Origin of the sequence: Klenkia terrae, from assembly GCF_037083865.1 — a bacterium.
Classification (GTDB): domain Bacteria; phylum Actinomycetota; class Actinomycetes; order Mycobacteriales; family Geodermatophilaceae; genus Klenkia; species Klenkia terrae.
This window is the reverse complement of sequence record NZ_JBAPLV010000018.1, coordinates 1-108,451: the sequence shown is the minus strand read 5'-3', so window position 1 is coordinate 108,451 and position 108,451 is coordinate 1. Positions and strand designations below refer to the sequence as shown.

Genomic DNA, 108,451 nt, shown 5'->3' with positions numbered 1-108,451 from the left:
CCCCCCCCCCCCCCACGACCGGATCGGGTACGCGGGACCGGCGGCGGGCTTCGCCGGCGACCTCCCGCCGGCCGCCCCCGACCGGCTGCTGCTGCCCGGCCTGGTCGACCTGCACTGCCACGGCGGCGGCGGGCACGGCTTCCCGGACGGCGACACCGCCGGGGTCCGGGCCGCCGCCGCGCACCACCGCCGCGGCGGGACGACGACGCTGGTCGCCAGCCTGGTCTCCGCACCGACGGAGATCCTGCTGGCCCGGCTGGACGTGCTCGCGCCGCTGGTCCGCGCCGGCGAGCTGGCCGGGGTGCACCTGGAGGGCCCGTTCCTGTCGGCCGCCCGGTGCGGCGCGCAGGACCCGGCCGCCCTGCTGCCCGGCGACCCCGCGCTGCTGCGCCGGTTGCTGGCCGCGGGCGTCGTGGTCTCGGTGACGCTGGCCCCGGAGACCGCGCACGCCGACGAGCTGGTCGCCGTCCTCCGGGAGCACGGCGCGCTGCCCAGCTTCGGGCACACCGACGCCTCCGCGGCGACGACCACCGCTGCCGTCCGGTCGGCTGCCCGGACCGGGCGGGTGTCGGCCACCCACCTGTTCAACGGCATGCCGCCGATGCTGTCCCGCGCCCCGGGACCGGTCGCCGCCTGCCTGGCAGCGGCCGGTCGCGGCGAGCTGGTGGTCGAGCTGGTCGCCGACGGTGTGCACCTGGCGCCGGAGACCGTGGCCGCCGTGTTCGACCTGGTCGGTCCCGCGCAGGTCGCGCTGGTCAGCGATGCGATGGCCGCGGCCGGCATGCCCGACGGCGGGTACCGGCTCGGCGGGCTGCCGGTCACCGTCTCCGGCGGGGTCGCCCGGCTGACCACCGGGGGAGCCATCGCGGGCGGCACCTCCCGGCTGCTGGACGTCGTCCGCTGCACGGTGGCCGCCGGTGTCCCGCTCGCCGACGTGGTGCTGGCCGCGACGCAGACCCCGGCGGACCTGCTGGGCCGCACCGACGTCGGTCGGCTGGTCGCCGGTGCCCGTGCCGACGTGCTGGTGACCGATCCCGACCTCGCGCCCGTGGCGGTCCTCGCCGCGGGCACCCACCTGCTGGAGGACTGACCGTTGGAGCTCGTGCTGCTGCCCACCCCCGAGGACTGCGGGCGGGTCGTCGCCGACGCGGTGATCGCGTCGGTCACCGCCGCGCAGGCCGCCGGCGGGCCGGTCGCGCTGGGGCTGGCCACCGGGTCCTCCCCGCTGCGGGCCTACCGGGAGATGCAGGCCCGGCACCGCGCCGGCAGCTGGACGACGGCCGGCGTCCGGGCGTTCCTGCTCGACGAGTACGTGGGCCTGCCGGCCGGGCACCCGGAGTCCTACCGGGAGGTGATCCGCCGGGAGTGCACCGACGAGCTCGGCCTCGAGGTGCACGGTCCCGACGGGTCCGCCGACGACCCGATGCAGGCCGCCCTGGACTACGAGGCACAGCTGGAGGCGGCCGGGCCGGTCGCCGTCCAGGTGCTCGGCATCGGGGCCAACGGGCACGTCGGGTTCAACGAGCCGGGCTCCTCGCTGGCCAGCCGGACCCGGGTCAAGACGCTCACCGAGCGCACCCGGTCGGACAACGCCCGGTTCTTCGGGGACGACGTCGAGGCCGTGCCGCGGCACGTCATCACCCAGGGCCTGGCCACCATCGGCCGGGCCCGGCACCTGGTGCTGGTGGCCACCGGGGAGTCCAAGGCGGCCGCGGTCGCCGACGCCGTCGAGGGACCGGTCAGCGCCTCCTGCCCCGGGTCGGTGCTGCAGCTGCACCCGCACGTGACGGTGGTCGTCGACGAGGCCGCCGGTTCGCAGCTGGCCCGGGCCGAGTACTACCGCTACGTCCTGGCGCACAAGCTGGCGGCGCAGGGCTGGTGACACGATGAGCGCCGTGCCCGGGCCGCTGATCCAGGACGGGCCGGTGCCCAAGCACGAGCAGCTGCGCGGGCGGTTGACCGAGTTGGCCGCCCGCCTCCCGGCCGGCACGCCGCTCCCCGGCGAGCGGCAGCTGTGCGTCGAGCACGGGGTCAGCCGGATCACCGTCCGGGAGGCGATCGGCCAGCTGGTCAGCGAGGGCGTCCTGGTCCGGGTCCGCGGCAAGGGCACGTTCGTCGCCGAGCGGCCGGCCCGGTCCCGCCTGCACCTGGCCTCCTTCCACGAGGACATGCGGCGGTTGGGGCTGGCGGCGTCCACCGTCGTGCTGGACGTGGTCCGAGCCGTGCCGCCGCCGGTGACCCGGCGGGTGCTGGAGCTGCCGGCCGGTGCGCCGGCCTGGCACGTCCGCCGGCTGCGGCTGGCCGACGGCCAGCCGATGTCGGTCGACGACGGCTGGTACGTCGCCGACCTGCTGCCCGATCTCGGGGAGCGCGACCTCACCGGGTCGCTCTACACGCTGCTCGCCGACGAGTACGACTGCCCGGTCGACCGGGCAGAGCAGACCGTCCGCGCCGCGGAGGTCGACCGGGACACCGGGGTGCACCTGGGGGTGGCCCCGGGTCGGTCGGTGCTGGTGTTCGACCGGGTCTCCTCCAGCCGCGGACGGCCGGTGGAGCACGCGATCTCCACCTACCGCGGTGACCGCTACGAGGTGCAGATGGCGGTCGGGCTCAGCTGATCCACGTGGAACATCCGGGCACGCCGGCGGCCCGGTCGTCGCGGACGACGACCGGGCCGGGGCGCGTGCTGCCTAGCGGGTGCGGCGGGCGGTGAGGCTGAGGATCAGCCCCATGGCCAGGGCGAGCAGACCGGCGAGCAGCGGGGTGCCGAGGTCACTGCCGGTGTAGGCCAGCGAGGTCTCGTCGGACTGGGCGTCGGCCTGCGCGCCGGTGATGACCGGGGTGCCGTGCAGGGCGACCGGGGTGATGCCGAGCGGGGTGTCGGTGCGGGGGCCCTGCGGGTCCTCGGTGGCCGTCGGCGGGGTCACCGGGGGGACCGGGGTGGTCGGCGGGGTGGTGGTCGGGCCGCAGGCGGCGGAGGCGTTGCCGAGCAGGCTGATGGCGTTGCCGCAGGCGGTGACCGGGACGTCGACGTCGATGCCGCCGCCGGGGCCGCCGGTGCCGGTGGTGGCCGGGGAGCAGGTGGCCGAGGCGTTGCCGAGCAGGCCGATCGCGGTGCCGCAGACGGTCACGGGGACGTCGACGTCGAGGCCACCACCGGTGCCGGTGGTCGGGGTGCCCGTGCTGCCGGTGCCGGTGCCGGTGCCGGTGCCGGTGGTGGGCGTGGTGCAGGTGCCGGTGGCGGTGCCCAGGACGCCGATGCCGTTGCCGCAGGCGGTGACGGGGGCGTCGGCGTCGATCAGGGTGTCGGTCGCGCTGTTGCCCGTCGTGCCGGTGCCGGTGGTGCCGGTGGTCGGGGTGACCGAGCCGGTGCCGTTGCCGATGACGCCGATGCCGTTGCCGCCGACGAGGACGGGGGCATCGACGTCGGCCAGGTCAGCGCCGTCGGCCGGGGCGGCCGGGGTGGCCGGGGTGGGCGTGGCGCAGGTGCCTGTCCCGTCGCCCAGGACGCCGACCCCGTTGCCGCACGCGGTGACGGGGGCGTCGACGTCGACCACGGTGTCGGTCGAGCCGCTGGCCGACCCCGTCGCGGGGGTGCCGGTGGTCGGGGTGACCGAGCCGGTGCCGGTGCCCAGGACGCCGACGCCGTTCCCGCCGACGAGCACGGGCACGTCGACGTCGGCGATGTCGGCGCCGTCGGCCGGGGTGGCCGGCGCCGGGGTGGCGCCCGTGGCGGCGGCGTCGCCGAGCACGCCGACGGCGTTGCCGGTCACGGTGACCGGCAGGTCGACGTCCAGCAGAGCGCCGTCGGCGGCCGGGGCGGCCGGCGCGGGAGCCGGGGCCGGGGCCGGGGCGGTGGTGGCGGCGGTGGTGGTGGTGTCGCCGAGGATGCCGACGGCGTTGCCGCTGACGGTCACCGGCACAGAGACGCTGATCGCGCCCAGGTCCAGGGACAGGTCGGCGGCCGGTGCGGCCGGTGCGGCGGGTGCGGCGGTCGCGGTGCCGAGCACCGCGATCGCGTTGTCGGTGACCGTCACCGGGACGGTCAGGTCGATGCTGTCGTCGGCGGAGGCGATGCCGCTGCCGACGGCCAGGAGGCCGCCGGTGAGCAGCGCCGTCTGCAGGCCGCGCTTGATCCACAGGTTCATGGCAGGTGTCCTTCTCAGGGAGTGGTGCGGTGACTGAGGTGGACCGGTCCCGCACAGCGGGCGGGCCGGGTCGTGCCGTGCTCAGCGCGCAGAGGCTGAGTGGCGGACCGTCAGTCGGGGGAGAAGGAGGGGTCGAACGCGGTGTTGCCCGCGGCGTCGCGGGCGGTGTGCGCAGCCGCGGCGAGCCCGGAGGCGTCGGCGGCCACGACGGCGGCGGAGAGGTCCGCCGCGGTCTGGTCGGTGCTGCCGTGCCCACCGAGGGAGCCAGTCGACCCCGGCGCACCGGGGGCGGTCGGCGCCGGGGCGGCGGGGGCGACGGGGGAGTCCGCGGGCGCGGCCGGGGTGGCCGGGACGGCGGTGGTGGTGGGGGTGGTGGTCGTGGTCGAGGTGCCGGCGGCCCAGGGTGCGGTGGCCGAGCCGGCGGTGGTCATCGCGACCACCAGGCCGGCGTCGGCGCCGGCGAGCAGGGCGGTGGGGTCCACGACCGGGGCGAGCGCCGCGGTGGCCGGCGCGAGCGTGTCGACCACCGGAGCCAGGGCGTCGACGACGGGGGACAGGGCCTCGGTGACCGGGCTCAGGGCGCCGGTGACGGGGGTGAGTGCCCTGGTCAGCGGGGTGACGGCATCAAGGACGGGCTGCACGGCGGCCACCACCGGCGCCGCTGCGCGAACCACGGGCGCGACGGCCTGCGCCACCGGCGTGACAGCCTGGGCCACCGGCGCCACGACAGGTGCGACGACCTGCGTGACGACCGGTGCGACGGGGGCTACGACGGCCTGGGCCACCGGGGCGACGGTCTGCGCCACCGGGGCGACGACCTGCGCGACCGGGGTGGTCACCGGGGCCACGACCTGCGAGACCGGGGCGGCGACCTGGCCGACCAGGTCGGCGACCGGGGTGGTGATGCCCGACAGCAGAGTGCCGGCGGCGGGCTCCTCGGCCGAGGCGGAGGCGGCGGCCTGACCGGCCAGCCACAGGCCGACGCCGAGGCCGGCGACGGTGAGGACCCGGCCGGCGGTGCGGGACAGGTGGGCAGGGCGACGGAATCCGGACATCCTGCTCACCTCCACGCACGGTCATCGGGCGACTACGAATAGTCAACCGGACGGCAGCGTTCCGTGGAGGCCGAGCAGGGTCCCTCGATCGGTGGAGATGATGACCGGACGGTCACGTTCCGTCAGGACGGGATGGTGGACGGATCCCCGGCGACGGCGGTGGACAGCGCCGGCACGAGCTCGTCGAGCAGGTAGGGGAGCGACAGCGGGCTGGTGAAGTAGATCGCCCCGGCCAGCGTGCCGTCGGTGAAGACCAGGTTGCCGCCCTGGACCGCCCGCAGCGACCGGTACACCCCCAGCGACTCCAGCGCCGTCCGGTCCGCCGGCGACTCGGTGCCCCAGATCAGCACGTCGGCCTCGTCCAGCACCGAGGCCTGCTCCAGCGGGACGTAGGCCTGGCCCTCGGTGGCGAACTGGTAGAGCACCGCCGGGACCGTGAAGCCGAGGTCGGTGAGGAACGCCGTCGACAGGCCCTCCTGGTAGGCGATCAGGTCGCCCTCGTAGACCGCGTTCTGCAGGAAGACCGCCGGGGTGCCGGCGAACTCGGGGTGCGCGGCCGCCTCGTCGGCGAACCGGTCCTTGATCCCGTCGACCAGCTCCTGGGCCTCCTCGGCCTTGCCCAGCGCGGTGCCGATGGCGATCGTCTGCACGTCCCACGGCTCGAAGTACGCCTCCTCGGAGTGCGCGACGACCGGGGCGATGGCCGACAGGGTGTCGTAGTCGTCCTGCTCAAGCCCAGCGTTGGTCGCCACGATGAGGTCGGGGTCCAGCGCGGCGATGGCCTCGAACTGCAGGCCGTCGTCGGTGGTGAGCACGGTGGGCTCGGCGTCCCCGAGCGCGTCCTGCGCCCAGGGCCAGGTGGCGTACGGCTGCTCGCCGTACCACTCGGTCACCCCGACCGGGACGACGCCGAGGGCGAGCAGGGTGTCCTGCTCGGTGTAGCCGACGCTCACCACGCGGGTCGGCTCGGACTCCACGGTGGTGCTGCCGAACGCGTGCTCCACGGTGACCGGGAAGCCGTCGCCGCCCGCGGGGGCGTCCGCGCCGCCGTCCTCGGTCGACGATCCGCAGCCGGCGAGCAGCAGCCCGGCGAGGGCGACGGCGGCGAGGCGGGTGGTGGGCAGGCGCACGGGGAGCTCCAGGGGACGATGACGGAACGGCCCGCTGAGGTTAGGCTGCCCTATCATCGTAGGACAGTCCGCCAGCGCCCGGACGACGACGCCCAGCGCTCAGGAGGCCCGGTGACCGCCCTCGACGACGTCGTGACCGACGACCACCCCGGGTCGGCCGAGCGGGACGCCTGGACGTGCGCGTTCGACACCGAGGAGGGCGGCGCCTGGGGGCTGCACCGGCACGACCAGCACCAGCTGGTGTGGACGGCGGCCGGGTCGGCGCGGGCCGTGGCCGGGGGCCGCTCGTGGGTGCTGCCGCCGTCCCGCGCCCTGTTCGTGCCCGGCGGGGTGCCGCACGACGTCGTCCTCCGGCCGCCGGCCGCGCTGCACTGCCTCTACGTCTGGCCGCACGCCTGCCCGCTGCCCTGGACCCGACCGACCGTGGTCGCGGTGTCCGGGCTGCTCCGCGAGCTGCTGCTCGCGCTGGGCCAGACCGGCGGCGAGGGCCCGGTCGCCGCGCCGACCCTGGCGCTCGTGCTGCACGAGGTCGCCGGCGCCGCGGTCGCCGACGACGGGGTGGTGCTGCCCGAGGACCCCCGCGCGGCCGCCGTCGCCACCCGGCTGCTGGCCGACCCCGCCGACGATACCCCGCTCGCCGACTGGGCGGCCCGGCTGCGGGTGGGGGAGAGCACGCTGCGCCGGGCGTTCGTGACCGGCACCGGGCTGACCTGGACCGAGTGGCGCAGCCGTGCCCGGCTGCAGGCGGCGCTGGCGCTGCTCGAGCGGGGCCTGCCGGTCACGTCGGTCGCCGCGCGGGTCGGGTACGCCTCGGTGCACGGCTTCGGCACCGCGTTCCGCCGGCGCTACGGCACCAGCCCCGGCGCCTGGCGCAGCTAGCCGCGGACCGGTGTGGGGTGCCGGCGGGTCAGCAGCGCCGCGGCCGCCGACAGCACGACCACCAGGACGGCGAGCGCGATCGCCGCGGTCGTCAGCGAGGTCGCGGTGGCGATCTCGCCGACCCCGACCACCGGCACGGTGATGCCGAGGTAGGCGACGACGAAGAAGCTCGACGTCACCGCGGCCCGCTCGTCTGCCGAGGCCAGGCCGCCCACCCGCGAGACGGCGGACTGGAAGGAGAAGCCCACCCCAGCGCCGCCGACCACCGCGGAGAGCAGGAACAGCGGCAACGACCCGACGGCGAGCGCCACCACGACGAGGGCGGTGCCGGTCGGCAGCAGCGCGGCGCCGACGAGCGCGGCCCGGTCGGGGTCCCAGCGCTGCACCAGCAGCTGGCAGGCCACCGCCGCGGCGAACATGACCGCCACCGAGAACCCGACCAGCTGCGGGCCCGGGTCGCCGAGCTCCTGACCCAGGAACGAGGACGTGAGCGAGGTGAACAGCCCCAGGACGGCGAAGGCCGCGAACCCGCCCACCGCCGCCGCGGCGAACCGGGCCCGGGTCGCGCGCGGGACCGACAGCCGCTGCGGCCGCATCGCGCCGGCCAGGCTCTCGGTGCGCGGGCGGGTCTCGGGCACCAGCCCGATCGCCAGCACCGGCAGCAACAGGACCAGGAACGCGAGGTAGGGGCCGACCGTCGGGCCGGGCAGGTGCTGGGCGACCAGGCCGGAGACGACCGGGCCCAGGCCGAGGCCGCCCATGTTGGCCACGGTCGCCAGGGTGGTCGCCGTCCGGCGGTCGGGGTGCAGCTCGGCGATGGCCGCGGTCGCCGTCCCGGTGGTCAGGCCGACCGACAGCCCGGACAGCACGCGCGCGAACAGCAGGCCCGGCAGCGTCGGGGCGAGCAGGAAGACCAGCGTGGACAGCACCGCGATGCCGACCGCCAGCACCAGCACCGGGCGCCGGCCCAGCCGGTCGGACACCCCGCCGCCCAGCAGCAGCGCGGTCAGCGTGCCCACCGCGTAGGCGGCGAAGACGATCGTCACCTGCAGCTCGGACAGGTCCAGCGAGCGCACGTAGAACGGGTACAGCGGCGCCGGCACCGTCCCGCCCAGCATCACGACGGTGAAGATCCACACGACCAGCCCGACCGCACCCCGTGTCCGCACGCCGCAGACGGTAGGCCGGTGGCCTGCGCCTCCCGCACCCGTCTAGCTCGGCACGGATCATGGGCACTCCCGACGCGGAATGCGCAGGGACCACGCCGAGCCTCAGCGTCGGCGGGCGTGGAAGGCGCTGGCCATCTCTGCGCGGCAGGTGTCGGGCTGTGCGTGGGCGCGGCGGTGGCTGATGCGGAGCACCGCCCAGCCCTCGGCCAGGGCCGCGGCGTCCCGGCGCAGGTCGCGCTCGCGCTGGTCGGGTGCCCGGTGGTACGCGGCCCCGTCCAGCTCGAAGCCCAGCTTCACCTCCTCCAGGGCCCCGTCGAGGTGGATCGTCCCGATCGACGTCGCCACCGGGTGCTGGCGGGAGACGGTCGGCAGACCGGGGAGGTCGAACAGGTGGGTCAGGCCCCAGATCTCGAACTCGCTGTGCGATCCGCTGCCCACCAGCTCGAGCAGGTCCGCGAGCGCTCGTCGTCCCGGCAGCACCGGGTGGCGGGCGAGCTCACGGCGCACGCCGGCCACCGACACCTCGCGACGGCGGACCCCGCCGATGACCGCCTCCCGGGCCACCCGGACCGCCTCCGGTGAGCCCGACCGTCCGTGCGCCTCGCCCCAGGCGTCGACCAGTGCCCGGCGGGCGGTCACGAGCGGGAGCCCGTCGACCACCGACCACTCCGGCACGGTCGTCCGGTGGACGCGCAGCCACGGCGGCACCGGCGGGACGTGCCGGCGTCGGCCCACCGCCACGTGGGTGCGTGCGCCGGGGTGGCCCAGGAGGTCCCACAGCGTGAGCGCGGTCCGCCCGGTCAGCTGCCCGCCGCTCCACAGCACGGCGGCCGCAGCCCGGCCGCGCCACGTGTCGGCTGCACCGGGCAGTGCGAGCACGCCGGGAAGGGGGCGGACCAGCCGACCGGCACCGACCCAGCGGCTGATGCTGCCCGGGTCGGCGGCGCACAGCACCTGGGCGGTGGGCCGGACCCCGGTGGGACCGAGGAGGACGTGCAGGTCGGTGGTCACGGGTCCGACCGTGCAGCGAACACCCCCTCCGCAGGGCGCTCGCGGACGATCTGTGGACAGCCCACATCCCTGTGCACATCAGCTCGGCACGGATCCTGCGCACTCCGGCCGCGGGATGCGCAGGATCCGTGCCGAGCTACCAGGCGGTCAGCGGGGGAAGGGGTCCCTCGCCAGGCCCAGCTGGCTGACGCCGAGGTAGCCGCTGCGGAAGCCGGCCTCGCAGTAGGCGAGGTAGAACTCCCACATCCGGCGGAAGGTGCCGTCGAAGGCGCCCTCCAGCGAGGGCCACTCCGCGATGAAGCGCTCGCGCCACATCTGCAGGGTGACCGCGTAGTGCGGGCCCAGGTCCCGGCGCTCGACGACCGAGAGCGTCGTGTGCGCGGCCAGGTTGTCCTCGATCGACCGGATCGACGGGATGATCCCGCCGGGGAAGACGTACTTGTGGATCCAGGTGTAGCTGCGCCGGGTGGCCATCATCCGGTCGTGCGGCATGGTGATCGACTGCAGGCCGACCCGGCCGCCGGGGGCCAGCAAGGTGTCCAGCGCGGAGAAGTAGGTGGCCCAGAACTCCTCGCCGACCGCCTCGATCATCTCCACCGAGACGACGGCGTCGTACTGGCCGCGGGCGTCGCGGTAGTCGCACAGCTGGACGTCGACCAGGTGCGCCACCCCGGCGTCCTCGGCGCGCACCCGGGCCAGGGCCTGCTGCTCCGACGACAGCGTCAGCGTGGTCACCCGGGCGCCGCGCTGGGCGGCGCGGATCGCCAGCGCGCCCCAGCCGGAGCCGATCTCCAGCACGCTCATGCCCTCGCCCACCCGGGCCAGGTCGAGCACGCCGTCGATCTTGCGCAGCTGGGCGTCGACCAGGGAGTCGCCGGGCTCGAACCAGGCCGAGGAGTAGCTCATCGTCTCGTCGAGGAAGGTCTCGAAGAGCTGGTTGGACAGGTCGTAGTGCCGGCTGATGTTGTGCCGGCTGTTCTCCTTGGTGTTCACCTCGCCCATCGGCTGGGTGCGCTCGACCAGGTGCCGCATGCGCTGCAGCGCCGGGTGGATCAGCGAGGACATCCGGGCGGCGAACGGGCTGAGCAGGTCGGCGAGGTCGGTGCCAGGCCCCGTCGTCCAGTCGCCGGTCATGTAGGCCTCGCCGAAGCCGATCTTGGCGTCGGCGCCCAGGCGGTGGAAGACGTTGGCCGGGCGGACCAGCCGCATCACCGGGGCGTGCCGGTCACCGGAGCCCAGCACGGTGCCGTCGGGGAAGACCACCCGCACCGGCAGCGTCGACACCGCGTGCCGGAACAGCCGCTCGGCCACGGCCGCGCGCACCGGGGACCGCGGCGGGGTCGCCAGGCCGGGCCAGTGCGCCTCGTCCGGGCGGGGCACGGGGAACCGTGCGTCCTCGGTCCGGCTCTCGTTGTGGTGCACCGTGGTCATGACCTGTCCTCGATCGCTTCAAGGGAATGCTTCCGCGGGGTGTTCGTACCCACCCCCGGTACCGGATCGTGCGTCGGCCTGGGGACCACCGGCAACTTGCGCGCCCAGAGCCGGATCCCCTGCCACCTGATCAGGGCGGCCACCCACAGGCTCATGAACGGCCAGCGCAGGATCGTACGGACGACGGCCCCCGTGGTCGCCCGCCGCGCCGTGCCGCGCAGGGTGGCCACGAACGGCGTCCGCCCGCCCACCTGCAGCGCCATCGTCACGTGCAGCTGGTCGCCCGGACCGGAGAAGCGCATGAGGTACCGGCCGTCCACGGTGTTGAACGGCGAGACGTAGAAGTCCTTCTCCGCCTCCGACCGCCCGGCTTCGTCGGGGTGCAGCAGGTAGGCGTGCCGCTCCCCGTAGGTGTTGTGCACCTCGGCCACGATGCAGGCCAGCGATCCGTCGGCCCGGTAGCACCAGTGCGTCGACAGCGGGTTGAACACGTGCGGCCCGCTGCGCGCGTTGGCCATCATCACCACCCGGACGACGCCGTCCACGCCGTGCAGGCCGGCGAACCGGACCACGTTGGCCTTGATGGAGTCGGCAGGCTCGCCGAGGTGGTCGGCGGCGTCGAACCGGGCCGCCCAGCGCAGCCCGCGCGGCAGCACCGGCAGGTCGTCCAGGTCGACGGCCCACAGGTAGCCGCCGTACTCGAAGGAGTTCTCCAGCGGGTGCGAGCGGCGGTGCCCGACCCGGACGTCGTAGAGCGCCGGCAGCGTGGTCGGGCTCCAGTCGACGGTCGCGGGTCGGACGGCGGTCACCAGCCGCTGCCGAGGGACTCCGCGGCCCGCACGCCCGAGGCGCAGCCGTCCTCGTGGAAGCCCCACCCGTGGTAGGCCCCGGCGAACGCCGTCCGTCCGCTGTTGAGCTCGGGCAGCCGGCGCTGGGCGGCGACCGAGGTCGGGGTGTACTCCGGGTGGTCGTAGACCATCCGGCGCAGCACGGTGCCCGGGTCCACCCGGTCGACGGCGTTGAGCGACACCAGGTAGTCCACCGGCTCGTCGATCGCGTGCAGCTTGTTCATCCAGTACGTCACCTGGACGGCGGAGGTGTCGGTCGCGCAGCCGGGCATCCGGTAGTTCCACGACGCCTTGGCCGCCGCGGCCGCCGGCATGATCGAGGTGTCGGTGTGCAGCAGGGTCTCGTTGCGCGAGTAGGAGAAGGCCCCGAGGACGGCGCGCTCGTCGTCGGTCGGGTCGCCGAGCAGGGCCAGCGCCTGGTCGGGGTGGGTGGCCACCACGACGACGTCGGCCTCGTGCCGCTCGCCGTCGACGTCGACCAGCTCGACGCCGTCCACGTGCCGGGTCAGCGTCCGGATCCCGGTCGCGGTCTGCACCGCCGTCAGGCCCTTGGCCGCCTTCTCCACGTAGGCCCGCGAGCCGCCGGTCACCGTCCGCCACTGCGGGGAGCCGGAGACCGAGAGCATCCCGTGGTTGGCCAGGAACCGGAACAGGTACAGGGCGGGGTACTGCAGCGAGGTGCCGGTCCCCGAGGACCACACGCAGGACACGACCGGGACCATGAAGTGCCGGACGAAGTAGTCGGAGTAGCCACCCAGGGCCAGGAAGGCGCCGAGGGTCAGCCCGTCGAACTCACCGGTGCCGCCGGACCCGCGCTCGTGGTCGGCGCCGGCGAGCTCCAGCAGCCGGTGCGCCGACCGGTGGAACTTCTTCACCTCGACGAGCATCCGCAGGTAGGCCGGGTTGGCCAGCTGCTTGCGCTGGGCGAAGACGCCGGGCAGGCCGCGGGCCCCGGCGTACTCGAGCCCGCAGCCCTCGCAGACGATCGACATGCTCATCTCGGTCGGCTGGGTGGCCACCCCGAGCTCGGCGAAGAGCTTCAGCAGGTTCGGGTAGGTGCGCTCGTTGTGCACGATGAACCCGGTGTCGATCGGGATGACCCGGTCGTCGGGGGTCTCGACGTCGTGGGTGTGCGCGTGCCCGCCCAACCGCCCGTCGGTCTCGAACAGCGTCACGTCGTGCGTGCGCTGCAGGAGGTGCGCGGCGGTGAGCCCGGAGACCCCGGATCCCACGACGGCGGCGGTCGGTCGGTTGCGCACGGCGGACATCTTCTTCTCCTCGGCAGTCGGGGTGCCGTGCGGTACCCCACCGACGAGTCAGAGCGGGACCGCGAGACCCTCCGGGCTCGGCAGCTGCAGAGCGTTCGCCACGTCGGCCCGCATCGGTTCGAGACCGGTGCCGGCCAGGACGACGTCGCGGGCGAACCCGTGCCAGCGGTGGGCGCCGCGCAGCATGCTGTGCCCGCCGGGGGTGGTGAACCGGGCGACCCGCGCACCGGCCCGGCGGGCCCGGACGGCGAAGTCCGCGGACAGCTTGGCGGGCACCCAGCGGTCGCCCGAGCCGTGCAGGATCACCACGGTCTGGTCGCGCAGCTGCATCACCGGCTCGCCGGGCGGAGTCCACGGGGCCAGCGCGCAGACGGCGGTCACCTGCGGGTCGCCGCCGGCCTTCAGCGCGGCCCGGCCGCCCATCGAGTGCCCGACCAGCACGATCGGGACGTCCTTGCCGAGGTCGGCGCGCAACGCCTCGATCGACCAGTGCACGTCCTGGTAGGCGTCGGCGGCCTCGCCGTTCCAGCCCGCCACCCGGTAGCGGACAAGCGCGGTCTCGACCCCGCGGCCGCCCAGGTCGTCGCGCACGAAGCGCTCGAAGGCCCGCATCCGGACCAGGGACAGCGCCCGGTCCTTGGGCGGGGCCTGGCTGGCGGCCGTCCCGCCGTGGCAGAACAGGGCCACCCCCCGGGTCTCGCCGTCGACGGGGTGGCGTTCCAGCTGCGGGTCGGTCACGGGCACCGTTCGATGGTCGGCCGGAACCGGTTCGCCCGCACCCCCGAAGGGTGATCACCGGCCTCCTGGGCTGTGTGATCCGCACCGCTGTGCCGAGAAGGGGGCATGACCTCGTGGCTCGGTGGCTGGCGTGCGGGCACGTCCCTGGCCGCGGCCGAGTGGGAGCTGCGGCACCGCTGGATCGTCCGCGCCGCCCTCACCCAGGCGGTGGCCCTGGCCCTGCTGACCGGTGCGCTGGGGCACGGCCGCGGACCGGCGTCCTCGGTGCTGCTGCTCGCCGGGCTGCCGGCGGTGCTCGCCACCCGGGCCGGCTGGCCCGCCCGGCTGCGCACCGTGCTGGCCACGCTGAGCCTGACCGTGGGCGCCGCGACCCTCGTGCCGATCACCGGCCAGGGCGAGGCGTTCAGCTGGATGCTGCTGGCCATCGCGGTCAGCGCGCTGTACCAGGACTGGGTCATCGTCCCCACCGCGGTGGTGGTCGCCGTCGCCGAGTTCGGCGTGGTCGTCTACCACCCGGGCCGCACCGACCCCTACGACCTGCTGCCGGTGGTCGCCACCCTCCTGGTCTGCCTGGTGCACCACCGCACCTGGCAGCTCGCCGAGGACCGGGCCCGCACCGACCCGCTCACCGTGCTGGGCAACCGCCGCCGGCTGGAGGAGGCCACCGCCCGCCTGCTCCGCCACGACGGCCCGCTCAGCGTGCTGTTCCTGGACCTCGACGGCTTCAAGGCGGTCAACGACGGGCGCGGCCACCTGTTCGGCGACCAGCTCCTCGTCGAGGTCGCCGACCGGTTGCGGACCGGCGTGCGCGCCGACGACCTGGTGGTCCGGCTCGGCGGCGACGAGTTCGCCGTCCTGGTTCCGGGGGTGGCCACGCACGCCTCGGACGTCGCCCGCCGGCTGCAGGCGGCCATGCGGGTGCCGGTGCAGCTCACCGGTCGTCCGGTCACCGTCACCGCCAGCATCGGCGTGGCCACCACGGGCACGGCCGGACGGCGGGACGCCGAGGAGCTGCTGCGCAACGCCGACCTGGCGATGTACCAGGCCAAGGCGACCGGGCGGAACCGCGTGGTCAGCTTCGTGCCGGGCATGGCCGAGGCGGTCACCGACCGCGCCGCCCTCGCCGAGGACCTGACGGCCGCGATGGCCGCCGGCGACCAGCTCGCCGTGCACTACCAGCCCGTGGTCACCCTGCCCGGCGGGCAGGCGAGCGGGTACGAGGCGCTGCTCCGCTGGCGGCACCCCACCCGGGGACCCATCCCGCCGCTGCAGTTCATCCCGATCGCCGAGCAGACCGGTGCCATCACGGCGCTGGGCACCTGGGTGCTCCGGCAGGCCACCCGCGACGCGGTGACCGGGCTGGGCGGGGAGTGCGGTCCGAGCAAGGTCGCGGTCAACGTCTCGGCCGTGCAGCTGGCCGACCAGGACTTCGTCGGCACGGTCCGGGCCGCGCTGGCCGACAGCGGTCTGCCGGCCGAGCGGCTGGTGCTCGAGGTGACCGAGAGCGTGCTGGCCGACGACCTGGTGGCCGTCTGCGCCCGGCTGCAGCAGCTGCGCGACCTCGGGGTGCGCATCGCCATCGACGACTTCGGGACCGGCTACTCGAGCCTGTCCTACCTGCGCCAGCTGCCCGCCGACATCGTCAAGGTCGACCGCAGCTTCATCACCGACCTGGCCCGCGGCGGCGCGGCGACCACGCTGGTGGCCTCCATCGTCGAGCTGGCCCGGAGCCTGTCGCTGGACGTGGTGGCCGAGGGCGTGGAGACCGAGCTGCAGCGCGACACCCTCGCCGCGCTGGGCTGCACCTACGCGCAGGGCTACCTGTTCGGCCGGCCGGAGCCGGTCGCACCGGCCCCGGCGCAGCTGCCGCTCACAACCTGACGAGCATCTTCCCGGTGTTCCCGCCGCGCAGGAGGTCCAGGAACGCCGGGACGGCGGCGTCCAGCCCCTCGCGGACGGTCTCCCGGGCGGTCAGCTCGCCCGAGCGCAGCCAGCCGGTCACCGCCTCGGTGAACTGCGGGCGCAGGTCGGCGTGGTCGCCGACGATGAACCCGCGCAGGCTCAGCCGCTTGCCCACCACCAGGAACATGTTGCGCGGTCCGGCCGGCGGCTCGACGGCGTTGTAGCCGGAGATCGCGCCGCACAGCGCAGCCCGCCCGTGCTCCCGGAAGGCGCCGATCGCGGCCTCGAGGTGGTCACCGCCGACGTTGTCGAAGAAGACGTCGATGCCCCCGGGGGCCGCGGCGGCGAGCAGGTCGGCGACCGGTCCGTCGTGGTAGTCGAAGGCGGCGGTGAACCCGAGGTCCTCGGTCAGCCAGCGGACCTTCTCCGGCGTCCCGGCGCTGCCCACGACGCTGCCGGCCCCCGACAGCCGGGCGAACTGGCCGACCAGGCTGCCCACGGCGCCCGCGGCACCGGAGACGAAGACGTCGTCGCCGGGCTCGAAGGCGGCCAGCCGGTGCAGCCCGGCCCAGGCGGTGAGCCCGGGCATGCCCAGCACGCCCAGGTGCCAGGTCACCGGGACGTCGTCGGCGTCGGGGCGGACCGAGACCTCGGTGTCGGCGAGCACGGCGACGTCCCGCCAGGCCGCGTTGCTCACCACGAGCGCACCCTCGGGCACCCGGGACGAGCGGGAGGCCACGACCCGGCCGACCGCGCCGCCCTGCATCGTCTCGCCGAGCTCCCAGGCGGGGGCGTAGGACGGGCCGGCGTTCATCCGGCCGCGCATGTACGGGTCCACCGACATGGCCAGGTTCTGCACCACGACCTGGCCCTCGGTCGGGTCCGGGCGCTGCAGCTCGACGGTGGCGAAGTCGGTGGGCACGGGCTCGCCGTGGGGGCGGGCGACCAGCTGGACCTCGCGCGTGGTGATCGGCATACCCCTTCCAGTGCGGGCGCGGGGTGGTCTGTTCCCGGTCGGCGGGGTTGCGGGCCGGTCCTACATTCGGGCCATGTCGTTCTTCTCCCGTGCCAAGACGCGCTCGGTCACCGCGGAGGACGCCCTGCCGGGCCGGTCCCGGGTGCTGCCGCACATCCCCGAGCTGCACGCGGTCAACGGCAACCGCATCCAGCCGCCGTTCCCGGAGGGGATGCAGACCGCGGTCTTCGGCGCTGGCTGCTTCTGGGGCGTGGAGAAGGTGTTCTGGCAGCACGCGGGCGTGTACTCGACCGCCGCGGGCTACGCCGGGGGCTTCACCCCGAACCCGACGTACGAGGAGGTCTGCTCGGCGCGCACCGGGCACACCGAGGTCGTGCTGGTGGTCTTCGACCCCGCCGTCGTCTCCTACGACGTGCTGCTCAAGGAGTTCTGGGAGGAGCACGACCCCACCCAGGGCATGCGCCAGGGCAACGACGTCGGCACCCAGTACCGCTCGGCGATCTACGTCACCTCGCCCGAGCAGCAGGCCGCCGCCGAGGCCTCGCGCGACCAGTACCAGGCCCGGTTGAAGGCCGCGGGCTACGGCGCGATCACCACCGAGATCCTGCCGCTGGGCGACTTCTACTACGCCGAGGACCACCACCAGCAGTACCTCTACAAGGTCCCCCACGGCTACTGCCCGGTCAACGGCACCGGCGTCAGCTGCCCGGTTGGCCTCACCGGCGTCTGAGACACCTCCACCCCCCAGCGTCGATCAGGGGGGTGCCCCGAAGTCCGTCCTCCTGCGCCAGATCTGGTGCAGGAGGACGGACTTCCGTGCAGGGGGACGACGACCGGTGGGGCAGAGTGGGCCGAGTGCCTGACGCCTTCCTCGACCAGCTGACCCGGTACCCCGACGTCGAGGCGCCCGACCTGGTCGCGGTGGACGCCACCGACCGGCTGCTGCTCGACGAGGCCGCGGCCGGCATCGCCGCGCACCCCGAAGGCGTGCTGACCGTCGACGACACGCACGGTGCGCTGACCCTCGGCGCGATCGCGCTGCACGGCGCCACCGGCGTCCGGGTGCACACCGACCAGCGGGTCGCCGAGCTGGCCCTGGCCGCCAACGCCGAGCGCACCGGGGTGACCGGCTTCCAGGTGCTGCCGGTGCTGGACGCCGCTGGCGCCCGGGTCGTGCTGGTGCAGGCGCCCAAGTCCCTGGACGCGCTGCGCGAGATCGCCGAGACCGTCGCCGCCGGCGCGGACCCCTCCGTCACGCTGTACGTCGGCGGCCGGGTCAAGCACATGACGCACGCGATGAACGGCGTGCTGGCCGACTCCTTCGACGCCGTTCACGCCACCCTCGCCCGGCAGAAGTCGCGGGTGCTGGTGGCCACCGGACCGCGACCGGGCGCCTCGTCCTTCCCACGGGTCGCCGAGCACGCCGACCTGGGACTCACCGTCGCCGCGCACGGCGCCGCGTTCGCCGGGACCAAGGTCGACATCGGCACCCGGGCGCTGCTGCGCGCGCTGCCCGAGCAGGGCTCGGGCACCGCGGTCGACCTGGGCTGCGGCACCGGGGTGCTGGCCGTCGCGCTGGCCCGGGCCGGGTTCGACGTGCTGGCGTCGGACGCCTCCGCGGCCGCGGTGGCCTCCGCGCGGGCCACCGCCGCCGCCAACGGGGTGGCCGACCGGGTGACCGTGGTGCGCGACGACGCGCTGGCCGGGGTGGCGCCGGGCAGCGTCGACCTGGTCGCCTGCAACCCGCCCTTCCACCAGGGGACGACGGTGCACGCCGGGATCGCCGAGCGGTTGTTCGAGGCGGCGGCGCGGGTGCTCCGACCCGGTGGCCAGCTGCTGTGCGTCTACAACTCCCACCTGCCGCACCGGGACGCGCTGCGGCGCATCGTCGGCCCCACCCGCCAGGTCTCGCGAGACCCGAAGTTCACCGTCACCGCTTCCACCAAGCCCGGCGGGGGCGGCATCCGGCGGGTGTCGTGAGCGCCGCCGCGGACCGCCGGCGGGCCGCCGACCTGCTCGAGGAGCTCGCCGCCCGGACGACGCCGGGCCGGTGGACCACCCGCGGCCTGCTCGCCACCCGCCCGGAGGTCGTCGCGCAGCTCCCGGACGGCGGCACCCAGCACGTCGCCGAGGCCCGGGCCGGCACCGCCGGCTGGATCAGCACGCTCTCCCCGGCGCTGGCCGGGCCGATCGCCGCCTGGCTGCGCCGGGCCGGGGACGACGACGCCGAGGCCGCCGCGGTGGCCCGGCTGCTGCTCGGGGAGCCGTAGACGCCGGGGGCCGACCAGGTCCAGGCTGTGCCGGCATGAGCAGACGGACGGTGCTGGCGCTGCTGGGTGGGCTGGTCGTCGTGGGGGTGGTGGCCGCGCTGCTGGTCTTCGAGCCGTGGCGGTTGTGGACCAGCAGCACCGTGGACGAGGCGCTGCCCGTGGTGGTCGAGCCGGTGCTCCAGCCCGACCTCGCGCCGACGCCCGGCCCGGCGTCGTCGGCACCGCCGCCGCCCGCCGAGCCGGTGGAGCTGGCCGCGGGTGCCTTCGAGGACGGCGAGCACGCCACGACCGGCACCGCCCGGATCATCGAGCTGGCCGACGGCAGCCGGTTCCTGCGGCTGGAGGACTTCGCCACCTCCGACGGTCCCGACGTCGTCGTGTGGCTCACCGACCGGCCCAGCGGCGGGGAGTGGGGGAGCTACGACGACGGCCGGTTCGTCGAGCTCGGCGACCTGACGGCCACCAACGGCAACCAGAACTACCCGATCCCCGCCGACGTCGACCTGGCCGGGCTCACCTCGGTGGTGGTCTGGTGCGACCGCTTCGACGTCGCCTTCGGCACCGCCCCGGTCTCAGTGGGCTAGGCCGCCCCGCCGGTTGACCACGGGGGGCTGCACCGACCAGGGGAAGTCGATCCAGGCGTCGGTGCGCCTCCAGACGTAGTCGCACTTCACCACCGAGCGGGGCTTCTCGTAGACCACCGCGGACCGGACCTCGGCGACGTAGCCGGTGCAGAAGTCGCGCACCAGCTCCAGCGTCTTGCCGGTGTCGGCGACGTCGTCGGCGATGAGCACGTTCGCGCCGGTCAGGTCCACCCGGTCCAGGTTCGGCGGCAGCATCACCGGCAGCTCGAGCCGCTCGTCGACGCCGGTGTAGAACTCCACGTTCATCACGAAGAGGTTCTTCACGTCCAGCGCGTAGCCCAGCGCCCCGCCCAGGAACAGTCCGCCGCGCGCGATGGCCAGGATCAGGTCGGGCTCGAAGCCGTCGTCGGCGACCTGCTGGGCCAGGTCGCGGCCCGCCGTCCCGAACATCTCGTAGGTGAGCGTCTCCCGCTCCGGTGCCGTCACACCGGACATGCTGTCACCGCAGGGCGGACAGCGCGGTGGCGACCTCCGCGGCGACGGCGGCGTTGTTCTCGGCCAGGGCCAGGTTCGCCGGAATGGACTCGCCGTCGGTCTCGGCCTCGATCCGGGCCAGGATGAACGGGGTGACCTTGGGGCCGGTCACGCCGGCCTCGGCGGCCGCGGCCAGCGCGCGCAGCATCTTGGCCTCGATCTCCTCGGCCGGGATCTCCGCGGCCTCGGGGATCGGCACGCCGAGCAGCACGCCGGTGTCCTCGCGCAGCCGGGCGCGCAGCACGCCGGCCACGGTGGCGGCGTCCTCGACGCGGTGCGGCACGGGCAGGCCGACCGAGCGGGAGTAGAAGGCCGGGAACCAGTCGTGCCGCCAGCCCAGCACGGGGACGCCGATGGCCTCGAGGTGCTCCAGCGTGCGGGGGAGGTCCAGGAACGCCTTGGCGCCGGCGCACACGGTGACCACCGGGTGGCTGGCCAGGGCGTCCAGGTCGGCGGAGATGTCGCCGGTGGTGTCGACCCCACGGTGCACCCCGCCGATGCCGCCGGTGGCGAAGACCTCGATGCCGGCGGCGTGCGCCAGCGCGACCGAGGCCGACACCGTGGTCATGCCCTCGGCCCAGCGCTGGGCGATGGCCACCGGGACGTCGCGCTCGGCGACCTTGGAGCTGCCGGTGAGCACCCGGTCGACGTCGTCGGCGGTCAGCCCGACCCGCGGACGACCGTCGAGGAGGGCGGTCACGGCCGGCACGGCACCGCCGGCGCGGACGGCGGCCTCGCACCGGTCGAAGGCCTCCCGGTTGCCGGGGGCGGGCAGCCCGAGGTTGGAGAAGATCGTGGACTCCATGGCGACGACCGGGCGGCCCTCGGCCAGGGCGGTGGCGACCTCGTCGGCGACGACGAGCCCGATGCGTGCGGCGGTGGAGGTCATGCGGGTGCTCCCGAGGGTTCGACGGTGGGGTCCGGGGTGAGGTTCGCGCCCGGCTGCTGCAGGACGCGGGCGGCCAGCGCGTGGCCGGCCCGGCAGGCCGCGACCGGGTCGCGGTCGAGGGCGAAGGCGGTGAGGAAGCCGGCCGCGAAGGCGTCGCCGGCCCCGGTGGTGTCGCGGACGCCGGCCACCGGGTCGACCGGCACCCGGACGACGGCGCCGTCCGGGCCGGTGACCGTGGTGGGCGCCGCGCCGGCCTTGACCACCGTCGTCGCGACGCCGGGCACCGGGCCGAGCGCGGCCGACTCCTCGGTGTTGGCGATCAGCACGTCGGGGACCAACCGGATGATCGCGGCGCGCAGCGCATCGGCGCCGAACCGGGTCACCAGGTCGACGGACGAGACGTCGATGCTGGTCAGCGCACCGGTGTCCCGGGCGGCGAGGAACAGCGTGCGCACCGCGGTGGCCGGGCCCGGGGTGGCCAGGGCGTAGGCGGGGGCGTGCACGACGGACGCACCGGCCACCCAGGACGGCGGCGGGTCGGCCAGCTCGGCGGCCGCGCCGCGGTCGGGGACCATCGTGCGCTCGCCGGAGGGGTCGACCAGGACGACGATGCTGCCGGTGCGGCCCGCCCGCTGGACCCGGACCTCGACCCCGGCCCGTTCCAGGTCGGTGGTGAGCGCGGCGCCCAGCGCGTCGGTGCCGACCCGGCCGACGAACCGGCTGGCCGCCCCGGTGGCCGCGGCGAAGACGGCGACGTTGGCCGCGCTGCCGCCGCGGGTGCGCACGACCCGGCCGGGGTTGTCGGTGCCGGTGCGGAGGGGTCCGTCGGTCCAGACGACGACGTCCTCGACGACGTCGCCGATGCAGACCAGCACGGTTCCTCCTGGGACGGTTAAGCGCTTAACGTCACCGTATCAGGTCGGTCGCCGGTCCGGTGCTGCCGCGGACCACCAGGTGCGCCGGCAGCACGACCGGCTCCCCGGGGGGAGCTGCCGGGTCCTCGATGACCTGGGCGAGCAGCACGGCGCCGCGGTGGCCGAGCTCGCGGGCGGGCAGCGCGACCGTGGTCAGCGGGGGCGCTGACACCTCCGCGAAGGGGATGTCGTCGAACCCGGCCACCGACAGCTGCCCCGGCACCGCGACCCCGGCCCCGTGCAGCCCGGCCAGCACGCCGAGGGCTTGCACGTCGGTGGCGGCCACGACCGCGGTGGCGCCGGACCGCCGCCAGCCCTCCGCCCGCTGCGCCGCGTGGTCCCGGGCGGCGGCCAGGTCGATGTCGCACCGGTCGTCGGTGACCACCGCGCCGGGGACCAGCCGGGCGAACTCGTCGGCGAAGGCGGCCCGGCGCTCGGCGAAGGTGGACCAGGGCCGGTTGCTGTCCAGGTGCACCACGTGCCGGTGGCCCAGGTCGGCGAGGTGCCGGGCCAGCTCGCGGGCGCCGACCGCGACGTCGAGGGACACCTGGTGGCCGCCGGCGGCGGGGTCGTCCAGGTGCACCACCGGCAGGTCGGGCCGCCCGGCCGGGAGGGTGCCCGGGTAGTTGATGAGCACGCCGTCCACCGTGGCCGCGCCGACCGGCTCGACGTCGGGTTCGTCGAGGCCCGCGGCCAGCAGCAGGAGCAGGTGCCCGGTGCCGTCGGTGGCCTCGGCGATGCCGGTGGCCGCACCCGCGGCGACCTGGGCGGTGAACGGGTTGGTCATGTCGTGGGCGAGCAGGGCGACCTGCCGGCGGCGGCCGGTGGCCAGGGCGCGCGCGGAGGCGTCGGTGACGTAGCCCAGGGCGGCGATCGCGTCGAGGACCCGCAGGCGGGTGGCGGGGGAGACCCGGCCCTCGGCCTTGCCGTTGACCACGAAGGACACGGTGGCCACGGAGACGCCGGCCCGGGCGGCCACGTCCACGGCGCGGGGACGCCGGACGGGTCCGGGTCGGCCGATCCCCCCTGCGTCCCGCACGGGTGAACCGTAACCGTGCGCACCGCCCCCCGAGCACCGCGTGCGCCCCAGCGTCCCCGGGCGTGGATCAGCTGGGTTCACCGGTGGCCGTCCTGGCTCACCGGCGCCGGTGAGCCACGACGCTCAGGGGGCTGCCCCCAACACCGTCCACCTGCGCCACACCTGGCGCAGGAGGACGGACGATGCGGCACCCCCCTGATCAACGCTGCGGGGGAGGGCGGTCAGACGAAGCCGGGGGTGCCTTCCCAGGCGACCTCGGCGGCGGGGACGTCGTCGCGCAGGACGGTGCCCTCGATCAGGCCGTACGGGCGGTCGTCGGCGTGGTAGACGACGTCCGGGTTGTCCAGGCCGAACGCGGACAGGTCCTGCAGGAAGTGGTGCTTGTTGGGCATCGACATCCGCACCTCGGCGACGTCGGGGTGCCGCTCCAGCACCGCGGTGGCCATCGCGTACTGGCTCTGCTGCAGGGCCAGGGAGTGCAGGGAGGCGAACGTCTCCAGCATCGTCGTCCGGACGCTGTCGTAGACCGCGGCGAAGTCCAGGTCGGTGCGGGTGTAGCGCCAGCGGGCGGTCACCGCGGTGGCCAGGATCCGCTCCCGGGTCTCGGGCAGCGTCGTGTACGCGTCCCGTGGGAAGCCCCAGAACTCCGAGCCGGTGGTCTTCAGCACGACCAGGTCCGACAGCCCGGCGACGACGTGCAGGTCGTCGCCGTCGGCGGTGACGACGGCGGTGCGCACCTCGCCCCCGGCCCGGCGGAACGCGTGGTCGTGCGGCTGCCCGCCGACGGCGATCCGGTCCCAGCCGAAGGACTCGATGCCGATCCGCGCGCCGGTGATCCAGTCGTAGCTGCCGGCGAAGTGCCGGGCCAGCCGCAGCCCGAACTCCTCGGGCGTGCTGATCCCGTCGCGGGCGAAGGCGAAGACGGTGTTCTTCTGCGAGTCGGTGGCCAGGATGTGGCTGTTGTCGCCGTCGGTGAACGCCCCGGCGAAATCCCCGCGCAGCGCCGAGCTGACGTTGAGGTCCACGAGGGTGTGCCGGGGGGTGGAGCGGTCGACCGCGACCACCCGCACCTCGGCCTTCCCGTACTGGTTGGGTCCGAGCACGATCGCCATGGGCGCACCTTCTCCGATCGGTGTGTCAGCGGTGTTGCACGTGGAACGTCGGTCAGCGCAGCGGGATGTCCCGGCCCCGATCGGCCTCGGGGCGGGGTCCGGTGATGCGGCGGTCGGCCTCGGCGATGGCGGCATCGTTGATGCTCGCCTCGCGACGGCGCATGAGGCCCTGCTCGTCGAACTCCCACAGCTCGTTGCCGTAGCTGCGCCACCACTGGCCGTCCGCGTCGTGCCACTCGTACTGGAAGCGCACGGCGATCCGGTCGTCGGTGAACGACCACAGGCTCTTGCGGAGCGCGTAGTCCAGCTCCCGGGCCCACTTGTCGGTGAGGAACGCGACCACCTCGGCCCGGCCGGTCAGGAACCGGTCGCGGTTCCGCCAGACGGTGTCCTCGCTGTACGCCAGGCTCACCCGCTCGGGGTCTCGGCTGTTCCAGGCGTCCTCGGCGGCCTGCACCTTGGCCGCGGCGCTCGCGGCGTCGAAGGGCGGGAAGGGCGGACGGGGTTCGGCCATGGTGGTCCTCAGCTCCCTCGGTAGGTGCTGAACGCGAAGGGCGACAGCAGCAGGGGCACGTGGTGGTGCGCCGTCCCGTCGACGACGGAGAACTCCAGGGTCACCGACGGGTAGAAGGTCTCCCGGCCCTGCTCGGCGAACCAGGCGCCGGTGCCGAAGACCACCCGGTGGGTGCCGGTGCCGGTGTCCCGGTCGGCCAGCCGGAACCGGCCGTCGGCGTCGGTGACGCCCTCGGCGAGCAGCTCGTCCCCGACCAGCAGCTGCACCACCATCCCGGCCGCGGGCCGACCCAGCACCGCGTCCAGCACGTGCGTCGAGACGCTCACGAGACGAGCCCCCGGACCCGCAGCTCGGTGATCTGGGCGAGCTGCTCGAGCACCTCGGGCCGCTCCTGCTCCGGCGGGTGCGCCAGCCGGCGGCGCAGCTCGGCGAGCATCTCCTCCGGCGTCCGGCCCGCGGCCCGGATGAGGAAGACGTGGTCGAAGCGGTCCTCGTAGTCCCGGTTGCCCTGCAGCAACGCGTCCCGGACGTCGTCGGCGGCCGAGGACATCGAGGACTGCTCGCGCCGGGACGATGCGGCCTCCGCCGAGTCCCCGGACACCCGGTCGCCGATCCGCGGGTGCGCGGCCAACGCCTGGGCCACCTCGTCCCACGGGAGTGCCCGGGACACCTCGCCCGCCCGCGCCACCAGGGCGTCCACCGACGGGTAGGGCCGGCCGGCGGCGACGGTGGGGGCGAAGGACCGGGCGGCGTTGCACGCGCGCAACGCCTCGGTCACCTCGTCGAGGCTCGCTGCGGAGAAGCTGGACAGGTCCACGGCTGCGAGGATGCCAGCACCAGAACCCCGATCGAAGGAGTGCGCGTGGTCGACGTCCAGGTGATCGGTCCCGAGGTCGAGCGGTCGGCGGAGGTGCTCACCCCGGAGGCCCTGCAGTTCGTCGGGCAGCTGCAGCACCTGTTCGGCGCCAGCCGCGACGAGCTGCTGGCCACCCGCGCGCTGCGCCGGCAGGCCATCGCCGACGGCGAGCCGCTGGACTTCCGGGTGGAGACCGCCGACGTCCGCGAGGGTGAATGGTCCGTCCCGCCGCCCCCGCCGGGCCTGGTGCGCCGCCGGGTGGAGATCACCGGACCGACCGAGCCGAAGATGGCGATCAACGCGCTCAACTGCGGCGCCGACGTCTGGCTGGCCGACCTCGAGGACGCCAACACCCCGCACTGGCACAACGTGGTCACCGGCCAGCTCGTGCTGCGCGACGCCGTCCGTGGGTCGCTGTCGTTCACCAGCCCCGAGGGCAAGCAGTACGCCGTCCGCCCCGACGCCGTCCTGCCCACGATCGTGCCCCGCCCGCGCGGCTGGCACCTGGACGAGCGGCACGTGCTGGTGGACGGCGACCCGGTGGTCGGCGCGTTCGTCGACGCCGGCCTGTACCTGTTCCACAACGCCGTGGAGCAGCTCGAGCGCGGCAGCGGGCCCTACTTCTACCTGCCGAAGATGGAGTCCCACCTCGAGGCGCGGCTGTGGGCCGACGTCTTCGTGCACTGCGAGCGCGAGCTCGGCATCCCGCGCGGCTCGATCCGGGCCACGATGCTGATCGAGACCATCCCGGCCGCCTTCGAGATGGAGGAGATGCTCTACGAGCTGCGCGAGCACGCCACCGGGCTCAACGCCGGCCGCTGGGACTACCTCTTCAGCGTGGTCAAGGTCTTCCGGGACGCCGGCCCGGACTTCGTGCTGCCCGACCGCTCGGCGGTGACGATGACCGCGCCGATGATGCGGGCCTACACCGAGCAGCTCGTGGCCACCTGCCACCGCCGCGGCGCGATGGCCATCGGCGGCATGGCCGCGGCCATCCCCAGCCGCCGGGACGCCGAGGCCAACGAGCGCGCCCTGGCCAAGGTCCGGGAGGACAAGACCCGGGAGGCCGGCGACGGCTTCGACGGGTCCTGGGTCGCCCACCCCGACCTCGTCGGGATCTGCCGCGAGGTGTTCGAGGGCGTGCTCGGCGACGCCGACAACCAGCTCACCCGGCAGCGGGACGACGTCCACGTCACCCGGGAGCAGCTGCTCGACGTCGCCGGGGTCCCCGGTGAGCGCACCGAGGCGGGGCTGCGGGCCAACGTCGAGGTCGGCATCCGCTACCTGGCCGCGTGGCTGGCCGGCAACGGCGCGGTCGGCATCCACGGCCTGATGGAGGACGCCGCCACCGCCGAGATCTCCCGCTCCCAGGTCTGGCAGTGGCTGCGCACCGGCGTCGTGCTGGACACCGGCGAGACCGTCACCGCCGAGCTGGTGCACCGGGTGATCGAGGAGGAGGTCGCCGGGATCGGCGACCTGGACCGGGTGGACGACGCCCGCCGGCTGTTCGAGCAGGTGGCGCTGGCCGACGAGTTCCCCGACTTCCTGACCCTCCCCGCCTACACCCTCATCGACTAGTGCTCGGTCCGGAGCACTACGCCGAGCTGGACCGGCGCCTGGGGCCGGTGGACGACGCCCGGGCGGCGGCCTACCCGGGGGAGCGGTCCACCCGCCAGCCGGTGCACACCTGCTACGTGCCGGCCGACGCCGTCGTCCCCGGGCTGGTCGCGTCCTGGGGCGAGCGGGCGCTGGCCGCCCTCGACGAGCACGGCCTGCCCGACCTGGGGCTCGACCCCGCCCTCGTCGAGCAGGTGCTGCCCCGGGTGCGGGCGAAGCTGGCCCGGGAGCCCGTGGAGGACCTGCGGGTCGACAGCGAGGACGGCTACCGCGGCCCGCCCGACCGCGAGGACGACGACGTGCGGACGGCGGCGCGGGTGCTGGCCGCCGAGCCGGTGCTGCCGCCCTTCTGGGGCACCCGGGCCAAGTCGCTGGAGGGCCCGACCCGGCACCGCGGCGTCCGCTCGCTGGACCTCTTCCTGGCCGGCCTGGCCGGTCGGGGCCGCGCGGTCGTCACCTTGCCCAAGGTCACCGCGGTGGAGCAGGTCGCGGCGTTCCTGCCGGTCCTCGACGCGCTGGAGCAGGCGCACGGGCTCGGCCTGGACCTGGAGCTGCAGGTGGAGACGCCGCAGGCGGTGCTCGGCGCCGACGGCGCGGCGACCCTGGCCGCGATGCTGCACGCCGGGGGTGGCCGGGTGACCGGGCTGCACTACGGCACCTACGACTACTCGGCGTCCCTGGGCATCGCCGCGGCGCACCAGGCCAGCGACCACCCGGCCGCCGACCACGCCAAGGCCACCATGCAGGTGGCGGTCGCCGGCACCGGGGCCCGGGCGGTCGACGGCTCCACGAACGTGCTGCCGGTGGGCTCCCGCGAGCAGGTCCACGCGGGCTGGCAGCTGCACGCCGGGCTGGTCCGCCGCGCCCTGGAGCGCGGTTTCTACCAGGGCTGGGACCTGCACCCGGCCCAGCTGGTCACCCGGTACACGGCCACCTACGCCTTCTTCCGGGCCGCGCTGCCCGCCGCCGGGTCCCGCCTGGCGGCCTACGTCTCCCGGGTGGACGGCGGCGTGCTCGACGAGCCGGCGACCGCCCGGGCGCTGGCGTCGGTGGTGCTGCGCGGGGTCGACTGCGGCGCGCTGGACGGCGCCGAGGCCGCCGCGGCCACCGGGCTCGGCCGGGCCGAGCTCGACGCGCTGGCCGGTCGGGCGCGACACGCCGGGGGCGCCGGCACCGGCTGAGGACGCGCTGGCCGGCACGGGGGTGCCCCCCGTCACGCACCCCTTGGTGCGTTGTGCACGGCGGATGCTCCATGATGTCGGGGTCCGGTCACAGGGGCCGGTCTGGGTAGGGGGTGACGTGCTCGGTCACACCGCGGTGCGCACCCACCGCATCGCCGTCGTCGAGACCGACGACGAACTCCTCGCCGTCGTGCTGCCCTACCTGCGGGAGGGCATCGCCGAGGGCGACCTCACCGTGGCCCTGCTGGCCCCGCGGACCGCTGCCCTGGTGCGCGACGCGGTGCCCGGTGTCGAGGTCTACGAGCACGGGCCCTCGACGCCGCGCGAGCCGGACTCCATCGAGGCGCAGTCCCGGTTCCTGGCGACGGCGGTCGGGCAGGGGCGCCGGCTGCGGATGCTGGGCCAGGTCCGCGAGCGGTCCCGGCGGGTCTGGGACGAGCGGGTCCGCGGCGAGCTCGCCCACGAGCACGTGTTCACCGACTGCGGCATGGCCTCGCTGTGCGTCTACGACCGGCGGACCACCCCGCCGGAGGTGCTCGCGCAGGCCCTGCTGGTGCACGCCGAGCAGCTCGTCGGCGGCGAGGTGCGCCCGGTCCCCGGCCACCGCTCCCCGGCCGAGCTGGCCGCGGAGCTCCCCGTCCCCGAGGAGCCGGTGCAGCGGACGGTCCCGGTGCTGGTCGTCGACCCCGCGACCTCCCTCCCCGCGCTGCGGCACCGGCTGCGCGACGCGCTGGTCGGCCGGCTGGGCAGCGCGGCGGCCGACGACGACGCCCACCTGGCGGCGAGCGAGATCGCGGCCAACGCCTTCCGGCACGGCGGCGGGCAGGTGTCGGCCCGGGTGTGGGCCGATGCGGACCGGGTGGTGGTGACGATCTCCGACGGCGGGCACACCTTCGACGGGCGGTTGGCCGGGTACCGACCGGCCCACGGCGAGGACCTGTCCCGGGGCGGGATGGGCATGTGGCTGGCCCGCAAGCTGTGCGACCACGTCGACACCGAGCAGACCGCTGCCGGGTTCACGGTCCGGCTGACGACCGCCGTCTCGCCGGTGCGCGCCGAGGCCGGTTCGTGCGCGCACCGCTCGGTGGCTTGACTCCGCGGTAGCTCACCGCTGAGGTAGTGCCGTGATCGTGGTGACGGCTGCCGGCGGCAGCACCGGGACGGCGGTGGTCCGCGAGCTGCGCTCGCGCGGCCAGGAGGTGCGCGCCGTCGTCGGCACGCCGCGGGCGAGGCCGGAGCTCGACGGCCTCGGCGCCGAGGTGGTGGTCGGCGACCTGGTGGGCGACCCCGCCGGGTTGCCGCTGGCCGATGCGGACGCCCTGTACCTGATCTGGCCGAACTTCGAGCCGACCGAGGGGGCCGGGGCGCCGACGGCGTTCCGCGCGGCCCGCGACGCCGGGGTCGGCCGGGTGGTCTACCACTCGGTGCTCCGGCCCCAGCTGCGCGCGATGCCGCACCACGCGGCCAAGGACCGCGCCGAGGAGGCGCTGGACGCCGCCGGGGTGCCGTGGCGGGTGCTGCAGCCGTGCGCGTACGCCGACAACCTGGACGCCGCGCTGCGCACCGCGGCCGAGACCGGCGAGCTGCGCAGCGCCTGGGGTGTGCGGCAGGCGCAGTCGCTGGTGGACCTGCGCGACGTCGCCGCGGCCGCCGCGGTGCTGCTCACCGAGGACGGCCTGGACGGCGGCACCTTCGAGGCGGTCGGCCCCGAGCGGTTGACCGCCCCGGACGTCGCGGCCGCGATGGCGGCGCACCTGGGCCGGCCGGTCACCGCCGTGGACACCCGGGCGCCGGAGCAGGACAGCTACGCCGGCCGGTGCCTGCGGACGATGTTCGAGCACTACCGGGCGCACGGGTTCACCGGCAGCCCGCGGGTGCTCACCGACCTGCTGGGCCGCCCGCCCCGCAGCTACGCCGAGCACCTCGCCGACCTCGGGGACCCGGCGTGACCGCCGGCGACGCGATGGACGTCATCCTCGCCCAGTGGGCCCGCGAGCGGCCCGACCTGGACTGCGCCCCGATGGGGGTGATCGGCCGGATCTCCCAGCTGCAGCGGGAGGTCTTCCTCGCCCAGCGGGCGACGTTCGCCCGGCACGGCCTGGACGCGCCGTCCTTCGACGTCCTGGCGGCGCTGCGCCGGGCCGGCGAGCCCTACCAGCTCACGCCCACGGCCCTCATGCGGACCGCGCTGGTCACCAGCGGGGCGATCACCCAGCGGCTTGACCGGCTGGAGGAGAAGGGCCTGATCACCCGGGGGCGCAGCGACGCCGACGGGCGGGCGGTCGTGGTGACGCTGACCGCCGCCGGGCGGGACGCGCTGGACGCCGCGCTGCCCGACCACCTGGAGACCGAGCACGCGATGCTGACCGGTCTCAGCGCCGCCGAGCAGGCCCAGCTGGCGGGTCTGCTGCGGCGGTTCTTGGTCTCCCTGGGGCGGACCCCGCCGGAGGCCTGAGCCGGCCGGATGTTTGAACGGCGGGCTTACGGCGTAATGACAGCAGGTCGGCGGCCCCTTACGACGTAGGAACCGTAACGGGCAACCCGATCGCATCCGATCTGTTGTCGCCGTCCCCTTGGAGGAAGCCCGTGTGGGCCTTTCTGTCCCGCCGTCTGCGCACCTGGGTGCTGCTGAGCGTCGCCGTCCCCCTGCTCTCCCGCCTGCTGCGCGGCGCCGGGCAGCAGCTGGAGACCCGCCGCGGCCCCAGCTCGCTGTCCCGCGGGCTGCGCAAGGCCGGTGACCTGACCGGTCGGGTGGCCCGCAAGGGCGCCGCGACCGCGACCGATGCCGCCACCGGCACCCGGCGCGCGGCATGAGCGACACCGCGACCGTCCAGCCTGCCCTGCCGGTCCGCGCGCTGGCCGAGTTCCTCGGCACCGCGCTGCTGGTCGTCGGGGGCGTCGGCACCGCCGTGGCCGCCCCGGACACCGGCACCGTGGGGATCGCGCTCGGGTTCGGCCTGAGCCTGCTGGTGCTGGCCTACACGATCGGCCCCATCTCCGGTTGCCACATCAACCCGGCGGTGACCCTGGGTGCGCTGGTCGCCGGCCGGATCGCACCCGCCGCCGCCGGCGCGTACGTCGTCGCCCAGGTGCTCGGCGGTGTGGCCGGGGCCGGCGTCGTGCTGGCCTTCCGCAGCGCCGACCCGTCCTTCGACCTGTCCGTCGACGGCCTGGGCACCAACGGCTGGGGCGCGGCCTCGGCCGGCGGCTACGGCATCGGCGGAGCGATCGTGGTCGAGCTGGTCCTCACCGCGCTGCTGGTCCTCGTCGTGCTGGCCGCCACGGCCCGCTCGTCGAACGCCGCGGTCGCCGGCATCCCCATCGGCCTGGCCCTGGTGGTGGCCCACCTGGTCGCCGTCCCGGTGGACGGCACGTCGGTCAACCCGGCCCGGAGCCTCGGCCCGGCCCTGCTGTCCGGCGGCACCGCGCTGTCCCAGGTGTGGCTGTTCGTCCTGGTCCCGCTCGTCGGTGCGGTGATCGGTGCGCTGCTGCACCGCGTGCTGTGGAGCGCGGACGGCGGGCACGCCGTCACCGGGTCGCGCACCACCCCGGACCCGACCACCGCCGGGTCCCGGCACTGACCGACCGGCGCTGAACCACCGGCGCCGGACCACCCGCACCGAGACGACCGGCCCGGGCAGCTGCTGCTGCCCGGGCCGGTCGTCGTGGGGTCGGTGCGGTCAGTGCGGCGGCGCGACCGAGCTGGGGACGGGGTCCCCGGCCAGCCAGCTGGTGGCGCCGTCGAGCCCGACGACCGACACCTCGACGACCTCGGCCGGGAGGCCGAGCTGCGCGGTCAGCGTCGCCGTGGTCTGCAGGCCGAGGGCCAGGGCGCGCTGGGCGTCGGCGGCCTCGATGCAGGCCTCCAGGTAGAACACCCCCGGGACGTGCGGGTCCTCGCGGACCACCAGGCCGCTCGGCGCATCCAGCTCGAGCGCGAGGCCCAGCTCGAACGCGTGCGACTCCAGGGTCTCCACGACCGCGCAGGTCACGAAGGTGTTCACGCTTGCTCCTCGTCATCGGGCTGTCTGCACCGGGTAGATCCACGGTGCGGCAGCCCTCTTGTGCCCGTCAACCACCTGGATATACCTCAGCGTTGAGGAATCACTCCGTGGAGTGACGGACACGCGTCGACCCGTCAAGGTCCGGGCTCACCCCAGCAGCTGCTCGCCCGCCGTCCAGGGCAGGCCGTGGGCGGCGGCGACCGGCTCGCTGGTGAGCTGCCCGCCGAGGGAGGTCAGGCCCTTCGCCAGCACCGGGGACGTGCGGGCCGCGCCGCGCACGCCGTGGTCGGCGACCGTGACCAGGTAGGGCAGCGTCGCCGAGGTCAGCGCCAGGGTCGAGGTGCGGGCGACCGCGCCGGGGATGTTGGCCACGCAGTAGTGCACGACGCCGTCGGTGACGTAGGTCGGGTGCGAGTGCGTGGTCGGCCGGCTGGTCTCGAAGCACCCGCCCTGGTCGATGGCGATGTCCACCGCGACGCTGCCGGGGCGCATCGCGGCGATCATCTCGCGGCTGACCAGCTTGGGCGCCTTGGTGCCGGGGACCAGGACCGCGCCGATGACGACGTCGGAGTCGGCCACGTAGGCGGCCAGCCGGGAGCGGTTGGGCTGCACCAGGTCCAGCCGGCCGTCGAAGACGTCGGACAGGTAGGCCAGCCGGGCGGGGTTGGTGTCGAAGACCCGCACGATGGCCCGCATGCCGACGGCGATCTTGGCGGCCTCGGTGCCGGAGACGCCGCCGCCGATGATGGTCACCTTGGCCGCCGGCGTGCCGGGTACCCCGCCCATGAGCACGCCCGCGCCGCCGGCGGGGCTCTCCAGGTGGTGCGCGGCGGCCTGCACGGCCATCCGGCCGGCGACCTCGCTCATCGGCGTCAGCAGCGGGAGCCGGCCGTCGGGGGTCTGCACCGTCTCGTAGGCGATCGAGTCGATCCGCCGCTCGAGCAGGAAGTCGGTCAGCGAGCGGTCGGCCGCGGCGTGCAGGTAGGTGAACAGCTGCTGGCCGTCCCGGAAGCGGTGGTACTCCTCGGGGACAGGCTCCTTGACCTTCACGACGAGGTCGGCGGGGAACACGTCGTCGACGATCCGGGCGCCGGCGGCCGCGTACTCCTCGTCGGAGAACCGGGAGCCGACGCCGGCCCCGGACTCCACGAGCACCTCGTGGCCGTGGTGCACCAGCTCGGCGGCGCCGTCGGGCTGCAGGGAGACCCGCTGCTCGTTGTCCTTGATCTCGCGGGGGATGCCGATCAGCACGGGGGTCTCCTGGGTCGGTGGGTGAGCCGTGCCACCATCCATCCACCAACTGCGGGTGCGGGCCAGAGGAGTCGAACAAGTGCGCAGGCAAGAGCCGATCAGCCGCAGGATCTGCGGCCGGGACCGGTCGGTGCGGTGAGCGGCCGAACGCTGGACGACGTCGACCGGCGGCTGCTGGAGCTGCTGCGCCTGGACGGGCGCCGGCCGAACAACCAGCTCGCCGCGGCGCTGGGCATCTCGCCGTCCACCTGCCTGGCCCGGGTGCGCGCGCTGGTGGCCGACGGGGTCATCACCCGGTTCACCGTGGACGTCGACCCCGAGCTGCTCGGCCGGCCGCTGCAGGCCCTGGTCTCGGTGCGGATCCGCCCCGGTGCGCGGCACCAGCTCACCGCGTTCGCCGACGGGCTGCGGTCGCTGCCCGAGGTCGCGCAGTTCTTCTACCTGGCCGGCGCCGAGGACTTCGTCGTCCACGTCCGGGCCCGGGACACCGCCCACCTGCGCGACTTCGTGACCGACCGGATCTCCACCCAGCCGATGGTCGCCGCGACGAACACCAGCCTGATCTTCGAGCACGAGCGCGGCGGCTGAGCGCGCGCGGACCGGGGCACCCGGGGCACAGTGACCGGGTGAGCGACCCGGCTGCCGCCTACCGCGCCGCCCTCCCGGAGGGCGCGACCACCGAGCTCGACCTCCGCCCGTACGACCGGACCGGCGTCCCGGTGACCGCGACCGTCTGGCGGTCCGCGGACGGCGCCCGGTCCGGCCACGGGGTCGGCTACGGCGCGACCGCCGAGGCGGCGGCGATCGGCGCCTGGGGCGAGCTGGCCGAGCAGGTGCTCCTGGACGACGCGTTGTTGCACGTGGAACCACGGACGGCGAGCCACCGCGAGCTGGTCGGCGAGCGCGGCGCCGGCCGGGTGGCCGACCCCCGCACGCTGGTGCTGCCGGCCGGGGCCGACGTCGACCTCGACCGGCCGCTGCGCTGGCTGCCGACCACCCGGTGGGCGACCGGGGAGGAGGTGCTCGTCCCGGCCGAGTTCGTCGCCCCGCACGCCGGCGGCATCGCCGCGGCACCGCCGCCGGGTGGCTGGTTGGTCACCCCGATCACCAACGGGATGGGGGCCGGGGACACCGCCGAGCGGGCGGTGGCGCACGGGATCGGCGAGCTGCTCCAGCGCGACGGCGACACGGTCGACTTCCGGGCGCTGGACACCGGCCGGGTGGTCACCGGGATCGACGACCCGGAGACGGTCCGGCTGCTGGCCGAGCTGGCCGCCGCGGGGCTCGAGGTCACGGTCAAGCTCGACAGCACCGAGTTCGCCGTGGTCGTGCACGCGGTGGCCCGGGACGCCGCCGCGGACCCGCCGGTGGTGCTCAGCGCGGTCGGCGAGGCCGCGGCCCCGGACCGGGCCGAGGCCGTGCGCAAGGCGGTGCTGGAGCTGGCCTCCTCCCGCGCGCGTCGGGCGTTCGCCTTCGGCCCGCTGGACCGGGTGCGTGCGCTGCACCCCGACTACCTGGCCGCCGAGCTCGCCGTCCCGCTCGGCCCGCAGGAGGACCGCGCCCTCGCCGCCATGACGGCGTGGGGGCGGCTGACCACGGCCGAGCTCGACGAGCTGCTGGCCCCGCTCTGGCGGCGCACCACCGAGGTGCCCTACGCCGACCTGCCCACCTCGACGGTGACCGGCCCCGTGGACACCCTGGCCCTGCACCGGGAGCGGCTGGCCGGGTTCGACCTGCTGGTCGCGCCGGTGCGGGTCGGCGACGTGCACGTGGCCAAGGTGCTGGTGCCCGGCCTGGAGGTCGAGACGCTGTCCTACGGCCGGATCGGCGAGCGGGTGCTGCGCCGCCTGCTGGCCCGGGGGTCCGACCTGGTCGGGCTCGGGGCGCCGACGACGCCGGACCGGCTCCCGGTCCGGCTCACCCCCGAGGCCACCGAGCGGGTGGGCGGGCCGGCCTGGCTGGACGTCGCCGCCGTCGCGCGCACCGTCGGCGAGCTCTACCCGCTCTACCGCGAGCCCGCCCGGCACGCCCCGCAGCGGCTGGGCTGACCCTCAGCGCAGCCCGCTGCGGGCCACGCCCTCCACGAACTGGCGCTGGAAGATCGCGAAGACCACCAGCACGGGCAGCGTGGACAGCAACGCCATGCCCATGAGGGCCGGGTAGTCGGTGCCGTACTCGCCCTGCAGGAACGCCAGCCCGATCGGGACGGTGAACAGCTGCTGGTCGTTGAGCACGATCAGCGGCCAGGCGAACTCGTTCCACCGGTACATGAACGTGAGGATGACCAGCACCGCGATCAGCGGCCGGCTCATCGGCAGCACGATCGACCAGAAGATCCGCAGGTGCCCGGCGCCGTCCAGGCGAGCGGCCTCGAGGACCTCGTCGGGGATGCCGAGCATGAACTGCCGGCACAGGAAGATGCCGAACGCCTCGGCCGCGCGCGGGACGATCACCGCCCAGTACGAGTTGATCCAGCCCAGCCCGGCGACCAGCTGGAACTGCGGCACCATCACGACCTGCACCGGGATCATCAGCGTGGACACGATCATCACGAAGACGACCTGCTGGCCCCGGAACCGGTACTTGGCCAGCACGTAGCCGGCCAGCAGGTTCAGCGTCACCGACAGCGCCATCGCCACCAGCGCGATCGCGGTGGAGTTGAGGAAGAAGCTGCTGAACGGGAGCAGCGCGAACGCCCGCCGGAAGCCGTCGAGGGTGGGGTCGGCCGGGAAGAACCGCAGCGGACCGCTGGTCAGCGCGCCCTGGCCGCTGAAGGCGGTGATGACCATCCAGTACAGCGGGAAGAGCATGACCAGGGCGCCGACCACCAGCGCCACCGCCCGCCAGGACGCCCAGCCGGCGCCCGCCCGCTGCGGCGTGCGGGGCTTTCTCTTCGTCGAGGTCGAGGTCGAGGTGCTCACAGGTCCGCCTCCTGGGCCTTCTGCCGGCGGTACCAGAGCGCGGTGAGGACGGCGATGAACAGGTAGGTGACCACCCCGATGGTGGCCGCGTAGCCCTGCCGGCGGGCGTCGAAGCCCTCGGCGTAGGCGTAGGTCACCAGCATCTCGGTGGCGTTGCCGGGCCCGCCGCCGGTGAGCACGTAGACGATGTCGAAGACCTGGAAGCTCTCGATCACCCCGAGCACGACCAGGAAGATCGTCGTCGGCTTCAGCAGCGGGACCACGATGTACCGCAGCTGGGTCCACCGGCCGGCGCCGTCGGTCTGCGCGGCCTCCAGGTACTCCTTGGGGATCGACTGCAGGCCGGCCAGGTAGACCACCATGCAGAACCCGACCTTCGTCCAGATGCTGATCAGCACCAGCGAGCTCATGGCCCCGACCGCGTCGGACTGCCAGGGCACGCCGTCCAGCCCGGCCGAGCGCAGCAGCCGGTTCACCACGCCGACGTTCTCGTTGAAGATCCACCGCCCGGCCACCGCGACGACGACGCCGCTGATCACGTAGGGCACGTAGTAGATCGCCCGCAGGACGCCGCGCCCGCGCAGCGGCCGGTTCATCGCCAGCGCCACCCCGAGCCCCAGCACCAGCGAGACCGGCACGGTGAGCAGCGCGTACAGGCCGGTGTTGAGGGTGGCCCGCCAGAACGTGGAGTCGGCGAACAGCTCGGCGTAGTTGTCCGCGCCGACGAACTCCCGCGGGCCGAAGCCGGACGAGGAGTAGAGCGACAGCCAGACCGTGGCCAGCAGCGGGACGAAGAGGAAGACGCCGAAGACGACCAGGTTGGGCGACAGCAGACCCCAGGCGGCCACCGCGTCGCGGGAGACCCGGGGCCGCCGCCGCGGTGGCGGGGTGGGCTGCTCGGGGCCGGGTGCGGTGACCGCCGCCGGCGCCGCGGTGGTCACGACAGCCGTCCGGTGATGTCCTCGGCGAGGTCGGCGAGCACCTGGCCGGGGTCGTCGCCGGCGAGGAACGCCTGCTCCAGCCGGTCGACCATCGAGGCGTTCACCGCGTTGAACTGCGGCACCGTCACCTGCGCCGACAGCTCGGGGGTGATGGTGGTGGCCTGCTCCACGAACAGCTCCATGAGGTCGGGCCGGACGGCGTAGTCCAGCTGCTGGCCCAGCAGCGCCGTCCGGGTGGGCAGCACGGTGGCCTGCTCGCAGAACAGCGCCTGCTGCTCGTCGTCGGACAGGAAGGCCAGGAAGTCCGCGGCCGCCTCGGGGTTGACCGACTGCGCGGTGGCCACCACGGCGTTGCCGCCCAGGTCGGCCGAGGCCCGCTCGTCGGCGGGCAGGAAGGTCGCGCCGTACTCCCGGCCGGCCGCGACGAACGCCGGGTCGATGGTGGGCAGCAGGAAGTCCCCGGCGAAGACCATCGCGATGGTCCCGGTGGTGAACAGCTCGTCGACGTAGGCACCCTTGGTCGACGTCGTCGGCGGGACCAGGCCGTCGGTGAAGAAGGACTGGGTGAAGGCCAGGGCCTCCCGGCCGGCCCGGTCGTCGATCGCGGGCCCGGTGAGGTCCTCGGTCAGCAGCCGGCCGCCGAGCTGGTCGACCCAGTTCAGCCACCGGTACGCCCCGGCCAGCTGCCAGTTCACGCCGAAGGCGAACTGCGCGTCCCCGGTGGGCAGGTCCGCCGCGATCGACCGGAACTCCTCCCAGCTCCAGGCGTCGTCCAGGCTGGTGGGGATGCGGGCGCCAGCCAGCGCCTCGACGTCGTAGAGCACCAGCGAGGTGTCGGTGTGGTGCGGCACCCCGTAGACCCGGTCCCCGTTGCTGACCGCCGACACGAAGGCGGGGCCGAACCCGTCGACGAACCCGGCGGGCAGCCGGTCGGTGAGGTCGAGCAGGGCGCCGCCGGCGGCGTAGATGCCGATGTCCTGGTAGGTCACCCGGAACAGGTCCGGCGCCCGGTCGCTGGCCAGGTTGGCGTCCACGCCGGTGAGCGCCTCGCTGAACGGGACGACGTTGAACACCACGGGGATGCCGCTGGTCGCCGTCCACCGCTCCGCCACCGTGGTGAACGCGGCGAGCTCGGCCTCGCCGGCCCACAGCGTGAAGCTGAGCCGGCCCTCCCGGCTGGCGGTGCCGTCGCCGCGCTGCAGCGCGAACCCGGTGCCGCAGCCGGCCAGGGCCAGCGCGCCGACCGCCGAAGCGCCCAGGAATCCCCGTCGGGACAGCTGTGACCTGATCACGGCCCGACCTTGAGGGCTGGCTGTGCACCGCACCAGTCGATCTTGTGCGTCAAGTTTCCTCAGGCGAGCCGCTCGACCGCGGCGTTCGACGTCCACAGGCGCACCCCGGCGGCGGCGACCGCCGCGTCCCCGGGCGCGGCCGGGTCGAACGGGGTGCCGCCCAGCCAGGCCCAGCCGGCTGGACGACGCCCGACGACCTCGGTCAGGCGGGCCAGCGGGCGGTGCACCTGGCGCTCGACGTCGGCCGCGGTGCGCACCGAGACCGAGCTGGCGTGGGTGGCCGAGTGCCCGCAGACCACGTGCCGGGTGGCCAGGTCGGCCAGGGCGTCCCAGGTCATGGCCAGCGGGGCGTCACCGGCCAGGTCCTCGTCCAGCACGCCCAGGTCGTGCTCGGCGGCGAAGCCGCGCTGCTGCGCGGGCGGGCAGTCCAGGAACTCCGTGGGCGGGTAGAACCAGCCGACCAGGCCGAGCTCCTCGCACAGCGGGGCGGCGACCTGCGCGGCGCTGGCGAAGCCGTCGAAGAAGGCCGGGACGACGCCCGGGCGCGGGTCGGCCCAGCGGCCGGTGTCCAGCGCGGCGTGCAGGTCGGCCTCGGTCACGGGGGAGAAGCGCTCCGCGTACCAGGTCAGCTCCTGCCGCAGCTCCGCCGCGTGGGAGGCCGATGTGTTGTGCCAGTTGACCACCCGCAGGTGCCGGCCGTGCAGCACCGCGTCGACCACCACGGCGGCCTCGGCGTCCCGTGCGGCCGCGTCGGGCCGGTCGGTGTCGCGCGGCCGCCACGCCGCCAGCGGGGCGTCGCCGGCCGGACCGCGGCTGGCCGGTGGGCGCAGCCGCAGGTGGGCCAGCGCCGCCAGCGCGTCCTGCACCGTCACGTCGGCGTCCGCCGCCCGCAGCACCTCCCAGGCCTGCTGGACGTCGGCGGCCAGCTCGACGTCCCCGGGCCGTGGGTCGACGGCGGGCGCCGGCCGGGTGCGGTCGACCAGGGCGACCAGCATCGCCACCCCGGTGCGGTCCTCGTCCTCGGCCGCCACCGCCCGGGCGGCCGCCAGCAGCGCGTCGCGCGGGATCGGCACGCACCCGATCGAACACCATGGGCCCGGTGGACGCCCCCCGCCCGGCGCCGCCGTGCGGGGTCGGCGCCCCCGACGGGGGCCGACCTGGTGGAATCGGGGGGTGGAGACCTTTCGCATCCGCAAGCTGCGGGTGGAGCGCGGCATGACCATCGCCGAGCTCGCGACCGCCGCGGAGGTCTCCACCGCGCTGATCAGCCAGGTCGAGCGCGGGTTGACCGACCCGAGCATGGCCACGCTGCGGCAGATCGCCAAGGTGCTGGCCGTGCCGCTGTTCGACCTGTTCCAGCCGGCGTCGCCGGAGTCCGCGGTGACGGTGATCAAGCGGGGCGAGGAGTCCACGATCACCTCGCCGAACGGGGACGCGTCCTACGCCCGCAAGTCCGTGCCGCACGGCCAGGTCGAGGTGCTGCGGGGGGAGCTGCGCCCGGGCGGGGTGTCCCACGAGCAGCCGTGGAGCCACCCGGCCGAGGAGTGCGTGGTCGTCGTCGAGGGCTCGCTGCTGGTGGAGGTCGACGGCGTGGACCACCGGCTCACCGACGGCGACAGCTGCTACTTCGACTCCCGGCTGCCGCACCGCCTGGTCAACGACAGCGACCGGCCGACCGTCTTCCTGGTCGCGGTCACCCCGCCCAGCTACTGAGCGGGGTGACCGGCGATCACTCGACGGGCGTGTTCTGGGTGGGGCTGCCGGCCGGGGTGAAGACCCCCAGCTCGACCAGGTGCTCCTCGGCGCGGTTCTGGACCAGGTGGACGGTGCCGCGCGGCAGGTAGTAGCACCAGCCGGCCGACACCTCCTGCTCCACGCCCTCGATCTCCACGGTCCCCGTGCCGCTGACGATGCACAGCATCTCGTCGTAGGGGTGGGTGTGCCGCGGGGTGCGCAGCGCCGGGACGTAGCCGACGAACTGGGTCATGCCCGAGCAGCCGCAGTCCGGGTCGAACAGCAGCTGGTACTCCCGGCTGCTGACCGCCGGGTGCTTGGCCCGGTCGGCCAGGTCGAGGCTGACCGGCCCGACCGTGGCCGGGGTGCCCGGGTCGACGCGCCCGGAGACGACGGCCACCTCGAGCGGCTCGGCACCGGTGCTGCGCAGCTCGTAGGCGGCGTCGCCGGCCACCCGGACGGCGGTGTCGCGGACGAGGTCGTGGGCGACCCCGTCGACGACGGCCTCCCCGCGGCCGCCGAGCACGTAGAGCAGCTCGTCCCGGCCGGCGTCCACCCGGCGGGTGCCGTGGTCGGCCACGACGAGGACCGCCATCTCCAGCCCGGACCCGTCGGGGTCGGCGTGCACCCGGTGCACGGCCACGCCGTCGGCGGTGACGGCGGGGACGTCGCGGTAGTGCACCGGCATCCCGGCCCGGCCGGCGGGCAGGTCCCCGCCGACCCGGGCCGGGGCGCTCACGGGGCCACCAGCCGGGCGGTCAGCCGGACGTCGGCCCGGAACAGCCGGGACACCGGGCAGCCCTCGTGTGCGGTGGTGGCGATCCGCTGGAAGGCGTCGTCGTCCACGCCGTCGACCTGCGCGGCCACCTCGAGGTCGACGGTCGGGATCCCGAAGCCGTCGGGCCCCTGCACCAGGTGCACCGTCGAGGTCGAGGTGATCCGGGTGGCCGGCGTCCCGTTGCCGGCCAGCTCGTTGGCCAGCGACATCGAGTAGCACCCCGACAGTGCCGAGGCCAGCAGCTCCTCCGGGTTGGTCGAGGGCTCCCCGCCCATCCGGGTCTTCAGGCTGAAGGGCAGGTCGAGGTCGGTGCGGCCGACCCCGATGTGGCCGCTGCCGGTCTCCAGGTCGCCCTCCCAGTGGGCGGTGGAGGTGCGTCGGATGGTCACCATGCTGTTCTCCTGCGGGTCGAGGGGGGTCGGTTCGTCACGCGTCGGTCGCGCGGGGCTCGTAGTCGGGGAGCCGCGTCTCGGCCAGCAGGTGGTCGCACCGCCCGGTCTTCTTCATCACCAGGTAGGTGGCCACCAGCAGGACGAAGAACGGCAGGCCGAACTGCCAGGCCGGGTCCAGGCCCTCGACGAAGTAGGTCGAGACCAGGACGGCGACCAGGAACACCGCGACCACGCTGCGGGTGACCGGCGCGGCCCACAGCTGCACCGGCGAGGGCGGCAGGCCCTCCTTGCGCCGGGTGGCGCGGAAGGAGGCGTGGGTGGCGAGGATCAGCAGCCAGACGACGATCGCGGCGAAGACCGAGATGCCGAACAGCACCAGGTAGGCCTGGCCGGAGTCGTTCGCCGACAGGATCGCGGCCACGACCATGCCCAGGGCGGAGAGCGCCAGGGCGTTGCGCGGCACCCCGCTGGTGCTGAGCCGACCGGCCCAGGCCGGCGCGAGCCGGTGCTCGGCCAGCGAGTGCATCATCCGGGTGGTCAGGTACAGGTTCGTGTTCGCGCTGGACAGCGCCGCGGTCAGCACGACGAAGGTCATGATGCCGGCGGCCGCGGGGATGCCGGCGCCCTCGAACACGGTGACGAACGGGCTGGCGTTGATCGTGCCGCCCTGCGCGGTGAGGGTCCACGGCACGACGAGGACGACGACCATGATCGCCAGCACGTAGAACAGCCCCAGCCGCAGGACCATCGCCCGGGCGGCGCGGGGGATGTCCCGCTGCGGGTTCTCCGACTCCGCCGCGGTGACCGAGACGACCTCGGTGCCGATGTAGCTGAAGAGCACGAAGACCATGGCCAGCATCAGGCCGGTGATCCCGTTGGGGAAGAAGCCGCCGTCCAGCAGCAGGTTGTCGGTGCCGACGGCGGGCCGGTCGGGCAGGCCGAAGACGACGAGGACCAGGCCGAGCAGCACGAAGACGGCGATCGCGGTCACCTTGATCATCGCGAACCAGTACTCGAACGAGCCGAACAGGTGCACGGCGGCGGCGTTCACGGCGAGCACGAGCACCGAGAAGACGATCACCGGCAGCCAGAGCGGGATGTCCGGCCACCAGAACTTCACGTAGACGCCGGCGGCGATCATCTCCCCGCCGATGGCGATCACCTGCATCGCCCAGTAGGTCCAGCGCAGCACGAAGCCGGTGCCCGCGCCGAGGTAGTTGTGCGCGATGGCGCCGAAGGCACCGGCGGTCGGGTGCACCACGACCATCTCGGCCAGCGCCCAGGCGATGACCAGCGCGACCAGCCCGCACAGGATGTAGGCGATGATCACCGCCGGTCCGGCCTGCGAGATCGCGAGGCTGGACCCCAGGAACAGGCCGGTGCCGATGGCCCCGCCGATCCCGATCATGGTCAGCTGCTTGGAGTTGAGCCGGCGCTGCAGCCCGGCGGTGCCGGTGGCGCCGTCGGACCCGGTGCCGGTGCCCGGGGTGTCGGTGGTCGATGACATGTCTGCTCCCTCAGTGGGTCTTGCGGTAGTCGGCGACGGCCTGCACGGCCCGGGTGACGTCGGAGTCGTCGTTGTAGAGGTGGAAGGACAGCCGGACGACGTCGCCGCGGGGGCTGCCGATCACCGAGTGCGCCTTCAGGTGGGCGTCCAGGGCGTGCGGGTCGGCGTCGAGGAGGGCGACCTGCGGGCCGCGGAGCGCGTCGTCCTTGGGGGAGCGGGTCACCTCGCCGGCGGCCATGAGCTGGTCCTGCAGGCTGCGGGTCAGCTCGGTGATGTGCTGCTGCACCCGGTGCATGTCCAGCTGCTCGAGCAGCGAGAGGCCGGCGACGGCGCCGTAGGCCGAGGGGATCGACGGGGTGCCGCCCTCGAACCGGCGGGCGTGCGTCGGGTGGTCCAGGTGCCGGGGGTCGAAGTTGAACGGGTCCTGCCGGCCGAACCAGCCGGTCAGCGAGGGGGCCACGTCGTCGCGCACGCCGGAGCGGACGTAGAGGAACGCCAGGCCGGGGATGCCGAGCATGTACTTCAGCGAGCCGCTGACCAGGTAGTCGCAGTCGAGCTCACGGACGTCGACGGGCTCGACGCCCATGCCCTGGTAGGCGTCGACGAACGTCTTGGCGCCCAGCTCGCGGGCCCGGGCGACGACCTCGCGGACCGGCAGCCGCAGGCCGTTGCGGTAGGAGATCAGCGGGACCGACACCAGCGCGGCGCGCTCGTCCACCAGGGCCAGGTAGTCGTCGAGCTCGACGACGCCGTCGCGGTCGGGCACGTGCACGACCTCGGCGCCCCGGGGCCGCTGGGCCAGCCAGACGTGGGCCACCGAGGGGAACTCCATGTCGGTGGTGACCAGGCGCGGGCGGGTGGACCAGTCCTGGGTCGAGGCGACGTGGAAGGCGCCCTCCGACGCGGTGGACACCACGGCGACCTCGTCGACGTCGGCCCCGATGTGCCGGGCGAAGCCGGCGCGGGCCTCGGCCACCTTGCCCATCCACAGCTCCCACGGGGCGCCGTGCTCCCGGATGGAGAACTGGAACTCCAGCAGGGCCGCGGTCATCGCGTCGGAGAGCGCGCCCTGGCTGCAGCTGGCCAGGTAGGTGGTGTCGGCCAGGGCCGGGAAGTGCGCGCGGAACTCCGCGACGGAGGGGTGGGCGGTCATGGAGGCCTCTCGTGGTGCATCGGGGGAGGTGGGCGTCGGCGGGGCGGCTGCCGGGACGCACCGCTGCAGCCAGTGCCGTGCAGGTGCCGGGGACGGCGTCGCGGGATCCGCGGACCGTGACGAGATGTCAGCCAGGCTGAACGAGCGGAGCGTAGGAGTGACTTTTTGGGGTGTCAAGGGCCACATCGCACGCTTCGAAGGCCTACGCTCGAGGAGCTCGCGACGACCCCAGGAGGCGGATCCGTGCCCCGTTCGGCGGTCCCGCTGTCCTCCCACCGCATCCTGCGGACGACCAGCATCGAGGCCGCCCAGTCGGCGATCTCGGCCTCGCTGGCCCCGCACCGGCTGGTGCCGGCCGACCGCGGCGGCACCTTCTGCGCCCGGCACAACGGGGCCGACCTCGGCGGGGTCGGCCTGCACTTCCTGGACTACGGGGTGGCCGCCGACGTCGCGGTGGACGCCATGGACTTCCACCTGGTGCAGATCCCGCTGGGCGGCCGGACCACCGTCGACGCAGGCTCCGGGGTCGTCGGGGCCGGGCCGGGCGCCGCGGTGGTCACCCCGGCCGGTCGGCCGCTGCGGATGGGCTACTCCGGGGACAACCCCCGGCTGGTGGTGCAGGTCGCCGAGCGGCTGCTGGCCGACCGGTCGGCCGTGGCCCGGGAGGCCGGCCTGGACGTGCCGGCGCCCGGCGGGGCGGCGCTGGACCTGACCCGGGGCGCCGGCCGCTCCTGGCGCAGCCTGGTCGAGCTGGTGCTGACCGACCTCGAGCGGCCGGACGGCCTGGCGGCGTCCCCGGTGGCCGCGGCGTCGCTGCGGACGGCGCTGGTGGACGGCCTGGTCGCCGGTCTCGCCACCCGCCGGGCGGCGCCGCCGGCGACGTCGGACACCGTCGTCCGGCGGGCAACCCGGCTGATCGAGGAGCACTGCGCCGAGCCGCTGGGCACCCCGGACGTCGCCGAGGCCCTGCACGTCAGCGTCCGGGCGCTGCAGGCCGGGTTCCGGGCGCAGCTGGGCTGCACGCCGATGGCCTACCTGCGCCGCACCCGGCTCGAGCGCATCCGGGCCAGCCTCGCCGACGGCACGGCCGGCACCGTCACCGAGGCCGCCGCCCGCTGGGGCCACCCGCACCTGGGCCGGCTGGCCGTGGACTACCGGGCCGCCTTCGGGGAGAGCCCCGCGGAGACCCTGCGCCGCTCCCGCTGACCCGCGCGGGACGGACCGGTCAGGCCCACATCTGGGCATAAGGGTGGGAGCACAGCTCGATGACGGTGCCCCAGGGGTCCTGGCAGTAGACGATCGTGTAGCCCTTCTCGGCGTCCAGCACCACCGGCTCCGCCCGCACCCGGCCCCCGGCCGCGGCGATCCGGTCGGCCACCTCGCGCACGTCGGGCGCGGTGAGCGAGAAGTGGTTGATGCCGGTCTTCCAGAACTCGAAGTTGTCCTCGCGGACCTCGAGCGCCGGGACGTCGAAGGTGAACAGCTCCAGGCCGACCGCGTCGGCGAAGGCCAGGTGGGCGAACCGGAACCGGCGGAAGCCCTGGCCGTAGATCGCCGCGGCCGCGTCGCCCAGCGGCGAGCCGTCCTCCAGCACCTCGATCGGCCCGACCAGCAGGTAGGCGCCGAGGGTCTCCCGGTACCACCCGACCGCGGCCTCGAGGTCGGGGACGGTGGCGCCGACGTGGGAGAAGGCGTGGGCGGGCGATGCCATGGCGGGGCTCCTGGGGACGGGCAGTCGGGTGGGTCATCGCATCGAAAGCCCAGGTGGGGACGGCGTCAACGCATCCGTGCGGAATGCGGACAGCGGGTGCGCCGGGCGGATGGACCCAGGGGGTGTGACCTCCCTAACGTCCCGCGGCAGCTCGACCGCGACCCCACTCCCGAAGGACACCCGATGGCAGACCGCATCCCCGTGGAACCGGCGCTCCGTGCCCGCATGGAGGACCACGCACTCACCGCCGTCCCCGACTCCGAGCGCCGCTCGGGATGGGGTCTGATGACCAACACCGCGGGCATCGCCTCCACGCTGATCCAGCTGGCGATCGGCGGCACCGTCACCCTCATCGCCGGCGTCTGGTGGGGCCTGCTCGCCGGCGTCGTCGTCGCCGTCTTCGGCGGCACGCTGGGCTGGCTGGTCGGGCACGTCGCCTACAAGTCGGGCACCTCGAGCACCGTGACCGCCCGCTTCTACGGGCTGGGCACCCGCGGCTCGGCGCTGGCCTCGCTGATCTTCGCGTTCATGATCCTGGGCTTCCTCGCCCTGGAGAACGCGCTGCTCTACTACGGCACGCTGTTCATGTTCGGCTGGGCGCCCACGCTGCTCAACGCGGTCGTCATCTACGGCCTGCTCACGCTGGCCTGGATCGCGCTCACCGTCTTCGGCCTGCCGCTGGTGCAGAAGACCTCGATGGTGCTGCTGGTCGCCTTCGTGGCGCTGACCGTCGTCCTGGCGTTCGTGGCGCTGGCCGACTCCAGCGTGTCGCTGGGCGAGCTGTTCGCCGCCGGCCCCGTGGTCCCCGGCTTCGAGAGCGGCACCGCCCGGTTCACCGCCGTGCTGTCGATCCTGGCCGGCTCGGCCGGTGCGCTGGCGCTGGTCGACGCCGACTTCGCCCGCTACGCCCGCTCCACCAAGGACGTCGGCATCCTCGCCGTCGGCGGCGCGGTGATGATCGACGTCGTGGTCGTCGTGCTCGGCACGATCATCATCCACGCGGGCTCGGGCGAGGTCAGCGACTACCTGACCGCCAACCCGGACATCGCCGCCACGCAGGTGGGCGACACCGTGGCCGACAAGCTGGCCTGGATGATCGCCAACAACGCCGGCGCCTTCTTCGTCGTCCTGGCCGGGACGCTCGGCTTCGTCCTGATGTACGTCGCGCAGGTCAAGGCGCAGGTGCTCAACACCTACAGTGGCTCGCTGTCGCTGTCGAACCTGGCCGACGGCCTCTTCGGCCGAAGCCCGGGCCGGGTCACCATGGTCGTGGTCGGCAACCTCATCGCCCTGCTGATGGTGGCCGGCGACATCCTCGGCCTGATCGGCAGCTACCTGGGCATCCTCGGCGTCACCACCACCGCGCTGGCCGGGGTGATCATCGCCGACTTCTTCATCGTCCGGAAGCGCCGGGTGGCCGACCCGGGCGAGACCGAGTCGGTCAACTGGGCCGGGGTCATCTCGGTGGTCGGCGCCGCGCTGCTCGGCGGGATCCTGCAGGAGACCGGTGTGACGGCGCTGGGCTTCGTCGTCGCCCTCGTGGTCGTGCTGGTCGCCTACCCGACCCTGCGGACGACGGTGCTCAAGCCCGCCGAGACCCGCCTCCCGGTCGGCTGAGCGGGTGGGTACCGGGCGGGTCCGACGCCCGCCCGGTACCCAGACGTAACATGACATTGCATTGACGTTCGCTCCGAATTGGTCATACGCTTCCCTCCGCGCCGCCGTCCGGCGCAGAGGGATGGTGCGCGATGCTCGCTGCCACGGTGCTGCGCAGTGCTGACCTGGACGAGACCCGGGACGTGGTGGCCGCCGCGTTCTGCCCGCACACGCTCGAGCTGCCCGACCGCTCGGCCGCGCTGTCGGCCCGGTGGCGGGCGCACCAGGTCGAGGACATCGGCGTCACGGTGCTCGACTACGGCGCGCCCGTGCGGATCACCACCCGCGGCGGCTGCGACGCGTTCCTGGTCGAGATCCCGCTCGGCGGCCGGTCCACCATCACCCAGGGCGCCGACACCGTGGTCGCCGACCGCACCACCGGCGCGATCCTGTCGCTGGCCGAGCCGATCAGCACGGTCCGCTCGGCCGGCAGCCCGCAGCTCATCGTCCGGCTCGAGCGCGCCGCCCTCGACGACCAGCTGCGCACGCTGACCGGCGCCGAGGTGCACCGCCCGCTGCGCTTCACCGCGGCCCTGGACCTCACCTCGCCCGAGGGCCGGTCGTGGCACCGGCTGGTCGACCTGCTGCGCACCGAGGCCGAGCAGGACGGCGCCCTGGTGCACTCGCCGGTCGCCCGGGCCCAGCTGCGCAGCCTGCTGCTCACCCAGCTGCTGTGCGGCCAGCCCAACAACTACAGCGACGTGCTGCGGCAGGGGTCGGGCACCCCGGTGCCCCGGCTGCTGCAGCGGGCCGTCGACCTGATCCGGGACCACGCCGCCGAGGCGCTCACCGTCGAGGACGTCGCCCAGGCCACCGGCATGAGCGTGCGGGCGCTGCAGCAGGGCTTCCGCCGCTACGTCGGCTGCACGCCCACCGAGTACCTGCGCGACGTCCGGCTGGACCGGGTGCACGCCGCGCTGCAGGCCGGTGACCCCGGCAGCCTGACGGTCACCGACGCGGCCTTCCGGTGGGGGTTCACCCACCTGGGCCGGTTCGCCGGGGACTACCGCCGGCGCTTCGCCGAGCCCCCCTCGGCCACGCTCCGCCGCTGACCCGGTGGGCCCGGTGGCTCAGCCGGCCAGGGTCTGGGAGGGCAGCTCGCGGTAGGTCTCGCGGTAGACCTGGGAGAACCGGCCCAGGTGGAAGAAGCCCCAGCGGGCCGCGACGTCGGTGACCGACGTGGTGCCGGGGTCGGCGGCCTGCAGGTCGCGGCGGGCCCGGGTCAGCCGGACCAGGCGCAGCTGCTCCAGCGGCGTGCTGCCGAGCTCGCGCTGGAAGGCCTCCTGCAGGGAGCGGGCGGAGACGCCGGCGGTGCCGGCCAGGTCGGCCAGCCGCCAGGCCCGCCCGGGCTCCGCCTCGATGGCGGCCAGCACCCGGCGCACCGCCCGGGAGCCGACCGGTGCCGGCACCGCGTCGGTCGTGCTGTTGGGCTGGGCGGCCAGCAGCGCGGAGATCAGCGTCTGCTCGAACTGGGTGGCCACCAGCGGCGACCGCAGCAGCGGGCCGCCGGCGCCCAGGTCGTCGACCGCCAGGTGCACCAGGCGCAGCCACGACCGCAGCGGTGCCGCGGTCAGGTCGACCAGCGGGTCGAACACGACCGGACCGCCCGCGGCCGCCTCGACGGCGGACCGGCGCAGGTAGACCAGCAGCTGCTCGCAGCCGGCCTCCCAGGTCATGTCGACGTGCTCGGTGGGGGAGCCCAGCGAGGCCCGCGTGGTGTCCGACGGGACGACGCGGTCGCCGACCCGCACCCGCGCGCGACCGGCCAGCGGGACCTGGACCAGGAAGAAGTCCTCGAACCGCCCGGGCACGATGCGCACCTCGTCGCCGTAGCGCAGGTAGTCCAGCGTGACGTCCTCACCGAGGGCGGCCGCGTTGTGCACCATGTCCAGCCGCCCGTCGCGGCGGGTCAGCCCGAGGTGGTGGGGGCAGAACCGCTGCGCGACCTCGCTGCGCGCCTCGTCCAGCTCCGTCGTGACGACCAGCGGGTGACGGGCGAGCAGTGCGGTGGCCATGCGGGCTCCTCGTGGGCGGCGCGTCCATTGGGGCACGCGGTCCCGGCGCGCGTCAACGCCGGGACGCCCGTCATCTGCGCGGAACGTGCAGGTCAGGGCCGGACGAGCCGCTCGTCGGGGATGACCGCGGTGCCCACGATCTCGATCAGCGCGTCGGTCTGCCACAGGCCCGTGGTGCCGATCCCGGCCATGGCCGGGTAGACCGGGCCGGCCAGCTCGCGCCAGACCTCGCCGATCTCCTTGCCGTGCGCCTGGTAGTCGGGGATGTCGGTCAGGAAGATCGTGATGCTGACCAGGTCGCCCGGCTCGCCGCCCGCGGCGCGCAGCGTGGTGAGCACGTTGCCGAAGGCCTGCCGGAACTGCGCCACGATCCCCCCCGGGACGATCCGCATGTCTGCGTCGAGGGCGGTCTGCCCACCCAGGTACAGCGTGTTGCCGCTGAGCGTGCCGTGCGAGTAGCCGCGCGGCGTGGGCATTGACGACGGGTTGACGGCCTGCGGCTCGAGCGACATGACGGGCTCCTGGTGGTGGGGGCGGTCCGGACGCAGCCACTCTGTCATCGTATTGACAACGACGCAACGATCGTGCGCAGAATGCAACACCGAACGAGAAGGGGGACCGATGCGGCTCGCCACGGTCAGCACACCGACCGGCACGACGGCAGCGGTGCAGGACGGCGAGGACTGGCGCGCCCTGCCCGCGCGCGACCTCTCCGCGGCCTTCGCCGACGGCTCCTGGGCCGCGGCGCCCGGTGCCGTCGTCCCCGGGGCGGTGCCGGTGCTCCCGCTGCCGCGCCCGGGCAAGGTGGTCTGCTGCGGCCTGAACTACGGCGAGCACATCCGGGAGACCGGCCGGGAGCTGCCCGCCCACCCCACGCTGTTCGCCAAGTTCGCCGACACGCTCACCGGCCCGACCGACGACCTGCGGCTGGACGCCTCGGCGCAGTGGGACTGGGAGGCCGAGCTGGCCGTCGTCGTCGGCACCCCGCTGCACCGGGCCGACCGCGCCGCCGCCCGCGCGGCCATCGGCGGCTGGACGGTCGCCAACGACCTGTCCGCCCGGGACTGGCAGCGCCGCACCCTGCAGTGGTTCCAGGGCAAGGCGTGGGACGCCACCACCCCGCTGGGCCCGGTCGTCGTCACCCCCGACGAGGTCGACCCCTTCGCCGGGCTGGCCGTCTCCTGCCGGATCGACGGCGTGGAGGTGCAGCGCGACAGCACGGCCACGCTGGTCTTCGACGCCGCGGACCTGCTGGCCTACGTCTCCACCTTCACCGTGCTGCGCCCCGGCGACCTGGTGCTCACCGGCACGCCCGGCGGCGTCGGCATGGCCCGCGATCCGCAGCGCTGGCTCGCCGACGGCGAGGTGCTCGAGACCGAGGTCGAGGGCATCGGCACCCTGCGCAACACCATCCGTCTCACCCAGGAGGAGTCATCGTGGACCCCAGCAACGACCGCCTGATCACCCCGGCCACGGGCCTCGTCGTCCCGGTCGTCACCCGCTCGGGCCAGGAGCCCGACCGGACGGCGCAGAGCGAGGGCGCGACCCGCATCTCCGGGGTCAGCCCGCAGCACACCCCGGCCACGAAGATCTGGTTCGGCCAGGTGCACAACCTGGCCGGCTACCGCTCGGTGCCGCACCACCACGGCGAGGCCGAGACCGGCGGGTTCGTGCTCAGCGGCCGGGCCCGGATCTACTTCGGCGAGCGGTTCGACGACTACATCGACATGTCCGAGGGCGACTGGGTCTTCGTCCCGCCGCACATGCCGCACGTCGAGTGCAACCTGGACCGGAACAACCCGCTGACCTGGATGACCACCCGGACGCCGGACAACATCGTGGTCAACCTGCCCCAGGTGGACGACGCCGACCTGCGCGACTGGGCGGACCGGCCGTGACCGCCACCTCGGAGGTCTTCACCGCCGCGGTCACGCTGCAGGAGGCCCCGGCGGAGGTGCACGACGTGGCCTTCACCGCGACCACCCAGCCCTGCCCGTGGCCCAAGGCCTACGGCGGGGACATGGTCGCCCAGGCGCTGGTCGCCGCGCTGCGCACCGTCACCGACGGCAAGACCGTGCACTCGATGCACTCCTACTTCCTGCGGCCGGTCGACATCGGCGGGCAGGTCCGCTACGAGGTCGAGCTGCTGCGCGACGGCCGCGGCTACGCCACCCGCCAGGTCCGCGGCTTCCAGAACGGCAAGCCGGTCTACACCTGCCTGGTCAGCTTCGCCGCGGGCGAGGCCGGCGGCAGCTGGGCGCCCGCCGCCCCGACCGGCGTCCCCGCGCCCGAGGACCTGCCGTCGGCGGCCGACGTGCTGGCCGGACGCGAGGGCGGCACCAGCACCGAGGCCTCCCGCGCCTACTGGGCCGGCGGCCGCAGCTTCGACATGCGGCACGTGCCCGGCCCGCTCTACCTCGACGTCGCCGGCGGCACCGGCCCGCAGCAGGCGGTCTGGGTGCGCCCGTTCGACGCGCTGCGCCCGGTGCCCGGCGTGGACGACGCCCAGCGGGACGCCGCCGCCCTGGCCTACGTCTGCGACTACACGATCCTCGAGCCCGCCCTGCGGGTGCTCGGGCACGCGTGGGCCGACGAGGGCCTGGTCACCGCCAGCCTCGACCACGCCATGTGGTTCCACCGGCCGGTCGTCATGGGCGACTGGCTGCTCTACGCCCAGGAGGTGGTCTCGGTCGAGGACGGCCGCGGCACCGGGGTGGGCCGGTTCTACGACACCGACGGGGTCCACCTGGCCACCGTCGTCCAGGAAGGTCTGATCCGGGCGGCCGTGCCGCAGACGGGGGAGCAGTCGTGAAGGTCGCGATCGTCGGCGGCGGGCCCGGTGGCCTGTACCTGGCCGCGCTGCTGCGCCAGCTGGACAGCAGCCACGAGATCACCGTCTGGGAGCGCAACGCCCCCGAAGACACGTTCGGCTTCGGCGTCGTGTTCTCCGACGAGACGCTGGGCAGCATCGAGGGCGCCGACGAGGTCGTGCACCAGCGGATGGAGTCCCGCTTCGCCCGGTGGACCGACATCGACGTCGAGGTCGACGGGCAGTCCTTCACCGTGGGCGGCCAGGGCTTCGCCGCGATGAGCCGCAAGGAGCTGCTGTCGATCCTGCAGGAGCGGGTCGCCGAGCTCGGCGTCACCGTGCACTACCGCGCGCTGGCCCCCGACGTCGAGGAGCTGCGCGCCACCCACGACCTGGTGGTGGCCTGCGACGGGCTGAACTCCCAGATCCGGACGGCGCACGCCCAGGCGTTCGGCCCCACGCTGGACCGCCGGCACAACAAGTACATCTGGCTGGGCACCGACCTGGTCTTCGAGGCCTTCCAGTTCATCGTCAAGCACACGGAGTGGGGGACGATGCAGATCCACGGCTACCCGTTCTCCGACACCGGCTCGACCTTCATCGTCGAGATGCACGACGACGTCTGGGAGCGCGCGGGCTTCGGCGCGACCGAGGGCCAGGAGTTCCCGCCCGGGGTGAGCGACACCTACGCCGTCGAGCGGATCCGGGAGATCTTCGCCGACGAGCTGGCCGGGCACGAGGTGCTCACCAACAACTCGAAGTGGCTGAACTTCCAGACCGTCCGCAACGAGTGCTGGCACGAGGGCAACCTGGTGCTGCTGGGCGACGCGGCGCACACCGCGCACTTCTCCATCGGCTCGGGCACCAAGCTCGCCATGGAGGACGCGCTGGCGCTGGCCGCCTGCCTGCACGAGCACCCCACGATCGAGCAGGCTCTGGCCGCCTACCAGGACGAGCGCAAGCCGGTGGTCGAGTCCACCCAGCGCGCGGCCCAGGCCTCGCTGGAGTGGTTCGAGCGGATCGGCATGTACGCGGGCCAGGAGCCGACCGAGTTCGTGTTCAACCTGCTGACCCGGTCCCGCCGGATCACCTTCGAGAACCTGCGCGACCGGGACGCCGTGTTCGCCGCCCAGGTCGAGGCCGCCTTCGCCGCCCGGCACGGGGACGGCGAGCCCGCCCCGGCCATGTTCCAGCCGGTCCGGATCGGCGGGCTGGAGCTGGCCAACCGGGTCGTGCTGGCGCCCATGGACATGTACGTGGCCGACGAGGGCGTGCCCGGTGAGTTCCACCTGGTGCACCTGGGCAGCAAGGCCCTGGGCGGCGCCGGCCTGGTGATGACCGAGATGACCTGCGTGTCCCCGGAGGCCCGGATCACCCTGGGCTGCCCCGGGCTGTGGACCGACGAGCAGCGCGACGCCTGGGCCCGGGTGACCCGGTTCGTGCACGAGCGGTCGCCGGCCAAGATCGGCGTCCAGATCGGGCACTCGGGCCGCAAGGGCTCCACCAAGCTCATGTGGGAGGGCATCGACCAGCCCCTGGAGAGCGGCAACTGGGAGGTCGTCGGGCCCAGCGCGCTGCCCTACGGCCCCGGCTGCCACGTGCCCCGCGAGGCCACCCGCGCCGACCTGGACACCGCGGTCGCCGACTTCGCCGCCGCGGCCGGCCGGGCGGTCGACGCCGGGTTCGACCTGGTCGAGGTGCACGCCGCGCACGGCTACCTGCTGTCGTCGTTCCTGTCCCCGGCCGCCAACCAGCGCACCGACTCCTACGGCGGGAGCCTGGCGAACCGGCTGCGGTTCCCGCTGGAGGTCTTCGACGCCGTCCGCGAGGTCGTCGCGGGCCGGGTGCCGGTGACCGTGCGCATCTCCGCGCACGACTGGCTGCCCGACGGCAACACCGACGACGACGCCGTGGAGATCGCCCGGGCCTTCGTGGCGCACGGCGCGGCCGCCGTCCACGTGTCCTCCGGCCAGGTGTCCAAGGAGGAGAAGCCGGCGTTCGGGCGGTCCTACCAGACCCCCTTCGCCGACCGGATCCGGCAGGAGGTGGCGGCGCCGGCCGGCGCGATGGTGATCGCGGTCGGGGCGATCTCCTCGCACGACGACGTCAACTCGATCCTGCTCGCCGGGCGCGCGGACCTCTGCGCGCTGGGCCGCACCCACCTCTACGACGGGCAGTGGACGCTGCACGCCGCCGCCGAGCAGGGCTACGCCGGTCCCGGCGCGGTCTGGCCGACGCCCTGGGCCGGCGGCAGCCGCAAGCCCCCGACGTCGCGCACGGACAAGGTGCCGCCGCGGTTGTCCCTGCTGCGCGACGGCGTCGTGGAGCCCGAGCACGTCCGGTGGCGGCCGCGCACGCCGGTCGCGGCGGGGTGAGCGGGCCCAGCGGCACCTGTCGCCGCCGGGTGGAGTGGGTGGACACCGACGCGTCGGGGATCTACCACAACACCGCGGTGGCCCGGTTCGCCGAGGCGGCCGAGGCGGAGCTCATGCGGGGGGTCGGGCTGGACTTCGCCCCGACCGCCCCGCGGGTCCGGTACGAGGTCGAGTTCGTGTCCCCGCTGCGCTTCGGCGACGAGGCGGTGACCACCGTGCAGGTGGCCGAGATCGGCCGGACCTCGATGACCTTCGACTTCGAGGTGCGCCGTGGGGACGACGTGCTGGCCGCCCGCGGCCGGTACGTCGTGGTGCACGTGGACGGGTTCGAGGGCGGCGGGCCCAGCCCGTGGCCGGACGCCTGGCGCGCGGCGCTGGGGGCCGACGGGTCGTGACCGGGTCGGCTGGCACGATGCTGCTGGTGAGCCCGGAGGTGGAGGAGCGACGGGACGGCGGGGGGCGTGCCTCCCGCACCGTCGTCGTGACGTTCCTCGGTGCCGTGGTCCGGCGGATGGGCGGCTGGCTGCCCATCGGCGGCAGCATCGACCTGCTGGCCGCCCTCGACCTGGACGGGCCGACCGTGCGCACCGCGGTCTTCCGGCTGAAGAAGCGCGGCTGGCTGGACCCGGAGAGCCGGGGCGGGGTGCGCGGCTACGCGCTGACCCCGCTGGCCGCCGACTCCTTCGCCCGCGGCGACGAGATCATCTGGCACGCCCGCCAGCCGGCGGCGCTGACCGACGGCTGGTGCATCGTGAACTTCTCGGTGCCCGAGTCGATGCGCAGCCGCCGCCAGCAGCTGCGGTCGCACCTGTCCTCCCTCGGCTTCGGGAACGTGGGGACGGCGACCTGGATCGCCCCGGCCCGGATGCTGCCGGCGGCGCAGGCGGCCATCACCGAGCTCGACCTGGTCGGCCACAGCGCGGTCTTCGTCGGCGACCACGTCGCCGGGCAGGACCTGGCCACGCTGATCCGGGAGAGCTGGGACCTGGCCGGCATCGACCAGCGGTACCGGGAGTTCGTCGCCGAGCACGCCGACACCCTCGCGGTGGTCGAGGGCGGCGTGGACCCGGCGACGGCGTTCGCCACCTATCTGCAGGTGGTCGACGCCTGGCGCCGGCTGCCCTACCGGGACCCGGGCCTGCCCCGCACCCTGCTGCCCGACGACTGGGCCGGCCCGCGGGCCGCCGCGGTGTTCGAGCAGCTGGTGCAGGCCCTCGAGGGCCGGGCGCTGGCGCACGCCGCGGGGCACTGGCCCGCCTGAACCCGACCGGTGTGTATTGACACCTGCGCAACGATCGCGCTTGATGTGTCATGTCACCCGGACCAGAGTTGAGGAGCGCCCGTGCAGCTCTCGCCGTCGGCCCACACCGACACCTTCGCCCGGGACCACCTCCCGCCGGCCGAGGACTGGCCGGTCCTCGAGTTCACCACCCCCGAGCTGCAGCACCCGGCCCGGCTGAACGCCGGGGCCGCCCTCGTCGACGAGGCCGTGGCCCGGTTCGGCCGGGACCGCCCGGCGCTGCGCACCCCGGACGGCGAGGTGTGGACCTACGGCGAGCTGCAGGACCGGGCCGATCAGGTCGCCCACGTGCTGGTCGACGACCTCGGCCTGGAGCCGGGCAACCGCGTGCTGCTGCGCGCACCGAACACGCCGTGGATGGTCGCGGCCTGGCTGGGCACGCTGAAGGCCGGCGGCGTCGCCACGGTGGTCTTCGCCGCGCTGCGGGCCGGTGAGCTGGCCCCGGTCGTCGAGCGGACCCGGCCCGCCCTCGCCCTGGTCGACCACCGCAGCGTCGCCGACGTCGAGGCCGTCCGGGACTCCTCCGCCCCGGACCTGCGGGTGACCACGATCGGGGCCGGCACCGACACCGACCTGGTGGCCCGGGCGGCGACCAAGCCGGCCGGGTTCACCGCCGTCGACACCGCCGCCGACGACGTCGCGCTGCTGTGCCCCACCTCGGGCAGCACCGGCGTCCCCAAGATCACCATGCACTTCCACCGGGACGTGCTGAGCATCGACGCCACCTTCGGCCGGCACGTGCTGCAGCTGGGGCCCGACGACCTGGTGGCCTGCACTGCGCCGTTCGCGTTCACCTTCGGGCTGGGCATGCTGGTGGTCTTCCCGCTGCGCGCGGGCGCCTGCGCCCTGCTCACCGACGCGCTGGCCCCGCCCGCGCTGGCCGACCTGGTCGCCGAGCAGGGTGTCACCGTGCTGGCCACCGCGCCGACGGCCTACCGGCAGATCCTGGCCGCGGGCAAGGGATCGCAGCTGGCGGGCCTGCGGATGGCGGTCAGCGCCGGCGAGCACATCTCCGACGACACCTGGGCCGCGCTGCACGACGACCTCGGCCTGCAGGTGGTCGACGGCATCGGCGGCACCGAGCTGCTGCACATCTTCATCTCCGCCGCCGGTGAGGACGTCCGGCGCGGCACGACCGGCCGGCCCCTGCCCGGGTACCGCGCGGCGATCCTCGACCCGGACGGCGCTGAGCTGCCGGCCGGCGTCGAGGGCCGGCTCGCGGTGATCGGCCCGGTCGGCTGCCGGTACCTGGACGACGACCGGCAGCGCAGCTACGTGCAGGGCGGCTGGAACGTCACCGGCGACACCTTCCGGCGCGACGAGGACGGCTGGTTCACCTACTGCGCCCGCACCGACAACATGATCGTGTCCTCGGGCTACAACATCGGCGGGCCCGAGGTCGAGTTCGCCGTCGACGGGCACCCCGACGTGGTCGAGTCCGCGGTGGTCGGGCGCCCGGACCCCGACCGCGGCGCGGTGGTCTGCGCGTTCGTCGTCCTGCGCGCGGGCGTCCCGGCCAGCGAGGCGACGGCGCGGTCGATCCAGGACCACGTGAAGGCCGTGCTGGCCCCGTACAAGTACCCGCGCGACGTCCGGTTCGTCGACGCCCTGCCGCGCAACACCAGCGGCAAGCTGCAGCACTTCAAGCTGCGCGAGCAGCTCGCCGGGACCGCCCCGCGCTCCGCGGACGCCGGTCGCGCAGAGCGGATAGCCCCCGGTCCCGGGCCTTCCTAGCGTCGCCCTCCACACGTTGTGACCGATGTCGCAGCGTCGGAGGAGAGGAGCCCGCATGACCGACCTGACCGGTCGCACCGCCGTCGTCACCGGCGGTGCCACCCTGCTCGCCCACGGGGTCGTCGAGGCCCTCGCCCGGGCCGGCGCCCGCGTGGTGGTCGCCGACGTCGACGAGGTCGGCGGCGCCGCGGCCGAGGCGCTGGGCACCGACGTCGTCTTCGTCCGCACCGACGTCACCGACGACGACTCGCTGGCCGCCCTGGTGCAGACCACCGTCGAGCGGTTCGGCGGCATCGACGTGGTGGTCAACCTGGCCGCGGTCTACCTCGACGAGGGCTTCGCCACCTCCCGGCAGGACTGGCTGCGGGCGCTGGACGTGAACGTGGTGAGCATGGTCGAGGTGGTGCGGCACGCGCACCCGCACCTGGTCGCCAGCGAGCACGCCGCGGTCGTCAACTTCACCTCGATCTCCTCGAAGGTCGCCCAGACCGGCCGCTGGGTCTACCCGGCGTCCAAGGCGGCGATCGCCCAGCTCACCCGGTCGATGGCGCTGGACCTGGCCCCCGACGGCATCCGGGTCAACTCCATCAGCCCCGGCTGGACCTGGTCGAAGATCATGGACGACCTCTCCGGCGGCGACCGCGCGAAGACCGACGCCGTCGCGGCCCCGTTCCACCTGACCGGCCGGGTCGGGGACGGCGCCGAGATCGGCGCCGTCGTCGCCTTCCTGGTCTCCGACGCCGCCTCCGTCGTCACCGGGGCCGACTGGGCCGCCGACGGCGGCTACTCCGCGCTCGGCCCCGAGCAGACCGTCCCCGCCATCCCGCAGCTCGCAGAGTGAGGTCCTCCACCATGAAGATCGGCATCGTCGGGGCCGGGTTCGCCGGCCTGTCCTCCGCCAAGGTCCTCCGCCAGCTCGGCCACGAGGTGGTGGTCTGGGAGAAGGCGCCCGACCTGGGCGGGGTGTGGAGCGGGACCCGCCGCTACCCCGGGCTCAAGACCCAGAACGACAAGGGCACCTACGCCCTGTCGGACCTCACGATGCCCGTGGACTACCCGGAGTGGCCCTCGGGCGCCCAGGTGCAGGCCTACCTGCAGACCTACGCGGAGAAGTTCGACCTGGTCCGGCACGTGCAGCTGGGCACCGAGGTGGTGCAGGCCCGCCCGTCCGACGGCGGCGGGTGGGACGTCGAGACCGCCGAGAGCACCACGCACGTGGACCACCTGGTGCTGGCCAGCGGGATCTTCTCCCGGCCCTTCGTGCCGCCGATCGAGAACCTCGACCTGTTCGAGAAGCTGGGCGGCGAGGTGCTGGCGGCCAGCGAGTGGCACAGCCACGAGCAGGTCCGCGGCAAGGACGTCGTCGTGCTCGGCTACGGCAAGAGCGCCTGCGACATCACCGTGGAGATCGCCTCGGTGGCGGCCTCGACCACCGTCGTGGCCCGCGAGCTGCTGTGGAAGATGCCGCGCAAGGTGGCCAACGCGGTCAACTACAAGTTCTTCATGCTCACGCGGATGGGCGAGGGCCTGTTCCGCTACCGGTCCACCACCGGTCCGGAGAAGCTGCTGCACGCCAGGAACTCGGCGATGGCCAACTCGATGCTGGGCAGCGTGGAGAAGGTGACCACCGGCCAGCTCAAGCTCACCGACCTCGGCCTGGTGCCGCTGGGCCAGTTCTCCGACATCGCCCGGTCGACGGTCTCGCTGGCCACCGAGGGCTTCTTCGAGGGCGTCGCCGAGGGCCGGATCGCCGTCAAGCGCGACACCGTCGTCGCCCGGTTCGTGGAGCAGGACGGGAAGGCGCTCGCCGAGCTCTCCACCGGGGAGCTGGTGCCCGCCGACGTCGTCGTCGCCGCCACCGGCTGGACCCAGGACCTGCCCTTCCTGCCCGAGGACGTCGTCGACCGGCTCACCGACGACAAGGGGGACTTCCTGCTGCACCGGCAGATCCACCCGATCGACGTCGCCGACCTCAGCTTCGCCGGGTACAACTCGTCGTTCTTCTCCCCGTTGTCGGCGGAGGTCTCGGCGATCTGGATCGGCTCGCTGCTGGGCGGCAACCACGAGCTGCCCAGCCGGGACGAGATGCACCGGCAGCGGCGCGAGACCCTGGACTGGATGCGCGAGCGCACCCACGGCGCGCACGCCCGCGGCACCAACATCATCCCGTTCTCGGTGAAGAACATCGACGAGGTGCTCTCCGACGTCGGCATCGGCGTCGGCCCGCTCACCCGGGCCAAGCAGTGGCTGCTGCCGATCGACCCGGGCGACTACGCGCACGTCACGCCCACCCTGGCGAAGCGGCTGCAGGGGTCGCCGGCATGAGCGACCGGTTCGACGCCGTCGTCGTCGGCGCGGGGATCAACGGCATGGTGGCCGCCGCCGAGCTGGCCGGCGCCGGCTGGCGGGTGGCGCTGGTGGACGAGCACGACCGGATCGGCGGCTTCATCGCGTCGGACGAGCTGACCCTGCCCGGGTACACCCACGACACGTTCAGCTCGTGGCACCCGCTGTTCATGGCCGGCGGCGCCTACGCCGCGCTCGGGGCGGACCTGCACCGGCACGGCCTGGTCTACCGGAACGCCGAGGGCCCGGTGACCGCCTCGGTGTCCGAGCGGGGTGCCGTCGTCGCCGACCGCGACCCCGCCGCCACCGCGGCCACGTTCGAGCACCCGGAGGACGCCGCGGCCTACGCCGCGATGCTCACCCAGCTCGAGCGCTGGTCCCCGCACGTGTTCGGCGCGCTGGGCTCCCGGCTGGGCGGCACCGACGCCGCCCGGCTGGGCCTGGGTGCGCTGCGCGGGCTGGGCCGGGCCGAGGTCGTCGAGCTGGTGCGGGTGGCCGGCCAGTCCGGCCGCGGCCTGGTGCGCGAGCGGTTCGCCGGCCACGAGGTCGACCAGCTGTGGGCGCCGTGGCTGCTGCACGCCGGGCTGGCCCCCGACCAGGCCACCGGCGGGCTGATGCTGCCGGTGATGGCCTTCACCATGCACGCCGTCGGGCTGCCGGTCGTCGAGGGCGGTGCCGGCCGGTTCACCGAGGCCTTCGGCCGGCTGCTCGCCGAGCGCGGCGTCGAGGTCGTGCTGGGGGCGCCGGCCGAGCGGATCGAGGTGCAGGACGGGCTCGCCGTCGCCGTGCACGTCGGTGGCCGGCGGCTGTCGGCGACCAAGGCCGTGCTCGCCTCCACGGCGACCGGCCGGCTGTACGGGGACCTGCTGCGGCCCGAGGACGTGGACGACGGCGGGCGGCAGGCCGTGGTCCGGCACCGTCCGGGCCGGGCCGCCGCCCAGCTGCACCTCGCCCTGGACCGGCCGCTGAGCTGGGCCGACAGCCGGCTGGACGCCGTCCCGCTGGTGCACGTGAGCAACGGGTCCGACAGCACCGGGGTGGCGTGCGCGCAGGCCGAGGCCGGGTTGCTGCCCGCCGAGCCCACGGTGGTGGTCGGCCAGCAGACGGTGCTGGACCCCACCCGCGCCCCCGCGGGCGGCGCGACGCTGTGGCTGCAGCTGCAGGAGCTGCCCTGGGCGCCGACCGGGGACGCGGCCGGCGAGATCGACACGACCGGTGGCTGGACCCCCGAGGTGGCCGACGCCTACGCCGACCGCGTGCTGGCCCGGGTGGAGCGGTACGCGCCTGGGCTGGGCGACCGGGTGGTGGGCCGGCACATCATCTCCCCGGCCGGGCTCAGCGCGGCCAACGCCAACGCCGTCCAGGGCGACCCGTACGGCGGGGCGGCCGAGCTGGACCAGTCGCTGCTGTGGCGGCCGGGCACCGGCACCGGGCACCGCACCGGGGTGGCCCGGCTGTTCCACATCGGCGCCTTCACCCACCCGGGCCCCGGCCTGGGCGGCGGCTCCGGCCACATCGTGGCGCAGGGCCTGCTCCGGCCCCCGGCTGCCCAGCGCCTGGCCGCAGCCGTGCGGTCGAAGCTGGCCGCCGTCCGCAGCTGACCCCTCCGGCGCCGGGGCAAGGGATCCCTTCCGCAACGTTCCACGTGAATCCGTTGCGGAGGGATCCCTTGCCCGCGCCGGGATGGGGCGCCCTACCCACCCCCCGCTGGGGCAAAGGAACCTCTGCATCCCCTTCCGAGCTCACGAGGGGGTGCAGAGGTTCCTCTGCCGCGGTGCGAGAGGGGGAGCCTCAGCCGACCTCGGGGCGGAGGCCCTTCTTGGCCAGGCGCGGCATGACCTCCTGCGCGAAGTACTCCAGCTCGCCGGCGTAGTCGACGAAGGCCATCGTGATGCCGCCGAAGCCGGCCTTGGCGAACCGCTCGATCTCGTCGGCGACGTCGTCCGGCGAGCCGATCACCGGGCAGGTGCCGTGCCCGGCGGCGAACCGGCCGCGGAAGGTCTCCAGCATCTCCGCGCTGAAGGACTGCGCGTGCAGGCCCTGCAGCCGCATCAGGTTGTCCACGGCGTCCCAGTCGGCCTTCTCGTCGGCGTAGTGGTGCAGGTACTCCTCCGCCTCGGTGCGGGTCGGCCGGCAGACCACGTGGGTCGGGGTCATGACGCCGGCCCGGCGGCCCTGCGCGGCGGAGTCCGCGGTGAGCTGCTCGACGACGCCGGCGCCGTCCTCGGGACCGCCGACGATGGTGAACACGAAGTCGGCGTTGCGGGCGGCGTAGGCCCGGCCCTGCGTGCTGGACCCGGCGTTGAGGATCGGGATCCGGCCGGCGACCGGCTTGGGCAGCGCCTCGACGCCGGTGAGGTCCCAGAACCGGCCCGGCAGGTCGAACCGGCCCTCCCGGCTCCACAGCTCGGTGACCACGTCGATCCACTCCTGGGCCAGCGCATAGCGGGAGTCGTGGTCGGTGGGCAGGTCCACGCCCATGGCCTCGTACTCGGGCTGGTTCCAGCCGGCGACGACGTTGAGCCCGACCCGGCCGGGGGCGACCTGGTCCACGGTGGCCAGCTGCTTGGCGGTGACCACCGGGTGGTTGAACGCGGTGTGCACGGTGGCGAAGGCGGTCAGCCGCTCGGTGCTGGCCACGATCGCGGTCGCCCACGGCACCGGCTCGAGCACGCCCTCGTGGAAGTTGGTCTCGCCGCCGTAGCCGATCCAGCGGGCGATCGGCAGCATGAAGTCGATGCCCACCCGGTCGGCGATCCGGGCCAGCCGGAGGTTGTCCTCCCACGAGCCCGACCAGCGCTCGGGCACGGTGGTGACGGCCAGGCCGCCGCTGCAGTTGGACGAGAACAGGCCGAGGCGGAAGTGGTCCGCCTCGAGGATCGGGGTGCTCACGGTGGCTCTCCTCGGATCGGGGTGCCGGCGATCATGCGGGCGCGGGTGCACCGGTCGCCATCCACCCGCGGCGCCGGCTGTCCAGGAAGCGAGGTGTTCCGTTCTGCGGACGTTCGTCGCACACTCGTGAGGACGACGACGCGGCGAGGAGGTCCCGGTGGCCCGCACGGCGACACCCCTGGCCTCCCACGGCGTCCTGCGCACGACCAGCGTGGACGCCGCCCGCGCCTCGGTCTCGGACTCCCTGGCTCCGCACCGGCTGACCCCGGTGGGCCGCGGCGAGGGCTTCCGGGCGCTGCACAACGCGGTGGACCTCGACGGCCTGAGCCTGCACTTCATCGACTACGCCACCGAGGTGGAGGTCGCCGTCGACGGCCTGGACTTCCAGCTGGTGCAGATCCCGCTGGCCGGGCGCACCACGATCGGCGGTGTGGTCGCCGTCCCCGGCACGGCGGCGGTGACCCCGGTGGGTCGGTCGCTGCGGATGCACTACTCGGCCGGCAACCCGCGGCTGATGGTCCGGGTCGCCGTCCCGCTGCTGCGCGACCGGGCGGCCGTCGCGCGGGCCACCTGCCCGGCCGGCGGCACCACCCTGGACCTGACCCGGGGCGCCGGCCGCTGCTGGCGCGGGCTGGTCGACCTGCTGCTGGTGGACCTGGAGCGGCCCGACGGCCTGGCCGCACACCCGGCCGCGGCGGCGTCGCTGCGGCTGGCGCTGGTCGACGGCCTGGTCGCCGGGCTCGCCGACCCGGGCCCGGAGCCGGCCACCCCGGCGGAGTCCGTGGTGCGTCGCGCGGCCCGGCTGCTGGAGGAGCACTGCGCCGAGCCGCTGGGCACCCCGGACGTCGCCGAGGCGGTGCACCTGAGCGTGTGGGCGCTGCAGGCCGGGTTCCGCGCGCACCTGGGCTGCACGCCGACGGCCTACCTGCGCCGGGTCCGGCTGGAGCGGGTGCGGGAGTCGTTGAGCGACGGCAGCGCCGCCAGCGTCACCGACGCCGCGCTGCGCTGGGGCGTGCCGCACCTGGGCCGGCTGGCCGGGGACTACCGGGCGGCCTTCGGGGAGAGCCCGAGCGACACCCTGCGCCGGTCTCGGTAACCGATCCTCTTGGGCTCAGCGTGTCGTCGCGCAAGACCGGCGTCAGGCGTTCAAAATTACCCTATGTTCACAATCATTGAACGGTGTGCGAAGTGAACACCGACGATCTGCTGGACGCGCTACCTCGGGTTCTTGACGAACTCGGGGCTCGGGTCGAGCTAGGGGTGACGCACCACCACGACCGGCTCGAGGATGCCCGGATCCGGGTCTCCGTGCCCGGGGTGGGAGCACGGTCGTACGTTTTGGAGGTCAAGCGTCGTCTTACGCCGGGCCTGGCGACCACCGTGCGGAGCAATCACGAGCTGCCGCTCATGGTGGTGGCCCCGTACATCTCTGACGCGGTCGGCGCGGTGCTTCGCGGGATGGCAGTGGACTACGTGGACATGGTCGGGAACGGCTGCCTGCGGTGGCCGGGGGTGTACATCGACGTGCGGGGGAAGCGCCCTGCAAAGAACTCCGTCCAGTCCGGGCCCGAGCGCGGGGACCGGGCCTTCACGCGGGCGGGTCTGCAGGTCCTCTTCGTCCTGCTGACCCAGCCCGCTGCGGCCTCGACAAAGCTTCGACAGCTGGCCGAGGCATCGGGTACGTCGCTCGGGACGGCGCAGGGCGTCGTCGGCGAGCTAGAACAGACGGGCGCCCTGGTTCCGACGTCGACGGGGCGACGTCTGCACCGACCGGGGCAGCTGTACGACAGGTGGGTCGAGGCGTATGCCACGCGACTGTCGCCGAGCCTGTACCTCAGGTCCTTCAGAGCCGACCGGCTCGACTGGTGGCGGGCAGCCCGGTCGGAGGATCCGGACCTCGTCGTCGGCGGTGAGGCAGCGGCCGCAGCCCTGGACACGATGCTCCGTCCTGAGTCCGTGACCTTCTATGTCACCCGCACCCCCACCCAGCTGGTTCGGCAGCACCGGCTCGTCCCGGTGCCCAGGAAGGAGGCGAACGTCCACCTCAAACGGCGATTCTGGGACGAACAGGTCGTCCGGGGAAGCAAGGGGCTTGCCCCCACAACGTTGGTGTTTGCCGACCTCGTGACCTCCGGTGAGCCACGCCTGCGCGAGCACGCCGAGCGACTGAGGAGGGCAGATGCTCGACTTCTCGAACTCGACGGATCCTGATGTCGTCGGAATGGCGGTCGCCCTCGGAACCCTCGGGGCCCGAGCTGAGGAGGTCGGACTGGAACCCATGCTCGTAGGGGCAAGCGCACGGACGCTGTGGTCGATTGCCCTGACCGAGGGCCTGCCGTCCCGGGCGACCCAGGACGTCGACGTCGCCGTGGCGGTCAGCAGCTGGGACCAACTCCGCACGCTGACCTCGCTCCTGACCCCGGAGGGAAACGTGGAGCACCGCTTCGTGGTCGAGGGCGTGCCGGTGGACGTCGTGCCCTTCGGTGAGGTCGAGGCCGAAGACCGGACCATCCGATGGGCGGACGACCACGTGATGAACGTGCTCGGTCTCCGCGAAGCACTGGATGTGCGGGTACCGGTGCTCCTGCCCGGAGGAGTCCGGACCTCTGTCCCGTCCGTCCCGGCCCTTGCTTCGCTGAAGGTGATCGCATGGCTCGATCGCCGCCTCGACACCACCAGGGACGCCGTCGATCTGGCGATCATCATGGGCTGGTGGGGAACAGGACCGCTGCTCGACGAGGTCTACGCAGCTGAGCACGAAGAGGTGCTGGCCGACTGCGACTTCGACCCGTCCCGGGCGGGAGCTGCACTGCTGGGCGCCGGTATGGCCGACGTCCTGGGTCCGGATGGCGCGGCCGCAGTGCTCGGAAGGCTGGACGACGACTCAGCCTCTCGGTGGGCGGCCGATGCCGGGTGGTCGAACCCGGTGTGGCGGCAGCGCTTCTCCGACCTGGTCGCTGCCCTCGGTGGCCGGTCCGGGAGCACCACCGGCTCATCGCACAAGCTCCGCTCCTAGCTCACTGGCCGACGAGCAGTCCGGCCAGCGCGCCGGTCGCGCTGAGGTCGGGGCCGGGCACGGCGCAAACCGGCTGCCGGCTGCGCATCGCGGATAGATCCGGGACGGCGACCGGCCTAGCGTCGCACGCCACGGCAGCTGTGACCTGCCTCATGCGACCGGAAGGACGACCCTCCCCGTGACCGTCATCGACGCACTCCTGGCCTCCCTGGACTCCGGCGAGGTCGAGATCATCGACCTCACCGCCCCGCTCTCCCCGGAGACGCCGGTGCTGCAGCTCCCGGCGCCGTTCGCCAACACGATCCCGCTGTCGCTGGAGAAGGTCAGCGACTTCGACGACGACGGCCCGTTCTGGGGCTGGAACAACATCCACACCGGCGAGCACACCGGCACCCACGTCGACGCCCCCGCGCACTGGGCCACCGGCCGGGACGGCGCCACCGTCGACGTCATCCCGCCGCGCCGGCTGGTCGGCCCGGCCGTCGTCCTGGACTTCACCGAGCAGGCCTCGGCCGACCCGGACTTCCTCCTCGAGCCCGAGCACCTGGACGCCTACGTCGCCGAGCACGGCCCGCTGCCCGAGGGCGCCTGGCTGCTGTTCCGCACCGGCTGGAGCCGGTTCGGCCACGACGCCGCCGCCTTCGCCAACGCCGACGATGCCGGCCCGCACACCCCCGGCGTCTCCGCCGCGGGCGCGCAGTGGCTGGCCGCCTCGCCGATCACCGGCTACGGCGTGGAGACCGTCGGCATCGACGCCGGCCAGGCCGGCGGCCTCGAGCCGCCGTTCCCGGTGCACCACTTCCTGCTCGGCGCCGACAAGTACGGCCTGACCCAGCTGCAGAACCTGGACAAGCTGCCGCGCACCGGCGCGCTGCTGGTCGTCTCGCCGCTGCCCGTCGTCGGCGGCACCGGCTCGCCCGCCCGGGCGTTCGCCGTCGTCCCCGCCTGACCCACCCCGAAGAGCACGACCCCCAGCTCGAGAGGAGCACCGACCATGGCCGAACGCTCGTTCGCCCACGAGGTGACCAAGCTGCGCGACGGCGCGGGCACCACGTTCTCCGGCGAGGGCATCCTCGCGGTGACCAAGGCGCTGCTGCAGTCCGGCGTGGCCTACGTCGGTGGCTACCAGGGCGCCCCCATCTCGCACCTCATGGACGTCCTCGGTGACTCCCACGAGATCCTCGAGGAGCTGGGGGTCTACTTCGAGAACAGCGCGTCGGAGGCCACCGCCGCGGCGATGCTCGCCGCCTCGGTCAACTACCCGCTGCGCGGTGCGATCACCTTCAAGTCCACGGTGGGCACCAACGTGGCCGCCGACGCGCTGGCCAACCTCTCCAGCGGCGGGGTGACCGGCGGTGCGCTGGTCATCGTCGGTGAGGACTACGGCGAGGGCTCGAGCATCATGCAGGAGCGCTCGCACGCCTTCGCGATGAAGTCGCAGATGTGGCTGCTGGACCCGCGGCCCAACATCGGCGCGATCGTGGACGCCGTCGAGGCCGGCTTCGAGCTGTCGGAGGCCAGCTCCACGCCGGTGATGCTGCAGCTGCGGCTGCGCTCGTGCCACCTCTACGGCAGCTTCGAGGCCAAGGACAACGTGCGGCCCCCGATGACGGTGACCGACGCGATCGAGAACCCGAAGCGGCAGCTGGACCGGATCGTGCTGCCGCCGGCGAGCTTCCTGCACGAGAAGGAGAAGATCGAGGACCGCTGGCCGGCCGCGGTCGAGTTCATCAAGGCCCGCGGGCTCAACGAGGTCCTCGGCGCGGACACCGCCGACGTCGGGATCATCGTGCAGGGCGGGGTCTACAACACCCTGAACCGCTCCATGGAGCTGCTGGGCTGCTCGGACGCGTTCGGCAACACCCAGGTGCCGGTCTACGTGATGAACGTGACCTACCCGGTGGTGGACTCCGAGATCGTCGACTTCTGCGCGGGCAAGCGCGCCGTCCTGCTGGTCGAGGAGGGGCAGCCCGACTACATCGAGCAGAACCTGAACACGATCCTGCGCCGGGCCGGGTCGCCGGTCGCGCTGCACGGCAAGGACCTGCTGCCGGTGGCGGGGGAGTACACCACCGCCGCGGTCACCCGCGGGGTCGACGCCTTCCTCACGAAGTACCTCCCCGAGGTCAAGAAGACCGAGCCGGCGCTGCTCAAGCCGGCCGAGGACCCCGGCAGCCCGTTCGCGCCCCGGGTCGACCCGCAGGTGGTCAAGGCCCGCCCACCGGGTCTGTGCACCGGGTGCCCCGAGCGGCCGATCTTCTCCGCGCTCAAGCTCGCGGAGAAGGAGATCGGCAAGGAGCACCACGTCAGCGCCGACATCGGCTGCCACCTGTTCGCCATCAACGAGCCGTTCAACCTGGGCGCCACGACGATGGGCTACGGCCTGGGCTCGGCCGGGGCCGCGGCGCTGAACAGCAAGGACGCCGACCGCCGCACGATCGCGGTGATGGGCGACGGCGGGTTCTGGCACAACGGGCTGACCAGCGGCGTGGGCAATGCCGTGTTCAACAACAACGACCAGCTGCTGCTGGTGGTGGACAACGCCTACAGCGCGGCCACGGGCGGGCAGGACGTGCTGTCGTCCAAGGCCGACAACGCGCTGCGCTCGACCAAGCACCCCATCGAGAAGGCCGTCCGCGGCATCGGCGTGGAGTGGGTCCGCTCGGTCACCGACACCTACCGGATCGGCGAGCTGCGCGACCTGCTGGTCGAGGCGCTGACCACCAAGGAGCGCGGGCCCAAGGTCGTCGTCGCCACCTCGGAGTGCCAGCTCAACAAGGACCGCCGGGAGAAGCCGCTGCGCGCCAAGGCGGTGAAGGAGGGCAAGCGGGTCGTGAAGGAACGGTTCGGCGTCGACGCCGAGACCTGCACCGGTGACCACGCCTGCATCCGCGTCTCGGGCTGCCCGTCGCTGACCATCAAGGCCAACCCCGACCCCATGCGCCAGGACCCGGTGGCCACCGTCATCGACTCCTGCGTCGGCTGCGGGGTCTGCGGGGCCAACGCGCACGCGGCCTCGCTGTGCCCGTCGTTCTACCGGACCGACCTGGTGCACAACCCCACCCGCAAGGACCGCGTGCTCGCCCGGGCCCGGAAGACCTGGACCAGCGCGCTGTCCACCGGCGTGGAGAAGCGCGCCTCCCGGTACGAGGCGGTGACCGCGTGACCAGCTGGACCGAGGGACGCCGGCCGATCACCATCGCGATCCTCGCCATGGGTGGCGAGGGCGGCGGCGTGCTGGCCGACTGGATCGTCGCCGTCGGCCAGGGCGCCGGCTTCTTCGCCCAGACCACCTCGGTGGCCGGGGTCGCCCAGCGCACCGGCGCCACCGTCTACTACGTCGAGCTCTACCCGGCCGGCGAGGGCGGCGGCGTCCGTGCGGAGCCGGTGCTGAGCCTCTTCCCGACCCCGGGCGAGGTCGACGTGGTCATCGCCTCGGAGCTGATGGAGGCCGGCCGCGCGGTGCAGCGCGGGTTCACCACCCCGGACCGGACGACGCTGATCGCCTCGACCAACCGGGTCTACTCGATGGACGAGAAGCTCGCCCTGGGCGACGGCCGGGTCGACAGCGCGGGCCTGCTCGACGCCGCGCGCCTGGGCTCGAAGCGGCTGGTCGCGGCCGACTTCAACGCCCTCGCCCGCCAGGCCGGCAGCGTCATCAGCGCCTCGCTGTTCGGCGCGCTGGCCGGCTGCGGCGTCGTCCCGGTCGAGCGGTCCCGGTTCGAGGACGCCATCCGGGCCGCCGGCAAGGGCGTGGAGGCCTCGCTGCGGGCCTTCGCCGCCGGCTACGACGCCGCGCAGGAGCCGGTGCCGACCCCCGCACCGGCACCCGCACCCGGCCCCGGGGCGGTGCCGATCACCCTGCTGACCCGCCGCCCGGTCGACCCCGAGGAGGCGGCGGCGCAGAGCGAGGAGCAGCGCCGGCGCGAGGTCGCGGAGTCCGACCCCGAGAGCCTGGTCGGCCCGGCCCTGCGGGGCCGGGTGCAGCGCGTCGTCGCCGACTTCCCGGCCTCCGCGCGGGACATGCTGCTGCAGGGCATCGTCCGGACGGCGGTCTACCAGGACACCGCCTACACCGACCGCTACCTCGACCGGGTCGCCCGCGTGGTGCCGCTGGACCCCGAGGACGCCGCCGGGCTGGTCACCGAGACCGCGCGGCACGCGGCGCTGTGGATGACCTACCAGGACACCATCCACGTCGCGCACCAGAAGATCCGCCGCCGCCGGCTGGCCGGGGTCCGCGCCGAGGCCGGGGCCGAGGACGACACCCAGCTGGTGGACGTGAAGGAGTACCTGCACCCGCAGGTCGAGGAGATCACCGACACCCTGCCCACCGCGCTGGGCCGCCGGCTGGCCGCCTCGAAGGGGTTCGCGAAGGTCGTCGGCAAGGTGACCCGCGACGGCATCGTGGTCAACACCACCGGCATCGTCGGCTACTCGATGCTGTGGACCATGGCGCACGGCCGGCCGCTGCGGCCCCGGTCGCTGCGCTTCGGCCGCGAGCAGGAGGCGATCGACGCCTGGCTGGACCACGCGGTGCGGCTCGGCGCCACCGACCCCGCGCTCGCCCGCGAGGTCGTGGAGTGCCAGCGGGTGCTCAAGGGCTACGGCGCCACCCACGAGCACGGCCGGGAGAGCTTCGCGCTCCTCATGGAGGCCGTCGACGCGTTCACCGGGTCCGACGACGACGCCGCTCGGCTGGCCCGGCTGCGCACCGCAGCCCTGGCCGACGAGGACGGCGCCACGCTCCGCGCGGCGCTCGGGCAGCGGGCGGTCGCCGCCGTACGTTCCGTGGGGTGAGGCAGGGGCTGACGGCGCCGGTCACCGCCGGCGTCGTCTCGGCCCTGGTCGGGTTCACCAGCTCGTTCGTCGTCCTGCTCACCGGCCTGTCCGCCGTCGGGGCGACCCCGGCGCAGGCGGCCGGCGGGCTGCTGGCGGCCAGCGTCGCGATGGGCGTCGCCTGCGTCGTGCTGTCGGTGACCACCCGGCTGCCGATCGCCGCGGCCTGGTCCACCCCCGGCGCGGCGCTGCTGGTGACCACCGGCGGGGTGGCCGGGGGCTGGCCCGCCGCGGTCGGGGCCTTCCTGGTCACCGGCGTGCTCGTCGTGCTGACCGGCCTGGTGCCGCAGCTGGGTGCGCTGGTCGCCCGGATCCCGGCGTCGCTGGCGCAGGCGATGCTGGCCGGGGTGCTGCTGCAGATCTGCCTGCAGGTGCTCACCGGCCTGCAGCGGTCGCCGGTCGCGGTGGGCGTGGTGGTCGCCGTCTGGCTGCTGGGTCTGCGGCTCGCCCCGCGCTGGGCCGTGCCGCTGGCGTTCGGGGCCGCCGCGGTGGTCACCGTGGTCGCCGCGACGGGCGCGGCGGGGCAGCTGGCGCCGGGGCTGGAGCTGACCACGCCGACGTTCACCTGGCAGGCGCTGACCGGCATCGCGCTGCCGCTGTACCTGGTCACGATGGCCTCGCAGAACGTCGCCGGGGTCGCCGTGCTGGCCGGCCTGGGCTACCGGGTGCCGTGGCGCCGGGCGATGCTGGTGACCGGGGTCGCGACCGTCGTCGCCGCGCCGGCCGGGGCGCACGCGGTGAACCTGGCCGCGATCAGCGCGGCCCTGACCGCCGGGCCGGAGGCGGGGGAGGACCGGTCACGGCGGTGGATCGCCAGCTCCACGGCCGGCGTCGTCCTCGTGGTCCTCGGGCTCGGCTCCACGGCGGTGGCCGCCCTGGTCGGGCTGGCCCCGGCCGGGGTGGTCGCCGCGGTGGCCGGGCTCGCGCTGCTGGGCACCCTGGCCGCCTCGACCCAGGCGGCGCTGGCCGACCCGGCCGACCGGGTCCCGGCGATCGCCGCGCTGGTCACGGCGGCGTCCGGGGTAGCCTTCCTCGGCATCAGCTCCGCGTTCTGGGCGCTGGTCGCCGGTCTGCTGGTCCGCGCCGTGGTGGGGCGGGGTCGGGGCTGACGTCTTCCGCAGGAACCGCCCGGCCGCCATGCTCGACCCGTGGCCCGACTCCTCTACTCCGCCATCTGCTCCCTGGACGGGTTCGTCGCCGACGAGGCCGGCGACTTCGGCTTCGCCTTCCCCGACCCCGAGGTGCTGGCCGCGGTCAACGAGGACACCGCGCAGGTCGGCACCTTCCTGCACGGGCGCCGGATGTACGAGCTGATGCAGGGCTGGGAGACCGACCCGTCGTGGGCCGAGGGCGACCAGGGGTCGGCCGACTTCGCGGCGCACTGGCAGCGGGCGGAGAAGGTCGTCGTCTCCACCACGCTGACCGACGTGGTGACCCGCCGGACCCGGCTGGTGCGGTCCTTCGACCCGGTGGAGGTCGCCGCGCTGGTGCGGGACGCCGAGCAGGACGTCACCGTGGACGGGCCGACCCTGGCCGCGCACGCCTTCCGGGCCGGCCTGGTCGACGAGGTGCACCTGCTGATCGCCCCGGCGAACGTGGGCCGCGGGCTCAAGGCGCTGCCCGACGACGTCCCCCTCGCCCTGGACCTGCTGCGCGACCCGCGCCGGTTCGCCGGCGGCTTCCTCGGCCTGCGCTACGCGGTCCGCCGCTGAGCAGAGGGGGACTCAGACGTGGACCGGCTGGCCCGTCGCCTCGAGGACCGACAGCCACAGGTCACCGCGCGGGTCGACCTGGTTGCGGGTGCGCGTCACCAGCGGGATCGGCAGGTTGACGAACCGGCCGTGCCAGCGCCCGGCGACGGTCGCCGTCCGGCCGGCCATCGCGGCGTGCACGGCGGCCTGCGCCAACCGGGTGCAGTAGACGGAGTCGTGGCTGTTGGCCGGCACGCTGCGGATGGCGTAGCCCGGGTCGACGTAGCGCAGCTGGAAGTCGGTGCCCGCGGCGGTCAGGTGGCTGCCGAGCTCGTCGCGCAGCTTCTTGCCGATGTCGAACAGCTTGGCGTTGCCCGAGGGGTCGGCGCCGCCCTCGGTGCCGGCGAACATGTCCTGCCCGTAGCCCTCGGCGACCACGATCAGCGCGTGGCCCTGCCGGTCCAGGGTGCGCTCCACGTGCGCCAGCACGCCGCGCTCGCCGTCCAGGGGCATCGGCACCTCGGGGATGAGCACCAGGTCGACGTCGTCGCTGGCCAGCGTGGCGTAGGCGGCGATGAACCCGGAGTGCCGGCCCATCAGCTTCACCAGGCCGACCCCGCCGCGGTGCGACCGCGCCTCGGTGGCCGCTGACCGGATCGACTCCGCGGCCCGGCCGAAGGCGGTCTGGAAGCCGAAGCTGCGGTCGATCCAGGGGATGTCGTTGTCGATCGTCTTCGGGACGCCGACCACCGCGATCGGCAGGCCCTGGCGCAGCGACTCGTCGGCGATGGCCTGGGCCCCGCGCAGCGACCCGTCGCCGCCGATCACGAACAGCACGTCGATCTGGCGCAGCCGCAGCGTCTCGACCATGACCTTGGGGTCCTGGCCGCCGCGCGAGGTGCCCAGCACCGTGCCGCCCTGCTGGTTGATCCAGCGCACCGACTCCGGGGTCAGCTCCACAGGCTCGGCCCCCAGGGGGGTCAGCCCGAGGTAGCCGTCGCGGAAGCCCAGCACCGAGTGCACGCCGTAGTGCTCGGCCAGCTCGCCGACCAGGCCGCGGATGACGTTGTTCAGCCCGGGGCACAGGCCCCCGCAGGTGACGATGCCGACCTTGGTCTTCTTCGGGTCGAAGTAGAGCTTGCGGCGCGGACCGCCGGGTTCGAAGGTGGGCAGCTCCTCGACCGGGACGCCGCGCCGGGACGCCACGCCGAGCGTGCCGTCGACCAGCACGCGGTCGTGCTCGCCCACGTAGTGCATCGACTCCCCGCGCTCGAGCAGGCCGCCGTCCAGCGGGGACGGGAAGGTGAGCTCACCCAGCGTGCGGACGGCGAGGTGCTCCGGGGTCAGCTGGAGCTGCTCGTCGGTGTCCACGGTCACCAGTCTGCCCTGTCCGGGCCCCCCGGCCGCCACCCGGCTCGCCGCTGACCTGCACGAACGAGGTAGACGTCCCAGACGTGTTGCGCCCCGGAACACCGGTCCGCCACCCCCCGTTCGACCAGGCGTGACCTACTCCCTCGCCGTCCTCGGTGACTCCATCGCGTTCGGCACCGGTGCCGCGGACCCGTCCGACGCGATCGGGCCCCGGCTGGTGCAGGCGCTCGCCGAGGACGACGTCGACGTGGCGCTGCAGGTGGTCGCCGTCCCCGGCGCGACCTCGGCCGCGCTGGCCGGGCAGGTGCGGCTGGTGACCCGCTGCGACCTGGCGCTGGTCGTCGTCGGGGCCAACGACCTCACCCGCCTGGTGCCGCCGGCCACCGCGGCCCAGCAGCTGGGTGCGGCGGTGCGCGACCTGCGGGTGCTCGGCGCCGACGTCCTCGTCGTCCCGGCCCCGGACCTGTCCACCGTGCCGTGGGTGCCGCCGGCGTTCCAGGCGCTGGTGGCGACGGCGAGCGCGGAGCTGCAGCGCCGGCAGGACGAGGCCGTCAAGGCCGCCGGCGGGGTGGCCGTGCCGATCGGCGCCGACCTGGGGGAGCGGTTCCGCAACCAGCCCGGGCTCTTCGCCGCCGACCGCTTCCACCCCTCGTCGGCGGGCTACGCGCTCATCGCCGAGGCGCTGCTGCCGGTGGTCCGCTCGATCGCCCGGGGCCGCACCGCCGCCTGAGCCTCCGGTGGCCGGGTCGGGCGACAGGTCCTCATGATGGCCGCGGGTGAAGACCACGCCCTCGCCGTCGCACCTGCCGTCGAGAGGCCAGCGTTGCTCCCCGACCTCCCCTTCCCGGGCTCCACCCTGGGCGCCGTCGCCGACCGCGCCCGGGCCACCGCCGACCTGCCCGACCCCGGCGCGCCCGTGGCCGACCTGGTGATGGACTCCCGCCGGGTCCGCCCGGGCAGCCTGTTCGCCTGCGTCCGGGGCGCCCGGTCCGACGGGCACCGGCACGCCGCCGAGGCAGTGGCGGCCGGGGCGGTCGCGGTGCTGGCCGACCGGCCCGACCGGCTGCCGGCCGACCTCGGCGTCCCGGTGGTCGTCGTCCCCTCGGTCCGGGCGGTGCTGGGCCCGGTCGGTGCGCTGCTGGCCGGCGACCCGGCCGACCGGCTGCGGCTGGCGACCGTCACCGGCAGCAACGGCAAGACGACGACGAGCACCCTGCTGGCCGGGGTGCTGGACCGCTGCGGGCTGGTGACGACGGTCGGGGCGACCTTCGGCCCGCACACCCGCAGCACCGCGCTGACCACGCCGGAGGCGCCGGACCTGCACCGGCTGCTGCGCTGGATGGTGCAGCGGGGCGCCGCCTCGGCGGTGGTCGAGGCGTCCTCGATCGCGCTGGACATGGGCCGGGTCGACGCGCTCCCGGCCGAGGTCGCGGTGTTCACCGGCTTCGAGGCCGACCACCTCGACCACCACGGCACCCTCGAGCAGTACTGGGCCAGCAAGGCCGAGCTGTTCACCCCGGACCGCACGCGGGCCGCCGTCGTGGTCACCGACGACCCCTGGGGACGGCGGCTGGCCGACCAGGCCCGGGTGCCGGTCACCCGGGTGGGGCGGGACGCCGACTGCGACGTCCGGGTGCTGCTCGGGATCTCCGACGCCACGGGCACCGAGGTGCTGCTGGTCCACGACGGCCGCCGGCACCTGGTCCGCACCCCGGTCGTCGGCCGGGTGCACGTGACCAACGTGGCCGCAGCGTGGGCCGCGGCCGTCGTGCTGGGCTGCGACCCCGAGACGGTGCGCGACCGGCTGGCGGTGGTGCTGCCCCCGCCGGGGCGCAACACCCTGCTCAGCGCGCCGGGGTCACCGCTCGTGGTGGTCGACTACGCGCACACCCCGGCGGCGTTGGCCGCGGCCGTGTCCACCGCGGCCGACCTGCGCCCGTGCGGCCGGGTGCACCTGGTGCTCGGGGCGCGCGGCGCCCGCGACCGGTGGAAGCGCCAGGGCCTGGGCGAGGCGGCGCGGGCGGCCGACGAGGTGTGGCTGACCAACGAGGGCAGCCACGGCGAGGACCCGGCCGCGATCGTCGCCGAGCTGGCGGTCGGCCTGCTCGGCTCCGACGCCCGGGTGCAGACCGTGCTGGACCGGCGGGAGGCGATCACCGGCGCGGTCGACACCGCCGGACCCGACGACGTCGTCCTGGTGGTCGGCCGGGGGCACGAGACCCTGCTGCAGGACGCGCCCGGCCAGGTCGACGCGGCGACCGCGGTGCGGTTCTCCGACGCCGACGTGGCCCGGTCGGCCCTGGGCAGCGGCCGCCGCCGGGCTGCCTGCTGAGGTCAGTCCTCCTCGGCCTCGTGCGCCTTGAGCTCGCGGGTGGCCATGCCGCCCTCGCCGCCCTCGTCGCGCGGGCCGGGGTGCAGCTCGGTCTCGGCCTGTTCCTTCTCCGGTTCGGTCATGCGTCCAGCGTCGCGCGCGCGGGCGCGCTCTGCAGGGTGGGCCGCGGTCGACGCCGGCCCACCCCGCAGGCGGGGCCTACAGGACGTCGAACTCGTTGAACGCGGCGCCGCCGGACAGCGTGGCGTAGCCGGGGCCGCGGTCGAAGAACGGCTCCTCGCCGGTGCGCTGCGACCGCATCTCCGCGCGCAGGGCGTCGGTGGCGGTCAGGTCGGCGTCACCCTCGTCGTCCACCACGACGCCGTAGTCGCGGCGGGCGCCCTCGACGCTCACCTTGAGCCAGGCGATGTCCTGCAGCACCTCCTCGACGGGGCGCTCCAGCGGGTCGCCCCAGCCACCGCCCCCCGTCGTCCGGACGCGGACGACGGTGCCGGCGGTCAGCGGCTCGGCGTCGGCGAGCGCGTCGACCTCGTGCTCGTCCGGGCCGCCCGGGTCCACGGTGATCTGGAACGGCCGGCCGGCCTTGCCGCCCTTGACGCCCCAGCAGGCCAGGATCGAGCGGTCCGCGATGGACATGAAGTGCGCGTCGCGGAGCACCCGGATGTGCTTCTCGTAGCCGCAGCCACCCCGGTACCGACCGGGGCCGCCGGAGTCCAGCGCCAGGCCCAGGGCCTCGATGCGCAGCGGGAAGCGACCCTCGGTGAACTCCGTGGGCAGGTTCCGGGAGTCCGGGACGACGTGGATGGTGTCCTCGCCGTCGGCGTAGTACCGGCCGCCCGAGCCGCCGCCGAGCACCTCGCGCATGAGGTAGGACTCGCCGTCGGCGTCGGTGCCGTAGACGCCGGTGTAGCGGATCGTCTCCTGGTCGGCGGGCATCCGGCCGCCGGTGGCCTTGGCCAGCACCCCGGCCAGCACGCCGAGCAGCCGCAGGATCACGAACGTGCGGGCGTTGGTGGGTGCGGGGAACACCGGGGTGAGCAGCGTGCCCTTCTCCGGGAAGCGCATCTCGATCAGCGGGACGACGCCCTCGTTGACGTCGAGCTCGGCCATCCGCTCCGGGGTGGCCGCCAGGTTGCGCAGCACCGGGGCCAGCCACTTCTTGAGGAAGTTGCCGTCGGAGTAGTCGCCGCAGTGGTTGATCGGGCCCTTGGCCTGCGGGCCGGTGCCGGTGAAGTCGATGATCAGCGGCACCTCGGCCGTGGAGTCCATCGTCAGCGTGATCCGCTGGCGGTGCAGCATCGGCTCGTCGACGCCGTCGTGCTCGGCGTAGTCCTCCCAGACGTAGGTGCCGTCGGGGATCTGGGACAGGATCTCGGTCCGGTAGACCTCGGTCGAGCTCGACAGGATCGCGTCGAAGCACGCCTCGACCGCCGCGACGCCGTACCGCTCGAACAGCTCGCCCAGCCGGCGGGCACCGGCCAGGCAGGCCGAGCACTCGGCGTCCAGGTCGGCGGCCAGCGAGTCGGGCATCCGCGAGTTGCGGGTCATGATCTTCAGCGCCGACTCGTTCGGCACCCCGCGGTCCCACAGCTTGATCGGGGGGACCATCAGGCCCTCCTCGAACATGCTGGTGGCCGCCGAGGGCATGGACCCGGGGACGGCGCCGCCGATGTCGTCGTGGTGGCCGAACGCCTGGATGAACGCGACGACCGCGCCCTCGGCGAAGACCGGCACCGTGACGCACAGGTCGGGCAGGTGGCCGATCCCGCCCTCGGAGAGGTAGACGTCGTTGTGGAAGAAGACGTCGCCCACGTTCATCTGGTCGATCGGGTAGTCCCGCACGACCGGCTGCACCAGTGCCGAGTACGACCGGCCGGTGAGCTTGCGCAGCTGCCGGTCGTGGATGCCGGCCCGGAAGTCGTGCGCGTCGCGGATCATCGGGGAGCGCGAGGTCCGGCCGATGGCGGTCTCGACCTCCATCTCGATCGCGGCCAGCGTGCCGGCGACGATCTCGACCAGGACCGGGTCTGCAGCGGTCATCGCGAGGACTCCTTGGTGAGCAGCAGGTTCGAGTAGCTGTCGACGGTGGCGGTGAAGCCGGGGTGCACGGGGACCGTGGAGCCGAACTCCTCCACGACCGCCGGGCCGACGACGACGTCGCCGGGCTGCAGCTGCGTGCGGGCGTACAGCGGGGTCTCGGTCCAGTCGTCGAAGAAGACCGGCCGGGTGCCGGTGACCGCGTCCGCGACGGTGCCCTCGGTGCGGTCGGGCAGCGCGACCAGGTCGGGACGGCGGATCGGGCCGATGCCGCTGACCCGCAGGTTCACCCACTCGACGGCCTGGCGGGGGTCGGCGGCGAAGTCGTAGCCGTAGAGCTGGCGGTGCGCGGCGTGGAAGGCGGTCGCCACGTCGTCGAGTGCACCGTCGTCCAGCGGTCCGTCGCCGACCGGCACCCGGACCTCGAAGGCCTGCCCGACGTAGCGCAGGTCCGCCGTCCGCTGCATCCGCTGGTCGGCCCGGGCGAAGCCCTCGCCGTCCAGGGCGGTGGCGGCCTGCTCCTCGAGCCGGCCGAAGGCGGTGGCCACGGCGTCGGCGTCCAGCGCGGTGTGCTTGGCCACCATCGTCTGCACGTAGTCGTTGCGCACGTCCACGGTGAGCAGCCCGAACGCGCTGACGTTGCCCGGGTTCGGCGGCACCAGGGTGCGCAGCAGGCCCAGGATGTCCATCAGCCGGCAGGCCAGCAGCGAGCCGGAGCCGCCGAAGGTGGTCAGCGTGAAGTCCCGGACGTCGAGACCGCGGGCGACGGTGACCTGGCGCAGCGCGTTGGCCTGGTTCCACGCCGAGATCTCCAGGATCCCGGTGGCCGTCTTCTCCGTGGCCAGACCCAGCTTCCCGCCGAGGGACTCCAGGCCGCCGCGGGCGGCGTCCACGCTGAGCGGGATCTCCCCGCCGAGCAGGTGCGGGGGGATCCGGCCGAGGACGACGTGCGCGTCGGTGACCGTGGGCTCGGGGCCCCGGCTGGGGTAGCACATCGGGCCGGGGTCGGCGCCCGCGCTCTTCGGGCCGACCTTGAGCGTGCCCTCGGGGCTCAGCCAGGCGATCGAGCCGCCGCCGGCGCCCACGGTGACCACGTCGATCATCGGGATCTTGGACGGGTACTCGCCGACCGTGCCCTCGGTGGTGAGCGCGGGCTCGCCGCCGATGACCACGGTGACGTCGGTCGAGGTCCCGCCGCCGTCGCAGGTGAGGATCCGGTCGAAGCCGGCGGTCTGCGCGATCAGCGCAGCACCCAGGGCGCCGGCGGCCGGGCCGGACAGCATCGTCGTGATCGGCTGGTGCACGACCTCCTCGGCGCTCAGCACGCCGCCGTTGCTCTTCATGACGTAGAACGGCACGCCCGGGGCCAGGGAGTCCAGCCGCTCGCGGATGCTGGTGACGTAGGCGCCGACCTTGGGCTTGACCGCGGCGTCGACCAGCGTGGTCACCGACCGCTCGTACTCCCGGTACTCCCGCAGCACGCCGGAGGAGATGGAGACGACGCAGTCGGGGTGCTCGGTGCGCAGCACCTCGAGCATGGCCAACTCGTGGGCGTCGTTCGCGTAGGCGTGCAGGAAGCAGACGCCCACGGTGGTGATCCCGGCGTCCTTGAAGAAGGTCGCCGCGGCGACGGCCTGCTCCCGGTCGAAGGGCCGTACCTCGGCGCCGGTGTGGTCCAGCCGCCCGCCGACGGTCTTCACCAGGTCCGCCGGCACGATCCGCGGCGGCTTGACCCAGAAGTAGCTGTTGCCGTAGCCGTCGGGCACGGACTGGCGGGCGATCTCCAGCACGGAGGCGTAGCCCTCGGTGGTGATGAAGCCGATCCGGTCGAGCTTGCCCTCGAGCAGCTGGTTGGTGGCCACCGTCGTCCCGTGGCTGACCGCGGTGACGGCGTCGCCGGTGAGGTCCATGAGGTCCAGGACCTTCTGCACCCCGGCCAGGAACCCGTCGGCCGGGTTGCCCGGGGTCGACGGCGTCTTGGTGGTCGTCGTGGCGCCGGTCTCCTCGTCCACCGCCACCACGTCGGTGAACGTGCCGCCGGTGTCGATGCCGATGCGTACCCGCCTGCTCGTCATGGGATTTACCTTAGCGTTGAGACATCTCCGGCGGAAGGGTTCGGCGACACCGCCCTGGCAGGGTGGCGGTGTGACGCTGACCCTGGCCGACCTGTGCGACGACGCCGCTCTGCTGTCCTTCGAGACCCAGCTGCACCTGGCCGAGGTGATCGGTGACCGGCGCTGGGACGTCGACCTCGCTGCCGGCCGGTTCGTCTTCGGCGGCGGCACCGGTGAGCACACCGAGGACCTGGTCTGCGCCCGGGTGCACCTGCTCGGGTCCGCGGCGCCCGGTCCGCGGTCCTGGCTGTGGTCCTGGGCCACCTCCCAGGGCTGGTCGGACGACGTCACCGACCTGGCCCGCTGGCTGCGCGGGTTCGGCCAGCAGCAGGGCGTCCGCGAGCTCGTCGAGCCCGAGGTGGGCTTCGCCGACGTCCCCGGTGCCGACGACCCGCTGGTCGCCGGCGCGGTGCTGATGGACGCCGCCAAGGCCGCGGCGGGTCGGTGGGCCGGGTACAGCGGTCCCGTCGGTGGCGGCACCCGGGCGGCGTTCCTCCTGGAGCACCCCTCCTTCGTGCTGCCCGCACCCGAGGGGGGTGCGCGTGGTCCGGGTGCTCAGCGAGGGGCTGATGGCCGCACCCCTGCTGACCGACCACCGGCGCGCCGTCGCCGCCTACGCCGCCGCGCGCCCGCTGGCCTCCCGGTGGGCGCCGGACGGCACCGAGGTGGAGCTGTCCCTCCCCGGCGCCGTCGTCACCGTGCGCTTCGACGAGCTGGGCCGCGTCGGGGGCATCGCCAGCACGCTGGGCTGACACCGTTTCGTGGGGTTGCAGGTACCGGCGCCGTCCGTCATGCTGTTACACGTGACCGACGGTTACACACACTCTTCCCCGACTGCGGAGGAACGCCAGCCATGACCAGCACCCTGCCGAACCCGACCACCGACCACCTCGGCGCCGCGTTCAGCGCGCACGAGCGGGACGGCGAGGCGGTCTCCGCCCGGCTGCTGGACTCCGCCGCCCAGCTGTCCTACGACCCGGCCACCGAGGTGGACTGGGACGAGCCGCTCGGCGAGGGGCTGCACGGCCTGAATCCCGAGTGGAGCACGCTCTACGGGACCAAGCTGTGGGACGAGATGACCGAGGAGCAGCGGGTCACGCTGACCCGGCACGAGGTCGCCTCGATCATGAGCACCGGCATCTGGTTCGAGATGATCCTGCAGCAGATGCTGCTGCGCGAGCACTACGCCGGGGACACCACGCGCAAGGACTTCCAGTTCGCGCTGACCGAGATCGCCGACGAGTGCCGGCACTCGATCATGTTCGCCCGCGCCTGCGAGAAGCTCGGCGCGACCGGGTACTCGCCCAAGCGCAGCGGCATCGAGCTGGGCCGGTTCTTCAAGACCTTCGCCGGTGCCGAGCGGGCCTTCGGCGCCGCCCTCGTGGCCGAGGAGGTGCTCGACGTCATGCAGCGCGACTGGATGCGCGGCGAGGACGTCCTGCCGATGATCCGCACCACGAGCCGGATCCACGTGGTCGAGGAGTCCCGGCACATGACCTACGCCCGCCAGGAGATGCGCGAGTCGCTGGTCGGGGCGTCCCGGGCCCGGGTGCGCTCCTCGGCCCTGCTGATCGCGATCGTCACCTCGGTGGTCGTGACCAACCTGGTGCACCGCGACGTCTACACCGCCGCCGGCCTGGACGCCGACCGCGCCGAGCGCGAGGCCGCCGGCAACAAGCACCACCAGGCCATGATGCGGACCAGCAGCCGGCACCTGATGGCCTTCCTCGGCGAGTGCGGCATGCTCACCGGTCCCGCGGTGGCGATCTACCGCCGCCTGCACATGATCTGAGGCCGGCCCGCCATGGCGTTCGCGATCACCCAGAACTGCTGCTCGGACGCCTCCTGCGTCTCGGTCTGCCCGGTCAACTGCATCCACCCGACACCGGACGAGCCGGAGTTCGGGCACACCGAGACGCTCTTCGTCGACCCGGCCACCTGCATCGACTGCGGGGCCTGCGCCGACGCCTGCCCGGTCGACGCGATCGCGCCCACCTGGGTGCTGCGCGCCGACCAGCAGGTCTACGCCCAGGTCAACGCCGACTGGTTCACCCGCCCCGACGCCCCGGCCGCCCCGGTATGGGACGCCCCGCGCTTCCCGACCGTCGACCTGTCGGCGATCGGCCGGCTCGAGGTGGCGATCGTCGGCACCGGTCCGGCCGCCGTCTACGCCGCGCAGTCGATCCTGCGGGCCACCGAGGCCCGGGTGACCTTCCTGGACCGGCTGGACACCCCGGGCGGGCTGGCCCGCTACGGCGTGGCCCCCGACCACCCGGGCACCCGCCGGGTGCTCGAGCACACCACCGCCGTCCTCCGGCACCCCCGGGTCACGCTGCGCACCGGGGTCGAGGTCGGCCGCGACGTGACCCCGGCCGAGCTGGCGCAGCGCTACGACGCCGTCCTCTACGCCACCGGCGCGGCCGGCGACAAGGCGCTGGGTGTGCCCGGCGAGCAGCTGGCCGGCAGCGTCTCGGCCCGCGAGGTCGTCAACTGGTACACCGGCCACCCCGAGGCGGCCCCGGTGGACCTGTCGCAGGTGCAGCGGGTGGTCGTCGTCGGCACCGGCAACGTGGCGCTGGACGTGGCCCGGATGCTCGCCGGGGACGCCGGGCGGCTGGCCGGCACGGCCACCTCGCCGGCGGCGCTGGCTGCGCTGCGCACCAGCGCGTTGCGCGAGGTCGTGGTGGTCGGTCGGCGCGGTGCCGACGCGGCGGCCTGCAGCCGGTCGGAGCTGCGGGCGCTGACCCACCTGGACGGCGTCCGCACCGTGCTCACCGGCAAGGCCCCCGACGGCGCGGCGCCCGGCAGCCTGGGCGAGCTGTTCGCCGGGCTGGACCGGTTCGACGACGACCTGGCCGCCCCGCCCGAGCCCGGCCGCCGGATCGTCTTCGCCTTCGGGCTGGCCGCCGAGGAGGTGGTCGGCGACGAGCAGGTCGAGGGCATCACCTTCACCGGCACCGAGGGGACGACGACCGTGCCCGCCGAGCTGGTGGTGCGGGCGATCGGCCACCGCGGCACCGAGCTGCCCGGGCTGCCCTTCGACGACGAGGCCGGCCGGGTGCCGCACGAGGCGGGCCGGGTGACCGGTGCGCCGGTGGGCACCTACGTCGTCGGCTGGGCCAAGCGCGGCCCGTCGGGCGGCATCGGCGCCAACCGCTCGGACGCCGAGGAGACGGTGGGGTCCCTGCTGGCCGACGCCGCCGCCGGCCTCATCGGCCGCCCCGCCCGCTCGCGCCGCTGACCCCCTCCTCCCCCCAGCGTTGATCAGGGGGGTGCCGGGAATTCCGTCCTCCTGCACCAGAGCTGCTGCAGGAGGACGGACTCCGGCGCACCCCCCTGATCGACGGTGCGCCACCGGGCCTGGTCCTGGGGGGTGTGACCGTGGTCTCCTCCGTGCGCGGCCCGTGCGGACCGCTCGGACGAGGAGGTCTGGATGGATGTGACCGGGGACTGCGACCCGCGCTTCGAGGGCGTGCGGACGGCGCTGGCCGCGCAGCTGGACAGCGGCGAGGAGCTGGGCGCGGCGATCGCCGTCGACCTGGACGGCGAGCGGGTCGTCGACCTGCACGGCGGCTGGCGCGACGAGGCCCGGACGACGCCCTGGACGGCGGACACCCTGGTCAACGTCTGGTCGTGCACCAAGACGGTGACCAGCCTGGCCGCGCTGCTCTGCGTGGAGCGCGGGCTGCTCGACGTCTACGCGCCGGTCGCCGAGTACTGGCCGGAGTTCGCGCAGAACGGCAAGGCCGGCGTGGAGGTGCGGCACCTGATGTCGCACACCTCCGGCGTCTCAGGCCTCGACCAGCCCGCCGTGGTCGCCGACCTCTACGACACCGCCGCGGCCGCCGAGCGGTTCGCCGCGCAGGCGCCCTGGTGGGAGCCGGGCACCGCGTCGGGCTACCACGCGCTGAACCAGGGCCACCTGGTCGGCGAGGTGATCCGGCGGGTGACCGGGCAGTCGCTGACCGACTTCGTGGCGACCGAGCTGGCCGGACCGCTGGGCGCCGACGTGCAGATCGGCTGCCGGGAGGCCGACCGGTCCCGGGTGGCCCCCGTCGTCCCGCCGCCGCCGTTGCCGTTCGACCTGGCCGCGATGGACCCGACGAGCCCCGTCGTCCGGACGTTCACCGGGCCGGTGGCGGACGCGAACGACGCGAACACGGCCGGCTGGCAGGGCGCCGAGATCGGGGCCGCCAACGGCCACGCCACCGCCGTCGGGCTGCTGACGATGCTGCGGGTGCTGAGCCTGGGCGGCACCGTGGACGGCCGGGCGCTGCTGTCGCCGAAGACCATCGACCTCGTCTTCGACCAGCAGAGCGACGGCGTGGACCTGGTGCTCGGCGTCCCGCTGCGGTTCGGCATCGGCTACGGGCTGCCGGTGCCGCAGACCCTGCCGTTCATCCCGGAGGGCCGGGTCTGCTTCTGGGGTGGCTGGGGCGGCTCGCTGATCGTCATGGACCTGGACCGCCGGCTGACCATCAGCTACGTGATGAACCGGATGGGCCCCGGCATCATCGGCTCCGAGCGCTCGGCCGCCTACGCCACGGCGGTGTACGCCGCCCTCGGCTAGCCCCTGCCCGCGGTGATCATGGGGTTGCGGCCCGCTGGACACGCCGTCCCCGGCGCGTCGGTGGGCGACAACCCCATGATCACGGGGGGACCGTCAGCCCTGGGCGAGCTCGGCCAAGTGCTGGGTGTCGTTCCAGCTCTGCAGGCGGGACTCGTAGTCCTTGGTCGCGATGGCCAGCGGGGCGCTGCCGAAGAAGACCCGCAGCGGCGGGGTGTCCATGTCCACGAGCTGCAGGACGGCGGCGGCGGACGCCTCGGGGTCGCCGGGGGAGGACACCCGGGCCTTGCGCTGCTCGGCGGCCTTCACCCGGAACTCGTCGTAGGCGGGGTTCGGGGTGGCGTGCTTGGCCGAGGCGCCGGGCCAGTCGGTGTCGAACCCGCCGGGCTCGATCAGCGTGACGTGGATGCCGAAGTCGGCCACCTCGGCGGCCAGCGCCTGGGAGAAGCCCTCCAGCGCCCACTTGGACGCGTTGTAGATGCCGATGTTCGGGAACGCGGAGATCCCGCCGATGCTCGACACCTGCAGCACGTGCCCGGAGCCCTGCTCGCGCAGGAACGGCAGCGCTGCCTGGGTGACCCAGAGCGCGCCGAACACGTTGGTCTCGAACTGGGCGCGGGCCTCGGCCTCGGAGATCTCCTCGACCATCCCGAACTGGCCGTAGCCGGCGTTGTTGACCACGACGTCCAGGCGGCCGAGGTGGGCGTGCGCCCGCTCGACGGCGGCGAACACCGCCGTCCGGTCGTCCACGTCGAGCTGCACGGGGAGCAGCCGGTCGCCGAACCGGGCCACCAGGTCCTCCAGGGAGGCGGTGTCGCGGACGGTGGCGGCGACGGAGTCCCCGCGCTCGAGGGCGGCGATGGTCCACGCGCGGCCGAAGCCGCGCGATGCACCGGTGATGAACCAGGTCTTCGACATGCCACCTGGCAGCGCACCTCGAGCGCGGGGTGTTCCCGTCAGCGGCGGTCGTCCTGGTTCGGCGGCAGGTCCTCGTCAGTGATCCGGGGCAGCTGGGCGGTGCCCGGCTCGTCGGTGCGCTGCTGCTCCTCGAGGCGGTAGGGGTCCTCGGTGGGCATCGGCGGGCTGTCGTAGGCCTGCTGCGGGTCCGGCGCCGCGGTGGCCGCGGTGGACCCGGTCGACCAGGGCTGCGGCTGGCCGTACTGCTCGTCGTACCGCTGCTCCCCGGGCTGGACGTCGTCCGCGGCCTGGCCGTCGTACGGGGCCTCGTACGGCGCCTGGGTCTCGTACGGCGCCTCGTACGGGTCCTGCGTCCCGTACGGGTCCTGCGTCCCGTACGGCTGGGCGGCGGGCCGCCCGTAGCCGGACTGCTGCGGGTCGCCGGTCAGCGACTGCGGGTCGTAGGCCTGGGTCGGCTGGTAGCCGGACTGGTCGTAGCCCTGCGCCTCGGGGACCGGTGCGCCGTAGGCCTGCGGCGCGGCGGCCTGCTGCTGCGCGGCCCGCTCGGCGGCGGCCCGCTCGGCCGCCATCCGCTCGGCCTCGGCCCGCTGGGCCTGCTGCCGCTCGGCCTCCGCCCGCTCGGCCTGCTGCCGCTCGAGCTCGGCGCGCTGGCGCTCCTCCTCGGCGCGGCGGCGCTCGGCGGCGAAGCGGTCGGCCTCGGCCTGCAGCACCTCGCCGGCCGGCCGGGCCTGCTGGGCCTCGCGGCGGACGTTGGGGGCCTCGGCCTCCACCTTGCTCAGCGCGTTCTCCCAGCGCTGCCGCATCGGCACGATGCCGCCACCGCCGACGGCGACCACGACGACGCCCACGACCGCGACCAGCACGGCGTACAGGACGGCGTTCACCACGTTCTGGGCGATCTCCAGCTGGTTCAGCGCGGCGATGACGCCCAGCGCCAGGACCACCGTGGAGGCGGCCGTGGCCAGCGTGCGGGCGTAGCCCAGCGAACCCAGCGAGTTCTGCACCACGAGCTTCACCGCGGCCGCGATCGCCGCGGCGATGACCAGGATGAGGATCGCGACGAAGACCTTGGGCAGGTAGCCGATGATCGCCGACAGGTAGTCGCTGATCGGGTTCTGGCCGAAGACGCCGAAGGCGGTGGAGAGCACGAAGAGCATGACCGCGTAGAAGACGATCTTCGCCAGGATCTGCGAGGCGTCGTACGAGCTGTTCTGCAGGGCCCTCTTGATGCCGCCGCGCTCGACGGCGCGGTCGAAGCCGACCTTCTCGAGCACCTTCACCAGCAGCTTCTCCAACGCCTTGGCGATGAAGTACCCCACCACCAGGATGATGGCCGCGAGCAGCAGCTTGGGCAGGAACGTCACGATGTCGCTGAGTGCGTTCCGGAGCGAGTCGCCCATGGTCTGGACCTCCGAGTCGGGTGGGTGTGCTCCGGTCACCCTGCACCAGGTGGAGCCACTCCACCCGTCGAGACGTCAGGTCCGGGGTCGTCCGATGCCGCAGAGGTACAGCGTCAGCAGGACGACGCCGGGGGACAGCACGAACAGCGGCCACGGGAACGCCGGGTCGCCGGTGCCCAGGCTCACCGCTGCCCAGGTGACGACGTTGATCGAGAACACGCAGGCCCAGATGATCGCCAGCACCCGCATCGCGGTGCCGCCGCCGGTGTCGCTGAACACCGGCCGGCGTTCCCCGCGGACGGCGGGTTGCCGGGACGCCGCGGTCACCTCGGGCGGGGGCAGCGGCCCGAGGTCGGCGGTGACGGCGTCCAGGTCGCCCCGGGTCCGGGCCGCCCAGGTCAGCGCGGCCCGCTGGTCGAACTCGCGCAGCTCCAGCTGTCCCACCTCGACCGCGCGGCGCAACCGGGTCTCCACCAGAGCCCGCTCGGCGTCGGACACCCGTAGCAGGGACGGCGGCACCGGCTCGCTCACGAGCAGCATCCTGGCAGCCGCCGGGCACTGCGCTCCACCGAGTGCGGAAGGAGAGCGGCCAGAAGGTTCTCGTGACCGTCCTGGCTCAGCACTCGACGGCGGCGACCCGTGGGCAGCGCCGTCCGCCGCGCCACGGTGCCGGGCCGGTGCGACCGCGGTGGGTCAGCCGTGCCAGCTGTCCAGCAGGTGCCGAGCCGCCGCGACATCTCCCTGGGCCATCGCGCGGACAGCGGCGTCGACGGCGGCCCGCGCCGACTCCGCCCGCTGACGTGTCCCGGTGCGCCGGCTGCCGAGGTCCCGGTCGGTCCAGTCGAGCGTGTCGTCGAGGGTGTAGACGAGTTCGTCGATGTCGGGGTCGGTGGTCACCCCCCGGCTGGGCCAGAGCAGGCGGGTGAGCCACCGGAGATCACGATCACCGGCCAGGACGAGTTCGGCGCCCCAGGCCATCGCGGCCCGCTGGCCGTCGGGCGGCGCCGCACCCAGCTCGGCCAGGGCTGCAGGCCAGAGCTCGCTCACCTCGGGCTCGTGACCGCGCAACGAGGCGAGCTCCAGGACTGCGTCGCCCTCCCGCCCTTCAGCGATCCAGTGTGCGGCCAGCATCGGCCGATCCTCGTGTCGGATCTGCCCGCGCTCGAACAGGGCTGCAGCGAGGAGAGGAGTGAGGGGCGCGGTAGACATCGGAGCGGGCCGGGGTGCCCAGAGAGCTGGTCCGAGCAGTAGGCGCCCGAGTCGCGCGGGACTGCAGGGCTGCGAACTCGCTCGGGCACTGGACTGCTCCTCGGCCGGTTCACCCGACGCCGAGGTGCGCATCCGGATGCGGGGGAAGGTGGCAGCGAGCCAGTCCGCGTCCTCGTCGTCGAAGCGTGCACCCGACGGTTCCCCATCCAGGACGGCGGGCTGGCCGTCGTCGCCGGGCTGGCCGAGCTCGGTGAGCACCTCGTCCGCTAGGTAGCCCACTGCCTCGGCCACGTCGAACGACTCGCCATCTGGGCCCCACGGCAGCTCGGCGAGCGCATCGGGGTCGGCGAGGACCAGCTCGAACGCAGACCGGCCCTGGAGCACCAGCCAGAGTCGGAAGTGTTGGAAGGCATCGTCGCTCATCCCGCCGGCCGCGGCGAAACCCGCCGCCCAGAGTTGCCAGCTGTTGGCCTGGGTCGTCTGTTCCCGGAGCACCTGCTGGAAGCCGCGGACCGACTGCGGGTCCAGATCGCGGAGTGCGGAACGGAGCGCGGTGATCCGCTCCTCCACCGCGGTGACCGGATCGGTCGATCGGATCGAGGCACGGGACGGTTCGAGGATTCCCCAGAATTCGTCGGCGTCCATGCCGCCCAACGCTACGTCGACCCTGAGCCAATCCCGGCGTCGCGCCGCACGGCCGGCGTGACCGACCGGTAGCTGTGCGCCATCTGCATCGAGTGCGCCACCGGTCCGGTCCGCGGGGATCGGGGACCGGACTGGTGACGCACTCGACGAGTGCGGGACCGACTAGGAGCGGCGGCCGAGCAGGTAGCCGACGCCCACGCCCAGCAGCGTGAGCGCGGCACCACCGAGCGCGGCCAGGGCGAGCTCGGCCGGGGCGGACCCGGACGACCCGCCCGCGGGGGGCGCGAACCGGGTGGGGGCGGCATTCGTGCTCGGAGCGGCAGCGGGCGCGGCGGCGGGGGAGCCGCCGTGCACCGCGGTGTCGCTGACCGCGGCGGCCGACGGGGTGACGTCGGCGTTGGCCGGCGCCGCGGCGGCCGGGGCGGTGCCGGTCAGCTCGGCGTCGATGGCGGAGAAGAACTGGCCGGCCAGCCGCTTGGCGACCCCGGTGATCATCCGCTGGCCGACCCCGGCCACGGCGCCGCCGACGACGGCGTCCGCGTCGTAGGTCAGCTTGGTGCCGCCGTCGACGGCCTCCAGGGTGATCGGCACGGTGGCCCGCACGGAGCCCGGACCGCCGGAGCCCGAGGCGTGCATGACGTAGCGGGTCGGCTCCTGCTTGTCGGTCAGCTTGACCTCGCCGGCGTACACGCCGCGGATGGCGCCGACGCCGACCGAGACGGTCATCGCGTACTCGTCCTCGCCGGTGCGCTCCAGGCCCTGGCAGCCCGGGATGGTGCGGGCCAGCACGGCCGGGTCGGTGATCGCCGCCCAGACCTCCGCCGGGGGCGCGGACAGGGTGGCGGTGCCGTCGAGCTTCACGCGGGGACTCCAGTGGGTGCGGCGGGGACGCGCTCGGCGTCGGGGTTGCGGACCAGGTCGTAGAGCTCGGTCGGGCTGATCGGCATGGCCGCGATGCGGCGGCCGACGGCGTCCTCGATCGCCGAGGCGATGCAGGCGGTGCCGGGGATGACCCCGGCCTCGCCGGCGCCCTTGAGCCCGAGCGGGTTGAGCGGGGACGGGGTCTCCTGGTGGTCGATGACCACGTCGGGGACCTCGCTGGCGTAGGGCATGAGGAAGTCCATGAACGAGGCGTTCTGCAGCTGGCCGTCGCCGTCGTAGGCCATCCGCTCGTAGAGGGCACCGCCCACGCCCTGGGCGACCCCGCCGTGGACCTGGCCCTCGACGATCATCGGGTTGATGATGTTGCCGCAGTCGTGGACCACCGCGTAGTCGACGACGTCGATCTCCCAGGTGGTCGGGTCGATCTCCACCACCGCGGCGTGCGCGCCGGAGGCGAAGGTGGACCGGATGGGGGAGTAGTAGTCGACGTGCTCCAGGCCGGGGGCGTCGCCGACCGCGACGGGGGGCTTGCTGTCGTCGCCGGGGCCGGCGAACTGGGTGGCCTGCCGGGCGGCCTCGTCGAAGGCGTAGCGCAGCGGGTTGGACAGAACGGCCACGGTCCGCAGCGGGATCGACGCCCCGGGCGTGCCCTTGACCTGCACCAGGCCCTCGTCGATCTCGAGGTCGTCGACGTCGGCCTCCAGCACGTCCGCGGCGATCCGCAGCGCCTTGGCCCGGACGCCGCGGGCAGCCAGCGCGATGGCGTTGCCGCTCATCACCGCCGCCCGGGAGGCGAAGGTGCCCACCGCGTAGCCGAAGCGCCGGGTGTCGCCGGTGGTGACCTCGACGTCCTCGATCGGGACGCCGAGCTCGTGCGCCACGATCTGGGCGAACGCGGTCTCGTGGCCCTGGCCCTGCGACGTGAGGCCGGTGGAGACCAGCACCTTGCCGCTGCCCAGCACCTGCACGTGGCCGCCCTCGTAGGGGCCGGGGCCGGTGCCCTCGACGTACATCGCCATGCCGATGCCCAGCTGCTTGCCGCGGGAGGCGGCCTCGGCCCGGCGCTCCTCGGCGCGGTCCCAGCCGACCAGGGCGACCAGCTTGTCCAGCAGGCCCTCGTAGTTGCCCGAGTCGTAGATGACCGGCCGGCCGTCCTGGAACGTCAGGTGGTGGTCGTAGGGGAACTGGTCGGGCTGGATCAGGTTCCGGCGGCGCACCTCGGCGCGGTCCAGCCCCAGGTCCTGGGCGATCCGGTCCATCGTGCGCTCCATGGCGTAACAGCCCTGCGGGCGACCGGCGCCGCGGTAGGGAGTCACGATGACCGTGTTCGTGTAGACGCTGTCGATGCGCACCCGGTAGACCGGGACCGCGTACGGGCCCACCAGCTGGGTGGCCGTCACGATCGGCACGATGATCCCGTAGGGCGTGTAGGCGCCGTTGTCGTGCCAGGCCCGGACGTCGAGGGCGGTCACCCGGCCCTCGTCGTCGTAGCCCACGGTGATCTCCTGGCGCTGCTCGCGCTCGTGCGCCGAGGAGATGAAGTGCTCGCGCCGGTCCTCGGCCCAGTGCACCGGCTGGCCCAGCGCGATGGCCGCCATCGGCACCAGCAGCTCCTCGGGCCACGGGTGCACGATCTTGACGCCGAACCCGCCGCCCACGTCGGGCGCGATCACCTCGACCTTCTCCAGCGACAGCTGCAGCTTCGCCGCGATCGCCGCGCGCACCGAGGTGGAGGCCTGGGTGGAGGTGTGCACCCGCAGCGAGGAGTCGTCGTGGTTCCACACCGCGTGCACGCCCTTGCCCTCCATGGGCATGCAGGCGCTGCGCTCGATGTACTGGGTGAAGCTCAGCGTGCGGGCCGACGCGGCCAGGGCGGCCTCGACGTCCCCGGTCTCCTGGTGGTGCCGGGCGGCGACGTTGTCGGGCACGTCCTCGTGCACCGCGTGGGCGGCGGCGCGGGCGGCGTCCACGCCGACCACGACCGGCAGCTCCTCGTAGGAGACGGTGATCCGGTCGCAGACGTCCTCGGCCACGTACCGGTCGGTGGCGACCACCATGACCACGGCCTCGCCCACGTGCTGCACCACGTCGCGGGCCAGCGGGAAGCCGGTGCGCGGGGCGGTGAGCTGGGGGTGCGGGATGAGCACGGGCAGCGGCTCGGCCATCGGGCCCACGAGGTCCTCGTAGGTGTAGATGGCGATGACGCCCTCGACGTCCAGCGCGGCGTCCACGTCGATGCCCAGGATCCGGGCGTGCGCGTACGGGCTGCGGACGAAGGCCGCAGCGGCGGCGCCGTGCCCGATGTCGTCGGTGTACCGGCCGCGGCCGGTGATCAGCCGCAGGTCCTCGCGCCGGCGGACCGGCTCGCCCATCAGCTTGGTGGTCACTCCGCGGCCTCCTTCATGAGGCCCGCGGCGTGCCGGCAGGCCTTCTTGATGTTGGCGTAGCCGGTGCACCGGCAGAGGTTGCCGCCGACGATCTCGTCGACCTCGTCCTCGGTGATGTCCGTGCTGCGGTCGCGGGCCTCGAGCCCGGCCGCCATGGTCATGAGGAAACCGGGGGTGCAGAAGCCGCACTGCAGGGCGTGGCACTCGCGGAAGGCCTCCTGCACCGGGTGCAGGATCTCCCCGCCCCGGCCGTCGTCGCGGGCCAGGCCCTCGACGGTGGTGACCGCCTTCCCGTCGACCTGGACGGCGAGCACCAGGCAGGACCGCACCGGGGTGCCGTCGACCAGCACGGTGCAGGCGCCGCAGACGCCGTGCTCGCAGCCGACGTGCGTCCCGGTCAGCTGCAGGTCGTGCCGCAGCGCGTCGGACAGCAGCCGGCGGGCCGGCACGGTGGTTTCACGTGGCACACCGTTGACGGTGACGGAGATGGTGCGCTCGGTGGAGACGATCATCGGTTCTGTGCCTCCTGGGCGGCGCGGGCGAGGGTGCGTTCGGTGAGGACGCCGACCAGCAGCCGGCGGTAGTCCGCGCTGGCGTGCAGGTCGCCGTCGGGGTCGACGAGCGTGCGGGCCAGCGCGCCGGCGGCGGTCCAGTCGGCGCTGTCGACGGACTGGCCGACGACGGCGTCGGTCAGGTCGTGCACCTCGGGGACGAGGCCGACGGAGATGTAGGAGGCGCGGGCGGAGGTGACCCTCGAGTCCTCGTCGAGGGTCACGGTCACGCCGGCGCCGCAGACCGCGTAGTCGCCCTTGCGGCGGGACACCTCCTCGAAGGCGGTGCCGGTGCGCGGGGGCAGCGCGGGGAAGAAGGCCTCGGTGACGACGGCGGGGCCGTGCACCGAGGTCTCCAGCGGGCCGACGAAGAAGTCGGCCCAGCCGACGGCGGACGAGCCGGCCGGGGTCGCGACGGTGACGGAGCCACCGGTCAGCGCCAGCACGGAGGTCATCTCGCCCGAGGGGTCGGCGTGGGCGATGGAGCCGACGGTGGTGCCGCGGTTGCGGATGGCCGGGTGGGCGACGTTGGACGTCGCGCGGGCCAGCAGCGGCTGCACCTGCGCGGCCTCGGCGTGGTGCAGCAGCTCGACGTGCCGGACCAGGGCCCCGACCCGGACCCCAGCGCCGTCACCGCTGGGGGTGACGACGACGGAGTCCAGGCCGGGGATCCGGTTGATGTCCACCAGCGTGGCCGGGGAGGCCAGCCGCATGGACAGCAGGGGGAGCAGCGACTGCCCTCCGGCCAACACCTTGGCGCCGTCCTCGGTGAGGAGGGTCAGCGCCTCGTCGAGCGAGGTGGGGTCGGCGTAGCCGAAGGGCGCGGGCTTCACGGGTTGCGGGTCTCCCTCTCGATCGTCTGCGTACCGGTCTGCTGGTCCAGCGTGGAGGGGTCGGCGCTGCCGGCGGCGTCGTGCGCCCCGGTGTTGCCCAGCGCCGGCCCGGTGCCGTGCCGGAAGCCGTCCTCGGCCAGCAGGGACTCCTTCATCTCCCGGGGGGCGAGGGCCCGGGCCACGTGCCAGCCGACCACGGCCACGATCGTGCCCAGCGAGATGCCGCCGAGGGAGAAGTTGTCGGAGAACTGCAGGTTGACGTTGCCGACACCGATGATGATCCCGGCCGCGAGCGGCACCAGGTTGATCGGGTTGGCGAAGTCGACCCGGTTCTCCTTCCAGATCTTGGCGCCCAGCAGACCGATCATCCCGTAGAGGACGACGGTGATGCCGCCGAGCACACCGCCCGGGGTGGCGTTGACGACCGCGCCGAACTTGGGCACCAGGCCCAGCACGATGGCCACGATCGCGGCCACGTAGTAGGCGGCCGTGGAGTAGACGCGGGTGGCGGCCATGACGCCGATGTTCTCCGCGTAGGTGGTGGTGGGCGAGCCACCGACCGAGCTGGCCAGCACCGTGCCGACGCCGTCGGCGAAGACCGCACGGCCGAGCACCGGGTCCAGGTTGCGCTTGGTCATCTCGCCGACGGCCTTGACGTGCCCGGCGTTCTCGGCGATCAGGGCGATGACGGCGGGCAGCACCAGCAGCGAGAAGTTCACCGAGAAGCTCGGGGCGGTGAGGGTGGGGAAGCCGAACCAGTCGGCCGCGCCGACGCCGTCGAGGTTGACCCGGTCGTGCGCGCTGACCACACCGGCGCCGTCGGGCGCCGTGATCGGGCCGGAGAGGGCGTCGAGCACCAGGGACAGCACGTAGCCGAAGACCAGGCCGAGCAGGATCGAGATGCGCGACCAGAAGCCGCGCAGGGCCAGGGAGACCACGACGACGAAGGCCATGGTGGCCAGGGCGACCCACTGGTCCTGGGGCCAGTACGTCTGCGCGGCGACCGGGGCCAGGTTGAAGCCGATCAGCAGCACGACGGCACCGGTGACCGCCGGGGGCAGCACCTTGTTCACCACGACCGGCCCGGCCTGCTGGATGACCAGGCCGACGAGCGCGAGCACGACACCGGAGACCAGGATCGCGCCGACCACGTCGCCGGAGTCACCGCCGCCGGCCCGCACCGCGGCCACGCCGCCGACGAAGGCGGCGGAGGTGCCCAGGTAGGAGGGCACCTTGCCCTGCACGATGAGCAGGAAGACGATCGTCGCGATCCCGCTCATCATGATCGCCAGGTTGGCGTCCAGCCCCATGATCAGCGGGAAGACGAAGGTGGCACCGAACATGGCGACCACGTGCTGGGCACCGATGCCGACCGTCAACGGCCACGAGAGCCGCTCGTCGGGGGCCACGGCCTCGCCGGGCGGCGGGGTCTTCCCGTCGCCGTACAGCTTCCACCCGAACGCCATTGATGTTCCTCCTGCTCGGTGCGGCCACCACGGGCCGCGGACCCTGCCCGGCGAGCACGATCCCGCCGGGAGCGGCCACTGTGACACCGACCACCGACACTGCGGAAGTACCTCAGCGCTAAATCTTCGTACCCGTGATGTTGCCACCACATTTCTCTCACCGCTGAGGTACTTCCGGGGTAGCGTGCGCCACTGTGAGCGGCTCCGCACCTGACCCCACCGACGCCCGGCACGTCTCCCTCCGCAGCGGCGTGTACGCCGACTCGGTGAAGTTGATGCAGGTCAGCAAGGCGGTCGGCGGCCGCGACGGCGTCACCGCCGTCCTGGTCGCGATGGCCACCCCGCTGAACCTCGAACTCGCCGCCGGGATGGGCCTGTCGCCCGACGCCGGGGCGAAGCCCGACCAGCTGCTCATCGCCCTGCGCGCCGTCGACGAGGCCGAGCTGGCCGCCGCGATCACCGCGGTCGACGCCGCGCTGACCGCCCGGGAGGAGCGCGGCTCGGCCGACGCGATCCCGCCGCGCACGGTCGGCTTCGCCCTGGGCGAGCAGCAGGAGACCCCGCTGGCGATCATCAGCGTCCCCGGCCCGTACGCCGTCGCCGAGGCCATGGACGCCGTCGCCGCCGGCCGCAGCGTGCTGGTCTTCTCCGACGGCGTCCCGGTGGAGCACGAGATCGCGCTCAAGCGGGCCGCGCACGAGGCCGGGGTCCTGGTCATGGGCCCGGACTGCGGGACGGCGATCGTCTCCGGCGTCGCGCTCGGCTTCGCCAACGTCGTCCGGCCCGGGCCGGTCGGCCTGGTCGCGGCGTCGGGCACCGGTGCCCAGCAGGTCAGCTGCCTGCTGGACATGGCCGGCGTGGGTGTCAGCCACGTGCTCGGCGTCGGCGGGCGGGACCTGTCGGCCGCCGTCGGCGGCCTGGCCACGCTGGACGCGCTGCGGATGCTGGACGGCGACGCCGCCACCGAGCGGGTGCTGCTGGTCAGCAAGCCCCCGGCACCCGAGGTCGCCGAGCAGGTCGCCGGGACGGCCGCCGAGCTGGGCACCCCGTTCTCCAGCGCCGCGCTGAGCGCCGCCAGCCCCGACCTCACCGCCTCCGTCGAGGCGCTGCTGCAGGAGATGGGCGTCGACGTCCCGACCTGGCCGACCCGCGCCGGCGCCGACCGCGCGGTCCCGGCCGGTGCCGTGCTCAAGGGCTTCTACTCCGGCGGGACGCTGGCCGACGAGGCCATGCTGGTCGCCGCGCCCGCGCTGGGCGACGTCCGCAGCAACACCCCGCTGCGCCCGGAGCTGGACCTGGGCGCCGACTTCGGCGCGACGGGCCACGTGGTCGTCGACTTCGGCGACGACGCGCTCACCGTGGGCCGCGCGCACCCGATGATCGACCCCACGCTGCGGCTGGAGGCCATCGCCGGCCTCGCCGCGGGCGGGGAGCCCGCCGTCCTGCTGCTGGACGTCGTCCTCGGGTACGGGGCCGACCCCGACCCGGCCGCCGCGCTGGTCCCCGCCGTCCGCGACCTGCCGTTCCCGGTCGTGGTCGCGCTGGTCGGCACCGAGGGCGACCCGCAGGGGTGGTCCCGGCAGGCCGACGCGCTGGCCGCGGCCGGCGTGCACGTGTTCGCCTCCAACTCCGCGGCCACCCGGTACGCGATCGACCTGATCGGGGCTTCGAAGTGACCAACCTGCTGAGCGGACCGCCGGCCGTCGTGGCCGCCGGGGTCGACGTGTTCTCCGACGCGCTGCGCGCCCAGGGTGCGGCCGTCACCGACGTGGAGTGGCGGCCCCCGACGATCGGGTCCGCGGACGACCTCACCCAGCTCGCGCTGGACCCCCGCCGGGCCGCCGCGAACCGGGTCGCCGTGGAGCGGGTGCTGGCCAGCCGGTCCACCCTCACCGACGTCGCCCCCGCCTCGGAGGTCATCGGGCTCACCGGGCGCACGCTGCTGCACTCCGGCCCGCCGCTGAGCTGGGAGACCGCCTCGGGCCCGATGCGCGGTGCGCTGATGGGCGCCTGCCTGTTCGAGGGCTGGGCCGACACCCCCGAGGCCGCCGAGCAGCTGCTGGCCTCCGGCGGCGTCGCGCTCGACAGCTGCCACCACCACCGCACCGTGGGCCCGATGGCCGGCGTCACCAGCCCGTCGATGTGGATGTGGTGCCTGACCGACCCCACCGACGGCCGGCAGGCCTTCTCCAACCTCAACGAGGGCCTGGGCAAGGTGCTGCGGATGGGCGCCTACGGCCCCGAGGTGGTCACCCGCCTGCACTGGATGACCGACGTGATGGGCCCGATCCTGCAGGCCGCCGTCCGCTCGCGGCCCGAGCCGCTGGACGTCACCGGCGTGCTCGCGCAGATGCTGCAGATGGGCGACGAGGGGCACAACCGCAACCGGGCCGGGTCGCTGATGACCCTGCGCGAGCTGTCGCCCTCGATCGTCGCCGTGGACGCGCCCAAGGACGACATCGCCGAGGTGCTGCGCTTCATCGGCGGCAACGAGCACTTCTTCCTCAACCTGGGCATGCCCACGGCCAAGCTGGCCATGGACGCCGTCGGGCACGTGCCCGGCTCGACCATGGTGACGACGCTGGCCCGCAACGGCACCGAGTTCGGCGTCCGGACGGCGGGCACCGGCGACCGCTGGTTCACCGCGCCGGCCAACACCCCGGTCGGGCTGTTCCTGGGCGACTACGGCCCCGAGGACGCCAACCCCGACATCGGCGACTCCGCGATCATGGAGACCTACGGCGTCGGCGGGTTCTGCATGGCCGCCGCCCCGGCGATCGTCCGGTTCGTCGGCGGCACCGTGCCCGACGCGTTGGCCACCACCGAGCGGATGTACCAGATCACCCTGCAGGAGAACCCGGCCATGCAGGTGCCGATCCTGGGCTTCCGCGGCGCCCCCACCGGCATCGACGTGCTGTCGGTGGCCCGCACCGGCTGGCTGCCGCAGATCAACACCGGCATGGCCGGCCGGGTGGCCGGCACCGGCCAGGTCGGCGCCGGTCTGGTGCAGCCGCCGGCGTCGTGCTTCGAGCAGGCCGTCGCCGCCCTCGCCGAGGAGTCCCGCGCCGCCCTCGGCTGAGGGCGGCGCGGCCCCCGCGTCAGCGGATCAGCGTGCCCAGGTCCACGGGCAGCTGGATGCCGGTGATGTGCCGGGCCTCGTCCGAGGCGAGGAAGGCGACGGCGTTCGCGATGTCCTCGGGCTGGGAGACCTGGTCCGGCAGCGCCTGCATGAAGATCGGTGCGAGGGTCTGGGCGTTCGCCGCGATCAGCGGGCCCAGGTCGTCGACGGTCATGCCGGTGGCCACGCCGTGCGGGTGCACGGTGTTGACCCGGATGTTGTGCTGGGCCAGCTCGTTGGCCAGCGACTTCGCGTACCCCACGACCCCGTGCTTGGTCGCCGCGTAGGCCGACAGGAACGGCAGCCCGCGCAGCCCGGCCACCGAGCTGGTGATCACGATCGACCCGCCGGTGCCCTGCTCGAGCAGGGTCGGGATGGTCGCCTTGGCGGTGTGGAAGACGCCGGTCAGGTTGACCGCGACCGTCTCGTTCCACTGCTCGAGGGTGATCTCCCAGCTGTTGCCGGCCGAGCAGATCCCGGCGTTGGCGACGACGACGTCCAGCCGGCCGAGCTCGGCGACGCCCTCGGACACCGCCGCGGACAGCGCCGCGAAGTCGGCGACGTCGGCCTGCCGGGCCACGATCCGCCGGTCCTGCGCCTCGACCAGCCGCACGGTCTCGGCCAGGTCGTCGGCGGTCGCGCCGGCGTAGTGCGTGGTGGCCGGCTGGGCGCAGACGTCGACGGCGATGACGTCGGCGCCCTCCGCGGACAGCCGGACGGCGTGCGCGCGGCCCTGGCCGCGGGCGGCCCCGGTGACGAGGGCGACCTTGCCCTCGAGACGGCGGGAGGTGGGGGTGGTCATGGGGATCTCCTCCGGGCCTCGTCGGAGGCACGTCGTATTGGGTGCACTGAGTGCAACGTGAGCGTGGTCACCGTAGCGCCTGCTCGATTAGCGTGGGCGGCGTGCCGACGCCGGTCCGTGAGCAGCAGCGCCGCGACAGCTGGGCCGCCGTCCAGGCAGCGGCGTTGGCGCTGGTCAGCGAACGGGGCTTCGACGCCGTCACGGTGGAGGACGTCGCCGTGGCGGCCGGGGTCTCCCGCCGCACCTTCTTCAACCACTTCCCGACGAAGGCCGCTGCGCTCTTCGACCCGCACCCGGACGACGCCGAGGCCCTGGCCGCGCTGCTGGCCGGCGCCGACACCTCGGGCGGTGTCTGGCCGGCGCTGCGCGAGGTCTGCCTGGCCCTGGTGGCGCGGCAGGAGGAGGTGCTCGCCGTGCGCCGGCGGCTGGTCGGGGACCCCGAGCTGGATGCCTACCACCGCACCGCGCACCGGCACGTCGGCGAGGCGATCGACGGCTGGGTCGGCGCCCAGCTGCCCGACGACCCCTTCAGCGCCCGGTTGGTCGGCGAGACGGCCGCGGCGGTGCTGATGACCGCCTTCCTCAGCTGGTCCCCGGACGACGACCCGGCCCGCTTCGCCGAGCTGGTCGGCCGCGGGTTCGACCTCGTCGGCACCGGCTTCGCCTGACACCGGTCGGCCGGGTGCGCCAGGGTGGGCGCATGCGACTGGACCTCAGCGGGAAGACCGCCCTCGTCACCGGCTCCTCCCAGGGCATCGGCCTGGCCATCGCCACCGGGCTCGCCTCGGCCGGGGCCGCCGTCGTCCTCACCGCGCGCGGGGAGGGGAAGCTGGCCGCCGCGGCCGACGAGGTGCGGGCCGCCGTCGAGGGCGCCGAGGTCACCACCGTGGCCGCCGACGTCAGCACCGACGAGGGCACCGCCACGCTGCTGGCCGCCGTCCCGGACGTCGACGTGCTGGTCAACAACCTCGGTGTCTTCGGCGCCCAGCCCGCGCTGGAGATCCCCGACGACGAGTGGCGCCGCTACTTCGAGGTCAACGTGCTGACCGCCGTCCGGTTGATCCGGGCCTACCTGCCGGCGATGCGGGACCGCGGCTGGGGCCGGGTGCTGCAGATCGCCAGCGACTCCGCGATCGTGACCCCGGTCGAGATGATCCAGTACGGCGTCTCCAAGACCGCCCTGCTCGCCGTCTCCCGCGGCTTCGCCAAGGAGGCGGCCGGGTCCGGCGTCACGGTGAACTCGGTCATCGCCGGCCCGACGCACACCGGCGGGGTCGAGGACTTCGTCCACTCCCTGGTGCCCGGGGACCTGCCGTGGGACGAGGCGCAGCGCGAGTTCATGCGCGTGCACCGGCCGCAGTCGCTGCTGCAGCGGCTGATCGAGCCCGAGGAGATCGCCAACATGGTGGTCTACCTGGCCTCGCCGCTGGCCTCGGCGACCACCGGCGGCGCGGTGCGGGTGGACGGCGGCTACGTGGACTCGATCCTGCCGTGACACCGGCGCAATACGGGTGCGCCAGCCTGGAGGGGTGAGCTTCGAGGTCCCGGTCGTCGACATCGCGCCCTACGTCACCGGCGTGGGGGACCGGTCCGCCACGGCCGCCGCGATGGACGCCGCGTGCCGGACGGTCGGCTTCGTGCAGGTGGTCGGCCACGGCGTCCCGAGGACGGCGTCCGACGGGCTGGCCGCGGCGATGGATGCCTTCTTCGGCCTGCCCGCGCACGCCAAGGCCGCCGTCCGGACGCCGCCGGAGGTCAACCGTGGGTACAGCCCGCCGAAGAGCGAGTCCCTGTCGCTGAGCCTGGGCGTCGCGTCGGCGACCCGGATGAACGACTTCTTCGAGGCCTTCAACGTCGGCGCCTCGCAGGAGACCTACCCGGGCTCCCCGGGCCTGCCGCTGCCGGACTACGCGCCCAACACCTGGCCCGACGTGCCCGGCTTCCAGGACGCGGTGGACACCTGGTTCGGCGAGGCCGCCCGCGTCGCCCGAACCCTCACCCGGGTGTTCGCCGACGCGCTCGACCTGCCGGCGGACTTCTTCGACGCGATCACCGGGCACTCGCTCGACGTGCTGCGGATGAACAACTACGCGCTGCCGCCGGGCACCGTGGACCTGGACGGCGAGCTGACCGGGATGGGCGAGCACACCGACTACGGGATCGTCACCGTGCTCTGGGCCGACCAGGTGCCGGGCCTGCAGGTCCTCGGCGCCGACGGCGGCTGGCACGACGTCTCCCCGGTGGACGGCGCGCTGCTGGTCAACCTGGGCGACGTCACCGCGCGGCTGACCAACGAGCGCTGGACGTCCACCCTGCACCGGGTCAAGCCGCCGGTCGTGGACGGCACGATCCGCCGTCGGCGCTCGGCCGCGTTCTTCCACGACGGGGACGTCGACGCGGTGATCTCGGTGCTGCCGTCCTGCGTCGGCCCGGGCGAGGAGCCGCGGTACCTGCCGGTGACCGTGGGCGAGCACGTGGCCGCCAAGCTGCGCGGCTCGCGGGCCGGGGTGGTCAACACCGCCGCGGAGCGGGACGCCGCCCGGGTGCTGGCCGCCCGCGGCTGACCGGGGGAATCCCCCGGCCACCAGGCGTCTTGCGCCAGGTGGGAACCATCCCGATCTCCTGGAGGAACACCGTGCCCGTCCTGTACACCGCCATCGCCACCGCCACGGGGGACGGCCGCAACGGCCACGCCCGCTCCTCGGACGGCATCGTGGACGTCGACCTCGCCACCCCGGTCGAGATGGGCGGCGCCGGCGGCGCGACCAACCCGGAGCAGCTCTTCGCCGCCGGGTACGCGGCCTGCTTCCACTCGGCGCTGAAGGTCGTCGCCAAGCGCCAGGGCGCGACCCTGAGCGACTCCGCGGTCACCGCCGAGGTGGGCATCGGCCCGAACGACGCCGGCGGCTTCGGCCTCGAGGTCGCGCTGCACGTGGAGCTGGGCGGGCTGGACCAGGCCGCCGCCGAGGCGCTCGTCGAGGCCGCCCACCAGGTGTGCCCCTACTCCAACGCCACCCGCGGCAACATCCCGGTCACCCTCGAGACCACCGTCGCCTGAACGACCACCGGCCCGCCACCTCGACGAGGTGACGGGCCGGTGAGCTGTCGGGTCAGGCCTTGACGATGGCGGCGACGGGGCCACCGCCCGAGGGGCCCTGGTGCACCGCGGCGACGGAGACGAAGACCGCCGGGTCGCCGGTCACCGAGGCGGCGACGCCGCCGACGGTGGCCTTGATCTGGCGGTGCCAGAACACGTCGGAGTCGTCGAGCATCGCGTTGCGGCGGCCGCGGACGTAGCCGGTCGGGTCGGCCTCGCACTTGAGGAAGACGTTGACCAGGTTGTCGCCGAGGTCGGAGGTGCGCGGGCGCTCGGGCAGGTCGAGGCCGGCCTCGCGGATGGCGTCCCAGATGCCTTCCTGGTCCAGGGCGTCCTTCATGACCGAGTGGCCGATCCGGTAGTTGCCGCCGTGCCCGCGGGCGTTGCCGACGACGACGATCTGCGCCTGGTCCAGCTCGACGCCCGAGGAGCAGGAGGCGACGGCGGAGAACAGCGAGAAGTCCCGCATGACCTGCTTCTGCTCGGGCAGCTCGATCTCGCCCAGGGCCAGGGCGATGCCCAGCGCGGTGGTGCCGTTGGAGAGGTCCATCGAGCCGTGCGGCTCGTCGTAGTAGGTCTCCTGGCCGCGCGACTTGGCCTCGCGGATCGTCTCGATGGTCAGCAGCGGGGTCTTGGTCTGCACGTAGTGCACGTCGGCGGGGTCGGTGATGCCGGCCTCGGCCATCGCGCGCTTCACGCCCTCGGCGACCTTCTCGACCATGGTGATCCGGCCGATGTCCTCGGGCAGCAGCACCTCGCTCATCGCGAAGCCGACGGTCAGCCGGGGCTCATCGGTCTTCTCGACCGAGTCCTCGGGCAGCGTGGCGAAGATGGTGGCGTGCGGGCTGATGACGCCGTCCGTGCCGCCGGACCAGACGATCGGGATCTGCTTGACCTCGGCCTCGCTGCGGGTGCCCTTGGCCATCAGGACCTCGCGGAAGGCGCGGTCGGCGATGATCCGGGTGTAGTCGTTCACCCCGCCGTTGCCCTCGGTCTTGCCGATGACGGCGACCACGCGGTCGGCCTCCATGACGCCGGAGTCGATGAGCTTGGCCAGCTCGGAGGCGTCACTCACGTTGTGCAGCGGGACCTTGCGGACCTCGATCGGTGCGGGCATCAGGACTCCTCCTGGTTGGTGGCGCGGTTGATGACGGTGCCGACGGCGTCGTCGGCGACGGCTCCAGCGATGTGCTCGAGAGAGGTGATGACGGCGCGACGACCGGGCCCGCCGGCGACGAACCGCAGCGCGGCGTCGACCTTGGGGCCCATGCTGCCGCGGGCGAACTGGCCGGCCGCGGCGTGCGCGCGCAGCTCGTCGACGGTGACCCGGCCCAGCGGCCGGGCGTCGGGGGTGCCGAAGTCGACCATCACGTGGTCCACGTCGGTGGCGATGACCAGGGTGTCGGCGCCGAGCTCGGCGGCCATGAGCGCCGCGGTCAGGTCCTTGTCGATGACGGCCTCGACGCCGCGCAGGGCAGCGCCGTCCCGGCCGTCGTCCACGACCGGGATGCCGCCGCCGCCGGCGCAGACGACGACGAACCCGGCGGCCGCCAGCGCGCGGATCGCGGGGGAGTCCAGCACCGAGCGGGGCTCGGGCGAGGCGACGACGCGGCGCCAACCCTTCTCGCCACGGTCCTCCCAGCGCTGGCCGAGCTCCACGAAGCGCTGCGCCTGCTCACGCGGCAGGAATCGGCCCACCGGCTTGGTCGGCTCGGCGAACCCGGGGTCCTCGGCGTCGACCAGGGTGCGGGTGACCAGGGCGGCGGTGCGCTGGTCCAGGCCGCGGGCGGCGAGGGCGGCGTCCAGCTCGTCGACGACGGTGAAGCCGATCGTGCCCTGGGTCTGCGCGACGTTCCAGTCCAGCGGGACCGGGGGGACCTCGTGCGCGGCGAGCTCGTTCTTCACGAGCAGGTTCCCCACCTGCGGCCCGTTGCCGTGGGTGACCACGACCTCCGCGCCGGTGGCGACGACCGCGGCCACGTGCCCGGCGGCGACGGCGATGGCCGCCCGCTGGGCGCCGGGGGTGGCCGAGCCGTCCGGCCCGGTCATCGCGTTGCCGCCCAGGGCGATCACGACGCGGCGTTGCGAGGTCATGCCGGGACCCTAGCCGGATTTCTCTTAGCGGTGAAGTACTTCAGCGGCGCCAGAAGTCGAAGCGGTCGCGGCCGGGGCGGAAGCCGGCGGCCTCGACGACGTCGACCGCGAGGTCGAACCGCTGGCCGACCGACGTGGGCACGTGCGCGTCGCTGCCGAAGCTGACCGCCTCGCCGCCCTCGTCGCGGAACCACCGGACCAGCTCCACCGAGGCCAGCGGGCTGGTGGTGTTGACCTCCAGGGCCCGGCCGGTCTCGGCCAGGGCCCGGAAGACCTCCCGGTACTCGGCCTCGAACGGGCGCTCGGCGTACCGGTCGCGCCCCCCGGGCCAGTACCGCCGGGGGTAGTCGACGTGCGCCAGCACCTGGAAGACGTCGCTGGCGCGGACCATCTGGGCCATCTCGGTCAGGTACCGGCGCATGGTGGCGTCGGCGCCGGACCTCGTCAGCATCCGGTTCACCCCGATCAACCGGTTCCCCTCGGTGAGGGAGTGCAGCGACCCCAGGATCCGGTCGACCGGGGCGGCGGCCAGGTGGCGCGCGACGCTCTCGGCGAACAGGTGCGGCTCGCCGGCCTCCACCCCGGACACCACGCGCAGCTCGGGGAACCGGTCGCGGCACTCGGCGATCGAGGCGGCGTAGCCCTCGACGTCGATCGGTCGCTGGTTGGCCGGGTGCCGGTCGACGAGCCCGTCGCGGCTGGCCCGGTCCTCGGCGGCCCAGACGGTGAAGTCCAGGTGCTCGGTGAAGGCCACCGCGGGCAGCCCCACCTGCACGGCCCGCTCGCAGGTCTCCACCATCGAGGCCCAGGGCCCGGTGTCCCACGAGAACTCGGTGTGCACGTGGTTGTCGGGAGGCAGCATCGGGGTCCATCCTCCCCCGTCGTCCACAGGGCGCGCAGGGCGGGCCGGGACTGTCGGACCGGGTGCCTACTGTCGGTCCCATGAGCACCGCTGTGGCCCCCACCGAGATCGCCGACGAGGCGCTCGCGGTCCTCCGTGAGCTCACCGGCCGACCCGATGCGGTCTTCCGCGAGGGGCAGGACTCCGCGGTGTCGGCCCTGGTCGAGCGGCACCAGCGCGCGCTCGTCGTGCAGCGCACCGGGTGGGGCAAGTCGGCGGTCTACTTCGTCTCCACCGCCCTGCTGCGCCGGCGCGGGGCCGGCCCGACGCTGCTGGTCAGCCCGCTGCTGGCGCTGATGCGCGACCAGGTCGCGGCCGCCGCGCGGGCCGGCATCAAGGCGGTGGAGATCTCCAGCGCCAACGCCACCGAGTGGGACGACGTCGCCGCCCGGCTGGCCGCCGACGACGTCGACGTGCTGCTGGTCTCCCCGGAGCGGCTGACCAACCCCCGCTTCCGCGACGAACAGCTGCCCGGCCTGGTCGACCGCTGCGGCCTGCTGGTGGTCGACGAGGCCCACTGCGTCTCCGACTGGGGGCACGACTTCCGGCCCGACTACCGCCGCATCCGCGAGCTGCTGGGCCGCCTCCCGGCCGGCACGCCGGTGCTGGCCACCACCGCGACGGCCAACGAGCGGGTGGTCGAGGACGTCGCCGAGCAGCTGGGGTCGGGGGGCGTCGAGGTCACCACCGTGCGCGGTCCGCTGGCCCGGGACTCGCTGCGGCTGGGGGTGCTCCGGCTGCCCACCGACCGGGCGAGGCTGGGCTGGCTGGCCGCCCACCTGGAGGAGCTGCCGGGCAGCGGGATCGTCTACACGCTCACCGTGGCCGCGGCCGAGGAGACCGCGGCGCTGCTGCGCGACGCAGGTCACGACGTGCGCGCCTACACCGGCCGACTGGACGACGCCGACCGCAAGGACGCCGAGGAGGCGCTGCGGGAGAACCGGGTGAAGGCCCTGGTCGCCACCTCGGCGCTGGGCATGGGCTTCGACAAGCCCGACCTGGGCTTCGTGGTCCACCTGGGGGCGCCGTCGTCGCCGGTCAGCTACTACCAGCAGGTGGGTCGTGCCGGCCGTGCGGTGGAGCACGCGGACGTGCTGCTGCTCCCCGGGCCGGAGGACCTGGCGATCTGGCAGTGGTTCGCCACGTCCTCCATGCCCCGGGAGGACCACGCCGCGGCGGTGCTGACCGCAATGGCCGACGGCAAGGCGTGGTCGGTGGCCCGCCTGGAGACCGTCGCCGACGTCCGCCGGTCCCGCCTCGAGCTGCTGCTCAAGGTGCTGTCGGTCGACGGCGCGGTGGAGCGGGTCCAGGGCGGGTGGCGGTCGACCGGGGTGCCCTGGGTCTACGACGCCGACCGGTACGCCCGGGTCACCCGCACCCGGGAGGCCGAGCAGCGGTCGATGATCGCCTACGCCCGCCCCGTCGACGAGGCCGTCTGCCGCATGGCGTTCCTGCAGGAGGCCCTCGACGACCCCACCGCGGCACCCTGCGGTCGGTGCGACGTCTGCGCCGGCCCCTGGTACCCGACCGACATCCCGGCCGGCGCGGCCGAGGCGGCGAACGCCCGGCTGGACCGGCCCGGTGTGGAGCTGCCTCCCCGGGCGCAGTGGCCGACCGGCGCCGACCGGCTCGGCGTCGAGGTCAAGGGCAAGATCGCCCCGGGCGACCAGGTGCTGACCGGCCGGGCGGTCGCCCGGTTGACCGACCTGGGCTGGGGCCAGCGGTTGCGCACCCTGCTCGGGGACGACGGCGTCGGAGGGGTGGCCAGCCTGGCCGAGGACCTCGAGGCGCCCTCGATCGAGGAGGACCCCGACGCCGCCTTCGACGTCTCCCACCGGGTGATCCGGCCCGGGGTGGCCTCCGACGCCCCACCCACCGACGAGCTGATGGCCGCGTGCGCCCGGGTGCTGGGTGCCTGGGACTGGGCCGACCGTCCCGCCGCCGTGGTCGCCGTCCCGTCCCGCCGCCGGCCGGCGCTGGTCTCGGGTGTGGCCCAGGGGCTCGCCCGGCTGGGGCGGCTGCCCTACCTGGGGGAGCTGGAGCTGCAGCACGGCGGCCCCACCGGCGGCCCCGGCGGCAACTCCGCCTTCCGGCTCGCCGGGGTCTGGCAGCGGATCGTGGTCGGGGACGAGCTGCGCGGCCGGCTGGCCGACCTGACCGGCCCGGTCCTGCTGGTGGACGACCTGGCCGACTCCCGGTGGACGGTCACGGTGGCCGGGCGTGAGCTGCGGCGCGCCGGGGCCTCGGGCGTGCTCCCGTTCGTGCTGGCCCTGTCCGCCTAGCTCAACTGTCCACAGGGTTCCGCACACCTGTTCGAAACCCGACTCGGTTCTCCACAGGGTTTCGCACACCTGTTCGAAACTTCTCGTAGGCTGCGGGCATGACCGTGGTGCACCAGCCCTCGATGTGGGACGTCGCCGAGACCGCGTCGCTCGCCGCCCTGCCGGGGCGCGTCACCCGGCGCGATCTCGACCGCGGGGCGTGGGTGGACCACCTCCCCGGGTGGGTGCATGGCTCCGACGAGGTGCTCGAGGTCCTGCTCGGGGACATCGGCTGGCGCGCCGACCGGCGGCAGATGTACGACCGCGAGGTGGCCGTCCCCCGGTTGCTCCGCTGGTACGCCGGCGGCGAGACGCTGCCGCACCCGCTCCTGGGGCAGGCGCGCGCCGACCTCGACGCGCACTACCTCCCCGAGCTCGGGGAGCCGTTCGTCAGTGCGGGGATGTGCCTGTACCGGGACGGCCGGGACTCCGTGGCCTGGCACGGCGACCGCATCGGCCGCGGTCGGAGCCAGGACACGATGGTCGCCATCGTCTCGTTCGGCTCGCCCCGGGCGCTGATGCTCCGACCGGTCGGTGGCGGCGCCTCGGTCCGCTTCACCCTTGGGCACGGGGACCTCGTCGTCATGGGTGGCAGTTGCCAGCGCACCTGGGAGCACTGCATCCCGAAGACCAGCAAGCCGGTCGGCCCCCGGGTGAGCGTGCAGTTCCGCCCCCGCGGGGTCGCCTGAACCACCCATATGCCCTGCTGAGCGCCGCGTGCGGGGCTGGCCGGCCGGGTCGTGGACCCCCCTGCGGGGACCCCCCTGCAGACCCCTCTCAGAGGCGTGTATGGTTCTCCATGCACCGCGAAACACCGGCAAGGCTGAGAGGCCGAACCGCGAGCCAGACCCCCCGGGGTTGACGAGCTCGGATCGTGGAGTAACGTGCAGCAGCCGCCTGATGACGAAGGCCTCCGGGTCTGAGTGTCAGCGCGTCCGCTCCTTGAGAACTCAACAGCGTGCCGAAAGTCAGTGCCATATGTTT

Annotated in this window: 102 protein-coding genes and 1 pseudogene; 55 read left to right on the top strand and 48 right to left on the bottom strand. The window is 74.2% G+C overall.

Going from position 1 to position 108,451, the window contains the following annotated elements; genetic code table 11:
- The 3 genes from UXQ13_RS16395 to UXQ13_RS16385 form a co-directional block, all read left to right on the top strand.
- Positions 1-1,090, top strand: a 1,090-nt coding sequence (locus tag UXQ13_RS16395; RefSeq protein ID WP_336392556.1) for an N-acetylglucosamine-6-phosphate deacetylase, incomplete at its 5' end; no start/stop codon positions are given.
- Between the two features lie 12 nt (positions 1,091-1,102).
- Entirely contained in the window at positions 1,103-1,882 is a 780-nt protein-coding gene (locus UXQ13_RS16390; RefSeq protein WP_336392557.1) for a glucosamine-6-phosphate deaminase, read from the top strand.
- 4 nt (positions 1,883-1,886) lie between these two features.
- Complete coding sequence (locus tag UXQ13_RS16385; RefSeq protein WP_336392555.1) at positions 1,887-2,618, top strand: GntR family transcriptional regulator; 732 nt, start codon at positions 1,887-1,889, stop codon at positions 2,616-2,618.
- A gap of 72 nt (positions 2,619-2,690) precedes the next feature.
- Here the strand turns inward: UXQ13_RS16385 and UXQ13_RS16380 are convergent, their stop codons facing one another.
- The 3 genes from UXQ13_RS16380 to UXQ13_RS16370 all read right to left on the bottom strand — a co-directional run bounded on the left by UXQ13_RS16380 (position 2,691) and on the right by UXQ13_RS16370 (position 6,333).
- Positions 2,691-4,148, bottom strand: a complete 1,458-nt coding sequence (locus UXQ13_RS16380) for a hypothetical protein (protein ID WP_336392554.1) — start codon at positions 4,146-4,148, stop codon at positions 2,691-2,693.
- Between the two features lie 110 nt (positions 4,149-4,258).
- Positions 4,259-5,203, bottom strand: a complete 945-nt coding sequence (locus UXQ13_RS16375) for a hypothetical protein (protein ID WP_336392553.1) — start codon at positions 5,201-5,203, stop codon at positions 4,259-4,261.
- A gap of 122 nt (positions 5,204-5,325) precedes the next feature.
- Complete coding sequence (locus tag UXQ13_RS16370) at positions 5,326-6,333, bottom strand: ABC transporter substrate-binding protein (RefSeq protein WP_225233827.1); 1,008 nt, start codon at positions 6,331-6,333, stop codon at positions 5,326-5,328.
- A gap of 111 nt (positions 6,334-6,444) precedes the next feature.
- Between UXQ13_RS16370 and UXQ13_RS16365 the strand changes: the two genes are divergently transcribed.
- Positions 6,445-7,212: an AraC family transcriptional regulator gene (locus UXQ13_RS16365; RefSeq protein ID WP_336392552.1), complete on the top strand. Its 768-nt coding sequence runs from the start codon at positions 6,445-6,447 to the stop codon at positions 7,210-7,212.
- Here UXQ13_RS16365 and UXQ13_RS16360 read toward each other — a convergent pair.
- From UXQ13_RS16360 to UXQ13_RS16335, 6 genes are all read right to left on the bottom strand, one after another.
- The gene (locus tag UXQ13_RS16360; protein ID WP_225233829.1) at positions 7,209-8,381 is read right to left on the bottom strand and encodes an MFS transporter; all 1,173 of its coding nucleotides are present in this window, start codon (positions 8,379-8,381) and stop codon (positions 7,209-7,211) included. The genes UXQ13_RS16365 and UXQ13_RS16360 overlap by 4 nt on opposite strands.
- Before the next feature lie 102 nt (positions 8,382-8,483).
- Complete coding sequence (locus UXQ13_RS16355; RefSeq protein WP_336392551.1) at positions 8,484-9,392, bottom strand: DUF559 domain-containing protein; 909 nt, start codon at positions 9,390-9,392, stop codon at positions 8,484-8,486.
- Between the two features lie 147 nt (positions 9,393-9,539).
- Positions 9,540-10,823, bottom strand: coding sequence for an SAM-dependent methyltransferase (locus tag UXQ13_RS16350; RefSeq protein ID WP_225233831.1), 1,284 nt, complete (start codon positions 10,821-10,823; stop codon positions 9,540-9,542).
- Positions 10,820-11,632, bottom strand: coding sequence for a DUF1365 domain-containing protein (locus tag UXQ13_RS16345; RefSeq protein ID WP_225233832.1), 813 nt, complete (start codon positions 11,630-11,632; stop codon positions 10,820-10,822). The genes UXQ13_RS16350 and UXQ13_RS16345 overlap by 4 nt, the downstream gene beginning before the upstream one ends.
- Positions 11,629-12,930 (bottom strand): NAD(P)/FAD-dependent oxidoreductase, encoded by a 1,302-nt coding sequence (locus UXQ13_RS16340; protein WP_336392550.1) that lies wholly within the window; start codon positions 12,928-12,930, stop codon positions 11,629-11,631. Before UXQ13_RS16340 ends, UXQ13_RS16345 begins: the two co-directional genes overlap by 4 nt.
- 57 nt (positions 12,931-12,987) lie before the next feature.
- Positions 12,988-13,677, bottom strand: a complete 690-nt coding sequence (locus UXQ13_RS16335; RefSeq protein WP_225233834.1) for an alpha/beta hydrolase — start codon at positions 13,675-13,677, stop codon at positions 12,988-12,990.
- Between the two features lie 105 nt (positions 13,678-13,782).
- Between UXQ13_RS16335 and UXQ13_RS16330 the strand changes: the two genes are divergently transcribed.
- Positions 13,783-15,558, top strand: a complete 1,776-nt coding sequence (locus UXQ13_RS16330) for a putative bifunctional diguanylate cyclase/phosphodiesterase (protein ID WP_336392549.1) — start codon at positions 13,783-13,785, stop codon at positions 15,556-15,558.
- Here the strand turns inward: UXQ13_RS16330 and UXQ13_RS16325 are convergent.
- Positions 15,548-16,555, bottom strand: a complete 1,008-nt coding sequence (locus UXQ13_RS16325) for an NADP-dependent oxidoreductase (RefSeq protein WP_225233836.1) — start codon at positions 16,553-16,555, stop codon at positions 15,548-15,550. The genes UXQ13_RS16330 and UXQ13_RS16325 overlap by 11 nt on opposite strands.
- 73 nt (positions 16,556-16,628) lie before the next feature.
- On the opposite strand from UXQ13_RS16325, the gene msrA reads away from it, so the two are divergent.
- The 4 genes from msrA to UXQ13_RS16305 all read left to right on the top strand — a co-directional run bounded on the left by msrA (position 16,629) and on the right by UXQ13_RS16305 (position 19,409).
- On the top strand, positions 16,629-17,285 hold the full coding sequence (gene msrA / locus UXQ13_RS16320) for a peptide-methionine (S)-S-oxide reductase MsrA (protein WP_225233837.1): 657 nt from the start codon (positions 16,629-16,631) through the stop codon (positions 17,283-17,285).
- A 125-nt stretch (positions 17,286-17,410) separates the two neighbouring features.
- Complete coding sequence (locus UXQ13_RS16315; RefSeq protein WP_336392548.1) at positions 17,411-18,535, top strand: class I SAM-dependent methyltransferase; 1,125 nt, start codon at positions 17,411-17,413, stop codon at positions 18,533-18,535.
- Positions 18,532-18,825 carry a hypothetical protein gene (locus tag UXQ13_RS16310; protein ID WP_336392547.1) on the top strand — a complete coding sequence of 98 codons (294 nt, stop codon included), beginning with the start codon at positions 18,532-18,534 and terminating at the stop codon, positions 18,823-18,825. Before UXQ13_RS16315 ends, UXQ13_RS16310 begins: the two co-directional genes overlap by 4 nt.
- A gap of 35 nt (positions 18,826-18,860) precedes the next feature.
- Complete coding sequence (locus tag UXQ13_RS16305) at positions 18,861-19,409, top strand: DM13 domain-containing protein (RefSeq protein ID WP_336392546.1); 549 nt, start codon at positions 18,861-18,863, stop codon at positions 19,407-19,409.
- Here the strand turns inward: UXQ13_RS16305 and UXQ13_RS16300 are convergent.
- The 8 genes from UXQ13_RS16300 to uraD form a co-directional block, all read right to left on the bottom strand.
- Positions 19,398-19,904, bottom strand: coding sequence for a phosphoribosyltransferase (locus tag UXQ13_RS16300; RefSeq protein ID WP_336392545.1), 507 nt, complete (start codon positions 19,902-19,904; stop codon positions 19,398-19,400). The two genes, UXQ13_RS16305 and UXQ13_RS16300, sit on opposite strands and share 12 nt — an antisense overlap.
- A 4-nt stretch (positions 19,905-19,908) precedes the next feature.
- Positions 19,909-20,832 carry a pseudouridine-5'-phosphate glycosidase gene (locus UXQ13_RS16295; protein ID WP_225233842.1) on the bottom strand — a complete coding sequence of 308 codons (924 nt, stop codon included), beginning with the start codon at positions 20,830-20,832 and terminating at the stop codon, positions 19,909-19,911.
- Positions 20,829-21,707 (bottom strand): carbohydrate kinase family protein, encoded by an 879-nt coding sequence (locus UXQ13_RS16290; protein WP_336392544.1) that lies wholly within the window; start codon positions 21,705-21,707, stop codon positions 20,829-20,831. Before UXQ13_RS16290 ends, UXQ13_RS16295 begins: the two co-directional genes overlap by 4 nt.
- A gap of 31 nt (positions 21,708-21,738) precedes the next feature.
- On the bottom strand, positions 21,739-22,785 hold the full coding sequence (locus UXQ13_RS16285) for a LacI family DNA-binding transcriptional regulator (RefSeq protein WP_225233844.1): 1,047 nt from the start codon (positions 22,783-22,785) through the stop codon (positions 21,739-21,741).
- A 221-nt stretch (positions 22,786-23,006) separates the two neighbouring features.
- Positions 23,007-23,897, bottom strand: coding sequence for a factor-independent urate hydroxylase (gene pucL, locus UXQ13_RS16280; protein ID WP_225233845.1), 891 nt, complete (start codon positions 23,895-23,897; stop codon positions 23,007-23,009).
- Positions 23,898-23,949: 52 nt separating this feature from the next.
- On the bottom strand, positions 23,950-24,411 hold the full coding sequence (locus tag UXQ13_RS16275) for a nuclear transport factor 2 family protein (RefSeq protein WP_225233846.1): 462 nt from the start codon (positions 24,409-24,411) through the stop codon (positions 23,950-23,952).
- Positions 24,412-24,419: 8 nt separating this feature from the next.
- Entirely contained in the window at positions 24,420-24,737 is a 318-nt protein-coding gene (uraH, locus tag UXQ13_RS16270; RefSeq protein WP_225233847.1) for a hydroxyisourate hydrolase, read from the bottom strand.
- On the bottom strand, positions 24,734-25,228 hold the full coding sequence (uraD, locus tag UXQ13_RS16265; protein WP_225233848.1) for a 2-oxo-4-hydroxy-4-carboxy-5-ureidoimidazoline decarboxylase: 495 nt from the start codon (positions 25,226-25,228) through the stop codon (positions 24,734-24,736). Before uraD ends, uraH begins: the two co-directional genes overlap by 4 nt.
- A 45-nt stretch (positions 25,229-25,273) precedes the next feature.
- Here uraD and aceB point away from each other — a divergent pair, with 45 nt between their 5' ends.
- The 7 genes from aceB to UXQ13_RS16230 all read left to right on the top strand — a co-directional run bounded on the left by aceB (position 25,274) and on the right by UXQ13_RS16230 (position 31,646).
- Positions 25,274-26,845, top strand: a complete 1,572-nt coding sequence (aceB, locus tag UXQ13_RS16260) for a malate synthase A (protein WP_225233849.1) — start codon at positions 25,274-25,276, stop codon at positions 26,843-26,845.
- Positions 26,845-28,065 carry a DUF6986 family protein gene (locus UXQ13_RS16255; RefSeq protein ID WP_225233850.1) on the top strand — a complete coding sequence of 407 codons (1,221 nt, stop codon included), beginning with the start codon at positions 26,845-26,847 and terminating at the stop codon, positions 28,063-28,065. Before aceB ends, UXQ13_RS16255 begins: the two co-directional genes overlap by 1 nt.
- A gap of 118 nt (positions 28,066-28,183) precedes the next feature.
- Entirely contained in the window at positions 28,184-29,158 is a 975-nt protein-coding gene (locus tag UXQ13_RS16250; protein ID WP_225233851.1) for an MEDS domain-containing protein, read from the top strand.
- A gap of 31 nt (positions 29,159-29,189) precedes the next feature.
- Complete coding sequence (locus tag UXQ13_RS16245; RefSeq protein WP_336392543.1) at positions 29,190-30,014, top strand: SDR family oxidoreductase; 825 nt, start codon at positions 29,190-29,192, stop codon at positions 30,012-30,014.
- Positions 30,011-30,520, top strand: a complete 510-nt coding sequence (locus tag UXQ13_RS16240; RefSeq protein WP_225233853.1) for a MarR family winged helix-turn-helix transcriptional regulator — start codon at positions 30,011-30,013, stop codon at positions 30,518-30,520. Before UXQ13_RS16245 ends, UXQ13_RS16240 begins: the two co-directional genes overlap by 4 nt.
- Before the next feature lie 131 nt (positions 30,521-30,651).
- On the top strand, positions 30,652-30,879 hold the full coding sequence (locus UXQ13_RS16235) for a hypothetical protein (protein WP_225233854.1): 228 nt from the start codon (positions 30,652-30,654) through the stop codon (positions 30,877-30,879).
- A complete protein-coding gene (locus UXQ13_RS16230; RefSeq protein WP_225233855.1) occupies positions 30,876-31,646 on the top strand; it encodes an aquaporin in 771 nt (256 codons plus the stop codon). The genes UXQ13_RS16235 and UXQ13_RS16230 overlap by 4 nt, the downstream gene beginning before the upstream one ends.
- Positions 31,647-31,745: 99 nt before the next feature.
- Here UXQ13_RS16230 and UXQ13_RS16225 read toward each other — a convergent pair whose 3' ends face one another.
- Both UXQ13_RS16225 and ald read right to left on the bottom strand, forming a co-directional pair.
- Complete coding sequence (locus UXQ13_RS16225; RefSeq protein WP_225233856.1) at positions 31,746-32,069, bottom strand: hypothetical protein; 324 nt, start codon at positions 32,067-32,069, stop codon at positions 31,746-31,748.
- 147 nt (positions 32,070-32,216) lie between these two features.
- On the bottom strand, positions 32,217-33,320 hold the full coding sequence (gene ald / locus UXQ13_RS16220) for an alanine dehydrogenase (protein ID WP_225233857.1): 1,104 nt from the start codon (positions 33,318-33,320) through the stop codon (positions 32,217-32,219).
- Positions 33,321-33,455: 135 nt separating this feature from the next.
- On the opposite strand from ald, the gene UXQ13_RS16215 reads away from it, so the two are divergent.
- Together UXQ13_RS16215 and UXQ13_RS16210 are read left to right on the top strand one after the other, a co-directional pair.
- Complete coding sequence (locus tag UXQ13_RS16215) at positions 33,456-33,908, top strand: Lrp/AsnC family transcriptional regulator (RefSeq protein ID WP_225233858.1); 453 nt, start codon at positions 33,456-33,458, stop codon at positions 33,906-33,908.
- Positions 33,909-33,946: 38 nt separating this feature from the next.
- Positions 33,947-35,368 carry a YcaO-like family protein gene (locus UXQ13_RS16210; protein WP_225233859.1) on the top strand — a complete coding sequence of 474 codons (1,422 nt, stop codon included), beginning with the start codon at positions 33,947-33,949 and terminating at the stop codon, positions 35,366-35,368.
- A 3-nt stretch (positions 35,369-35,371) separates the two neighbouring features.
- Here UXQ13_RS16210 and UXQ13_RS16205 read toward each other — a convergent pair whose 3' ends face one another.
- From UXQ13_RS16205 to UXQ13_RS16190, 4 genes are read right to left on the bottom strand one after another with little or no spacing between them, the layout of a single operon-like run.
- Complete coding sequence (locus tag UXQ13_RS16205; RefSeq protein WP_225233860.1) at positions 35,372-36,241, bottom strand: carbohydrate ABC transporter permease; 870 nt, start codon at positions 36,239-36,241, stop codon at positions 35,372-35,374.
- The gene (locus UXQ13_RS16200; protein WP_225233861.1) at positions 36,238-37,182 is read right to left on the bottom strand and encodes a carbohydrate ABC transporter permease; all 945 of its coding nucleotides are present in this window, start codon (positions 37,180-37,182) and stop codon (positions 36,238-36,240) included. The genes UXQ13_RS16205 and UXQ13_RS16200 overlap by 4 nt, the downstream gene beginning before the upstream one ends.
- Complete coding sequence (locus tag UXQ13_RS16195) at positions 37,179-38,474, bottom strand: ABC transporter substrate-binding protein (protein WP_225233862.1); 1,296 nt, start codon at positions 38,472-38,474, stop codon at positions 37,179-37,181. The genes UXQ13_RS16200 and UXQ13_RS16195 overlap by 4 nt, the downstream gene beginning before the upstream one ends.
- Positions 38,475-38,533: 59 nt before the next feature.
- Positions 38,534-39,547, bottom strand: a complete 1,014-nt coding sequence (locus UXQ13_RS16190; RefSeq protein ID WP_225233863.1) for a polysaccharide deacetylase family protein — start codon at positions 39,545-39,547, stop codon at positions 38,534-38,536.
- A gap of 100 nt (positions 39,548-39,647) precedes the next feature.
- Between UXQ13_RS16190 and UXQ13_RS16185 the strand changes: the two genes are divergently transcribed.
- Positions 39,648-40,187, top strand: a complete 540-nt coding sequence (locus UXQ13_RS16185) for a helix-turn-helix domain-containing protein (protein WP_225233864.1) — start codon at positions 39,648-39,650, stop codon at positions 40,185-40,187.
- A 16-nt stretch (positions 40,188-40,203) separates the two neighbouring features.
- Here the strand turns inward: UXQ13_RS16185 and UXQ13_RS16180 are convergent, their stop codons facing one another.
- Genes UXQ13_RS16180 through UXQ13_RS16165 form a run of 4 tightly spaced genes read right to left on the bottom strand, consistent with a single transcriptional unit; the run spans position 40,204 to position 44,038 of the window.
- The gene (locus UXQ13_RS16180) at positions 40,204-40,947 is read right to left on the bottom strand and encodes a cupin domain-containing protein (RefSeq protein WP_225233865.1); all 744 of its coding nucleotides are present in this window, start codon (positions 40,945-40,947) and stop codon (positions 40,204-40,206) included.
- Positions 40,944-41,378: an OsmC family peroxiredoxin gene (locus UXQ13_RS16175; protein ID WP_225233866.1), complete on the bottom strand. Its 435-nt coding sequence runs from the start codon at positions 41,376-41,378 to the stop codon at positions 40,944-40,946. Before UXQ13_RS16175 ends, UXQ13_RS16180 begins: the two co-directional genes overlap by 4 nt.
- A gap of 34 nt (positions 41,379-41,412) precedes the next feature.
- Positions 41,413-42,885 (bottom strand): amino acid permease, encoded by a 1,473-nt coding sequence (locus tag UXQ13_RS16170; protein ID WP_336392542.1) that lies wholly within the window; start codon positions 42,883-42,885, stop codon positions 41,413-41,415.
- Between the two features lie 10 nt (positions 42,886-42,895).
- Positions 42,896-44,038: an aminotransferase class V-fold PLP-dependent enzyme gene (locus UXQ13_RS16165; protein ID WP_225233868.1), complete on the bottom strand. Its 1,143-nt coding sequence runs from the start codon at positions 44,036-44,038 to the stop codon at positions 42,896-42,898.
- 243 nt (positions 44,039-44,281) lie between these two features.
- Between UXQ13_RS16165 and UXQ13_RS16160 the strand changes: the two genes are divergently transcribed.
- On the top strand, positions 44,282-45,244 hold the full coding sequence (locus UXQ13_RS16160) for an AraC-like ligand-binding domain-containing protein (protein WP_225233869.1): 963 nt from the start codon (positions 44,282-44,284) through the stop codon (positions 45,242-45,244).
- Positions 45,245-45,263: 19 nt separating this feature from the next.
- On the opposite strand, the gene UXQ13_RS16155 is transcribed toward UXQ13_RS16160, so the two are convergent.
- The gene (locus UXQ13_RS16155; RefSeq protein WP_225233870.1) at positions 45,264-45,749 is read right to left on the bottom strand and encodes a VOC family protein; all 486 of its coding nucleotides are present in this window, start codon (positions 45,747-45,749) and stop codon (positions 45,264-45,266) included.
- Between the two features lie 183 nt (positions 45,750-45,932).
- Between UXQ13_RS16155 and UXQ13_RS16150 the strand changes: the two genes are divergently transcribed.
- Together UXQ13_RS16150 and UXQ13_RS16145 are read left to right on the top strand one after the other, a co-directional pair.
- Positions 45,933-47,366, top strand: a complete 1,434-nt coding sequence (locus tag UXQ13_RS16150) for a purine-cytosine permease family protein (RefSeq protein ID WP_225233871.1) — start codon at positions 45,933-45,935, stop codon at positions 47,364-47,366.
- A gap of 131 nt (positions 47,367-47,497) precedes the next feature.
- Positions 47,498-48,457 carry an AraC family transcriptional regulator gene (locus tag UXQ13_RS16145; RefSeq protein WP_225233872.1) on the top strand — a complete coding sequence of 320 codons (960 nt, stop codon included), beginning with the start codon at positions 47,498-47,500 and terminating at the stop codon, positions 48,455-48,457.
- An 18-nt stretch (positions 48,458-48,475) separates the two neighbouring features.
- On the opposite strand, the gene UXQ13_RS16140 is transcribed toward UXQ13_RS16145, so the two are convergent.
- Positions 48,476-49,420 (bottom strand): AraC family transcriptional regulator, encoded by a 945-nt coding sequence (locus tag UXQ13_RS16140; protein ID WP_225233873.1) that lies wholly within the window; start codon positions 49,418-49,420, stop codon positions 48,476-48,478.
- Between the two features lie 92 nt (positions 49,421-49,512).
- Positions 49,513-49,932, bottom strand: coding sequence for a RidA family protein (locus UXQ13_RS16135; protein ID WP_225233874.1), 420 nt, complete (start codon positions 49,930-49,932; stop codon positions 49,513-49,515).
- A 109-nt stretch (positions 49,933-50,041) separates the two neighbouring features.
- Between UXQ13_RS16135 and UXQ13_RS16130 the strand changes: the two genes are divergently transcribed.
- From UXQ13_RS16130 to UXQ13_RS16085, 10 genes are all read left to right on the top strand, one after another.
- Positions 50,042-50,881 carry a fumarylacetoacetate hydrolase family protein gene (locus tag UXQ13_RS16130; RefSeq protein ID WP_225233875.1) on the top strand — a complete coding sequence of 280 codons (840 nt, stop codon included), beginning with the start codon at positions 50,042-50,044 and terminating at the stop codon, positions 50,879-50,881.
- Positions 50,857-51,318: a cupin domain-containing protein gene (locus tag UXQ13_RS16125; protein ID WP_225233876.1), complete on the top strand. Its 462-nt coding sequence runs from the start codon at positions 50,857-50,859 to the stop codon at positions 51,316-51,318. The genes UXQ13_RS16130 and UXQ13_RS16125 overlap by 25 nt, the downstream gene beginning before the upstream one ends.
- The gene (locus UXQ13_RS16120; protein WP_225233877.1) at positions 51,315-52,232 is read left to right on the top strand and encodes an acyl-CoA thioesterase; all 918 of its coding nucleotides are present in this window, start codon (positions 51,315-51,317) and stop codon (positions 52,230-52,232) included. The genes UXQ13_RS16125 and UXQ13_RS16120 overlap by 4 nt, the downstream gene beginning before the upstream one ends.
- Positions 52,229-54,604, top strand: a complete 2,376-nt coding sequence (locus tag UXQ13_RS16115; protein ID WP_225233878.1) for a bifunctional salicylyl-CoA 5-hydroxylase/oxidoreductase — start codon at positions 52,229-52,231, stop codon at positions 54,602-54,604. The genes UXQ13_RS16120 and UXQ13_RS16115 overlap by 4 nt, the downstream gene beginning before the upstream one ends.
- Complete coding sequence (locus UXQ13_RS16110; RefSeq protein WP_336392541.1) at positions 54,601-54,999, top strand: acyl-CoA thioesterase; 399 nt, start codon at positions 54,601-54,603, stop codon at positions 54,997-54,999. Before UXQ13_RS16115 ends, UXQ13_RS16110 begins: the two co-directional genes overlap by 4 nt.
- A gap of 26 nt (positions 55,000-55,025) precedes the next feature.
- Positions 55,026-55,865 carry a PaaX family transcriptional regulator gene (locus tag UXQ13_RS16105; protein ID WP_225233880.1) on the top strand — a complete coding sequence of 280 codons (840 nt, stop codon included), beginning with the start codon at positions 55,026-55,028 and terminating at the stop codon, positions 55,863-55,865.
- Between the two features lie 81 nt (positions 55,866-55,946).
- Complete coding sequence (locus tag UXQ13_RS16100) at positions 55,947-57,638, top strand: AMP-binding protein (protein ID WP_225233881.1); 1,692 nt, start codon at positions 55,947-55,949, stop codon at positions 57,636-57,638.
- 55 nt (positions 57,639-57,693) lie between these two features.
- On the top strand, positions 57,694-58,479 hold the full coding sequence (locus UXQ13_RS16095) for an SDR family oxidoreductase (RefSeq protein ID WP_225233882.1): 786 nt from the start codon (positions 57,694-57,696) through the stop codon (positions 58,477-58,479).
- Positions 58,480-58,490: 11 nt separating this feature from the next.
- Positions 58,491-59,963: a flavin-containing monooxygenase gene (locus UXQ13_RS16090; protein WP_225233883.1), complete on the top strand. Its 1,473-nt coding sequence runs from the start codon at positions 58,491-58,493 to the stop codon at positions 59,961-59,963.
- Entirely contained in the window at positions 59,960-61,585 is a 1,626-nt protein-coding gene (locus UXQ13_RS16085; protein WP_225233884.1) for a phytoene desaturase family protein, read from the top strand. Before UXQ13_RS16090 ends, UXQ13_RS16085 begins: the two co-directional genes overlap by 4 nt.
- 190 nt (positions 61,586-61,775) lie before the next feature.
- Here UXQ13_RS16085 and UXQ13_RS16080 read toward each other — a convergent pair whose 3' ends face one another.
- Positions 61,776-62,876, bottom strand: coding sequence for an LLM class flavin-dependent oxidoreductase (locus UXQ13_RS16080; protein WP_225233885.1), 1,101 nt, complete (start codon positions 62,874-62,876; stop codon positions 61,776-61,778).
- A 157-nt stretch (positions 62,877-63,033) separates the two neighbouring features.
- Here UXQ13_RS16080 and UXQ13_RS16075 point away from each other — a divergent pair, with 157 nt between their 5' ends.
- The 8 genes from UXQ13_RS16075 (at position 63,034) to UXQ13_RS16040 (ending at position 72,443) form a co-directional block, all read left to right on the top strand.
- The gene (locus UXQ13_RS16075; RefSeq protein ID WP_225233886.1) at positions 63,034-63,972 is read left to right on the top strand and encodes an AraC family transcriptional regulator; all 939 of its coding nucleotides are present in this window, start codon (positions 63,034-63,036) and stop codon (positions 63,970-63,972) included.
- Positions 63,973-64,064: 92 nt separating this feature from the next.
- Positions 64,065-65,087, top strand: a complete 1,023-nt coding sequence (locus UXQ13_RS16070; RefSeq protein ID WP_225233887.1) for a type IV toxin-antitoxin system AbiEi family antitoxin — start codon at positions 64,065-64,067, stop codon at positions 65,085-65,087.
- A complete protein-coding gene (locus UXQ13_RS16065) occupies positions 65,056-65,892 on the top strand; it encodes a nucleotidyl transferase AbiEii/AbiGii toxin family protein (RefSeq protein ID WP_225233888.1) in 837 nt (278 codons plus the stop codon). Before UXQ13_RS16070 ends, UXQ13_RS16065 begins: the two co-directional genes overlap by 32 nt.
- Before the next feature lie 178 nt (positions 65,893-66,070).
- A complete protein-coding gene (locus UXQ13_RS16060; protein WP_336392540.1) occupies positions 66,071-66,841 on the top strand; it encodes a cyclase family protein in 771 nt (256 codons plus the stop codon).
- Positions 66,842-66,886: 45 nt separating this feature from the next.
- On the top strand, positions 66,887-69,058 hold the full coding sequence (locus tag UXQ13_RS16055; protein WP_225233890.1) for a thiamine pyrophosphate-dependent enzyme: 2,172 nt from the start codon (positions 66,887-66,889) through the stop codon (positions 69,056-69,058).
- Positions 69,055-70,692 (top strand): indolepyruvate oxidoreductase subunit beta family protein, encoded by a 1,638-nt coding sequence (locus tag UXQ13_RS16050; RefSeq protein WP_225233891.1) that lies wholly within the window; start codon positions 69,055-69,057, stop codon positions 70,690-70,692. Before UXQ13_RS16055 ends, UXQ13_RS16050 begins: the two co-directional genes overlap by 4 nt.
- A complete protein-coding gene (locus tag UXQ13_RS16045) occupies positions 70,689-71,840 on the top strand; it encodes a benzoate/H(+) symporter BenE family transporter (RefSeq protein WP_225233892.1) in 1,152 nt (383 codons plus the stop codon). Before UXQ13_RS16050 ends, UXQ13_RS16045 begins: the two co-directional genes overlap by 4 nt.
- Positions 71,841-71,879: 39 nt before the next feature.
- Positions 71,880-72,443: a dihydrofolate reductase family protein gene (locus UXQ13_RS16040; protein WP_336392539.1), complete on the top strand. Its 564-nt coding sequence runs from the start codon at positions 71,880-71,882 to the stop codon at positions 72,441-72,443.
- A gap of 12 nt (positions 72,444-72,455) precedes the next feature.
- Here UXQ13_RS16040 and UXQ13_RS16035 read toward each other — a convergent pair whose 3' ends face one another.
- Complete coding sequence (locus tag UXQ13_RS16035) at positions 72,456-73,793, bottom strand: ATP-dependent 6-phosphofructokinase (protein WP_225233894.1); 1,338 nt, start codon at positions 73,791-73,793, stop codon at positions 72,456-72,458.
- A 130-nt stretch (positions 73,794-73,923) separates the two neighbouring features.
- Between UXQ13_RS16035 and UXQ13_RS16030 the strand changes: the two genes are divergently transcribed.
- Both UXQ13_RS16030 and UXQ13_RS16025 read left to right on the top strand, forming a co-directional pair.
- A complete protein-coding gene (locus UXQ13_RS16030) occupies positions 73,924-74,523 on the top strand; it encodes an SGNH/GDSL hydrolase family protein (protein WP_336392538.1) in 600 nt (199 codons plus the stop codon).
- 93 nt (positions 74,524-74,616) lie between these two features.
- Positions 74,617-76,125 (top strand): Mur ligase family protein, encoded by a 1,509-nt coding sequence (locus UXQ13_RS16025; RefSeq protein ID WP_336392537.1) that lies wholly within the window; start codon positions 74,617-74,619, stop codon positions 76,123-76,125.
- Positions 76,126-76,323: 198 nt separating this feature from the next.
- Here the strand turns inward: UXQ13_RS16025 and UXQ13_RS16020 are convergent, their stop codons facing one another.
- Both UXQ13_RS16020 and UXQ13_RS16015 read right to left on the bottom strand, forming a co-directional pair.
- On the bottom strand, positions 76,324-78,165 hold the full coding sequence (locus UXQ13_RS16020; protein ID WP_336392536.1) for a hydantoinase B/oxoprolinase family protein: 1,842 nt from the start codon (positions 78,163-78,165) through the stop codon (positions 76,324-76,326).
- Positions 78,162-80,237, bottom strand: a complete 2,076-nt coding sequence (locus UXQ13_RS16015) for a hydantoinase/oxoprolinase family protein (protein WP_336392535.1) — start codon at positions 80,235-80,237, stop codon at positions 78,162-78,164. Before UXQ13_RS16015 ends, UXQ13_RS16020 begins: the two co-directional genes overlap by 4 nt.
- On the opposite strand from UXQ13_RS16015, the pseudogene UXQ13_RS23695 reads away from it, so the two are divergent.
- From UXQ13_RS23695 to UXQ13_RS15995, 5 genes and pseudogenes are all read left to right on the top strand, one after another.
- A pseudogene (locus tag UXQ13_RS23695) lies at positions 80,209-80,772 on the top strand (DUF6882 domain-containing protein); the annotation flags it as partial. The gene UXQ13_RS16015 and the pseudogene UXQ13_RS23695 overlap by 29 nt on opposite strands.
- Positions 80,773-80,845: 73 nt before the next feature.
- Positions 80,846-81,028 (top strand): hypothetical protein, encoded by a 183-nt coding sequence (locus UXQ13_RS16010; protein WP_336392534.1) that lies wholly within the window; start codon positions 80,846-80,848, stop codon positions 81,026-81,028.
- Positions 81,029-81,129: 101 nt separating this feature from the next.
- The gene (locus tag UXQ13_RS16005) at positions 81,130-82,068 is read left to right on the top strand and encodes an AurF N-oxygenase family protein (RefSeq protein WP_225233900.1); all 939 of its coding nucleotides are present in this window, start codon (positions 81,130-81,132) and stop codon (positions 82,066-82,068) included.
- Between the two features lie 12 nt (positions 82,069-82,080).
- Positions 82,081-83,517, top strand: a complete 1,437-nt coding sequence (locus UXQ13_RS16000; RefSeq protein WP_225233901.1) for an FAD-dependent oxidoreductase — start codon at positions 82,081-82,083, stop codon at positions 83,515-83,517.
- Between the two features lie 192 nt (positions 83,518-83,709).
- On the top strand, positions 83,710-84,846 hold the full coding sequence (locus tag UXQ13_RS15995; RefSeq protein ID WP_225233902.1) for a serine hydrolase domain-containing protein: 1,137 nt from the start codon (positions 83,710-83,712) through the stop codon (positions 84,844-84,846).
- Between the two features lie 93 nt (positions 84,847-84,939).
- Here the strand turns inward: UXQ13_RS15995 and UXQ13_RS15990 are convergent, their stop codons facing one another.
- From UXQ13_RS15990 to UXQ13_RS15950, 9 genes are all read right to left on the bottom strand, one after another.
- The gene (locus UXQ13_RS15990) at positions 84,940-85,761 is read right to left on the bottom strand and encodes an SDR family oxidoreductase (protein ID WP_225233903.1); all 822 of its coding nucleotides are present in this window, start codon (positions 85,759-85,761) and stop codon (positions 84,940-84,942) included.
- 38 nt (positions 85,762-85,799) lie between these two features.
- Positions 85,800-87,161: a mechanosensitive ion channel family protein gene (locus tag UXQ13_RS15985; RefSeq protein WP_225233904.1), complete on the bottom strand. Its 1,362-nt coding sequence runs from the start codon at positions 87,159-87,161 to the stop codon at positions 85,800-85,802.
- Between the two features lie 75 nt (positions 87,162-87,236).
- Positions 87,237-87,692 (bottom strand): DUF1707 SHOCT-like domain-containing protein, encoded by a 456-nt coding sequence (locus tag UXQ13_RS15980; protein ID WP_225233905.1) that lies wholly within the window; start codon positions 87,690-87,692, stop codon positions 87,237-87,239.
- Between the two features lie 162 nt (positions 87,693-87,854).
- Complete coding sequence (locus tag UXQ13_RS15975; RefSeq protein WP_225236174.1) at positions 87,855-89,015, bottom strand: DUF4240 domain-containing protein; 1,161 nt, start codon at positions 89,013-89,015, stop codon at positions 87,855-87,857.
- Positions 89,016-89,177: 162 nt separating this feature from the next.
- Positions 89,178-89,876 carry an SRPBCC family protein gene (locus UXQ13_RS15970; protein ID WP_336392533.1) on the bottom strand — a complete coding sequence of 233 codons (699 nt, stop codon included), beginning with the start codon at positions 89,874-89,876 and terminating at the stop codon, positions 89,178-89,180.
- On the bottom strand, positions 89,873-92,284 hold the full coding sequence (gene cutA / locus UXQ13_RS15965) for an aerobic carbon-monoxide dehydrogenase large subunit (protein ID WP_225233906.1): 2,412 nt from the start codon (positions 92,282-92,284) through the stop codon (positions 89,873-89,875). Before cutA ends, UXQ13_RS15970 begins: the two co-directional genes overlap by 4 nt.
- Positions 92,281-92,796, bottom strand: a complete 516-nt coding sequence (locus UXQ13_RS15960) for a (2Fe-2S)-binding protein (protein ID WP_225233907.1) — start codon at positions 92,794-92,796, stop codon at positions 92,281-92,283. Before UXQ13_RS15960 ends, cutA begins: the two co-directional genes overlap by 4 nt.
- Positions 92,793-93,668 carry an FAD binding domain-containing protein gene (locus tag UXQ13_RS15955; protein ID WP_225233908.1) on the bottom strand — a complete coding sequence of 292 codons (876 nt, stop codon included), beginning with the start codon at positions 93,666-93,668 and terminating at the stop codon, positions 92,793-92,795. The genes UXQ13_RS15960 and UXQ13_RS15955 overlap by 4 nt, the downstream gene beginning before the upstream one ends.
- On the bottom strand, positions 93,665-95,134 hold the full coding sequence (locus UXQ13_RS15950) for a uracil-xanthine permease family protein (protein WP_225233909.1): 1,470 nt from the start codon (positions 95,132-95,134) through the stop codon (positions 93,665-93,667). Before UXQ13_RS15950 ends, UXQ13_RS15955 begins: the two co-directional genes overlap by 4 nt.
- Before the next feature lie 194 nt (positions 95,135-95,328).
- Between UXQ13_RS15950 and UXQ13_RS15945 the strand changes: the two genes are divergently transcribed.
- Together UXQ13_RS15945 and UXQ13_RS15940 are read left to right on the top strand one after the other, a co-directional pair.
- A complete protein-coding gene (locus UXQ13_RS15945) occupies positions 95,329-96,810 on the top strand; it encodes an FdrA family protein (protein WP_225233910.1) in 1,482 nt (493 codons plus the stop codon).
- Positions 96,807-98,213 carry a YlbE family protein gene (locus UXQ13_RS15940; protein ID WP_225233911.1) on the top strand — a complete coding sequence of 469 codons (1,407 nt, stop codon included), beginning with the start codon at positions 96,807-96,809 and terminating at the stop codon, positions 98,211-98,213. Before UXQ13_RS15945 ends, UXQ13_RS15940 begins: the two co-directional genes overlap by 4 nt.
- A gap of 19 nt (positions 98,214-98,232) precedes the next feature.
- On the opposite strand, the gene UXQ13_RS15935 is transcribed toward UXQ13_RS15940, so the two are convergent.
- A complete protein-coding gene (locus UXQ13_RS15935; RefSeq protein WP_225233912.1) occupies positions 98,233-99,054 on the bottom strand; it encodes a mycofactocin-coupled SDR family oxidoreductase in 822 nt (273 codons plus the stop codon).
- 101 nt (positions 99,055-99,155) lie between these two features.
- Here UXQ13_RS15935 and UXQ13_RS15930 point away from each other — a divergent pair, with 101 nt between their 5' ends.
- The 4 genes from UXQ13_RS15930 to UXQ13_RS15915 all read left to right on the top strand — a co-directional run bounded on the left by UXQ13_RS15930 (position 99,156) and on the right by UXQ13_RS15915 (position 102,112).
- Positions 99,156-99,722: a TetR/AcrR family transcriptional regulator; helix-turn-helix transcriptional regulator gene (locus UXQ13_RS15930; protein WP_225233913.1), complete on the top strand. Its 567-nt coding sequence runs from the start codon at positions 99,156-99,158 to the stop codon at positions 99,720-99,722.
- A 32-nt stretch (positions 99,723-99,754) separates the two neighbouring features.
- Complete coding sequence (locus UXQ13_RS15925; protein WP_225233914.1) at positions 99,755-100,549, top strand: SDR family NAD(P)-dependent oxidoreductase; 795 nt, start codon at positions 99,755-99,757, stop codon at positions 100,547-100,549.
- A gap of 34 nt (positions 100,550-100,583) precedes the next feature.
- On the top strand, positions 100,584-101,618 hold the full coding sequence (locus UXQ13_RS15920) for an isopenicillin N synthase family dioxygenase (RefSeq protein ID WP_225233915.1): 1,035 nt from the start codon (positions 100,584-100,586) through the stop codon (positions 101,616-101,618).
- 71 nt (positions 101,619-101,689) lie between these two features.
- Positions 101,690-102,112 carry an organic hydroperoxide resistance protein gene (locus tag UXQ13_RS15915; RefSeq protein WP_318249987.1) on the top strand — a complete coding sequence of 141 codons (423 nt, stop codon included), beginning with the start codon at positions 101,690-101,692 and terminating at the stop codon, positions 102,110-102,112.
- A 52-nt stretch (positions 102,113-102,164) separates the two neighbouring features.
- Here UXQ13_RS15915 and bar read toward each other — a convergent pair whose 3' ends face one another.
- Genes bar through UXQ13_RS15900 form a run of 3 tightly spaced genes read right to left on the bottom strand, consistent with a single transcriptional unit; the run spans position 102,165 to position 105,107 of the window.
- Positions 102,165-103,268 (bottom strand): barbiturase, encoded by a 1,104-nt coding sequence (gene bar / locus UXQ13_RS15910; RefSeq protein WP_225233916.1) that lies wholly within the window; start codon positions 103,266-103,268, stop codon positions 102,165-102,167.
- Positions 103,268-104,245 carry a carbamate kinase gene (locus tag UXQ13_RS15905; protein WP_225233917.1) on the bottom strand — a complete coding sequence of 326 codons (978 nt, stop codon included), beginning with the start codon at positions 104,243-104,245 and terminating at the stop codon, positions 103,268-103,270. The genes bar and UXQ13_RS15905 overlap by 1 nt, the downstream gene beginning before the upstream one ends.
- 40 nt (positions 104,246-104,285) lie before the next feature.
- Complete coding sequence (locus tag UXQ13_RS15900) at positions 104,286-105,107, bottom strand: PHP domain-containing protein (RefSeq protein WP_225233918.1); 822 nt, start codon at positions 105,105-105,107, stop codon at positions 104,286-104,288.
- A gap of 80 nt (positions 105,108-105,187) precedes the next feature.
- On the opposite strand from UXQ13_RS15900, the gene UXQ13_RS15895 reads away from it, so the two are divergent.
- Positions 105,188-107,428, top strand: coding sequence for a RecQ family ATP-dependent DNA helicase (locus tag UXQ13_RS15895; protein ID WP_225233919.1), 2,241 nt, complete (start codon positions 105,188-105,190; stop codon positions 107,426-107,428).
- A 98-nt stretch (positions 107,429-107,526) separates the two neighbouring features.
- Positions 107,527-108,156, top strand: coding sequence for an alpha-ketoglutarate-dependent dioxygenase AlkB (locus UXQ13_RS15890; RefSeq protein WP_225233920.1), 630 nt, complete (start codon positions 107,527-107,529; stop codon positions 108,154-108,156).
- The last annotated feature ends 295 nt before the right edge of the window (positions 108,157-108,451 follow it).

What these genes read in the sequence shown, in the direction of transcription:
- UXQ13_RS16385 (WP_336392555.1), top strand. Translation starts at nt 1,887, where the DNA reads ATGAGCGCCGTGCCCGGGCCGCTGATCCAGGACGGGCCGGTGCCCAAG.
- UXQ13_RS16380 (WP_336392554.1), bottom strand. Translation starts at nt 4,148, where the DNA reads ATGAACCTGTGGATCAAGCGCGGCCTGCAGACGGCGCTGCTCACCGGC.
- UXQ13_RS16375 (WP_336392553.1), bottom strand. Translation starts at nt 5,203, where the DNA reads ATGTCCGGATTCCGTCGCCCTGCCCACCTGTCCCGCACCGCCGGCCGG.
- UXQ13_RS16350 (WP_225233831.1), bottom strand. Translation starts at nt 10,823, where the DNA reads ATGACCACGGTGCACCACAACGAGAGCCGGACCGAGGACGCACGGTTC.
- UXQ13_RS16330 (WP_336392549.1), top strand. Translation starts at nt 13,783, where the DNA reads ATGACCTCGTGGCTCGGTGGCTGGCGTGCGGGCACGTCCCTGGCCGCG.
- UXQ13_RS16325 (WP_225233836.1), bottom strand. Translation starts at nt 16,555, where the DNA reads ATGCCGATCACCACGCGCGAGGTCCAGCTGGTCGCCCGCCCCCACGGC.
- msrA (WP_225233837.1), top strand. Translation starts at nt 16,629, where the DNA reads ATGTCGTTCTTCTCCCGTGCCAAGACGCGCTCGGTCACCGCGGAGGAC.
- UXQ13_RS16305 (WP_336392546.1), top strand. Translation starts at nt 18,861, where the DNA reads ATGAGCAGACGGACGGTGCTGGCGCTGCTGGGTGGGCTGGTCGTCGTG.
- UXQ13_RS16300 (WP_336392545.1), bottom strand. Translation starts at nt 19,904, where the DNA reads ATGTCCGGTGTGACGGCACCGGAGCGGGAGACGCTCACCTACGAGATG.
- UXQ13_RS16295 (WP_225233842.1), bottom strand. Translation starts at nt 20,832, where the DNA reads ATGACCTCCACCGCCGCACGCATCGGGCTCGTCGTCGCCGACGAGGTC.
- pucL (WP_225233845.1), bottom strand. Translation starts at nt 23,897, where the DNA reads ATGGCGATCGTGCTCGGACCCAACCAGTACGGGAAGGCCGAGGTGCGG.
- UXQ13_RS16275 (WP_225233846.1), bottom strand. Translation starts at nt 24,411, where the DNA reads ATGGCCGAACCCCGTCCGCCCTTCCCGCCCTTCGACGCCGCGAGCGCC.
- UXQ13_RS16230 (WP_225233855.1), top strand. Translation starts at nt 30,876, where the DNA reads ATGAGCGACACCGCGACCGTCCAGCCTGCCCTGCCGGTCCGCGCGCTG.
- UXQ13_RS16175 (WP_225233866.1), bottom strand. Translation starts at nt 41,378, where the DNA reads ATGGTGACCATCCGACGCACCTCCACCGCCCACTGGGAGGGCGACCTG.
- UXQ13_RS16170 (WP_336392542.1), bottom strand. Translation starts at nt 42,885, where the DNA reads ATGTCATCGACCACCGACACCCCGGGCACCGGCACCGGGTCCGACGGC.
- UXQ13_RS16165 (WP_225233868.1), bottom strand. Translation starts at nt 44,038, where the DNA reads ATGACCGCCCACCCCTCCGTCGCGGAGTTCCGCGCGCACTTCCCGGCC.
- UXQ13_RS16155 (WP_225233870.1), bottom strand. Translation starts at nt 45,749, where the DNA reads ATGGCATCGCCCGCCCACGCCTTCTCCCACGTCGGCGCCACCGTCCCC.
- UXQ13_RS16150 (WP_225233871.1), top strand. Translation starts at nt 45,933, where the DNA reads ATGGCAGACCGCATCCCCGTGGAACCGGCGCTCCGTGCCCGCATGGAG.
- UXQ13_RS16145 (WP_225233872.1), top strand. Translation starts at nt 47,498, where the DNA reads ATGCTCGCTGCCACGGTGCTGCGCAGTGCTGACCTGGACGAGACCCGG.
- UXQ13_RS16140 (WP_225233873.1), bottom strand. Translation starts at nt 49,420, where the DNA reads ATGGCCACCGCACTGCTCGCCCGTCACCCGCTGGTCGTCACGACGGAG.
- UXQ13_RS16135 (WP_225233874.1), bottom strand. Translation starts at nt 49,932, where the DNA reads ATGTCGCTCGAGCCGCAGGCCGTCAACCCGTCGTCAATGCCCACGCCG.
- UXQ13_RS16130 (WP_225233875.1), top strand. Translation starts at nt 50,042, where the DNA reads ATGCGGCTCGCCACGGTCAGCACACCGACCGGCACGACGGCAGCGGTG.
- UXQ13_RS16095 (WP_225233882.1), top strand. Translation starts at nt 57,694, where the DNA reads ATGACCGACCTGACCGGTCGCACCGCCGTCGTCACCGGCGGTGCCACC.
- UXQ13_RS16090 (WP_225233883.1), top strand. Translation starts at nt 58,491, where the DNA reads ATGAAGATCGGCATCGTCGGGGCCGGGTTCGCCGGCCTGTCCTCCGCC.
- UXQ13_RS16085 (WP_225233884.1), top strand. Translation starts at nt 59,960, where the DNA reads ATGAGCGACCGGTTCGACGCCGTCGTCGTCGGCGCGGGGATCAACGGC.
- UXQ13_RS16065 (WP_225233888.1), top strand. Translation starts at nt 65,056, where the DNA reads ATGCTCGACTTCTCGAACTCGACGGATCCTGATGTCGTCGGAATGGCG.
- UXQ13_RS16055 (WP_225233890.1), top strand. Translation starts at nt 66,887, where the DNA reads ATGGCCGAACGCTCGTTCGCCCACGAGGTGACCAAGCTGCGCGACGGC.
- UXQ13_RS16020 (WP_336392536.1), bottom strand. Translation starts at nt 78,165, where the DNA reads ATGACCGCTGCAGACCCGGTCCTGGTCGAGATCGTCGCCGGCACGCTG.
- UXQ13_RS16015 (WP_336392535.1), bottom strand. Translation starts at nt 80,237, where the DNA reads ATGACGAGCAGGCGGGTACGCATCGGCATCGACACCGGCGGCACGTTC.
- UXQ13_RS16010 (WP_336392534.1), top strand. Translation starts at nt 80,846, where the DNA reads ATGGCCGCACCCCTGCTGACCGACCACCGGCGCGCCGTCGCCGCCTAC.
- UXQ13_RS16005 (WP_225233900.1), top strand. Translation starts at nt 81,130, where the DNA reads ATGACCAGCACCCTGCCGAACCCGACCACCGACCACCTCGGCGCCGCG.
- UXQ13_RS16000 (WP_225233901.1), top strand. Translation starts at nt 82,081, where the DNA reads ATGGCGTTCGCGATCACCCAGAACTGCTGCTCGGACGCCTCCTGCGTC.
- UXQ13_RS15995 (WP_225233902.1), top strand. Translation starts at nt 83,710, where the DNA reads ATGGATGTGACCGGGGACTGCGACCCGCGCTTCGAGGGCGTGCGGACG.
- UXQ13_RS15990 (WP_225233903.1), bottom strand. Translation starts at nt 85,761, where the DNA reads ATGTCGAAGACCTGGTTCATCACCGGTGCATCGCGCGGCTTCGGCCGC.
- UXQ13_RS15985 (WP_225233904.1), bottom strand. Translation starts at nt 87,161, where the DNA reads ATGGGCGACTCGCTCCGGAACGCACTCAGCGACATCGTGACGTTCCTG.
- UXQ13_RS15975 (WP_225236174.1), bottom strand. Translation starts at nt 89,015, where the DNA reads ATGGACGCCGACGAATTCTGGGGAATCCTCGAACCGTCCCGTGCCTCG.
- UXQ13_RS15960 (WP_225233907.1), bottom strand. Translation starts at nt 92,796, where the DNA reads ATGATCGTCTCCACCGAGCGCACCATCTCCGTCACCGTCAACGGTGTG.
- UXQ13_RS15950 (WP_225233909.1), bottom strand. Translation starts at nt 95,134, where the DNA reads ATGGCGTTCGGGTGGAAGCTGTACGGCGACGGGAAGACCCCGCCGCCC.
- UXQ13_RS15935 (WP_225233912.1), bottom strand. Translation starts at nt 99,054, where the DNA reads ATGACCACCCCCACCTCCCGCCGTCTCGAGGGCAAGGTCGCCCTCGTC.
- UXQ13_RS15925 (WP_225233914.1), top strand. Translation starts at nt 99,755, where the DNA reads ATGCGACTGGACCTCAGCGGGAAGACCGCCCTCGTCACCGGCTCCTCC.
- bar (WP_225233916.1), bottom strand. Translation starts at nt 103,268, where the DNA reads ATGCCCGCACCGATCGAGGTCCGCAAGGTCCCGCTGCACAACGTGAGT.
- UXQ13_RS15905 (WP_225233917.1), bottom strand. Translation starts at nt 104,245, where the DNA reads ATGACCTCGCAACGCCGCGTCGTGATCGCCCTGGGCGGCAACGCGATG.
- UXQ13_RS15900 (WP_225233918.1), bottom strand. Translation starts at nt 105,107, where the DNA reads ATGCTGCCTCCCGACAACCACGTGCACACCGAGTTCTCGTGGGACACC.
- UXQ13_RS15895 (WP_225233919.1), top strand. Translation starts at nt 105,188, where the DNA reads ATGAGCACCGCTGTGGCCCCCACCGAGATCGCCGACGAGGCGCTCGCG.
- UXQ13_RS15890 (WP_225233920.1), top strand. Translation starts at nt 107,527, where the DNA reads ATGACCGTGGTGCACCAGCCCTCGATGTGGGACGTCGCCGAGACCGCG.